Origin of the sequence: Falsiroseomonas sp. E2-1-a20, from assembly GCF_051433195.1 — a bacterium.
GTDB lineage: Bacteria > Pseudomonadota > Alphaproteobacteria > Acetobacterales > Acetobacteraceae > Falsiroseomonas.
On sequence record NZ_JBHMFT010000001.1, the window covers coordinates 1 to 110,978 of the forward strand.

Annotated in this window: 103 protein-coding genes, 1 tRNA gene and 1 pseudogene (1 of these 105 running past the window's edge); 62 read left to right on the plus strand and 43 right to left on the minus strand. The window is 70.9% G+C overall.

Annotated elements, in window-relative coordinates; genetic code table 11:
• Positions 1 to 189 precede the first annotated feature (189 nt).
• Positions 190 to 840 (plus strand): DUF1194 domain-containing protein, encoded by a 651-nt coding sequence (locus tag ACFHPP_RS00005; protein ID WP_437161215.1) that lies wholly within the window; start codon positions 190 to 192, stop codon positions 838 to 840.
• A gap of 816 nt (positions 841 to 1,656) precedes the next feature.
• Here ACFHPP_RS00005 and ACFHPP_RS00010 read toward each other — a convergent pair.
• The 3 genes and pseudogenes from ACFHPP_RS00010 to ACFHPP_RS00020 form a co-directional block, all read right to left on the minus strand.
• Positions 1,657 to 3,555 (minus strand): site-specific integrase, encoded by a 1,899-nt coding sequence (locus ACFHPP_RS00010; RefSeq protein ID WP_437161678.1) that lies wholly within the window; start codon positions 3,553 to 3,555, stop codon positions 1,657 to 1,659.
• Between the two features lie 15 nt (positions 3,556 to 3,570).
• Positions 3,571 to 3,816: pseudogene (locus ACFHPP_RS00015) on the minus strand (hypothetical protein); the annotation flags it as partial.
• 71 nt (positions 3,817 to 3,887) lie between these two features.
• Positions 3,888 to 3,962: transfer RNA gene (locus ACFHPP_RS00020), tRNA-Gln, on the minus strand.
• Between the two features lie 233 nt (positions 3,963 to 4,195).
• Between ACFHPP_RS00020 and ACFHPP_RS00025 the strand changes: the two genes are divergently transcribed.
• On the plus strand, positions 4,196 to 5,956 hold the full coding sequence (locus ACFHPP_RS00025; RefSeq protein ID WP_437161216.1) for a M10 family metallopeptidase: 1,761 nt from the start codon (positions 4,196 to 4,198) through the stop codon (positions 5,954 to 5,956).
• Between the two features lie 62 nt (positions 5,957 to 6,018).
• Here ACFHPP_RS00025 and ACFHPP_RS00030 read toward each other — a convergent pair whose 3' ends face one another.
• The gene (locus ACFHPP_RS00030; RefSeq protein WP_437161217.1) at positions 6,019 to 6,789 is read right to left on the minus strand and encodes a creatininase family protein; all 771 of its coding nucleotides are present in this window, start codon (positions 6,787 to 6,789) and stop codon (positions 6,019 to 6,021) included.
• 78 nt (positions 6,790 to 6,867) lie between these two features.
• Here ACFHPP_RS00030 and ACFHPP_RS00035 point away from each other — a divergent pair, with 78 nt between their 5' ends.
• Complete coding sequence (locus ACFHPP_RS00035) at positions 6,868 to 8,112, plus strand: hypothetical protein (protein WP_437161218.1); 1,245 nt, start codon at positions 6,868 to 6,870, stop codon at positions 8,110 to 8,112.
• A gap of 1 nt (position 8,113) precedes the next feature.
• Here ACFHPP_RS00035 and ACFHPP_RS00040 read toward each other — a convergent pair whose 3' ends face one another.
• Genes ACFHPP_RS00040 through ubiA form a run of 3 tightly spaced genes read right to left on the minus strand, consistent with a single transcriptional unit; the run spans position 8,114 to position 10,070 of the window.
• Positions 8,114 to 8,527 carry a hypothetical protein gene (locus tag ACFHPP_RS00040; protein ID WP_437161219.1) on the minus strand — a complete coding sequence of 138 codons (414 nt, stop codon included), beginning with the start codon at positions 8,525 to 8,527 and terminating at the stop codon, positions 8,114 to 8,116.
• Positions 8,528 to 8,538: 11 nt separating this feature from the next.
• Positions 8,539 to 9,174 carry a class I SAM-dependent methyltransferase gene (locus ACFHPP_RS00045; RefSeq protein ID WP_437161220.1) on the minus strand — a complete coding sequence of 212 codons (636 nt, stop codon included), beginning with the start codon at positions 9,172 to 9,174 and terminating at the stop codon, positions 8,539 to 8,541.
• Positions 9,171 to 10,070, minus strand: coding sequence for a 4-hydroxybenzoate octaprenyltransferase (gene ubiA / locus ACFHPP_RS00050; RefSeq protein ID WP_437161221.1), 900 nt, complete (start codon positions 10,068 to 10,070; stop codon positions 9,171 to 9,173). The genes ACFHPP_RS00045 and ubiA overlap by 4 nt, the downstream gene beginning before the upstream one ends.
• Before the next feature lie 29 nt (positions 10,071 to 10,099).
• On the opposite strand from ubiA, the gene ACFHPP_RS00055 reads away from it, so the two are divergent.
• Together ACFHPP_RS00055 and ACFHPP_RS00060 are read left to right on the plus strand one after the other, a co-directional pair.
• Complete coding sequence (locus ACFHPP_RS00055; protein WP_437161222.1) at positions 10,100 to 10,819, plus strand: 16S rRNA (uracil(1498)-N(3))-methyltransferase; 720 nt, start codon at positions 10,100 to 10,102, stop codon at positions 10,817 to 10,819.
• A 77-nt stretch (positions 10,820 to 10,896) separates the two neighbouring features.
• On the plus strand, positions 10,897 to 12,240 hold the full coding sequence (locus ACFHPP_RS00060; protein ID WP_437161223.1) for a glutamate--cysteine ligase: 1,344 nt from the start codon (positions 10,897 to 10,899) through the stop codon (positions 12,238 to 12,240).
• 189 nt (positions 12,241 to 12,429) lie between these two features.
• Here the strand turns inward: ACFHPP_RS00060 and ACFHPP_RS00065 are convergent, their stop codons facing one another.
• The 4 genes from ACFHPP_RS00065 to ACFHPP_RS00080 form a co-directional block, all read right to left on the minus strand.
• On the minus strand, positions 12,430 to 12,801 hold the full coding sequence (locus ACFHPP_RS00065; protein ID WP_437161224.1) for a GNAT family N-acetyltransferase: 372 nt from the start codon (positions 12,799 to 12,801) through the stop codon (positions 12,430 to 12,432).
• Positions 12,802 to 12,869: 68 nt separating this feature from the next.
• A complete protein-coding gene (locus tag ACFHPP_RS00070; protein WP_437161225.1) occupies positions 12,870 to 14,048 on the minus strand; it encodes a pyridoxal-phosphate-dependent aminotransferase family protein in 1,179 nt (392 codons plus the stop codon).
• A gap of 73 nt (positions 14,049 to 14,121) precedes the next feature.
• On the minus strand, positions 14,122 to 14,787 hold the full coding sequence (locus ACFHPP_RS00075) for a potassium channel family protein (protein ID WP_437161226.1): 666 nt from the start codon (positions 14,785 to 14,787) through the stop codon (positions 14,122 to 14,124).
• Positions 14,780 to 16,111: a TrkH family potassium uptake protein gene (locus ACFHPP_RS00080; protein WP_437161227.1), complete on the minus strand. Its 1,332-nt coding sequence runs from the start codon at positions 16,109 to 16,111 to the stop codon at positions 14,780 to 14,782. The genes ACFHPP_RS00075 and ACFHPP_RS00080 overlap by 8 nt, the downstream gene beginning before the upstream one ends.
• Before the next feature lie 136 nt (positions 16,112 to 16,247).
• Between ACFHPP_RS00080 and ACFHPP_RS00085 the strand changes: the two genes are divergently transcribed.
• The 3 genes from ACFHPP_RS00085 (at position 16,248) to ACFHPP_RS00095 (ending at position 18,317) form a co-directional block, all read left to right on the plus strand.
• On the plus strand, positions 16,248 to 16,445 hold the full coding sequence (locus ACFHPP_RS00085) for a DUF1127 domain-containing protein (protein WP_437161228.1): 198 nt from the start codon (positions 16,248 to 16,250) through the stop codon (positions 16,443 to 16,445).
• A gap of 78 nt (positions 16,446 to 16,523) precedes the next feature.
• Entirely contained in the window at positions 16,524 to 17,216 is a 693-nt protein-coding gene (locus tag ACFHPP_RS00090) for an ArsR/SmtB family transcription factor (RefSeq protein WP_437161229.1), read from the plus strand.
• A gap of 87 nt (positions 17,217 to 17,303) precedes the next feature.
• Complete coding sequence (locus ACFHPP_RS00095) at positions 17,304 to 18,317, plus strand: aldo/keto reductase (RefSeq protein WP_437161230.1); 1,014 nt, start codon at positions 17,304 to 17,306, stop codon at positions 18,315 to 18,317.
• A 78-nt stretch (positions 18,318 to 18,395) separates the two neighbouring features.
• Here ACFHPP_RS00095 and tldD read toward each other — a convergent pair whose 3' ends face one another.
• The 3 genes from tldD to ACFHPP_RS00110 are packed head-to-tail and all read right to left on the minus strand — an operon-like array spanning position 18,396 to position 23,205.
• Positions 18,396 to 19,826, minus strand: a complete 1,431-nt coding sequence (tldD, locus tag ACFHPP_RS00100; protein ID WP_437161231.1) for a metalloprotease TldD — start codon at positions 19,824 to 19,826, stop codon at positions 18,396 to 18,398.
• Positions 19,823 to 22,135, minus strand: a complete 2,313-nt coding sequence (locus tag ACFHPP_RS00105; RefSeq protein ID WP_437161232.1) for a PAS-domain containing protein — start codon at positions 22,133 to 22,135, stop codon at positions 19,823 to 19,825. Before ACFHPP_RS00105 ends, tldD begins: the two co-directional genes overlap by 4 nt.
• Positions 22,136 to 22,137: 2 nt before the next feature.
• Positions 22,138 to 23,205 carry a COX15/CtaA family protein gene (locus ACFHPP_RS00110; RefSeq protein WP_437161233.1) on the minus strand — a complete coding sequence of 356 codons (1,068 nt, stop codon included), beginning with the start codon at positions 23,203 to 23,205 and terminating at the stop codon, positions 22,138 to 22,140.
• 47 nt (positions 23,206 to 23,252) lie between these two features.
• Here ACFHPP_RS00110 and ACFHPP_RS00115 point away from each other — a divergent pair, with 47 nt between their 5' ends.
• Genes ACFHPP_RS00115 through ACFHPP_RS00125 form a run of 3 tightly spaced genes read left to right on the plus strand, consistent with a single transcriptional unit; the run spans position 23,253 to position 25,384 of the window.
• Positions 23,253 to 24,107 carry a glycosyltransferase family 2 protein gene (locus tag ACFHPP_RS00115; protein ID WP_437161234.1) on the plus strand — a complete coding sequence of 285 codons (855 nt, stop codon included), beginning with the start codon at positions 23,253 to 23,255 and terminating at the stop codon, positions 24,105 to 24,107.
• Positions 24,107 to 24,802, plus strand: coding sequence for a TVP38/TMEM64 family protein (locus ACFHPP_RS00120; protein WP_437161235.1), 696 nt, complete (start codon positions 24,107 to 24,109; stop codon positions 24,800 to 24,802). The genes ACFHPP_RS00115 and ACFHPP_RS00120 overlap by 1 nt, the downstream gene beginning before the upstream one ends.
• Positions 24,803 to 24,859: 57 nt before the next feature.
• Positions 24,860 to 25,384 (plus strand): hypothetical protein, encoded by a 525-nt coding sequence (locus tag ACFHPP_RS00125; protein WP_437161236.1) that lies wholly within the window; start codon positions 24,860 to 24,862, stop codon positions 25,382 to 25,384.
• On the opposite strand, the gene ACFHPP_RS00130 is transcribed toward ACFHPP_RS00125, so the two are convergent.
• Positions 25,371 to 25,664, minus strand: coding sequence for an usg protein (locus ACFHPP_RS00130; RefSeq protein ID WP_437161237.1), 294 nt, complete (start codon positions 25,662 to 25,664; stop codon positions 25,371 to 25,373). The two genes, ACFHPP_RS00125 and ACFHPP_RS00130, sit on opposite strands and share 14 nt — an antisense overlap.
• A gap of 281 nt (positions 25,665 to 25,945) precedes the next feature.
• On the opposite strand from ACFHPP_RS00130, the gene groES reads away from it, so the two are divergent.
• The 3 genes from groES (at position 25,946) to ACFHPP_RS00145 (ending at position 28,489) form a co-directional block, all read left to right on the plus strand.
• The gene (gene groES, locus ACFHPP_RS00135; RefSeq protein WP_304814245.1) at positions 25,946 to 26,257 is read left to right on the plus strand and encodes a co-chaperone GroES; all 312 of its coding nucleotides are present in this window, start codon (positions 25,946 to 25,948) and stop codon (positions 26,255 to 26,257) included.
• A 99-nt stretch (positions 26,258 to 26,356) separates the two neighbouring features.
• Positions 26,357 to 28,006 (plus strand): chaperonin GroEL, encoded by a 1,650-nt coding sequence (gene groL, locus ACFHPP_RS00140; protein ID WP_430669725.1) that lies wholly within the window; start codon positions 26,357 to 26,359, stop codon positions 28,004 to 28,006.
• Between the two features lie 279 nt (positions 28,007 to 28,285).
• Complete coding sequence (locus ACFHPP_RS00145; protein WP_430669726.1) at positions 28,286 to 28,489, plus strand: cold-shock protein; 204 nt, start codon at positions 28,286 to 28,288, stop codon at positions 28,487 to 28,489.
• 35 nt (positions 28,490 to 28,524) lie between these two features.
• On the opposite strand, the gene ACFHPP_RS00150 is transcribed toward ACFHPP_RS00145, so the two are convergent.
• Positions 28,525 to 29,064: a hypothetical protein gene (locus tag ACFHPP_RS00150; RefSeq protein WP_437161238.1), complete on the minus strand. Its 540-nt coding sequence runs from the start codon at positions 29,062 to 29,064 to the stop codon at positions 28,525 to 28,527.
• Positions 29,065 to 29,138: 74 nt separating this feature from the next.
• On the opposite strand from ACFHPP_RS00150, the gene ACFHPP_RS00155 reads away from it, so the two are divergent.
• The 3 genes from ACFHPP_RS00155 to ACFHPP_RS00165 are packed head-to-tail and all read left to right on the plus strand — an operon-like array spanning position 29,139 to position 32,232.
• Positions 29,139 to 30,095, plus strand: a complete 957-nt coding sequence (locus ACFHPP_RS00155) for a threonine dehydratase (RefSeq protein WP_437161239.1) — start codon at positions 29,139 to 29,141, stop codon at positions 30,093 to 30,095.
• Complete coding sequence (locus ACFHPP_RS00160) at positions 30,092 to 31,273, plus strand: amidohydrolase family protein (protein WP_437161240.1); 1,182 nt, start codon at positions 30,092 to 30,094, stop codon at positions 31,271 to 31,273. Before ACFHPP_RS00155 ends, ACFHPP_RS00160 begins: the two co-directional genes overlap by 4 nt.
• Before the next feature lie 53 nt (positions 31,274 to 31,326).
• The gene (locus ACFHPP_RS00165; RefSeq protein WP_437161241.1) at positions 31,327 to 32,232 is read left to right on the plus strand and encodes an MBL fold metallo-hydrolase; all 906 of its coding nucleotides are present in this window, start codon (positions 31,327 to 31,329) and stop codon (positions 32,230 to 32,232) included.
• Here ACFHPP_RS00165 and ACFHPP_RS00170 read toward each other — a convergent pair.
• The 4 genes from ACFHPP_RS00170 to ACFHPP_RS00185 form a co-directional block, all read right to left on the minus strand.
• Positions 32,225 to 32,881 carry a hypothetical protein gene (locus tag ACFHPP_RS00170; RefSeq protein WP_437161242.1) on the minus strand — a complete coding sequence of 219 codons (657 nt, stop codon included), beginning with the start codon at positions 32,879 to 32,881 and terminating at the stop codon, positions 32,225 to 32,227. The two genes, ACFHPP_RS00165 and ACFHPP_RS00170, sit on opposite strands and share 8 nt — an antisense overlap.
• 51 nt (positions 32,882 to 32,932) lie before the next feature.
• Complete coding sequence (locus tag ACFHPP_RS00175) at positions 32,933 to 33,364, minus strand: tellurite resistance TerB family protein (protein ID WP_437161243.1); 432 nt, start codon at positions 33,362 to 33,364, stop codon at positions 32,933 to 32,935.
• A gap of 58 nt (positions 33,365 to 33,422) precedes the next feature.
• On the minus strand, positions 33,423 to 36,197 hold the full coding sequence (locus ACFHPP_RS00180) for an ATP-dependent DNA helicase (RefSeq protein ID WP_437161679.1): 2,775 nt from the start codon (positions 36,195 to 36,197) through the stop codon (positions 33,423 to 33,425).
• A 166-nt stretch (positions 36,198 to 36,363) separates the two neighbouring features.
• Positions 36,364 to 37,374 carry an aspartate-semialdehyde dehydrogenase gene (locus tag ACFHPP_RS00185; RefSeq protein WP_437161244.1) on the minus strand — a complete coding sequence of 337 codons (1,011 nt, stop codon included), beginning with the start codon at positions 37,372 to 37,374 and terminating at the stop codon, positions 36,364 to 36,366.
• 190 nt (positions 37,375 to 37,564) lie between these two features.
• Between ACFHPP_RS00185 and ACFHPP_RS00190 the strand changes: the two genes are divergently transcribed.
• On the plus strand, positions 37,565 to 39,184 hold the full coding sequence (locus ACFHPP_RS00190; protein WP_437161245.1) for a lysine--tRNA ligase: 1,620 nt from the start codon (positions 37,565 to 37,567) through the stop codon (positions 39,182 to 39,184).
• Complete coding sequence (locus ACFHPP_RS00195; RefSeq protein ID WP_437161246.1) at positions 39,181 to 41,118, plus strand: lysylphosphatidylglycerol synthase domain-containing protein; 1,938 nt, start codon at positions 39,181 to 39,183, stop codon at positions 41,116 to 41,118. The genes ACFHPP_RS00190 and ACFHPP_RS00195 overlap by 4 nt, the downstream gene beginning before the upstream one ends.
• Before the next feature lie 11 nt (positions 41,119 to 41,129).
• On the opposite strand, the gene ACFHPP_RS00200 is transcribed toward ACFHPP_RS00195, so the two are convergent.
• Positions 41,130 to 41,774 (minus strand): S24 family peptidase, encoded by a 645-nt coding sequence (locus ACFHPP_RS00200; protein WP_430669736.1) that lies wholly within the window; start codon positions 41,772 to 41,774, stop codon positions 41,130 to 41,132.
• 172 nt (positions 41,775 to 41,946) lie between these two features.
• Here ACFHPP_RS00200 and ACFHPP_RS00205 point away from each other — a divergent pair, with 172 nt between their 5' ends.
• From ACFHPP_RS00205 to terL, 12 genes are all read left to right on the plus strand, one after another.
• A complete protein-coding gene (locus ACFHPP_RS00205; protein WP_437161247.1) occupies positions 41,947 to 42,384 on the plus strand; it encodes a hypothetical protein in 438 nt (145 codons plus the stop codon).
• A gap of 32 nt (positions 42,385 to 42,416) precedes the next feature.
• Positions 42,417 to 42,845, plus strand: a complete 429-nt coding sequence (locus tag ACFHPP_RS00210) for a hypothetical protein (RefSeq protein WP_437161248.1) — start codon at positions 42,417 to 42,419, stop codon at positions 42,843 to 42,845.
• Positions 42,846 to 43,009: 164 nt separating this feature from the next.
• Positions 43,010 to 43,267, plus strand: coding sequence for a hypothetical protein (locus ACFHPP_RS00215; RefSeq protein WP_437161249.1), 258 nt, complete (start codon positions 43,010 to 43,012; stop codon positions 43,265 to 43,267).
• A gap of 5 nt (positions 43,268 to 43,272) precedes the next feature.
• A complete protein-coding gene (locus ACFHPP_RS00220) occupies positions 43,273 to 44,685 on the plus strand; it encodes a portal protein (protein WP_437161250.1) in 1,413 nt (470 codons plus the stop codon).
• Between the two features lie 8 nt (positions 44,686 to 44,693).
• Entirely contained in the window at positions 44,694 to 45,422 is a 729-nt protein-coding gene (locus ACFHPP_RS00225; protein ID WP_437161251.1) for a capsid assembly protein, read from the plus strand.
• 121 nt (positions 45,423 to 45,543) lie between these two features.
• Positions 45,544 to 46,383 (plus strand): phage capsid protein, encoded by an 840-nt coding sequence (locus ACFHPP_RS00230; protein ID WP_437161252.1) that lies wholly within the window; start codon positions 45,544 to 45,546, stop codon positions 46,381 to 46,383.
• A gap of 99 nt (positions 46,384 to 46,482) precedes the next feature.
• A complete protein-coding gene (locus ACFHPP_RS00235; protein WP_437161253.1) occupies positions 46,483 to 47,052 on the plus strand; it encodes a hypothetical protein in 570 nt (189 codons plus the stop codon).
• Positions 47,053 to 47,070: 18 nt separating this feature from the next.
• On the plus strand, positions 47,071 to 48,951 hold the full coding sequence (locus ACFHPP_RS00240; RefSeq protein WP_437161254.1) for a hypothetical protein: 1,881 nt from the start codon (positions 47,071 to 47,073) through the stop codon (positions 48,949 to 48,951).
• Entirely contained in the window at positions 48,951 to 49,391 is a 441-nt protein-coding gene (locus ACFHPP_RS00245) for a hypothetical protein (protein WP_437161255.1), read from the plus strand. Before ACFHPP_RS00240 ends, ACFHPP_RS00245 begins: the two co-directional genes overlap by 1 nt.
• Positions 49,392 to 49,423: 32 nt before the next feature.
• Positions 49,424 to 51,709 (plus strand): phage tail fiber protein, encoded by a 2,286-nt coding sequence (locus tag ACFHPP_RS00250; RefSeq protein ID WP_437161256.1) that lies wholly within the window; start codon positions 49,424 to 49,426, stop codon positions 51,707 to 51,709.
• Positions 51,706 to 52,002, plus strand: a complete 297-nt coding sequence (locus tag ACFHPP_RS00255) for a hypothetical protein (protein WP_437161257.1) — start codon at positions 51,706 to 51,708, stop codon at positions 52,000 to 52,002. The genes ACFHPP_RS00250 and ACFHPP_RS00255 overlap by 4 nt, the downstream gene beginning before the upstream one ends.
• A complete protein-coding gene (gene terL, locus ACFHPP_RS00260) occupies positions 51,999 to 53,435 on the plus strand; it encodes a phage terminase large subunit (RefSeq protein WP_437161258.1) in 1,437 nt (478 codons plus the stop codon). The genes ACFHPP_RS00255 and terL overlap by 4 nt, the downstream gene beginning before the upstream one ends.
• On the opposite strand, the gene ACFHPP_RS00265 is transcribed toward terL, so the two are convergent.
• On the minus strand, positions 53,432 to 53,653 hold the full coding sequence (locus ACFHPP_RS00265) for a hypothetical protein (protein ID WP_437161259.1): 222 nt from the start codon (positions 53,651 to 53,653) through the stop codon (positions 53,432 to 53,434). The two genes, terL and ACFHPP_RS00265, sit on opposite strands and share 4 nt — an antisense overlap.
• 48 nt (positions 53,654 to 53,701) lie before the next feature.
• On the opposite strand from ACFHPP_RS00265, the gene ACFHPP_RS00270 reads away from it, so the two are divergent.
• The 3 genes from ACFHPP_RS00270 to ACFHPP_RS00280 are packed head-to-tail and all read left to right on the plus strand — an operon-like array spanning position 53,702 to position 54,881.
• On the plus strand, positions 53,702 to 54,070 hold the full coding sequence (locus ACFHPP_RS00270) for a hypothetical protein (RefSeq protein WP_437161260.1): 369 nt from the start codon (positions 53,702 to 53,704) through the stop codon (positions 54,068 to 54,070).
• Positions 54,067 to 54,513: a cell wall hydrolase gene (locus tag ACFHPP_RS00275; RefSeq protein ID WP_437161261.1), complete on the plus strand. Its 447-nt coding sequence runs from the start codon at positions 54,067 to 54,069 to the stop codon at positions 54,511 to 54,513. Before ACFHPP_RS00270 ends, ACFHPP_RS00275 begins: the two co-directional genes overlap by 4 nt.
• Before the next feature lie 11 nt (positions 54,514 to 54,524).
• Positions 54,525 to 54,881, plus strand: a complete 357-nt coding sequence (locus ACFHPP_RS00280) for a DUF952 domain-containing protein (protein WP_437161262.1) — start codon at positions 54,525 to 54,527, stop codon at positions 54,879 to 54,881.
• A gap of 7 nt (positions 54,882 to 54,888) precedes the next feature.
• On the opposite strand, the gene ACFHPP_RS00285 is transcribed toward ACFHPP_RS00280, so the two are convergent.
• Complete coding sequence (locus tag ACFHPP_RS00285; RefSeq protein ID WP_437161263.1) at positions 54,889 to 55,530, minus strand: DUF4189 domain-containing protein; 642 nt, start codon at positions 55,528 to 55,530, stop codon at positions 54,889 to 54,891.
• A 114-nt stretch (positions 55,531 to 55,644) separates the two neighbouring features.
• Between ACFHPP_RS00285 and ACFHPP_RS00290 the strand changes: the two genes are divergently transcribed.
• Positions 55,645 to 56,739, plus strand: a complete 1,095-nt coding sequence (locus ACFHPP_RS00290) for a phosphotriesterase family protein (RefSeq protein ID WP_437161264.1) — start codon at positions 55,645 to 55,647, stop codon at positions 56,737 to 56,739.
• On the opposite strand, the gene ACFHPP_RS00295 is transcribed toward ACFHPP_RS00290, so the two are convergent.
• The 3 genes from ACFHPP_RS00295 to ACFHPP_RS00305 all read right to left on the minus strand — a co-directional run bounded on the left by ACFHPP_RS00295 (position 56,729) and on the right by ACFHPP_RS00305 (position 59,585).
• A complete protein-coding gene (locus tag ACFHPP_RS00295; protein WP_437161265.1) occupies positions 56,729 to 58,276 on the minus strand; it encodes a UxaA family hydrolase in 1,548 nt (515 codons plus the stop codon). The genes ACFHPP_RS00290 and ACFHPP_RS00295 overlap by 11 nt on opposite strands.
• Positions 58,277 to 58,335: 59 nt before the next feature.
• Positions 58,336 to 58,746, minus strand: a complete 411-nt coding sequence (locus ACFHPP_RS00300; RefSeq protein WP_437161266.1) for a hypothetical protein — start codon at positions 58,744 to 58,746, stop codon at positions 58,336 to 58,338.
• A gap of 92 nt (positions 58,747 to 58,838) precedes the next feature.
• The gene (locus ACFHPP_RS00305) at positions 58,839 to 59,585 is read right to left on the minus strand and encodes an SDR family NAD(P)-dependent oxidoreductase (RefSeq protein WP_437161267.1); all 747 of its coding nucleotides are present in this window, start codon (positions 59,583 to 59,585) and stop codon (positions 58,839 to 58,841) included.
• A 105-nt stretch (positions 59,586 to 59,690) separates the two neighbouring features.
• On the opposite strand from ACFHPP_RS00305, the gene ACFHPP_RS00310 reads away from it, so the two are divergent.
• The 3 genes from ACFHPP_RS00310 to ACFHPP_RS00320 are packed head-to-tail and all read left to right on the plus strand — an operon-like array spanning position 59,691 to position 64,962.
• Positions 59,691 to 61,310 carry a thiamine pyrophosphate-binding protein gene (locus tag ACFHPP_RS00310; RefSeq protein ID WP_437161268.1) on the plus strand — a complete coding sequence of 540 codons (1,620 nt, stop codon included), beginning with the start codon at positions 59,691 to 59,693 and terminating at the stop codon, positions 61,308 to 61,310.
• Entirely contained in the window at positions 61,310 to 62,905 is a 1,596-nt protein-coding gene (locus tag ACFHPP_RS00315; protein WP_437161269.1) for a hydantoinase B/oxoprolinase family protein, read from the plus strand. The genes ACFHPP_RS00310 and ACFHPP_RS00315 overlap by 1 nt, the downstream gene beginning before the upstream one ends.
• Positions 62,905 to 64,962, plus strand: a complete 2,058-nt coding sequence (locus ACFHPP_RS00320; protein ID WP_437161270.1) for a hydantoinase/oxoprolinase family protein — start codon at positions 62,905 to 62,907, stop codon at positions 64,960 to 64,962. The genes ACFHPP_RS00315 and ACFHPP_RS00320 overlap by 1 nt, the downstream gene beginning before the upstream one ends.
• Here the strand turns inward: ACFHPP_RS00320 and ACFHPP_RS00325 are convergent.
• Positions 64,955 to 65,866: an aminotransferase class IV gene (locus ACFHPP_RS00325; RefSeq protein ID WP_437161271.1), complete on the minus strand. Its 912-nt coding sequence runs from the start codon at positions 65,864 to 65,866 to the stop codon at positions 64,955 to 64,957. The two genes, ACFHPP_RS00320 and ACFHPP_RS00325, sit on opposite strands and share 8 nt — an antisense overlap.
• A 230-nt stretch (positions 65,867 to 66,096) precedes the next feature.
• On the opposite strand from ACFHPP_RS00325, the gene ACFHPP_RS00330 reads away from it, so the two are divergent.
• The 7 genes from ACFHPP_RS00330 to ACFHPP_RS00360 all read left to right on the plus strand — a co-directional run bounded on the left by ACFHPP_RS00330 (position 66,097) and on the right by ACFHPP_RS00360 (position 86,105).
• On the plus strand, positions 66,097 to 67,038 hold the full coding sequence (locus ACFHPP_RS00330) for an alpha/beta fold hydrolase (RefSeq protein ID WP_437161272.1): 942 nt from the start codon (positions 66,097 to 66,099) through the stop codon (positions 67,036 to 67,038).
• 147 nt (positions 67,039 to 67,185) lie between these two features.
• Complete coding sequence (locus tag ACFHPP_RS00335; RefSeq protein ID WP_437161273.1) at positions 67,186 to 68,271, plus strand: OmpA family protein; 1,086 nt, start codon at positions 67,186 to 67,188, stop codon at positions 68,269 to 68,271.
• Between the two features lie 147 nt (positions 68,272 to 68,418).
• The gene (locus ACFHPP_RS00340; protein WP_437161274.1) at positions 68,419 to 70,041 is read left to right on the plus strand and encodes a carboxyl transferase domain-containing protein; all 1,623 of its coding nucleotides are present in this window, start codon (positions 68,419 to 68,421) and stop codon (positions 70,039 to 70,041) included.
• A gap of 5 nt (positions 70,042 to 70,046) precedes the next feature.
• Positions 70,047 to 72,083, plus strand: coding sequence for a biotin carboxylase N-terminal domain-containing protein (locus ACFHPP_RS00345; RefSeq protein ID WP_437161275.1), 2,037 nt, complete (start codon positions 70,047 to 70,049; stop codon positions 72,081 to 72,083).
• 114 nt (positions 72,084 to 72,197) lie between these two features.
• Complete coding sequence (locus ACFHPP_RS00350; protein WP_437161276.1) at positions 72,198 to 82,901, plus strand: SdrD B-like domain-containing protein; 10,704 nt, start codon at positions 72,198 to 72,200, stop codon at positions 82,899 to 82,901.
• Positions 82,902 to 83,029: 128 nt separating this feature from the next.
• Entirely contained in the window at positions 83,030 to 83,995 is a 966-nt protein-coding gene (locus tag ACFHPP_RS00355) for a Bug family tripartite tricarboxylate transporter substrate binding protein (protein WP_437161277.1), read from the plus strand.
• A 91-nt stretch (positions 83,996 to 84,086) separates the two neighbouring features.
• Complete coding sequence (locus ACFHPP_RS00360; RefSeq protein ID WP_437161278.1) at positions 84,087 to 86,105, plus strand: hybrid sensor histidine kinase/response regulator; 2,019 nt, start codon at positions 84,087 to 84,089, stop codon at positions 86,103 to 86,105.
• A 3-nt stretch (positions 86,106 to 86,108) separates the two neighbouring features.
• Here the strand turns inward: ACFHPP_RS00360 and ACFHPP_RS00365 are convergent, their stop codons facing one another.
• The 4 genes from ACFHPP_RS00365 to ACFHPP_RS00380 all read right to left on the minus strand — a co-directional run bounded on the left by ACFHPP_RS00365 (position 86,109) and on the right by ACFHPP_RS00380 (position 90,319).
• Positions 86,109 to 87,287 (minus strand): M20 aminoacylase family protein, encoded by a 1,179-nt coding sequence (locus ACFHPP_RS00365; RefSeq protein ID WP_437161279.1) that lies wholly within the window; start codon positions 87,285 to 87,287, stop codon positions 86,109 to 86,111.
• A 61-nt stretch (positions 87,288 to 87,348) separates the two neighbouring features.
• Positions 87,349 to 88,194 carry an SDR family oxidoreductase gene (locus ACFHPP_RS00370; RefSeq protein ID WP_437161280.1) on the minus strand — a complete coding sequence of 282 codons (846 nt, stop codon included), beginning with the start codon at positions 88,192 to 88,194 and terminating at the stop codon, positions 87,349 to 87,351.
• On the minus strand, positions 88,195 to 89,910 hold the full coding sequence (locus tag ACFHPP_RS00375; RefSeq protein WP_437161281.1) for a dihydroxy-acid dehydratase: 1,716 nt from the start codon (positions 89,908 to 89,910) through the stop codon (positions 88,195 to 88,197).
• Positions 89,894 to 90,319, minus strand: coding sequence for a VOC family protein (locus ACFHPP_RS00380; protein ID WP_437161282.1), 426 nt, complete (start codon positions 90,317 to 90,319; stop codon positions 89,894 to 89,896). Before ACFHPP_RS00380 ends, ACFHPP_RS00375 begins: the two co-directional genes overlap by 17 nt.
• A 198-nt stretch (positions 90,320 to 90,517) precedes the next feature.
• On the opposite strand from ACFHPP_RS00380, the gene rplM reads away from it, so the two are divergent.
• From rplM to ACFHPP_RS00405, 5 genes are all read left to right on the plus strand, one after another.
• Positions 90,518 to 91,021, plus strand: coding sequence for a 50S ribosomal protein L13 (gene rplM / locus ACFHPP_RS00385; protein WP_437161283.1), 504 nt, complete (start codon positions 90,518 to 90,520; stop codon positions 91,019 to 91,021).
• A gap of 2 nt (positions 91,022 to 91,023) precedes the next feature.
• On the plus strand, positions 91,024 to 91,548 hold the full coding sequence (gene rpsI / locus ACFHPP_RS00390; protein WP_437161284.1) for a 30S ribosomal protein S9: 525 nt from the start codon (positions 91,024 to 91,026) through the stop codon (positions 91,546 to 91,548).
• 128 nt (positions 91,549 to 91,676) lie between these two features.
• Complete coding sequence (gene argC / locus ACFHPP_RS00395; protein WP_437161285.1) at positions 91,677 to 92,636, plus strand: N-acetyl-gamma-glutamyl-phosphate reductase; 960 nt, start codon at positions 91,677 to 91,679, stop codon at positions 92,634 to 92,636.
• A gap of 38 nt (positions 92,637 to 92,674) precedes the next feature.
• The gene (locus ACFHPP_RS00400; RefSeq protein WP_430669776.1) at positions 92,675 to 93,202 is read left to right on the plus strand and encodes a gamma carbonic anhydrase family protein; all 528 of its coding nucleotides are present in this window, start codon (positions 92,675 to 92,677) and stop codon (positions 93,200 to 93,202) included.
• Between the two features lie 78 nt (positions 93,203 to 93,280).
• Positions 93,281 to 93,865, plus strand: a complete 585-nt coding sequence (locus ACFHPP_RS00405; protein ID WP_437161286.1) for a hypothetical protein — start codon at positions 93,281 to 93,283, stop codon at positions 93,863 to 93,865.
• A gap of 116 nt (positions 93,866 to 93,981) precedes the next feature.
• Here ACFHPP_RS00405 and ACFHPP_RS00410 read toward each other — a convergent pair whose 3' ends face one another.
• Together ACFHPP_RS00410 and ACFHPP_RS00415 are read right to left on the minus strand one after the other, a co-directional pair.
• Complete coding sequence (locus ACFHPP_RS00410) at positions 93,982 to 94,188, minus strand: cold-shock protein (protein WP_168051108.1); 207 nt, start codon at positions 94,186 to 94,188, stop codon at positions 93,982 to 93,984.
• Positions 94,189 to 94,275: 87 nt separating this feature from the next.
• The gene (locus ACFHPP_RS00415) at positions 94,276 to 94,467 is read right to left on the minus strand and encodes a hypothetical protein (protein WP_437161287.1); all 192 of its coding nucleotides are present in this window, start codon (positions 94,465 to 94,467) and stop codon (positions 94,276 to 94,278) included.
• On the opposite strand from ACFHPP_RS00415, the gene ACFHPP_RS00420 reads away from it, so the two are divergent.
• From ACFHPP_RS00420 to ACFHPP_RS00445, 6 genes are all read left to right on the plus strand, one after another.
• Positions 94,466 to 95,383: a metal ABC transporter substrate-binding protein gene (locus tag ACFHPP_RS00420; protein ID WP_437161288.1), complete on the plus strand. Its 918-nt coding sequence runs from the start codon at positions 94,466 to 94,468 to the stop codon at positions 95,381 to 95,383. The genes ACFHPP_RS00415 and ACFHPP_RS00420 overlap by 2 nt on opposite strands.
• Positions 95,383 to 96,255 carry an ATP-binding cassette domain-containing protein gene (locus ACFHPP_RS00425; RefSeq protein WP_437161289.1) on the plus strand — a complete coding sequence of 291 codons (873 nt, stop codon included), beginning with the start codon at positions 95,383 to 95,385 and terminating at the stop codon, positions 96,253 to 96,255. The genes ACFHPP_RS00420 and ACFHPP_RS00425 overlap by 1 nt, the downstream gene beginning before the upstream one ends.
• Before the next feature lie 111 nt (positions 96,256 to 96,366).
• Positions 96,367 to 97,221, plus strand: coding sequence for a metal ABC transporter permease (locus ACFHPP_RS00430; protein ID WP_437161290.1), 855 nt, complete (start codon positions 96,367 to 96,369; stop codon positions 97,219 to 97,221).
• Entirely contained in the window at positions 97,218 to 98,075 is an 858-nt protein-coding gene (locus ACFHPP_RS00435) for a metal ABC transporter permease (RefSeq protein ID WP_437161291.1), read from the plus strand. Before ACFHPP_RS00430 ends, ACFHPP_RS00435 begins: the two co-directional genes overlap by 4 nt.
• A gap of 54 nt (positions 98,076 to 98,129) precedes the next feature.
• A complete protein-coding gene (gene mntR, locus ACFHPP_RS00440) occupies positions 98,130 to 98,585 on the plus strand; it encodes a manganese-binding transcriptional regulator MntR (protein ID WP_437161292.1) in 456 nt (151 codons plus the stop codon).
• Positions 98,582 to 99,541, plus strand: a complete 960-nt coding sequence (locus ACFHPP_RS00445; RefSeq protein ID WP_437161293.1) for a sterol desaturase family protein — start codon at positions 98,582 to 98,584, stop codon at positions 99,539 to 99,541. Before mntR ends, ACFHPP_RS00445 begins: the two co-directional genes overlap by 4 nt.
• Here ACFHPP_RS00445 and ACFHPP_RS00450 read toward each other — a convergent pair.
• The 7 genes from ACFHPP_RS00450 to ACFHPP_RS00480 form a co-directional block, all read right to left on the minus strand.
• Positions 99,509 to 99,742, minus strand: coding sequence for a DUF4170 domain-containing protein (locus ACFHPP_RS00450; protein WP_437161294.1), 234 nt, complete (start codon positions 99,740 to 99,742; stop codon positions 99,509 to 99,511). The genes ACFHPP_RS00445 and ACFHPP_RS00450 overlap by 33 nt on opposite strands.
• 61 nt (positions 99,743 to 99,803) lie before the next feature.
• Positions 99,804 to 100,160, minus strand: a complete 357-nt coding sequence (locus tag ACFHPP_RS00455; RefSeq protein ID WP_437161295.1) for a hypothetical protein — start codon at positions 100,158 to 100,160, stop codon at positions 99,804 to 99,806.
• A 97-nt stretch (positions 100,161 to 100,257) separates the two neighbouring features.
• On the minus strand, positions 100,258 to 101,178 hold the full coding sequence (locus tag ACFHPP_RS00460) for a LysR family transcriptional regulator (protein WP_437161296.1): 921 nt from the start codon (positions 101,176 to 101,178) through the stop codon (positions 100,258 to 100,260).
• Between the two features lie 64 nt (positions 101,179 to 101,242).
• Complete coding sequence (locus tag ACFHPP_RS00465) at positions 101,243 to 101,728, minus strand: M23 family metallopeptidase (RefSeq protein ID WP_437161297.1); 486 nt, start codon at positions 101,726 to 101,728, stop codon at positions 101,243 to 101,245.
• Between the two features lie 9 nt (positions 101,729 to 101,737).
• Entirely contained in the window at positions 101,738 to 102,016 is a 279-nt protein-coding gene (locus tag ACFHPP_RS00470) for a glycine zipper domain-containing protein (protein WP_437161298.1), read from the minus strand.
• 17 nt (positions 102,017 to 102,033) lie between these two features.
• On the minus strand, positions 102,034 to 102,483 hold the full coding sequence (locus ACFHPP_RS00475) for a Rap1a/Tai family immunity protein (protein ID WP_437161299.1): 450 nt from the start codon (positions 102,481 to 102,483) through the stop codon (positions 102,034 to 102,036).
• 125 nt (positions 102,484 to 102,608) lie between these two features.
• Complete coding sequence (locus tag ACFHPP_RS00480; RefSeq protein ID WP_437161300.1) at positions 102,609 to 103,424, minus strand: DUF3750 domain-containing protein; 816 nt, start codon at positions 103,422 to 103,424, stop codon at positions 102,609 to 102,611.
• Positions 103,425 to 103,510: 86 nt separating this feature from the next.
• Here ACFHPP_RS00480 and ACFHPP_RS00485 point away from each other — a divergent pair, with 86 nt between their 5' ends.
• Positions 103,511 to 104,299 carry an SDR family NAD(P)-dependent oxidoreductase gene (locus ACFHPP_RS00485; RefSeq protein ID WP_437161301.1) on the plus strand — a complete coding sequence of 263 codons (789 nt, stop codon included), beginning with the start codon at positions 103,511 to 103,513 and terminating at the stop codon, positions 104,297 to 104,299.
• 14 nt (positions 104,300 to 104,313) lie between these two features.
• On the plus strand, positions 104,314 to 105,114 hold the full coding sequence (locus tag ACFHPP_RS00490; protein WP_437161302.1) for an alpha/beta fold hydrolase: 801 nt from the start codon (positions 104,314 to 104,316) through the stop codon (positions 105,112 to 105,114).
• Here the strand turns inward: ACFHPP_RS00490 and ACFHPP_RS00495 are convergent.
• Positions 105,104 to 105,763 (minus strand): hypothetical protein, encoded by a 660-nt coding sequence (locus tag ACFHPP_RS00495; protein ID WP_437161303.1) that lies wholly within the window; start codon positions 105,761 to 105,763, stop codon positions 105,104 to 105,106. The genes ACFHPP_RS00490 and ACFHPP_RS00495 overlap by 11 nt on opposite strands.
• A gap of 93 nt (positions 105,764 to 105,856) precedes the next feature.
• On the opposite strand from ACFHPP_RS00495, the gene ACFHPP_RS00500 reads away from it, so the two are divergent.
• Entirely contained in the window at positions 105,857 to 106,543 is a 687-nt protein-coding gene (locus ACFHPP_RS00500; protein WP_437161304.1) for a cytochrome b/b6 domain-containing protein, read from the plus strand.
• A 15-nt stretch (positions 106,544 to 106,558) separates the two neighbouring features.
• Here the strand turns inward: ACFHPP_RS00500 and ACFHPP_RS00505 are convergent, their stop codons facing one another.
• Positions 106,559 to 107,014 carry a cytochrome c gene (locus ACFHPP_RS00505; RefSeq protein ID WP_437161305.1) on the minus strand — a complete coding sequence of 152 codons (456 nt, stop codon included), beginning with the start codon at positions 107,012 to 107,014 and terminating at the stop codon, positions 106,559 to 106,561.
• A 159-nt stretch (positions 107,015 to 107,173) separates the two neighbouring features.
• On the opposite strand from ACFHPP_RS00505, the gene ACFHPP_RS00510 reads away from it, so the two are divergent.
• The 3 genes from ACFHPP_RS00510 (at position 107,174) to ACFHPP_RS00520 (ending at position 110,568) form a co-directional block, all read left to right on the plus strand.
• A complete protein-coding gene (locus tag ACFHPP_RS00510; RefSeq protein ID WP_437161306.1) occupies positions 107,174 to 108,160 on the plus strand; it encodes a Bug family tripartite tricarboxylate transporter substrate binding protein in 987 nt (328 codons plus the stop codon).
• Positions 108,157 to 109,749, plus strand: coding sequence for a GMC family oxidoreductase (locus ACFHPP_RS00515; protein WP_437161307.1), 1,593 nt, complete (start codon positions 108,157 to 108,159; stop codon positions 109,747 to 109,749). The genes ACFHPP_RS00510 and ACFHPP_RS00515 overlap by 4 nt, the downstream gene beginning before the upstream one ends.
• Positions 109,750 to 109,821: 72 nt before the next feature.
• Entirely contained in the window at positions 109,822 to 110,568 is a 747-nt protein-coding gene (locus tag ACFHPP_RS00520; RefSeq protein ID WP_437161308.1) for an SDR family NAD(P)-dependent oxidoreductase, read from the plus strand.
• A 146-nt stretch (positions 110,569 to 110,714) separates the two neighbouring features.
• On the opposite strand, the gene ACFHPP_RS00525 is transcribed toward ACFHPP_RS00520, so the two are convergent.
• Positions 110,715 to 110,978, minus strand: partial view of an aminopeptidase gene (locus tag ACFHPP_RS00525; protein WP_437161309.1) — the end only. It continues 996 nt past the right edge of the window; only the last 264 of its 1,260 coding nucleotides appear in the window; the start codon falls outside the window, past its right edge; its stop codon occupies positions 110,715 to 110,717.

The window sequence follows — 110,978 nt, forward strand, 5'->3', positions numbered from 1 at the left end:
GTCTCGTGTCTGCTCCGCCTCTCGCTACTCGCGCCGACCATGGGCCTGCTGCCGGTTTCTCGATTACGTGCGATTAGGGCGCTTGAACTCAATGCCGCTCATGTCGGATGCTACGGCAGGCTTGCAGCCTGGGCTCACCGACTGACGCTCGGGCGTGGGCGGCAATTGCCGTGATGCGGGAGATGTCAAATGACACCTGCCACGTGCTTGGCCGCGCTTGTGCTGCTGATCGATACCTCCGGCTCGGTTCCTGATCACCTCTATGCTGCTCAGCGCGACGGCACTGCCCTAGCTTTTGAGACGCCGCAACTGTTTCGAGCCATGGAGCAGGATGGTGGCGTGGCCGTCACGGTTGCTGATTTTTCCGTTAGTACGCTGGTCCGGCTTCGGTGGACGATGATCAGAAACGCTACGGAGGCTGGCCGCTTCGCTGCAGCGTTCCGTACGTTGGAGCGGTCCGGCCGACATGACACAACAGCAATTGGTCGGGCCGTTGCCGACGCACATCGGGAATCTGCCACCGTGCCTTGTCTGCCGCAGTTGAAAGTAATCGATATCTCGACCGATGGTCAGGAGACCATATCTCTCGTCCAAGCGCGGGAGGCGCGCGATGCTGCTGCCGCCGAAGGTATCATCATTAATGCCGTCGCTTTCGGACCTCGATCCGGCGAATTCTCTGCCATCGATTCCGCTAGCCTCCTGACAGAGACGGCGTCATGGTTGCGGGAGAACGTCGCGACTGGCTTCGTTCGGATTGCTGTCGAGGAGGATGGGTTTCTGGAGGCTTTCCGTAACAAGCTGGTGACCGAGGTGACCGCGCTGCATTCGGTTGCTGAGTAGAACCCCTATCCGGTGCGGGTCAGTGCCCCAAGCAACACCTGCATAGTAAGAAATATAAAGGAGCCAAACGTCGCGAAGATGGCCGAGATGCCAGGAGGTCCCGTACTAAGGATTCGCTCTTGAAGTACGGATTTCGGGCAAGTGGGGTTCGAACCGGGGCAAGTGCCCAACGCGCTGAAACCGGCCTTTTGGCTCGGTTTTTGAGCTCCGTACAAAAACGGCCAAGTCAAGAGGTCCGGAGAGAATTGGCCTCCGGAGAGTGATTTTCGGGCGTCTCCGCGTCCGGCCAGTCAACAGGTCTGGCCCGAAAACCCCAGGAAACCTGCCACTCAGCGGGGCTGACGGTCAGGCGGAGAGCATGGCTCGTATGGGAACTGGCGGGGCGGGCGAGATTCGAACCGAAGGTACGCTTTCACTGCGCATGCTGCGACAATGTCGATCGCCAATGGTTTGAAAAGTCCTTTGGGCACGAAGCGGCGAGGCGCCGCAGCCTCATCCGGGAGGAGTTGTTGTTGCCACTGCTCCGCCACCAGGTGGCTGCACATGCTGTGCTGACCTCTGTGCCGACCCCCCTTCGCGCCTTGCGCCGCTTGCGGCCTGTGCGCTCGACAAGCCTCTGATCGGGAACGAATCGCATGGTCATCCCTCTGTGCCGGCTACCTTGCAATACGGTTTGCTAAACCGTAGTGTGTTACGCTGCGAGCTAGATGAACCATGGCGTCGGGGCAGCCGCATCCGATCAATCTAGGACATCTTGAGTCGAAACTACCCTGCCTTCGAAGGTCGTGTCTCTCCAAGGCCGCAGAGGCAGTTCAGCTATTGCGCCAGCCGGCGCTGCGCCTCAATGAGGATGTCGATGTCCAGGCACCGATAGGAGATCGCGTTCACGGCCTCGACCATGTCCGGCAGGTGGACGTCACCAAAGTAGGTGTCGAGGTTCATGTCGTTGCCCGCGCTATGTCCGAGAACACGCTTCACCACGGGCAGCGGGATCTTGGCGCGGACCATCCGACGGTTCGCACCGTGGCGGAGCGAGTGGAAGTCTTGGCCGCGCGCGTACGCACGGACAGCCCTGCGGTATGCGGTCCACCATTGTGTAAAGTCGTGGCCGAAGCGCCCGTCGAGCCCTCCGCGGTCAAGCCCGGGAAACAGCCGTGTCGCACCGTCGCCTCGCATGCGTTTGACATAGTCGGGGAAGCCGAGCCGGATGAGATCCTTGTGAAACGGAAGTTCTCTTCGTCGCGCCGGGTTCTTCACTTGCGCCACCTGCCCGTTGTGGACGGAGCCGATGTTGATGAACTGAATGCCGTCGCGTGTGGCGATGTCGTCGGGCCGTAGTTGGAGCGCCTCCTCTAGGCAGATGCCAGAGAGGAGTGCGAGCAGCGGGGTCCAGTAGTAAACGTCGAGCTTTAAAATGTTGCCCGGCTCGAAGCGACGCCCGTCGCTGTCGCCATACCCGGTGAACACCGGGCCGGTGAAAGTTTTGAGTACGCGATCATCCGTGAGTTCCGTCCGTTTGAAGGCGGGATTTTCCTTCACCTCCTTCTTGGAGAAGCGTACTGCTAGAAGCCCGGTCTTGCCTTCCTCGTTCCGCGGCAGGTGCTTACCGAAGCACGTCTGCAGGGAGGTAAGGTGCTTGTTGATAGTTCCGTAGGACAGTCGGCTGACCTTCGGCGCGTCATCCCCCGTCAACGTCAGGCTGGCATCCTCGTCGCGGACATCCGCGAGTGCGATGGCTGCGGCAAGTGGTAGGTCACGAATTTCCTTCGCCCGCCCGTGCATCGCGGGGACCGTCAGAAGACGCTCGACGAAGGTTTCGGCGACGTCCTCGGTAACTGCGGCGGCTGGCATGTCCCCCATGAGGTCAACGAAGAGCGCGCCTGCGACCTCGCAGTCACTGAGCGCCTTCTTCGTCATTTTCAGCCGCTTGTTGTTCCTCATTGTCTCGATTGCCGCCGCTACTGCAGCCTTGACGTTGGGGCCTGGAGTCGCGGACGGATGCGTGGCCTTGTGATTGGCATGGCCTTCCATTGCTACCGGAAATGCGGTCGCCGGAAGCGCAGGGACCGGCTGCTCCGCCGGCGCAGTGGTGGCATCCATGTCCGCGGGTGCATGGGCCATCGCAGCCTGCGGAACAGCGTTGATGGTGATGTTCCCAATGATGATATTCAGGACCGGGTCGTCGGCCGATATTGCTGTTCCCAGATGTTCGCGCCCGGCTACCTCCAGCCTTGCTTGAGCCATGGCTAGTAGGGCGTGGCGGTTGAAGAGCGGGCCGAGGTGGTCCGGCATGACGATCCCCCGCGCCTTCAGGAATGCATCGCCCGCGGCGGCGCTGACAGCGATCTCGTTGGCCCGGCGGAGCAGGGTGTAGCCGGCGGCGCGGCCCAGGCTCTCCTGAGAGCGGCGGGCGGAGGCGCCCACCATGCTTGGAACCTCAGCCGGCGGCTTCGGGACGGCGTCGAGTGCTGCGCAAGTCTCCCCGGCGAGGTCGGGCGGCAGCATCGCACCCGCATCACCGCCGGTCTGTGCAAGGAGGCGCTCGATGATGCCGGCCGCCATCACGACCTCCCGGGGGAGGTTGGCCGGTGCGGGACCGGAGGGCGGCTCTGCCGCGCGCCGGGCCTGCTCCTCAACGATGATGGTGTTGCGGAAGTCGGCCAGCACGGCGCCGAAGGTGGTGCTGGTCGGCTTCGTGGCGATCGGGATCGTCATGACGAGCCTCTCGAACTCCGCGTCGAGCAGCGCGGCCCGGCGCCGCGCCTCCACCCGATCGCTGGTCCTTAGGGCTAGACGAACCTGAATGTTTTCGCATTCGACGGCGGTGCCTCGCGGAGGCCCCGCGTCCGGCCGGGGAAGGCGCCGCCGCCAGTACCATCGCCCCTCGCGCAGGACGACGTGGATGGCTGGCCCGCGGCGGCGGGGTCGGATCGGCCGGCGTGTGTCCCGCTCATGTGTCCCATCGATGTGTCCCATCTGGGCCTCGTCCCCTCGGAGCGAATCCGACTGACGGAAAACCCTTCAGAAACAACCGCTTACGGGCCGGCTGGTTGGGGCGCCAGGATTCGAACCTGGGAATGGCGGTACCAAAAACCGCTGCCTTACCGCTTGGCGACGCCCCAGCCGGTGGCTCTCGGGTAGCGCAGGGCGCGCCGTCGCACAACCGGTCCCGGGCTCCGATTCACCACGGGTTCATCCGATGGCCCCAGGATGGCGGGGAGTGGCCTGCCGGCGTGGGCCGCCTCACCAGCCCCGCAACATGCGGAGGGCGGGCACCGGGTCTGGCCTCGGTCGCGGAAGCGGCCCCGGTCCGGGACAGCGGGCCCATGCGCCGGTCGGCCCGGAAACTTCAGCCATGTGCTGGCTTTGCAGGTCCCAGGGAGGGGCCACCGACGACGGCGCCTTCGTCGCCACGACGCTGCGCGCGGACCTGCCGCTTTCGACGGCGCCCCGATTCCAGTTCACCTCCTCCGGCCATGCCGGCGTGGATGGCGTGCTGAGCGGCTATGCCTGGTCGATGGACGACCCGCTGAGCTTCGCCTTCCCCGACAGCGGCGGCGACTACGAATCCTGGTACGGCACCAGCGAGCCGACCCGCGGCTTCGGCCAGGTCGCGGCCCCGATGCGCGAGGCGGTGCGCCAGGTCCTGGTTGGCGAGGCCTCGGGCGGAAGTGGCGTGGCCGGTGCCCCGGGCAGCCCCGGGCCGCACGTCACCGGCTTCACCAACCTGTTCATCACCGAGTCGGCGGATGACTGGGCCGCCGACATGCGCTTCGCGAAATCCTCCGCCCCCAGCACCGCCTGGGCCTACTACCCGAACGGGCGGGAGGGCGGCGATGTCTGGTTCGGCAACCGCGCCACCTTCGATGCCCCGAAGCTCGGCAACTATGCCTTCCTGGTCGCGGTGCACGAGATCGGCCACGCGCTGGGCCTGAAGCACCCGCATGAAAGCTGGAACGGCTTCGGGCCGATGCCGCGGGAATGGGACATGCTGGAATTCACCGTCATGTCCTACCGGTCCCATGCCGCGCTCTCCACCACGGGCGGCTACGTCAACGGCACCTTCGACTATCCGCAGGGCTGGATGATGCTGGACATCGCCGCGCTGCAGCACCTGTATGGCGCGGACTACACCATGCAGGCCGGCAACACGGTCTATGCCTGGGATCCCGCGACCGGGGAGACATTGATCGACGGCATCCGCCAGGGCGCGCCGGGCGATGGCACGGGCGGGGCCGGCAACCGCGTGTTCCTCACCGTCTGGGACGGTGGCGGGGTCGATACCTACGATTTGTCCGCCTACGCCGGCGGCGTCGCGGTGGATCTCGCGCCGGGCGCCTGGTCCGTGACCTCCTGGACGCAGTTGGCGCTGCTCGACAGCCGCTCGGGGCTGGAGGTGAAGGCGCGCGGCAATGTCTTCAACGCGCTGCTGCACCAGGACGACACCGCGTCGCTGATCGAGAACGCCGTGGGTGGGGCGGGGGCGGACACGCTGCTGGGCAACGAGGCGATGAACCACCTGTTCGGCGGCGCCGGGCGGGACCTGCTGGAGGGGCGCGCCGGGGACGATGTGCTGGATGGCGGCGGCGGCGCGGACACGATGCGCGGCGGGTCCGGCCACGACCGCTACCTGGTCGACGATCCCGGCGACCTGGTGATCGAACTGAATGGGGAGGGGATGGACACCGTGGTCTCCAGCCTGGCCACCACCACCCTGCCGGATGCGGTGGAGGCGCTGGTGCTGGCGGCGGGCGGCGTCACCGGCCTCGGCAACAACCTGGCCAACATGCTGACCGGCAACGCGGCCGCCAACCGGTTGGAAGGTCGTGGCGGCGCCGATGTGCTGGAAGGCCGCGGCGGCAACGACACGCTGTCCGGCGGTGCCGGGGCGGATACCTTCCTGCTGCGGCCCGGCGACGGCTTCGACCTGGTGGAGGATTTCACCAGCGGCGTGGACAAGTTGGCGCTGCTCGGCTTCGGGCGCAGCGCCGCGCAGGTCCTGGGCCTGGCGGAGGAGGTCGTGGGCGGCCTGCGGCTCGACCTCGGCCATGGCGACGGCGTGCTGCTGGCGGGGCTGGCCCGCCAGCATCTGCTGGTAACCGACCTGATCGCGTAGAGCATTTTCAAGTCCGGCCAACACGCCGGGCGACCCGGAAAATGCGCCAAAACTGCTCCGACTCAGCGCCACAACTCGGCGCGGCCGAATTCCTCGGCCAGGCGCGCCGCGGCGGCTTCCAGCAGGCGCTCGCCCTTCGCGGCGCTGGCCGTGCGCGGGTCGCCGATCACGCCGGTGTCGGTCATCTCGGAAAACGGGCGGCTGCGCTTGAAGCCGGGCGGGGCGGGCCGGGCGAAGCGCTTCGGCACCGCGGCCGCGATCCGGTCCGTGCGCACGCAATCCGGCGCCAGCGCCATCATCATGGAGGTCTCGGCCTCGCAGGCGTGCTGGACGTTGGCCTGGGTCTCCAGGATCGGCGCGAAGGTGTCGGCATTGGCCAGCCAGTAGGTCAGGCCGACCACCGGCACGCCCAGGGCGCGGGTGCATTCGATGGCGGCGCTGGCGATGGCCTCGGTGTTGCCGCCATGGCCGTTGACCAGGGCGATGCGGCGGAAGCCGTGCCGCGCGACGCTGCGGGCGATGCCGCCGACCAGGGCGGAGAAGGTGGCCAGGTCCAGCGTCATGGTGCCGCCGAAGGCCATGTGGTGCTCGGCGAGGCCGGACCAGATGGTGGGGGTCACCAGGGCCGGCGTGCCGGCGGCCACCAGACGGCGCGCGGTGCGTTCGGCGACGCCGCCGGCCAGCACCGTGTCGACTCCGACGGCCAAATGCGGGCCGTGCTGCTCGATGGAAGCGACCGGGATCAGCACCACGGTGTCCGGCGTGGCGCGGGCCTGGATCTCGGCGGCGGTGAGGCGGGCCCAGAGCACTTCGGAGGCGATGTCGAGGGTCATCTGCGCAAAATCCCGTTCCGTTGCGGCCGCAGGGTAGACGACCGGCGCGGAGGCGCCATCCTGCGGATCATGCGCGCCATGCTGATCCTGCTGCTGCTTCTGGCCGGCCTGCCAACTTATGCGCAGGAGGCCGTACATGGAGGTCCGGTGCGCGCCCTGGCGGTGGCGGCCGATGGCACGCTGGCCTCGGCCGGCTTCGACCAGGCGATGATCCTGTGGGAGGCCGGGGGCGGCCGGCCGCGCGCGGTGGTGCGCTGGGATGGCGGTGCCGTGAACGCCCTGGCGGCCCTGCCCGGCGGCGGCTTCGCCAGCAGTGGGGAGGATGGCCGCATCGCGCTGTGGCCGGCCGTGCCGGGGCTTGAGCCGCTGCGGGTGCTGGAGGGGCATGGCGGGCCGGTGGCGGCGCTGGCGGTGCGGGGTGGGCTGCTGGCCTCGGCATCCTGGGACGGCACGGCGCGGGTCTGGGATTTGGGCGGCGGGCCGGTCCGGGTGCTGGAGGGGCACCAGGGCAACGTCAACGCGGTGGTCTTCCGCGGCGACGGATTGCTGGCGAGCGCCGGCTTCGACGGCACGCTACGGCTGTGGCCGGGGCAGGGGGTCTCGCTGACGCTGGCCGAATTCGGCTTGCCGCTGAACGCGCTGGTGGCGCTGCCCGGGGATGTGCTGGCGGTGGGCGGGGCGGATGGGCTGCTGCGACTGGTCGGCCCCGGTGGCGGGGTGCGGGAGGTGCGGGCCGGCGCCCGGCCGATCGTCGCCATCGCCGCGGCGCCGGATGGGCGGCACCTGGCCGTGGCGGGGCTCGGCGGCAGCGTGACGCTGTGGGAGGCGGCGTCGCTGCGCCTGGTCCACACGCTGGAGGGGCCGGGGCTGCCGGTGTGGTCCGTGGCCTATGCCCCGGATGGCGCCAGCCTTTGGACCGGCGGGACGGATCGCCGGGTGCGGCGCTGGGATGCGACGACCGGGCGGCCGATGGGACCCATCGAGACCGAATCGACCGAGGCGCCGCCGGCGGGGCTGCACCCGCAGGGCGCCCGTGTCTTCCGTGCCTGTAGCGCCTGCCATGCGCTGACTCCGGCGGCCGGGCCGATGGCCGGGCCGCACCTGCACGGCTTGTTCGGCCGCCGCATGGGCGCGGTGCCCGGCTATGCCTATTCCGAACGGCTGGCGCGGGGCGACATCACCTGGACGCGGGAGACGGTGGCGGATCTGTTCACCCGCGGGCCGGACGAGGTGACGCCCGGAACCCGCATGCCGATCCAGACCGTCGGCAATGCGGAGGATCTGGGCGCGCTGCTGGATTTCCTGGAAATGGCGACCCGCTGAACTATCGTTTCTCGATCCGCCCCTGGCTGCGGCCCTGCGCATCGTACAGCCGCCGCGTGTCGCCCCGCTGCTCGGCGCGGCCCTGGAGGCGGCCGCCGGCATCATAGTCCCGGCGCGTGCCCTCGCGGGCTTCGCTGCGGCCGGCGGATCGGCCCTGGGTGTCATAGTGCCGCTCGGTGCCGCCGCGCTGCTCGCTGCGGCCGGTGCTGCGGCCTTGCGCGTCGTAGTGGCGGGTGACCCCGCCGCGGGTCTCGGACCGGCCGGTCGCGCGGCCCTGCGCGTCGTAGAAGCGGGTGGTGGTGCCCTGCGTCTCGGCGCGGCCGAGGCTGCGGCCCTGCGCATCATACTGGCGCTGGGTCTGCGCGGCGGCGGGAAGGGCGAGCAGCAGGAGCAGCAGGGGGAGGAGGTGGCGCATGTCCGGGCGCCTCATGGCCGCAGGCGGTGGATGGTGACCACGCGCTCGCTGCGGTCCTCCAGCTCCCGCGTCGTCTGGACGATGTGGCGGGAGAGCAGCTCCATGCCGGCCACCGGCAGGTAGGCGCGGCCCGGATCGGCGATCCAGACCTCGGCGCCGTCGCCGGCCATGCGGCGCAGCCAGGGCAGGATATGGGCGGTCATCGGCGCCTCGTAGCAGACATCGCCGGCGAGGATCAGGTCCCAGCGGCAGGGGCTGCCGACGACGTCGCCCTCCGGCGTCTCGACCGCGACGCCGTTCAGTGCGGCGTTCAGGCGGGTGGCGGCCAGCGCGAGCGGGTCGATCTCCGCGGCCTCGACCCGCGCCGCGCCGGCCAGCGCGGCGGCGATGGCGCCGATGCCGCAGCCGGCCGCGAAATCCAGCACGCGCCGGCCGGCGGCCAGGGCGGGCGCGTCCAGGATGGTGCGGGCCAGGGCCTGGCCGCCGGGCCAGGCGAAGGCCCAGAAGGGCGGCTCGATGCCGGTCTCGGCCAGCCAGGCCTCCGTGGCCTGCCAGATCGGCGTGATTTCGGTGGCCAGGTACAGGGCGATTTCCGGCACCAGGGATGGGCGGGCGATGGCGGTGTGGGCGCGGATGAAGTCGATCACAGGTGGCCGGCCAGGAAGGCCAGGGCGATGGCGAAGCCGACCTCCCGGTTCGACTTGAACAGCATCAGGCAACGGGCGGGGTCGTGGATGTCCAGCGTCCGCACCTGCCAGGCCAGCATCGCCGCCGGCAGCAGCAGCGCCGCCAGGAAGGGCCAGGACAGGCCGGCGAGCCATCCGGCGAGCACCAGCAACGCGATGGTGCCGGCGTAGCAAGCGACCAGGAACGGCTTCGTCCGCTCGCCAAGCGTCAGCGCGCTGCTGCGGATACCCACCTCGGCGTCATCGCCGCGGTCCTGATGCGCGTAGATCGTGTCATACCCGAAAATCCAGAAGAAGCCGGCGGCCCACAGCGCCATGGCTACCGCATCCAGCCCGCCGGTCGCCGCCGCATATCCGGTGGGCGCCGCCCAGGAGAACACCAGCCCGAGCACCGCCTGTGGCCAATCCGTCACCCGCTTGGCCAGCGGATACAGCGCGATGAGCAGCAGCGACCCAAGCCCGACATAAATTGCCGCAAGCGGCAGTTGCACCAGCACCAGCAGCCCGACCAGGCACAGCGCCGCCAGGAAGACCAGCGCCCGGAATGGCGTCACGGTGCCCGCGGCCAGCGGCCGGTCCCGGGTGCGTTCCACCTGGCGGTCCAGGTCGCGGTCCCACAGGTCGTTCACCACGCAGCCGGCGGCGCGCATGGCGAAGGCGCCGATGGTGAACAGCGCCGCCAGCCGCAGCCCCTCGGCCCAGCCGGGAGCGGCGATGGCGAAGGCCCAGAAGCCGGGCAGCAGCAGAAGCCAGGCGCCGATCGGCCGGTCGAACCGCCCGAGCAACGCATAGGGCCGCCAGCCCGGGGGCAGCCTGGCCACCCAGCCCTGGGCGCGGATATCGGTCCAGCCGGTCATGGCCCTATACCTGTCCGCGGAGGTTCTTCATGTCCATCCCCCGCCTGTTCATCGAAGCGCCGCTTGCGGAGGGCCTGGTGGTGGAGGCCGCGCCGGGTCAGGCACACCACATCGGTACCGTTCTGCGACGCGGTCCGGGCGACGCGGTGCTGCTGTTCAATCCGCGTGACGGCGAATGGGACGCGACGATCGAGGCCATCCGCAAGGACCGTGCCCGATTCGCCCTCGGCGCGCGGGTTCGCCCGCCGGCGGCGGAGCCGGAGGTCCGGCTGCTGGTGGCGGCGCTGAAGCGGGAGGCGATGGACTGGCTGGTGGAGAAGGCGGCGGAGCTCGGCGCCACCCTGATCCAGCCGGTGCTGACGCAGCGCAGCGTCGCCGACCGCGCCAATGTCGCCCGGCTGTCCGCCATCGCCCGCGGCGCCGCCGAGCAATGCGAGCGGCTTGCGGTGCCGGTGGTGGCGGAGGCCGTGCCGCTGCACCGGGTGCTGGATGCCTGGGACGGCGTGAAGCTTGTGGTGGCGATGGAGCGCAGCCTCGCCGCGCCGCCGCGCGCCTTGGACCTGCCGGCGGGTGCGCCGCTGGCCCTGCTGGTCGGGCCGGAAGGCGGCTTCACGGCGGCGGAGCTTGACGACCTGCGCCGGCGGCCCTTTGTAGTGCCGGCCGCGCTCGGGCCCCGGATCCTCCGGGCCGAGACCGCGGCCGTGGCCGGCCTCGCGGCGCTGCAGGCGCTGCGAGGGGATTGGGCCTGAACGGCAGGGGCGCAGGCCACTGCATGCAAAGCCGGGGCATCCGCCTCGGCCGGATGCCAGGAAGAGAACGCGAATCGATGTCGAATCCTGGCGAGGCCGATCTCACGCCCATCACCTCCGCGCGCCAGCTCGCGGAGTGGTTCGCGGCCGGCAGCAAGCCGAAATCGGATTGGCGGATCGGCACGGAGCACGAGAAGTTCGGTTTCGCCCGGCACGGCTTCGCGCCGCCGCCCTACGAGCCCGGCGGCATCAAGGCAATGCTGGAGGGGCTTCAGCCGAAGGGCTGGGAGCCGATCCTGGATTCGGGCAACGTCATCGGCCTGAAGCGCGATGGCGGCTCCGTCAGCCTGGAGCCTGGCGGGCAGTTCGAGCTTTCGGGTGCGCCGATGCGCGACCTGCACGAGACGCGGGTGGAACTCGGCGACCACCTGCGGGAGGTGCATGAGGTCGCAGGCTCGCTCGGCCTGGGCTTCGCGCCGCTCGGCTTCCACCCGCTGGCGAAGCGGGAGGACATGCCGTGGATGCCGAAGGGGCGCTACGCCATCATGCGGCGCTACATGCCGATGGTGGGCGGCATGGGCCTCGACATGATGCTGCGCACCTGCACGGTGCAGGTGAACCTCGATTTCGGCGACGAGGCCGACATGGTGGAGAAGCTGCGGGTCTCGCTGGCGCTGCAGCCGCTGGCGACCGCGCTGTTCGCGAACTCGCCCTTCCTGGAGGGCAAGCCCTCCGGCCTGCTGACGCTGCGCGGCCGGGTCTGGACGGATACCGACCCGGACCGCACGGGCATCCCGCCGGTGGCCTTCGAGGCGGGCTTCGGTTTCGAGATGTTTGCCAAGTTCGTCCTCGACGTGCCGATGTACTTCATCATGCGGGAGGGGAAGTACATCGACGCGGCTGGCGTCCCGTTCCGCGCCTTCCTGGAAGGGCGGGCGGAGAAGCTGGCCGGCCATGAGCCCACCATGGGCGACTGGGCGGACCACGTGACCACGGTGTTCACCGATGTGCGCCTGAAGCGGTTCCTGGAAATGCGCGGCGCCGATGCCGGCAGCCCCGCCATGCTCCAGGCCAAGCCGGCCTTCTGGACCGGCCTTCTCTATGATGACGCGGCCCAGAAGGCCGCCGCCGCGCTGATCCAGGGCTGGACGGTGGAGGAGATGCGGGCGCTGCGCAACGCCGTGCCGGCCCAGGCGCTGGCCGCGACGATCCGCGGCCGAAGCCTGCGCGATGTGGCGCGGGATGCGGTGGAGATCTCGCGCCAGGGCCTCAAGGCACGCGGGCTGGGCGAGGAGGTCTACCTGGCGCCGCTGGAGGAGATCGCCGCCAGCGGGATCACCCAGGCGGAACGCTGGCTGCAACGGCATGCGACCGCCTGGGGCGGCGACGTATCGCGCATCTTTGCCGAGGCCGAGGCCTGACAAGAAACGGCAAAGCCCTCTCCCCCTTCTGCTGGGGGAGAGGGTTGGGTGAGGGGGGGGTTCGCCCGTCGCTGCGGTTGGCCGGTTGGCGAAGATCGTTCGCTGGCCGTGGATTTGGCGGCGCTACCTCGAAGGCCCCCTCACCCAACCCTCTCCCCCCAAACGGGGGGAGAGGGCTAATCTCGTCCGTCACTCCAGGCGCTTCGCCATGTAGACCCGGTGGCGGCCCTTCTCCTGCCGCCGTTCCGTCTCGGCATAGCCCAGGTGGGCGTACAGCGTGATGTTGGCTGCCATCAGCGCGTTGGTCAGCAGGCGTGTCTCGGCGAAGCCGCGGCGGCGCGCCTCCTCCTCGGCGAAGGCCATCAAGTCACGGCCGAGACCCTGGCCCTTCAGCGCCGGTTCTACCGCGACGTTGTCGATCCACAGATGGCCGGGGCCATCCACCAGCACGATCAGGCCGGCCAGGGCATTGTCCTGGTGCAGGCAGAAAACCTGCCCCGCCTCGCAGCGCGCGGCGTAATTGTCGTCCATCGGCAGCGGGCGGGCGCCGGTCAGCGGCAACCAGGCCGCGTAGGCGCGCTCGACCAGCGCGGCCAGCGCCGGCGCCTCCGCCAGGGTGGCGCGCCGGATCAGGCCGCGGTCTCCGCCAGGTAGGCCATCGCGGCATCCACCCCGCCCGGCGCATGCGGCACGCCCTGGAGGCGCAGGCCGATCTCGGTGGCACCAAGGGTCCCCAGCAGCATCGGCTCGTTGAGGTCCCCAAGGTGGCCAATTCGAAAAACCTTACCGTTCAGGCGGCTGAGGCCGGTGCCGAGTGCCACGTTCATGGTGCCGACGCGCTTGCGCAGCGCCTCCGCGTCATGGCCCTCGGGCAGCAGGATCGAGGTGACGGAGTCCGAGACCCGCTCCGGCGACAGGCAGAACAGTTGCGGCCCGTTGTTGCCGGCCCAGTGGCGGACGCAGCGCCGGGTCGCCTCGGCCAGGCGGGCATGGCGGGCCAGGACGTTGTCCAGACCCTCCTCCTGCTCGATCAGGCGCAGCGCCTCCCGCAGCCCGTAGAACAGCGCGATCGGCACGGTGCCGATGAAGCTGCGGTGGCGGCGGGTCAGCATGGTGGTCCAGTTGAAGTAGTGCTTCGGGAAGGTCGAGGCCTTGTGCGCCGCCATCGCCTTCTCGGAGACGCCGGAGAAGGAGAAGCCGACCGGCAGCATCAGCCCCTTCTGGCTGCCGCCCACCGCGGCATCGATGCCCCATTCGTCGAAGCGGAAATCGATGGAGCCGAGGGAGGAGATGATGTCGGCCAGCAGCAGCGCCGGGTGCTTCGCCTCATCGAGAAGGCCACGGATGCGCGCCAGGTCCAGCGTCATGCCGGTGGAGGTCTCGTTGTGCACGGCGCAGACCGCCTTGATGGCGTGCCCGCCATCGGCGGCCAGCGCCGCGCGCAGGTCGGCGTAGTCCAGGCCGCGGCGCCAATCGGCGGCCAGCGTCTGGACCGTGATGCCGAGGTCGGTCGCCATGCGGCCCCAGGCTTCGGAGAAGTGCCCGGTCTCGATCACCAGGATGCGGTCGCCGGGCGACAGCAGATTGACCAGCGTGGCTTCCCAGGCGGCGTGGCCGGAGCCGGTGTACATGAACAGGTGTTGTTCGGTCCGCAGCACCCGCTTCAGCCCGGACAGGCAGCCATCGTAGATTTCCAGGAAATCCGGGCCGTTGAAGTCCACCGTATGGTGGCTCACGGTCTGCATGATGCTGTCCGGGATGTTGGTGGGCCCGGGATTGGCGAAGAAGTGCCGGCCGCGCGGTGTCATGTTTCCTGCCCCTCGGGCCACCATGACCCCCGCACCCTTTGTTCCCCCAATCAGGCAAAAAGGGAAGCCGGGCTCAGGTCATGCCGGCGAAGGCCTCGACCAGCTTGGTGGGGCCGGAGACGATCAGGATGTCGCCCTGCGCGATGGCGGTCTCGGGCCTGGCATAGGTGAAGTCCGTCCGCGGCCGCTTCACGCCGACGACGGTGACGCCGTATTTGCTGCGCAGAGCGCTTTCGGCCAGCGTCCGGCCCAGCGCCTCCCGCGGCGCCCGGGTCTTGGCGATGGCGAAGCCGTCGTCGAATTCGATGAAGTCGATCATCCGGCCGGTCACCAAATGTGCCACGCGTTCCCCCATCGCGGCCTCGGGATAGACCACGTGGTGGGCGCCGGTGCGTTCCAGGATGCGGCCATGCTTCGGGCCGAGCGCCTTGGCCCAGATATCCGGCACGCCGAGTTCGCTGAGCGCCAGAACGGTCAGCACGCTGGCTTCCAGATCCGTGCCGATGCCGACCACCGCGCGGCCGAATTCGGCCACGCCGAGCCGGCGCAGCGTGTCGCTGTTGGTGGTGTCCGCCTGCACCACATGGGTCAGCCGGTCCGACCAGGACTGCACCAGCTCCGCATTCTCGTCGATCGCGAGCACGTCGTGCCCGAGCCGCACCAGTGATTCGGCCACCGCGCCGCCGAAGCGGCCGAGGCCGATCACCACCACCCCGTTCTCATGTGACTGGTCAGCCAACGATCGGGCGCTCCTCTGGATAGCGGTAGGGGTTCTGGCGGCGGCTCAGCGCCAGGGCGGTGGCGACGGTGATGGTGCCGACCCGGCCGACGAACATCAGGAACACCACCAGCGCCTGCGCCGAAGGCGGCAGGTCCGGGGTCACGCCGGTGGATAGCCCCACCGTGGCGAAGGCGGAGATGGTCTCGAACAGCGCGTCGCGCAGCGGCATTCCGGTCAACGTGACCATGACCAGGGTCGCGGTGCCGACCATGCCGACCGCGAGCAGCGCGATGGTGACCGCCTGGCGCTGCGCCGTGGGGCAGACACGGCGGCCGAAGGCAATGGAATCGCGCTCGCCCCGCACCTCAGCCCACATGATCAGGCCGAGGATCATGAAGGTGCCGACCTTGATGCCGCCGGCGGTGCCGGCACTGCCGCCGCCGATCAGCATCAGGCCATAGGTGATGGCCAGCGTCTCCGTCTCCATCCGGCCGACATCGACGACGTTGAAGCCGCCGGAGCGCGCCATGACGGAATGGAAGGCTGCCCCCAGCAGCCGCCCGGCCGGCGGCAGCGCACCGAGCGTGTCGGCGTTCGACCATTCATAGGCGAGCGTCGCCAGCATCCCGGCCGGCAGCAGCAGCGCCGTGCCGAACAGCGTCAGCTTGGTGTGCAGGGACCAGCGCCCGGCCCGCCATGGCTCCCGCCGCAGATCATGCAGCACCGGCATGCCGATGCCGCCCAGAACCACGCCGAACATGACCGGCAGCAGGATCACCGGGTCCAGCGCGAAGCCCATCAGGCTGTCGGAATAGGTGGCGAAGCCGGCATTGTTGAAGGCGGAGACGGATTGGAAGACGCCGTGCCAGATCGCCTCCGGCCAGGGCTCGCCGTAGGTCACGTGCAGGCGCAGCGCCAGGATGACGGCGATCGTCGCCTCCACCACGATCGTCACCAGCAGAACCAGGCGCAGGATGGCGGTGATGTCGCCCAGCGCCAGCCCGCGGGTCTCGGCCTGGGCCACCAGGCGGGTGGACAGGCGCAGGCGGCGGCTGACCAGCGCGCCCAGCAGGGTCGCGCCGCTCATGATGCCGAAGCCGCCGACCTGGAACAGCACCAGGATCACCGCCTGGCCGAAGCCCGACCAGTAGGTGGCGGTGTCCACCACGATCAGCCCGGTGACGCAGATGGCGGAGGTGGCGGTGAACAGGGCGGTGAGGAACGGCGCGCCACCCGGCCCGGCGCGCGAGATCGGCAGCGCCAGCAGCGCGGTGCCCGCCAGGATGGCCAGGAAGAAGGCGAGGGGTACCAGACGGGCGGGATGCTTGAGCGGCTTCAGCAAGGGGGCCTCGATGCCGTGCCGCCCCGCGTTAGCCGGTGCCGCGCCGCAACGGAAGGGCCGCGGGCTTCGGCCGGCGCCGAAGCCGCGGCGCTGGCGGGGCGGGCAGGGTGGCGGCAGACGACAGGAGCCTCGCCCGATGCCCACCCTGTTCCGGGCATGCCCGATCCGCCGCCCCCGGATGTGGGAGCGCCTGCTGGATTGGCTGGCCGGCTGCGCGCACCGCCATCGCACCCGCGCCGCACTGCGCGACCTGTGCCCGCATCTGCTGCGCGACCTCGGCCTGACCGAGGGTGAGGCGCTGCGGGAGGCCAGGCGCGCCCCCTGGCAGCGGTGACGCCGACGGTTCGGGCGGTGCCGTAGCAGCAGGACCCCTTGCTGCGGCATCCTCGCCCCGCAACGCCGGGAGGGATCGATGTCCAGCAATGCCGCCATGGCGGAAGCCGCGTCCCTGGTCGGCGACCCGGCGCGCGCCAGCATGCTGAACGCGCTGATGGATGGCCGCGCCCTGACCGCGACCGAGCTCGCCGGCGTCGCCGGCATCACCGCGCAGACCGCCAGCGGCCATCTGGCGAAGCTGTCCGCGGCCGGATTGCTGGCGGTGGAGCGCCAGGGGCGGCACCGCTACCACCGGCTGGCGACGCCGGCGGTGGCGCGGATGCTGGAGGCGATCATGCTGGTCGCCGGCAGCCTGCCGCCGCCCGCCCGGCCGCGCCGGATCGGCCCGGCCGATGCCGCGATGCGGGCGGCGCGCACCTGCTACGACCATCTGGCCGGCCGGCTCGGCGTGGCGATCGCGGAAGCGATGGTGGCGCGGGGGCAGGTTGAACTGGTGCCGGATGGCGGTGCCGTAACGGCGGCGGGGCAGGATTTCCTGACGGGGCTGGGCATTGCGCCACAGCCGGGTGGCGCGCGGCGCGCCTTCTGCCGGCCCTGCCTGGACTGGAGCGAGCGGCGGCACCACCTGGCCGGCGGGCTGGGTGCGGCGCTGTGCGCGCGGTGCTTCGAACTCGGCTGGGTCAGGCGGGTGCCGCACTCCCGCACCGTGCTGGTGACCAGGGCGGGGGAGGCGGGGCTGCGGCAGGCGTTCGGGATCGAGCTGGGCTGATCCCGTGCCCCCAGATCACGTCCCAACTGCGGCGCCGTACTTTCGAGTGGTGGAGGCGTTGCCCCGGCAGACGGCAAGGAAACCCTGATGACGCTCGCGAAAATTCTTCCCGGCAAGCTTGGCTTCGGCTCGGCGCCGCTCGGCAACCTGTTCCGTGCCATTCCGGAGCAGGAGGCGCTGGCGACCTTCGAGGCCGCCTGGCGCGACGGCATCCGCTACTTCGACAACGCGCCCTTCTACGGCGCTGGCCTGGCGGAGCTCCGCATGGGCGAGGCCTTGGCCGGCAAGCCCCGCGCCGACTACGTCATCAGCACCAAGGTCGGCCGCATCGTCCTGGACGAGGTCGAGGACGCCAACGCTCGCGACCAGGGCGAGAAAGGCGGCGTCTTCGAGCACGGCCGCCCGAACCGCGTAGTCACCGACTATTCCGCGGATGCGACGCTGCGCTCGATCGAGGACAGCCTGAAGCGCCTGCGGACGGACCACATCGACATCGTCTGGGTGCATGATGTGGCGCAGGATTTCCATGGCGACGACTGGATCGGCATGTTCGAGAGCGCGCGCCAGGGCGCCTTCAAGGTGCTCGACCGGCTGCGCGACGAGGGGGTGATCAAGGCCTGGGGCCTGGGCGTCAACCGGGTGGAGGCGGTGGAACTGCTGCTGGGGCTGGAGGGGCCGCGGCCGGATGGCTCCCTGCTCGCCGGGCGCTACACGCTGCTCGACCATGACCGGGCGCTGCAGCGGCTGATGCCGGTGGCGGCCGAGCGGGGCCTCGGCATCGTCGTCGGCGGGCCCTACAGCTCCGGCGCGCTGGTCGGCGGGCCGAACTTCGAATATGCGCCGGCACCGCCGGCCATCCTGGACAAGGTGGCGCGGATCAAGGCGATCGCGGACCGGCACGGCGTGGGCATGAAGGCGGCCGGGCTGCAATTCTCGCTCGCGAACCCGGCGGTGGCCGCGGTGATCCCGGGCGCCAGCCGGCCGGGCCGCATCGCCGAGGACCGCGCCGCGCTGGAGGAGACGGTGCCCGCCGATTTCTGGCGCGATCTGCGCCAGGCGGGGCTGGTGCACCCGGCGGCGCCGCTGCCCGGCGGCGCCTGATCAGGGCGGGCTTGCCAGAGCATTTTCAAGTCAGGCGGATACGCCTGACGGCTCGGAAAATGCGCCGAATCAACGGCCCTAGACGGCGGTGCCGCCGATGGTCAGCCCCGTCATCTTCAAGGTGGGCTGGCCGACGCCGACCGGCACGCCCTGGCCCTGCTTGCCGCAGGTGCCGATGCCGGCGTCGAGCGCCATGTCGTTGCCCACCATCGCAACCTTGGTCAGCGCATCCGGCCCGTTGCCGATCAGGGTCGCGCCCTTCACCGGCGCGCCGATCCTGCCATCCTCGATCAGGTAGGCCTCGCTGGCGGAGAACACGAACTTGCCCGAGGTGATGTCGACCTGGCCGCCGCCGAAATTCACCGCGTAGATGCCGCGCTTCACGCTGGCCAGGATCTCCGCGGGTGCCATGTCTCCGCCGAGCATCACCGTGTTGGTCATGCGCGGCATCGGGATGTGGGCGTGGGACTGGCGGCGGCCGTTGCCGGTCGGGGCCACGCCCATCAGACGGGCGTTCTGCCGGTCCTGCAGGAAGCCGACCAGGATGCCGTCCTCGATCAGGGTGGTGCGGCCAGAGGGGGTGCCCTCGTCATCCACGGTCAGCGAACCGCGCCGGTCCGGCATGGTGCCGTCGTCCACCACGGTGACGCCGGGGGAGGCGATGCGCTGGCCGAGCAGGCCGGCGAAGGCCGATGTCTTCTTGCGGTTGAAGTCGCCCTCCAGCCCATGCCCGATCGCCTCGTGCAGCAGGATGCCGGGCCAGCCCGGGCCGAGCACCACCTCCATCTCCCCGGCCGGGGCCGGAACGCTGTCGAGGTTCAGCAGCGCCTGGCGCAGGGCTTCCTCCACCGCGCCCTTCCAGGTGGCGGCGTTCAGCACGCGGTCATAGGCGAAGCGGCCGCCGGTACCGGTGCTGCCGGTCTCCCGCCGCCCGTTCGATTCCACCACCACCGCGACGTTCAGCCGCACCAGCGGGCGGAGGTCGGCAACCCGGGACCCGTCCGGGCGCAGGATCTGCACGGCCTGCCATTCACCGAAGATCGAGGCCATCACCTGCTTCACCCGCGGGTCGCGGGCGCGGGCATAGGCGTCGATCTCCGCCAGCATCTCCGTCTTGGCCTGGAATTCCATGGCCGAGAGCGGGTTGAGGTCGGAATACAAATGGGTGTTGGTGGCGCGCGGGCCGACGTCCAGCGTGCCGGAATGTCCGGCGGCCACCGCCTTCACCGTGTCCGCGGCGCGGGCCAGCGCGGCTTCGGTGATCTCCGCGGCATGGGCGTAGCCGGCGGCCTCCCCGGCCACGCTGCGCAGGCCGAAGCCGCTGGTGACGTCGAAGCTGGCGGAGCGGATGCGGCCATCCTCCAGGCTGATCGCCTCGGACTCCCGATGCTCCAGGAACAACTCGCCATCCTCCGCGCCCTGGGTCGCGCTGCGCGTCAGGCGTTCGGCGGCGGCACGGTCCAGGCGGGTGAAGAACAGCGCGTCGGTGGCAGCCAGGGCATCGGTCACGGCGGGTCCTTCGGATCAGGTCTGGCAGGATATGGGGCCGGGGGTGGGGTGGCGCCCAGGGGGGCGGTGCCAGCGACTTCGGCGAAATCCATCAGCCGGTCGGCCGGAAACCGCAGCAGGGCTACGGTACCGGGGCCGGCGGGCGCCTCCAGCACCAGGGTGCCGCCCAGCGCCTCGGCCAGCGTGCGGGCGAGGTACAGGCCGAGGCCGGAGCCCTGGAAGCGGCGGGACAGTGAGTTGTCGACCTGGGTGAAGGGTTCGAAGACCCGTTCCCGGTCCTCCGGCGCGATGCCGATGCCGGTATCGGAGACCCGGATCGCCAGGCCCTGCGCATCGGTCTGGGCCGACAGCGTGATGGACCCGCCGGACGGCGTGAATTTCGCCGCGTTCGACAGCAGGTTGAGGATCAACTGGTGCAGGCGGCCGGCGTCCCCGCGCAGTGCCGGGAGGTTCTCCGCCAGGCTCAGATCCAGCGTCAGCCCACCCTGGCGGACGGCGCCGGCCACCGCCTCCGCGGCGCCTTCCAGCAGCGGGCGGAGCGCGACCGGCGCCTCGGCGAGCTTCAGCGCACCGCTCTGGCTGCGGGCGACGTCCAGGATGTCGTCGATCAGCAGCAGCAGGTGGCGCCCCGCCTCGTTGATGGCGCGCGCATAGTCGTCGAGACGGGCCCGGTCGCGCTCGCCCTCCAGCGCCGCGGAGAAGCCGATCACGGCGTTCAGCGGGGTGCGAAGCTCGTGGCTCATCGTGGCCAGGAAGCGCGACTTCGCCTCCGAAGCCGCTTCTGCCTCGACGCGGGCGCGTTCGAGTTCCGCGCGGATACGGAAATCCTCCGTCACGTCGCTGAAGGTCATGACGAAGCCGCCATCCGACGTGGGATCGGAGACTACCTCGATGACCCGTCCGCCCCGGCTGCTGCGGTGGTAGCGGTAGGAGCGCGAACGGTCGTTGGCCTTCGCCCGGGCCGCGGCCTCCGGGCTGATCTCGCCGCGGCGGACCTGTTCGTCCAGCACCTCGTCCACCAGCCGGCCGGGCTGCAGGAACTCGACCGGCAGGCCGATCATTTCCGAGGTGCGGCTGTTGATGGCCACCAGGCGGCGGTCGGGGCCGTACATGCAGATGCCCTGGCGAATGGAGCTCTGCATCGCCTCCATCATCGTGGCCCGCAGGCGCGCCTCGGATTCGGCCCGGTGCAGGGCGGTGACGTCCGTCAGTACGCTGATGTGGCCGCCATCCGGCAACTGCGCCACGCGGCTTTCCACCGCGGTGCCGTTCGGCCGGACATGCCGCAGCAGGCCGCCGGAGCCGGATACGCCGGGCCCCGGGCCAGCCGGGCGCCGCCGGACCAGGGCGGCTTCCTCGGCGGTGAATTCGCCCTCCGCCTCGCGCCGCGTGACCATGTCCTCCAGCAGGTCGCCCAGCGCGATGGGCGAGCCCGCCATGATCCGGCTGTAGGCCTGGTTGAACATCGTGACGCGGCGGTCCGGCCCGAACACGCAGACGCCATGCGGCAGCGCCTCCAGCACCCCGTCGAGCAGCGCGGCACGGCGCTGGGCCTCGTCCTCGGCCTGCTTGAGCGCGGTGACGTCGTCCACCTCGATCATGAAGCCGCCGGGCGGCAGCGGCTGGCTGCCGACGCGCAGTACCTGTCCGGTGGGGCGGATGCGCTGGCGCGTGGCGGTCAGGAAGCGGCCATCGCGGACCCGGCGTGCGGTATCGGCGCGTTCCTCCGCATCCATCTCGCCGCGATCCTGCAGCAGGGCGAGGATTTCGGCATGCGCCATGCCGGGGCGCACCGAGCCGGCGGGCAGGCCGATCGCCTCCTCATAGGCGGCGTTGGACTGGATCAGCGTCAGGTCGGAATCGAACAGCGCGACGCCGGCCTGCAGGCGCGCCAGCACGGCCTCCAGCAGCCGGGCGCGGCTGGCCGATTCGGCTTCGGCGCGGCTGAGCGTGGTGACATCCGAGGCGCAGGTCAGGAAGCCGCCGCCGGGCAGGGGGCGGCTTTCCACCTGGCCGATTCGCCCGGCGCGGCTGCGCACCAGGCGGCTGTGCGGCCGGCTGCGGTCCAGCGCCATGATGGACCGGACGATCTGTTCCGGATCGCCCGGGCCATAGGCGCCGTTCCAGGCCAGCACGCGGACGACCTCGGCATGCGGCATGCCGCGCGGGGTGAGGCCGGGGTCGAGGCCGTGCCAGGTCAGGTTGACGTCGCTGGCCAGCACCAGCCGCCCCTCCGCGTCGAACACCGCGACCGCGACCGGCAGCGTGGCAAGGACGGATTGCAGCGACTCTGGCGGGACCGCGGGCATGGCTAGCGCGGTGCCGGGCGCAGCGCGTGCAGCGCGACCAGCGCCGCGGCCAGCACCAGCACCGCCACCGCCTGGTGCAGCGTGCCGAGCGAAACGGGAACCACGTAGACCAGCGTCGCGACGCCGAGCGCGTATTGCAGGGCAACGGCGCCGCCGAGCGCCAGAACGGCGCGGCGCGGCGCACCCGGCGCCAGGCGCCGCAGCGCCGCCCAGACGGCGCCGATCGTGAACAGCGCCGTCAGCGTCGCCAGCAGGCGGTGGTTGAACTGCACGGCGGGGATGTTGGCGGTCAGGTTGGTCCAGGCCGGCGACAGCAGCCAGTAGCCATCCGGCACAAGCTGGCCGTCCATCAGCGGAAAGGTGTTGAAGCTGAGCCCGGCGCGGATTCCGGCGACGAAGCCGCCCGCCAGCATGGCCGCCGCCAGCGTCCAGGCCGCCACCTGCACCATCCGCCGCACCGGCCGCGCCTCCGGCGGCGCGGAGCCCTCCGGGCGCAGCAGGCCCAGCGCCGTCCAGACCAAGGCTGAGAAGATCACCAGCGCCAGGCCGAGATGGATCACCAGGCGGTAGGGCGAGACGGCGGTGCGATCCGCCTCGAAGCCGGAGGCGACCATGTACCAGCCGACCGCGCCCTGCAGCCCGCCGAGTGCCAGGAGCGCCAGCAGGCGCGGCTTGCTGCCGGCGGGGATGCGCCCGCGCAGCCAGAACCAGGCGAGGCCGGCGGCGTAGGCCAGCCCGATCAGGCGGCCCCAGAAGCGGTGCAGCCATTCCAGCCAGAAGATCCGCTTGAAGCCTTCAATCCCGAAGCCCTGGTTGACCAGCTCGTATTGCGGGACGGTGCGGTACAGGTCGTACAGGCGCTGCCACTCCGCCTGGCTCAGCGGCGGCAGCGTGCCGGACAGCGGCGCCCATTCCATGATGGACAGGCCGGAGCCGGTGAGGCGCGTGGCGCCGCCGATGGCGACCATGATCCAGACCAGCCCGGCGACGCCGAGCAGCCAGCGGGCGACGGCGCGCGCATCCGCGGCGCGGGTGGTGGTGGAGGCGTGGGAGGGCGGGTCGAAGGGCATGGCGCATCATATAAGCCGAATTCGCGGAGCGCAGCATCGCCGGTGCCATGCCGGCCACACGCTTGCCGCCCGCGCCGACCCCTGCTACCCGCCCCGCCATGGCCCCCGACCCGTCCCCGAGGCCGGACCGGCCCCTCCGCGCCGAACCGGCGCCTGAAATTTCTGTCGTCATCCCCATGCGCAACGAGGGGCCGAACGTACTGCCGCTGATCGGCGAGATCGCGGCGGCGCTGGCCGGCACCACCTATGAGGTGGTGTGTGTCGATGATGGCTCGACCGACGACACCGGCGCGCGGCTGGTCGAGGCGGCGGGGCGATTCCCGGTGCTGGTCCTGCGGCATGCCGTGGCCTGCGGGCAATCGGCCGGCATCGTGAGCGGCGTGCTGGCGGCGCGCGCGCCCTGGATCGCGACGCTGGACGGCGACGGGCAGAACGACCCGGCGGACATTCCCCGGCTTTGGGCCCGGGCGCAGGCCGAATCGGCCACGGACCTGATGGTGGCCGGGCACCGCACGCAGCGGCGCGACAGCCGGGTGAAGCGGGTGACCAGCCGATTGGCAAATTCCGTCCGTGCCCGGCTGCTGGGCGACCGGACGCCGGATACCGGCTGCGGGCTGAAGGTGTTTTCCCGGGAACTGTTCCTCGACCTGCCGCGGTTCGACCACATGCACCGCTACCTGCCGGCGCTGGTGCTGCGCGCCGGCGGGCGGGTGGTGAGCGAGCCGGTGAACCACCGGCCACGGCTGCGCGGGCAGTCCAACTACGGCACGCTGGATCGCCTCGGCGTCGCGGTGTCCGACCTGCTGGGCGTGATCTGGCTGCAACGGCGCTGGCGGCGGCCGGTGGCGGAGCGGGTTTCTGTCGGGGTGGCGAAGCCAGCCGCGGTTCCACCGGCCGGCTGATGCCGGGCCTTTCAAAGTCTCTGCGCTGGAAATCGCTCGGCAAGCTGCTGCTGCTGGCCGGCGGGCTGCTGGCGGCAGGCGCGCTGTTCCGCAGCTTCGATGGGATACCCGGCACCGGCTGGGTGGACCGTGACATCCGCGGCGAAGGGCTGTGGGGGGAGCTGGTCTTCGTCCTGGTGGGCGCGGCGCTGACGGCGGTGGGCGCGCCGCGGCAGAGCGTGGTGTTCCTGGGCGGCTATGGGTTCGGCACGGTGCTCGGCATCCTGCTCGGCCTGCTGGCGCAGTTGCTGGGGTGCGCCGCGAGCTATGGCTGGGCGCGGCTGCTCGGGCGGCGCTGGGCGGAAAAGCGCATGTCCGGCCGCTTCGGGCACCGGCTGCGGCCGCTGCGCGATGCGCTGGTGCAGAGCCCGTTCCAGGCGACGCTGGCGCTGCGGCTGCTGCCGGTGGGCAACAACCTGGCGCTGAACCTGCTGGCCGGGATGGCGGGGCTGGCGGCCTGGCCGTTCCTGGCCGGCTCGGCGCTCGGCTACCTGCCGCAGACCGTGGTCTTCGCGCTGCTGGGCAAGGGGATCCGGGTGGAGGGGGCGTGGCAGCTTGGCCTGGCGGCGGCGCTGCTGCTGGTGTCATTCGGGCTCGGGCTGTGGTTGCTGCGGCGGCATCGGGCGGCGCGGGCGATGGATGGCGATCCGGATTGATCTGGAATTTGTTCCTATTTCGTGGTAGTCGCACCTTCGATCGGAAGGAGCCGCGGCATGGAACAGGTGGTTTGGACGCCCGGCAGCTTTCTTCTCAAGGTCATCGATCCGGCGCTGGTGGCGCTGGCGCTGGACCCGCCGGCGGCGCGGCGGGCCGTGGGGCAGTTGCTGCTGGGAACGGCATTGCAGGAAAGCCTGCTGCGGCACCTGCGGCAGCTGCCGAACCGGGACGGCTCGCGCGGGCCGGCGCTGGGCTACTTCCAGATGGAGCCTGCGACCCACGACGACATTTGGAAAACCTTCCTGGCCTTCCGCCCGCCGCTGGCCGCGCGGATGCGGATGCTGGCGGGGCTGCCGAAGGGGCAGCCGGAGCCTGAGACCCTGCTGCGCGACCCGGTCTATGCCGCGGCGATGGCGCGCCTGCGCTATCGCCGCGCGCCGGGCCGGCTTCCGGCCGCCGGCGACGTCGCCGGCATGGCCGCCTACTGGAAGCGGCACTACAACACGCCGCTCGGCCGCGGCCAGCCAGCGGAGTTCGCGGCCAGGCTGGCGCGCGTCCTCCCCGGGATCAGTGCAGAATGAACTGGCCGTTGGCGTAGCGCAGTTCCGCCGGGCGGATCAGCGCCGCGGAGGCGACGCGGACGGAATGCAGCGGGCCCTCGATCTCGCGCTGCCAGAAGGCGAGGAACTGGCCGAGCGCCGGGAATTTCGGCGCAAGGTCGTGCTTCTGCCAGATGAAGGTCTGCAACAGGCCGGGATGGTCCGGCATGTGGTACAGGATCTCGGCCGTGGTGAGACGCCAGTCCGGCGGCGGGGCGGCCAATGGGGTGCGTGCGAAGCGTTCGAGGCCACTGAGTTCCATCGTGCTCCTTCCTGGCCCATCCGGGCCTCTCGCCATACCGGCCTGACGTGGCCGGCAAGGCAGCATCGCATGAGGGAACCAGCAGGTTGCAAGAAAAACCTTCACAAACAAGCGCTTAGCACTCGCACTCCGAGAGTGCTGCCGATACTTGACGCGAATGGAGGTCTGGCCTACATCGCTGGCACTCCTCTGGGGGGAGTGCTAGCGGGTGCCAATCGGGTCCGCTGGCCGTGAAATCTCCGGAAGAGCTTGCCATCTTTTGGAAGCGACAGGAGAAGTCCATGGGCTTTCGTCCACTGCATGACCGCGTTCTCGTCCGCCGCGTGACGGCCGAAGAGAAGAGCAAGGGCGGCATCATCATCCCCGACACCGCCAAGGAGAAGCCGCAGGAAGGGGAAGTCATCTCCGTCGGCTCCGGCACCCTGAACGACAAGGGCGAGCTCCGCGCGCTCGACGTCAAGGCCGGCGACCGCATCCTGTTCGGCAAGTGGTCGGGCACCGAAGTGAAGCTCGATGGCGAGGAGCTCCTTATCATGAAGGAGTCCGACATCATGGGCATCCTCGACACCCCTTCCGTGGCGAAGGCGGCCTGAGCCCGCTGGGCGGCGGCGCGGCAATCCGCGCCACGCCGCCCACCGGCCACCCGCACCTTCGCCTGGTCTCCTCAACGGAACGATAGGGAATAGAATTACATGGCAGCGAAAGACGTTAAGTTCGGCGCCTCGGCGCGCGAGCGCATGATCCGTGGCGTGGACATCCTGGCCGACGCCGTGAAGGTGACGCTGGGCCCCAAGGGCCGCAACGTGGTCCTCGACAAGTCCTTCGGCGCCCCGCGCATCACCAAGGACGGTGTGACGGTCGCCAAGGAAATCGAGCTGGCAGACAAGTTCGAGAACATGGGCGCGCAGATGGTGCGCGAAGTGGCCTCGAAGACCAACGACACGGCCGGTGACGGCACGACCACCGCGACGGTGCTGGCCCAGGCCATCATCCGCGAGGGCGCCAAGGCCGTGGCCGCCGGCATGAACCCGATGGACCTGAAGCGCGGCATCGACAAGGCCGTGACGCAGATCGTCGCCGAGCTCGAGACCAAGACGAAGAAGATCACCACCTCCGCCGAAGTGGCGCAGGTCGGCACGCTCTCCGCCAATGGCGAGAACGAGATCGGCGAGATGATCGCCAAGGCGATGGAGAAGGTCGGCAACGAGGGTGTCATCACCGTCGAGGAAGCCAAGTCCATCCAGACCGAACTCGACGTCGTCGAGGGCATGCAGTTCGACCGCGGCTACGTCTCCCCGTACTTCATCACGAATGCGGAGAAGATGATCGCGGAGATGGAGAACCCCTACCTCCTCATCTTCGAGAAGAAGCTGTCCCAGCTGCAGCCGATGCTGCCGCTGCTCGAGGCCGTCGTGCAGTCCGGTCGCCCGCTGGTGATCGTGGCCGAGGACGTCGAGGGCGAGGCTCTGGCCACCCTGGTCGTGAACAAGCTGCGCGGTGGCCTGAAGATCGCCGCCGTCAAGGCGCCGGGCTTCGGTGATCGCCGCAAGGCGATGCTGGAAGACATCGCGATCCTGACCGGTGGCCAGGTGATTTCCGAAGACCTCGGCATCAAGCTCGAGAACGTGACGCTCGCCATGCTCGGCCGCGCCAAGCTCGTGAAGATCGAGAAGGAAAACACCACGATCGTCGACGGCGCCGGCGAGAAGACCGAGATCCAGGGCCGCTGCGAGCAGATCAAGGCGCAGATCGAGGAGACCACCTCGGACTACGACCGCGAGAAGCTGCAGGAGCGCCTGGCGAAGCTGGCCGGTGGCGTCGCCGTCATCCGCGTCGGCGGCTCGACCGAGGTCGAGGTGAAGGAGCGCAAGGATCGCGTCGACGACGCGCTGCATGCGACCCGCGCCGCGGTCCAGGAAGGCATCGTGCCGGGCGGCGGGACCGCGCTGCTGCGCGCCTCCACCAACCTGCACACCCTGAAGGGTGCGAACAGCGACGAGCAGGTCGGCATCGAGATCGTTCGGCGCGCCATCCAGGCGCCGCTGAAGCAGATCGCCGAGAACGCCGGCAAGGACGGCGCCGTGGTGGCCGGTGAGGTGCTGCGTACCGATACCTACGAGTTCGGCTACGACGCCCAGAAGGACGAGTACAAGAACCTGGTGGAAGCCGGCATCATCGACCCGACCAAGGTCGTGCGCACGGCGCTGCAGGATGCGGCCTCGGTCGCGTCCCTGCTGATCACCACCGAAGCCATGGTGGCCGAGCGTCCGGCGAAGGCTCCGGCCGGCGGCGGCGGTGGCGGCGGCGGCATGGGCGGCATGGGCGGCGACATGGATTTCTGATCTTCGGATCAGTCATCACGCTGAACGGAAAGGAGGCGGGCCGCAGGGTCCGCCTCTTTTTTGTGCGTTGGGATACAATTCTGACAAGGGCGTGACCGCCACGTCATGGCTTTGACAGCGGATATACGGCTGCCCATGCTGCCCTTGTCATCGCGTACCGGCTTGCCTCGCCGTGCCTCCCGGACCATGCCCCGGGCCGCCTCCAGGTTCCGCCGCCGCATGGCCTGCCTGGGCGATGGTCGCCCAGGCCTGCTCGTCCAGGGAAGGAGCCCGGCTCGCATGGCGACTGGCACCGTGAAGTGGTTCAACGCGACGAAGGGCTTCGGCTTCATCGTCCCGCAGGATGGCGGGAAGGACGTTTTCGTCCACATCACCGCCGTGCAGAAGGCCGGCCTGCAAGGCCTCAACGAGGGCCAGCAGGTGTCCTATGAGGTTGCGATGGAACGCGGCAAGGCAGCGGCCATCAACCTGCGGCCGTTGTGACAGGGCGGGCGGGGCAACACCCCGCCCGTTCCGTTTCACGCGTCGTCGTAGATGATGTTGATGGCGCCCAGTTCGCGCAGGTGCGCCTCGGCCGCCTGGCGGGTCGCCTCATCCGGTGCGCGCAGACCGATCAGCGCGCCATTGGTCGGCGGCGGCCGGGTTTCCTCACCGGGGGTGTTGGAGACGGCGGCGGCCACGGCCTCGCCAGCGAGGCCCGTTCCGGCCCCTGCCGCCGCGGCGGCCGCGACCGCCGGTAGCAGCGCGCCACCCGTCGCGATCACCAGGCCCGCGGCACCCATGGCGGTGGCCGCCATCGCGGTGCCGACGCCAAGCTGACGGCGGTTGCGCAGGTCCGCTTCCTCCGGGTGCTCGTCCGGCGGGTTCAGCGGCGTGTCGGTTTCCGTGGTGGCGGGCGGGGTCGTCGGGTCGTCCCGCTTGGCGCCTTCCGCGCGCAGCATCGCGGCCGCGCGGTCGCGCGCGGCATCGTCGGCGAACTCACCCCACACCACGGGCACCGCCTTGGCGGCATCCTGGCCCTGTCCGGTCCACTGGCTGCTGTCCACCGTGATGGCCATGGCGGAATCCTCCGTTAAGTTGCGTCAGGCGGAGAACGCCCTCCGCCGCCGATTGTTCCGAGAAAGGATGCCGCGTGTTCGACCTGCCCGCGCTGGAGGAGGCCGCAAGGCTGGTCCACGCCGTGTTTCCGCCGACGCCGCAATTCGCCTGGCCGCTGCTCGCCGCGCGCACCGGGGCGGAGGTCTGGGTGAAGCACGAGAACCACACGCCGACCGGCGCCTTCAAGGTGCGTGGCGGGCTCGTGTTCATGGAGCGGCTGAAGCGGGAGAGGCCGCAGGTTCCGGGCATCATCTCCGCCACGCGGGGCAACCACGGACAGTCGCTGGCCTATGCGGGCGCGCGGCTCGGCGTGGCGGTGACCATCGTCGTGCCGGTCGGCAACAGCGTCGAGAAGAACGCGGCGATGCGCGCGCAGGGCGCCCGGCTGGTGGAACACGGCGCCGATTTCGACGCGGCGCGGGAGGAGGCGATGCGCCTGGCGGCGGTGGAGGGGCTGGAATTCGCCCCCTCCTTCGCACCGGACCTGGTGCGCGGCGTCGCCACCTACGCGCTGGAACTTTTCCGGGCGGCACCGCCGCTGGATGCGCTGTATGTGCCGATCGGGCTCGGCTCGGGCATCTGCGGCTGCATCATGGCGCGCGACCTGCTGGGCCTGCCGACCGAGATCATCGGCGTGCAGAGCACCGGCGCCGATTCCTACGCCCGCAGCGTCGCCGCCGGACGGGTGGTGACGACGGAACGGGCGGAGACCAGGGCGGATGGCATGGCGACGCGGGTGCCGGATGCCGGCGCGTTGGCCATCATCGCGAAGGGTGCCGCGCGGATCGTGACGGTGACGGATGACGAGATCGCGGCGGCGATCCGCGCCTATTGGCAGGACACGCACAACCTGGCGGAAGGTGCCGGCGCGGCACCGCTGGCGGCGCTGATGCAGGAACGCGGCCGCATGGCGGGGAAGCGCGTCGCGACCATCCTGTGCGGCGGCAATATCGACCTTGATCTGTTCCGGGACTGGGTGCTGGCGCCATGAGCGAACATCTGCTGCTGCGCAACTGCCGCCCGATGGGTGGCGCGGCCGTCGATATCCTGGTCGTGGGGGACACGATTTCCACGATCGGTCCGGGGCTGGCGGCGCCCGATGGGGCCATGCTTGAGGACGGGCAGGGCCTGCTGGCGCTGCCCGCCTTCGTCGAGGGGCACACCCATCTCGACAAGTCCCGCTGGGGCATGGGCTGGTGGACCAACGAGGTCGGGCCGCTTCTGATCGACCGGATCGAATCGGAACGCGCCGCGCGCCGCCACGGCTTCGACCCTGCGCGGCAATCCGCGCGGCTGGCGGAGCAGTTCCTGGCGCGTGGCACCACCCGCATCCGCAGCTTCGCCGATGTGGACACCGAGATCGGCACCACCCATTGCGACGCGCTGGTGGCGCTGCGGGAGGCGCTGCGCGGGCGGATGGACATCCAGGTGGTGGCGTTTCCGCAATCCGGCCTGCTGGTGCGGCCGGGAACGCTGGACTTGCTGGAACAGGCGCTGCGGAACGGGGCGGATATCGTCGGCGGGCTCGATCCCTCCGGCATCGACCGCGATCCGAAGGGGCATCTGGATGCCGTTTTCGGCCTGGCGGAGAAGCACGGCAAGCCGCTGGACATCCACCTGCATGAGCCGGGGGAGCTGGGGGCCTTCGCGCTGGAATTGACCGTCGAGCGGACGCTGGCCCTGGGGATGCAGGGACGGGTCGTGGTCAGCCACGGCTTCTGCCTGGGCGATGTGGCGCGGGCGCCGGCCCTGTATGCGGCGCTGGCGGAGGCGGGCATCGCCATCGCCACCACCGCGCCACCCTCCCGCGCCGTGCCATCCATACGGTCGGTGCGTGCGGCGGGTGGCAGGATCTTCGCCGGGAATGACGGCATCCGCGACACCTGGACCCCCTACAACATGCCGGACATGCTGCAGCGGGCCATGCTGGTCGGGCTGAAGAACGAATTCCGGCGCGACGACGAGATCGCCTGGGCGCTGGCCACCGTCACCGACTGGGCGGCGGAAGGTTGCGGGTTTGACCGGTACGGCCTGGTGCCGGGAGCACGGGCCGACCTGGTGCTGGTCGAGGCGGAGACGGTGGCCGAGGCGGTGGTCGCGACGCCGCCTCGGCGGCTGGTGCTGAGCCACGGCCGGGTGGTGGCGCAGGATGGCATGCTGACTTCCTAACGAACAAGCGCGCGCCACGGCCGTTTCCTGCCCAGCGAGGGCAGGAGACACGGATGAAAATTCACCATTTCGACCTGGGTCCATGCCGGCCACTCGGCGGCCGGCTGATGGATGGGGTCAGCCCCGGCCTGGTGGCGCGCATCACCTGCCACTGCCTGCTGCTGGAGACGCCGGCGCAGGGGCTGGTGCTGGTGGATACCGGCTTCGGGCTGCGCGATACCCTGCGCCCGACGCCGCGGCTGCCCGGCTGGAACCTGGCGCTGCTGCGCGCCCGCATGGACCCGGAGCACACCGCGATCCGCCGCCTGAAGAAGCTCGGCTTTGCGCCGAGTGATGTGCGGCACATCGTGCTGACCCATCTCGATTTCGACCATGCCGGCGGGCTGGTGGATTTTCCGCACGCGACAGTCCACCTGACGGCGGCGGAAGCCGAGGCCGCCACCGACCGCCGCAGCTTGCTCGATCGCGCGCGCTGGCGGCCGGTGCAGTGGGGCGATACCGGGCGCTGGCAGCCGGTGGAGACCAGGCTCGGCCGGCGCGGCGGCGGCGAGACCTTCTTCGGGCTGCGCAACGTGCGGGAGATGCAGGGCCTGCCACCCGAGATCCTGCTGGTGCCGCTGCCCGGGCACACGCCCGGCCATGCCGGAGTCGCCGTAAAGGGCCCGCGCGGCTGGATGCTGCATGCCGGCGACACCTACTTCAACCGGGACGAGGCGCATGGCGACGGCAGGCCTCCGCCGCTGGTCGGCGCCTATGAGCGCTTCATGGCGGATGACGTGACGGCGCAGCGCGAAAGCCTGGCGCGGCTGCGGCAGATGCTGCGCCAGCCGGTGGCCGACATCGCCGTGTTCTGCACCCACGACCCGGTGGAGTTCGTGGCCATGTCCGCCTGGAGCGAGAGCGACTATGCGCCGCCGATCGCAGCGGATGGCGGCGCGGCCGCCGTCGAGGTCAGTTGACGGCGAAGCAGTAGAACAGCCCGGCGCCGCCGGTGCTGCGGAACGCCTCCATCGTGCAGCCGCGCGTGGGGTGGGAGGTGTTCCAGGATTTCGAGGAGGCGTCGTCGCGCAGGCCCTGCCGGTCGTGATGACCGACCATCGCGGTGCCGTCCGCCTCGCCATCGGTCCAGCTGCGGCAGGTGCGGTCCGGGGTGAATTCGAAGGCGGTGCCGTCCTCCTTCGAACCGGTGAGGATGTCGTGGTTGTTCGGCTGCTCGCCGCGGCCGGTCACCGGCGTGCCACGCTCGGTCAGGGCGGTCTGGCGGGTCAGGTTGTTGGTCTCGCCATGCAGGTCGGCGACGCTGCGGGCGATGACCTCGCCGCGCGCGTTGCGCCAGGGGCCGGAGCCGATGCGGTCGCGGGCGTTGACGGCGTTGGCGCCCTGGGTCGAGAGGTAGGCGCGCCAGGTGCGGCCCCCGGCGCCGGCGGCCTGGGCCAGGGATTGGCAATGCGCATCGGCGCCGGCCAGGCCGCCGAGGTCTCCGCCGCGGCCGGGGTTGGCGCTGGTGATGAAGAAGCTCATTTCCGTGGGGCCCGTCTGGGCCTGGGCCGTGACGGCGACCGAGGCCAGCAGGGCGGCAGCGGCGGAAAGCCTGGTCCAGCTTCGCATGGCATTTTCTCCCGATGCGGGAGCCTGCCGCGTTTCCGCCGGAGGCGCGATTCAAATCACCTGGTAGCGGGCCTTGGCGGCGCGCTCGATGGCGCCGGCGATCAGGCGGTCGATGTCGAGGCCGATGCGGAGGTCCTGCAGGAAGCGCAGTTCCTCCTGCGTCGCGTCGCCATCCGCGGCGCAGACCTCGCAGGCCAGCAGGTAGGCGGTCTCCCGCAGCCGCATGGGCAGGGTCTCGCGCAGCATCTCCATCGCCATGTCCAGGCCATCGGTGCGGCCGAGCAGGCGGGCGACGGTGTCGGTCACCGTCTCGATGCCGGCGCTGTGGAAATCGGCGAAGGCGGGCAGTTCCTGCACCATGCGGGACATCATGGCGAGTTCCGCATCCGACATCGGGCCATCGGCGACCGACATCAGCACCATGGCGCAGACCAGCGCCTCCTGCGCGCTGAAGCGGATGGTTTCGGCCGTGCGATGAGGCATGGAAGCAGACTCCAGTAAGGCGGGTGGATTGGTCACGCGGCGCGCCGCGCGGGTCAAGTCACGGGGTTGCGGGCGCCTCGTCCAGGAAGGCCCGCGTCTCCGCCACCGCATCGCGCAGGCCGAGGCGCCGCACCACCACGCCCGGTGGCAGGCCCGCCATCAGGCGGGACGGGCAGGAGCGGTCGAGCAGGATGAAGACGCCCTTGTCGTCGGCGCGGCGGATCAGCCGGCCGAAGGCCTGGCGCAGGCGGTGGCGGGCGATGGCGTCGTCGTAGGATTTCGGCTGGCCTTCCGACAGATGCGTGCGGCGTTCCCGGTGCAGGATGGAAGGACGCGGCCAGGGCACGCGGTCGAAGACCAGCAGGCGCAGCGACCGGCCCGGCACGTCCACGCCATCCCGCATCGCATCGGTGCCGAGCAGGCAGGCGGCTTCCTCCGCCCGGAACACGTCGACCAGGGTGGCATTGTCCATGGCATCGACATGCTGGGCGTAGAGCGGGATGCCACGCTCGGCCAGCGGCTGGGCGATGCGGGACTGCACGTCGCGCAGGCGGCGGACGGCGGTGAACAGGCCGAGCGCGCCGCCGCCGGAGGCGGTGAACAGGGCGCGGTAGGCGCTGGCGATCTGGGCCGGGTCGGTCTTGCTGACATCCTCCACCACGAAGGCGCGGGTGCGCGTCGCGTAGTCGAAAGGGGAGGCGACGGCGGCGCGGATCGCCGGGCTGGGCAGGTGGGCGGCGCCGGTGCGGGCCTCGGCGGCGCGCCAGGCGGCTTCCGGGTCGTCCTCGCCGCTGCCGGTTTCGTCGCGCAGGGTGGCGGAGGTGATGAGCAGGCCATGCGCGGGGGCGGCGACGGCCATGGCGAAGGGCTGCGTCGGGTCCAGGTGATGCCGGTGCATGCCGCAATCGACCTCGCGCCCCTCCCGCCGGTCCAGCGCGAACCAGTCGACATAGTCGGGGCGGGTGCCAGGGGCGCGGGGCGGGGCGGACAAGGTGCCGAGCATGGCGGTCCAGGCCGTCAGCGGCATCAGGGCGCGGCGTTCCAGCCCGCGGCAGGCGGCCTCGATGCGGATGCGGTCGCCGACCTCCAGCTCCTCCGCCTCATCCTCCAGCCGCGCGGCGAGGCGGTCATGCAGGGACTGGAGCGGGGTCTTCAGGCGGGTGAGGCTTTCGGCGAGGATCGAGGCGGCCTCGGCGACCGGCTCCGGCAGCGGGTGGATGTCGCATTCGATGCCGTAGCCGGCCTCCTCGTCCTTGGCGCGGGCGAGCACCTGGCGGCGGACGGCCTGGAGGAAACCCTCGGCGGTGGTGCGCGGGTCCTCGCCATCGGACAGGCGGTTGGGCCAGCCGGGGGCGGGCAGGGCGCGGGCGGCCTGCAAGGCTTCCTCCAGCGGCAGCAGCAGGTCGGGGCGATCGCCGACCAGATCCTCCAGCCGGCGGGACAGGCCACGGGCACGGGAACGGCCGCCCTCGGCGCCGAGCAGCCAGCGGCGCAACTCGGCGGCCTCGGCGCCGGTCATGTCGGCGCTGAAGGCGGCGTCGGCTGCGTCGAACAAATGGTGGCCCTCATCGAAGACCAGGCGCAGCGGGCGGCCATCCTCGCCGCCGCCAAGGGCCGCCTGCACCATGACCAGGGCATGGTTGGCGATGACGAGGGTGGCGCCGCGGGCGCGGCGGATGGAATGTTCGACGAAGCACTGCTTGTAGTGGCCGCAGGCGGAGTGGATGCACTCGCCGCGGCGGTCGGCCAGCGGCCAGACGGCGTGCGGGCCGAACAGCTCGGTCAGCCAGCCGGGGAAGTCGCCGCCCATCAGGTCGCCGTCCCGCGTCGCCAGCGCCCAGCGCGCGACCAGGGCGAGGGGCAGCAGGGCGCCGGCCATGCCGGCGGCGCCGACCGCTTCCTCCATGTTCAGCAGGCAGAGGTAGTTCTCGCGGCCCTTGCGGACGACGATGCGGCGGCGGCGCTCGGCGGGTTCGGGGTAGAGCCGCGCGGTCTCCTGGTCGATCTGGCGTTGCAGGTTGCGGGTGAAGGTGGAGATCCAGACCGGGGCGCCGTTGCGTTCCGCCCAGAGGCTGGCCGGCGCCACGTAGCCCAGCGTCTTGCCGGTGCCGGTGCCGGCCTCCGCCAGCACCAGGTTGGGCGCGCCACGGGTTGCGCGGGCTTCGAAGGCGGCGGCGGCGGCGGAGGCGTAGTCGGATTGCTGCGGGCGCTGTTCGGCGCCCTCGCCGAGGATTTCGGCCAGGCGGCGGCGGGCATCGGCGGAGGTGACGGGATGCGCGGAGGGGGGCGGCGGCGGGGCTGCTTCTTCCCAATCCGGCAGGCGGCGCCAGACCTTCAGCGGGTCCAGCGAGGGGCGGGCCTGCTGGCCGAGCGCGGCGAGGATGGAATCGGCCCAGGGCCAGTTGCCGTCGGCACCGAGCTTGGCGGCCAGCGCGGCGGCATCGCGGTTCAGCGGCGCGTTGCGGCCGGCAGCCAGGTGGCGGAGCAGGGCGGTGGCGAGGTCCGGCAGCAGGGCGGCCATGGCCTCGTCATCGGCCGGCGGGTCGCGGTCCAGGGCGATGGCGAGGCCGCGCGGGGTGGGGGCGGCGGGGCGCGCGGGCTGGCAGAAGGCGAACAGCTCCAGCAGGTCGCAGGCCGGGAAGGCGCCGATGCCGAGGCGCTTGGCCGTGGCGGGGGCGTGCACCACCATCGGCGGCGGCATGTCCCGCAGCCGGCGGCCGATTTCCAGCGCGGAGCCGGTGAACAGCTCGCCATCCGGGGTCAGCAGGGTGCCGCGTCCGAAGCCGGCGATCAGCGCCGGGCTGTCGGGCAGCAGGAGGCGCGGCTGGACCATAGGTGTCGTGGCGATGGCGCGGGGGGTGGTGCCATCGGCACGGCGGCCTGACATCACGGGGCCTGTTCGGGGAATCGGCTCATGCCGCCAATGTGGCGGCATGAGCGGCGGGAACAAAGGGCGAAACCCAGGATCGGCCGCGATTCATGCGCGCGGCCGGCGGATTTCAGGCCGGGACCGCCAGCGCCGGCAGCCGTTCCGCGATCTGCACTGCGTTCAGCGCGGCGCCCTTCAGCAACTGGTCGCCGCACAGGAACAGGTCCAGGCCATGGTCGCCGAAGACCGGGTTGGCGCGGATGCGGCCGGCCTCGACGTCGTCCTGGCCGGTGGCGGTCAGCGGCATCGGGTAGAGGTTCTTCGCGACATCATCGACCAGCTTCACGCCGGCGGCCCGGCGCAGCACCTCCCGGGCGGCGTCCGCCGTGACGGGGCGCTCGGTCTCGATGGTCACGGATTCGCCGTGCACGCGCATGGTCGGGATGCGGATGGCGGTGCAGGAGATCAGCAACTCCGGCAGGCCCATGATCTTCCGGGTTTCCCAGACCACCTTCATTTCCTCCCGCGTGTAGGCATTGGGCTGGAAGCTGTCGATGTGCGGGATGACGTTGAAGGCGAGGGGGTGGGCGAAGACCTCGGCGCGGGCCGGCTGGCCCTCGACCAGCACGCGGCGCGTCTCCCGCTCCAGCTCCGCCATGCCTTCCGCCCCGGCGCCGGAGGCGGCCTGGTAGGTGGAGACGATGACGCGCTTCAGGCCGAAGGCGGCGTGCAGCGGGGCGAGCGCCACGACCAGGATGGCGGTGGTGCAGTTCGGGTTGGCGATCAGCCGGGCCTCGCCGAGTGCCTGGCCGTTCACCTCCGGCACCACCAGCGGCACGTCCTCGTCCAACCGGAAGGCGGAGGAATTGTCCACCACGGTGACGCCGGCGGCGACCAGCCCCGGGGCATGCGCCTTGGCGAAGTCGCCGGAGACGGCCAGCAGGGCGAGGTCCAGGTCCCGCGCGGCGGCCTGGGAGAATTCCTCGATCGCGATGTCGCCGAAGGGCGTGGGCAGCACCGTGCCGGCGCTGCGACCGGAGGCGAAGAGGCGGAGTTTCGTCACCGGGAAGCGACGCCGCCCGAGGACCTCCACCAATTCCCGCCCCACCGCTCCGGTGGCGCCGATCACACCGACACGCATCGCACCCTGCTCCTGCCATAAGGATGCAGGGCATCTAGCGCAAAGCGCGGGCGCTGTCAGGCGTCTCGCGGCACGGTGGCGACTGCAACCACGGCGGGTATATTGGGCGCCGGGCCGGGTGGCGGCCTCGCCTGGAAAGCGCGCGCCTTCTATAAGGCCGCGTTGCCCGCAGCCCGAGGTGCCGACCCGCATGTCCGTCGATTTCGCCGCAGCCAAGGCCTGGCCTTTCGAGGAAGCGCGCAAGGTGGCCCTGCGGGTGAAAGCCTCGGCCAAGGGGGAGGCCCTGTTCGAGACCGGCTACGGCCCCTCCGGCCTGCCGCATATCGGCACCTTCGGGGAGGTGGCGCGCACCACCTGGGTGCGGCGCGCCTTCGAGGCGCTGACCGGCCTGCCGACCCGCCTGGTCGCCTTCAGCGACGACATGGACGGCCTCCGCAAGGTGCCGGACAACGTGCCGAACCGGGAAATGCTGGCCGGGTTCCTCGGCCGGCCGGTGACGGCGGTGCCCGACCCCTTCGGCACGCATGAGAGCTTCGGCCACCACAACAACGCCCGCCTGCGTGCCTTCCTGGACCGCTTCGGCTTCGAATACGAATTCGCCTCCTCCTCCGACTACTACCGCTCGGGGCGCTTCGACGCGGCGCTGCTGCGGATGGCGGAGCGGCATGAGGCGGTGCGGGAGGTGATCCTGCCGACGCTCGGCCCGGAACGCCGCGGCACCTATTCGCCCTTCCTGCCGATCCACCCGAAGACGGGCGTGGTCATGCAGGTGCCGATGGAGGAGGTGCGGCCGGGGGAGGACCTGCTGGTGTGGGTCGACCCCGCGACCGGGGAACGGCACGGCACGCGGATTACCGGCGGGCACTGCAAGGCGCAGTGGAAGGCGGATTGGGCGCTGCGCTGGTTCGCGCTCGGCGTGGACTACGAGATGTCGGGCAAGGACCTGATCGACAGCGTCAAGCTCTCCTCCCGCATATGCAAGGTGCTGGGCGGGGAGCCGCCGATCGGCTTCACCTATGAGCTGTTCCTCGACGAGGACGGCCACAAGATCAGCAAGTCCAAGGGCAACGGCCTGACCATCGACGAGTGGCTGCACTACGCGCCGCCCGAATCCCTGGCGCAGTTCATGTACAACCAGCCGGGCCGCGCCAAGCGGCTGCATTTCGATGTGATTCCGCGCGCGGTCGATGAATACGTGCAGAACCTGGACCGGCTGCGCGCGGCGCCGGGGCCGGACAACCCCGCCTGGCACATCCATGGCGGGCCGACGAACGACCCGGGCACGCCGGTGTCCTTCACCATGCTGATGAACCTGGCCAGCGTCATCAACGCCGATGCGCCGGAGATGCTGTGGGGCTTCCTGCGCCGCTACGCGCCGGATGCCAGCGGCGAGACGCATCCGCTGCTGGCGCGGCTGGTGGAACACGCGGTGGCCTACTACCGCGACCGCGTCGCCCCCACGAAGCAGCACCGCGCCGCGACCGAGGCGGAGCGCCCGGCCTTCGAGGCGCTGGCCGCCGCGCTGCGGGCGCAGCTTGCCGAGCTGGAGGCGCTGCCGCCGGATGAGCAGGCGCGCGCCATCCAGGACATCGTCTATGACGCCGGCCGGCGGGAGCCCTTCCTGGAGCCCGCCAAGGACGGCCGGATGGGCGTTTCGCGGGCCTGGTTCAACGCGCTGTACCAGGTGCTGCTGGGCCAGCCGGAAGGGCCGCGCTTCGGCGGCTTCGTGGCACTGTACGGCATCGCCGGCACCATCGGACTGATCGAGGCCGCGCTGGCACGGCAGGATGCGGACGGCACCGCCGCATGAAGCGTCTTTGGAGCCTGGTTCGCCGGCATGGCGTGGCCGGCTTCGGGCTGCTGCTGCTCGCGGCCGCCATCTGGGTGGTGCAGAACGAATTCCGCAGCCTGTCGGTGGCGGATATCCAGACCTCGCTGGCCGCGATCCCGACCACGACGCTGTGGATCGCGGCGGGCTGGACCGTGCTGGCCTACGCGGTGCTGACGATCTACGACCGGCTCGGCAGCGTCTATGCCGGGCATCCGGTGAGCTATGCGCGCACCTCCCTGGCGTCCTTCTGCGCCTATACGCTGGCGCATAATCTGGGCTTCGCGGCCGTATCCGGCGCCGCGGTGCGCTACCGCTTCTATGCCGCCTGGGGGCTGCCCCCGCTGGCCATCGCCAAGGTGGTGGCCTTCACCAGCCTGACCTTCGGGCTCGGCGGCTTCGCGCTGGGCGGGCTGGTGCTGGTGGTGGAGCCGGAGGTGGTGCCGGGCCTCGGCGAGCATGTGCCGCATTGGGCGATGCGGATCGTCGGGCTGGCGATGTGGGCGACGGTGATCGCCTACGTCACCATGTCCCGCCTGCGGTCCCACGTGACCATCTTCAAGTACCGCATCGACCTGCCGGGCTTCCGCATGGCGGTGGCGCAGACGGTGCTGGCCAGCGTCGATGTCGCCGTCACGGCGATGATCTTCTACGTGCTGCTGCCGCCGGCGGAGGGGCTGACCTTCCTGCGCTTCCTGGGCATCTATGTCGCCGCCTACACCGCCGGCATCGCTGCCAGCCTGCCGGGCGGCATCGGCGTGTTCGACGGCGCCATCCTGATCGGGCTGCAACCGTGGTTGAGCCCGGCGCAGGTGGTCGGCGCGCTGCTGCTGTTCCGGCTGTACTACTACATCGTGCCGCTGTTCCTGGCCGGCATCCTGTTCGCCGGCTTCGAGATCGCGCAGCGCCGCCACGCGCTGAAGCGCTTCGCCACGGAACAGGGCGTGACCGACGCGCTGGAAGTGCCGGTGATCGCGGGCCTGGTGGGTCTCGGCGGCGCGCTGCTGATCTTCGTCGGCGCGCTGCCGGCGCAAGGCACGGCGGTGGCGGAATGGGCGGGGTACGAGGCGGCGGTCGCGTCCCACTTCGCCGCCTCCCTGATCGGGTCGCTGCTGCTGGTGATGGGCTACGGGCTGCTGCGGCGGCTGACGCTGGCCTGGGGCACCGGCATCGCGCTGCTGCTGACCGGCGCGCTGATCTGCTGGCTGCGCGCCGATGGCTGGTGGCTGTGGGGCGCCTTCCTGCTGGTGGCCGGGCTGCTGGCGGCGATGCGCAGCGCCTTCTACCGCACCGCGCGGCTGATGACGGAACCGCTGGCGGGCTCGACGTTGCTGCCGCTGGTGGTGGTGGGGCTGTGCGCGCTGATGCTGGCGCTGGTCAGCTACGGCGGCAAGGTGGCCGGCGATAGCTGGTGGGGCGTGGTGGTCTCGCCGCTGGCACCGGACAGTCTCAGGTTCTCCGTGGGCCTGGCGGCGGTGCTGCTGCTGGTGGCGGCGGTGCGGCTGCTGCGCCCGGCGCGCCTGAAGCCGGTGACCTGGGATGCGGAGGTCCGGGCGCGGTTGAAGGCGCTGGGGGCGGAGGCGCCGGAGATTGCCGATGGCGCGGTGTTCGGCGAGGCCGGCCGCGCCGGCTTCGGCTTCGTGCGCCGCGACGGCATCTGGCTGGCGCTCGGCGACCCGGCGGGGGAGGAGCGGGACCGCGTTTCCGCCATCTGGCGCTTCCGCGACATGTGCGAGCGGGAGGGCGTGGATGCCGCCTTCTGGCGGGTCGGGCCGGGGCTGCTGCGGGTCTATGGCGATATCGGCCTGACCGCCTTCCCGATCGGGGCGCCGAAGCCGGGCGACGGGCCGCGCTTCCTGGCCTGCCGGGCGGAGAAGGATTTGGAGACGCTGGCGCCGCTGCTGCCGGGGCGGTAGCCGGCGACCCCCTACTGCGTCGCCCAGATGATGCGGTGCATCCAGGCCAGTTCCGCCAGGTCGAAGCTGTAGTTCGGGTGTGCCGGGTTCAGGCTGGCGAGTTCCACCCGGCGGGCGGATTGGCGCAGCAATTGCTTGGCCATCACCTCCCCGGCGCGGGTGCGGACCACCACGCGGTCGCCGCGGCGCACCGGCGCGCCGGGGGAGACGATGACGACGTCGCCGTCGCGGAACACCGGCTCCATGCTCTCGCCGCTGATTTCCAGCGCATAGGCGTTGGGGTCCGGCACGTCGGGCACCGAGATCTCGTCCCAGCCGCCGCCGACCGGGTAGCCGCCATCGTCGAAGAACCCCTCGCTGCCGGCCTGGGCCAGGCCGATCAGCGGGATGCGGCGGGCGATGGCGCTGCGGCCGCGGGACAGGGCCGGGGCGCCGGTGACGAGGGAGGCGAAGGCCTCGAAGCCCGTGCCGGTGGCGGCCAGCACCTTGGCGACGCTTTCGGTGGAGGGCCAGCGGGCGCGGCCATCGACGCCGGTGCGCTTGGACGGGTTGAAGGCGGTGGCGTCCAGCCCGGCGCGGCGGGCCAGGCCGGAGGCGGAGAGCCCGTGTTCGGCGGCGAGCGCATCGATCGCCCGCCAGACATCCTCGTGCCGCATGGATGCGGATTCCCTGTTCGTCGCGGGCGACCTGCGCCTGCTGTGGGTCGTCCATCCTAGGTTTCGAGTCGGGATGCAATAGGAACCATATCCTTGCAACCTCGAGTGGAACAGTCTAGAAGGCTAATGTTCCTGTTTTGTTCAGGAACCAGCCCGCAAGGACCCCCGATCCATGTCCATCGCCCCCCGCCACGCCCCCGTCCTGGCCAGCCTGGACCGCGCGCAACCCTTCGCCTCCGCCGAGCATGCCTGGTTCTGGACCATGGCAGCGCTGACCGCCCGGCGCGATGGCGCCCGCCTCGGCGCCGGGCGCGGCCTGGTGGTGCGGCCCTGCGAGCCGGATGACGTGGTGAAGTGCCTGGACCGGCTGTACCGCCAGCGCCGCATCGACCTGGCGCATGCCCGCATCCTGCGCATCTGGGGCGAGCGGCACCAATCCCCCAGCCCGCGCATCCCCGCCGAGGCCGGCGACCTGCGGCTGTGGCGGGAGGCGATGGAGCGGCTGGATTTTCCGCTGCGCGCCAAGGGGATCGTCGGCGGTCCGCCCAGGGGCATGCAGGGCGTGATGCAGGAAGGCGAGGTGGTGGCGTTCCGGGGGCGGGTGGCATGACCGGCGCAACCTTGAACGGCGCAACCAAACCCTTGCCCACGCAGCGCCTGGCGCATCGGCGGGTGACGGATGCCACGGGGCAGTCCGTGTGGATCGCCTTCGGCGGCGCCGCCGACCAGCCCTGGCTGCAGCTGCTGCGACCCGGCTTCCGGCACTGCTTCGCGGCACTCGGGGACGAGGCCGGATGGACGGTGCTGGAGCCGCTCTCGGGCCGCCTGCTGGTGGCACGCCTGCCGGTGCCGGGCGGATTCGACCTGCCGGGCTTCTATCGCCGCGCCGGGTTGCGCGTGCTCGGCCCCTTCATCCCGACGGAGGCGACGCCACGCAGCCTGCCGCCGCTGGCGCCGTTCACCTGCGTGGCGCTGTGTCGCGCCCTGCTGGGGCCGGCGGCACCGCGGGCCTGGACGCCGTTCCAGCTGTTCCGGGAGCTGGGTGGTGAGGAAAATAATCAGGATAACTAGGAATATATGTTGACGCGGTGTCGCGTCCGGCTTATCAAGCCCCTGCCACGGGGCGATCTGCGCCTCGCGGCATCCTCCTCTCCCGGTCCCCAAACTCCGACCCGTCCGGCCTCGCCGGGCGGGTCTTTTTGTTGGGGGCCCCTCTCAAGCCGAAGGAAGCGCGCATGGGTGGCCTGTTCAAGGCGCCGAAGCCGGCCGTGTCCGCCGCGGATGCCAGCGTCGCCGCCAGCCAGGCGGCGCAGGGGGCAGCCGCGCAGGCCGCCGCCACCGAAGCCGCCGCGGAGGATACCGCCCGGCAGGCCCGGCTGCGGGCGCTGGAACGCGCGCGCCGTGGCGTGTCCGGCACCATCGCCACCTCCGCCCGCGGGGTGCTGGACCCGGCGCCGACCTTCGCCACGCGCAAGACGCTGCTGGGCGAATGAGCGCCATGATGACGCCCGACCAGATCCTGGCCGCGCAGGCCCGTGCCGCCGCCCGCCGCCGGCCGCTCGAAGGCCGCTGGCAGGATTGCTACGACCATGCACTGCCGGCGCATGATGCCGCGCCGTTGTTCGATGCGACGGCGGCGGATGCGGCGGAACAACTGGCGGCCTCCCTGCTCGCCGAACTCGCGCCGCCCTGGTCGCGCTGGTTCGGCCTGGCGCCGTCCCGCCGCCTGGCCGACGGCGCGCAGGAGGTGGCGCGGGTGATGGAGGATGCGGCGGAAACGCTGCAGGGCCATCTCGACCGGTCCAACTTCGGCCTGGAACTGCACCAGGCCTTCCTCGAACTGGTGGTGACCGGCACCGCCGTGCTGCTGGTGGAGGAAGCGCCGCCCGGCGAGGCCTCCGCGCTGCGCTTCACCGCCGTGCCGCTGCGCGAGACGGTGCTGGAGGAAGGCGTCTTCGGCCGGCTCGACACCGTGTACCGCGCCATGCGGCTGACGCCGGCCGAGATCCGGGCGCGCTGGCCGGCGGCGCAGGTCGCGTTGCCGAAGGCCTCCGCCGACGAGATGCCCGCGCCGCTGCGGGTGGTGGAGGCAGTGTGGCCCGATGCGCGCGCCGGCCATCGCTTCGCGGTGGTGCTGGAGGGTGGCGAAACCTCGGCCGAGATCCTGGCCGAGGGACGTTTCGCGGAAAACCCCTTCATCGCCTTCCGCTGGCTGAAGGTGCCGGGCGAGACCTATGGCCGCGGCCCGGTCGCCAAGGCGCTGCCGGATATCCGCACCGCCAACAAGGTGGTGGAACTGATCCTGAAGAACGCCTCCATCGCCGCCACCGGCATCTGGCAGGCGGAGGATGACGGCGTGCTGAACCCGGCCACGGTACGGCTGGTGCCGGGCGCCATCATCCCGAAGGCGCAGGGCTCGGCGGGGCTGACGCCGCTGGCGGCGCCGGGCAATTTCGACGTCTCGCAGCTGATCCTGGAGGACCTGCGCGCCCGCATCCGCGGCGCACTGCTGGCCGACCGGATCGAGGCCTCCGACAAGGCGGCGATGACGGCGACGGAGGTCACCGCACGCAGCGCCATCTCCATCCGCCTGCTCGGCGCCATCTATGGCCGGTTGCAGGCGGAGCTGCTGGGGCCGCTGGTGGCGCGCTGCCTGTCCATCCTGCGCCGGCGCGGCGAGGTGCCGCCGCTGTTCGCCGATGGGCAGGAGGCGCGGCTGGTCTACGCCTCGCCGCTGGCCCGCGTGCAGGCGCGTGCGGATGCGGCCGACACGCTGCTGTTCCTGCAGGCGGCCTCGCAACTCGGCGCGGAGGCGCAGGCGGTGCTGGATGCGCCGGCCGCCGCGCGCTGGCTGGCCCGCACGCTCGGCGCGCCGGCCGAGATCATTCGTCCCGTCCCGAACCAGGAGTGAGCCGAGGCATGTCCGAAAACCTTCTCGACGCCGCGACCGAGACCGCCAGCACGGGCAGCCGGCCCGCCGACATTCCCGAGAAATTCTGGGATGACTCGAAGGGTGCGCTGCGCGTCGATGCGCTGCTGAAATCCTACATGGAGCTGGAGCGGCGGCTTTCCCAGCGCTTCGCGCCGCCCGGCGACGATGCGCCGGAGGAGGACCGGCTGCGCTGGCGCCGCGCGCTCGGCATCCCGGACAGCCCCGATGGCTACGAGGTGACGGCGCCGAACGAGCTGCTGACGCCGGACGCGATGGTGAACCAGCGCCTGCACGAGGCCGGCTTCAGCGCGCGCCAGGTGCAGCTGGTGTACGACCTGGCCGCCGAGCGCCTGCTGCCGCTGATCGCCGAGGCCGCATCGGAATTCAAGGCCGGGCGGCAGGTGGAGAAGCTTCGCGCGCATCTCGGCGGCGAGGATCGCTACCGCCGCATCTCCGGCCAGCTTTCCGCCTGGGGCCGCGCGCATCTGCCGGAGGCGGTGTTCACCGCACTGTCCTCCACCGCCGATGGCGTGGTGGCGCTGCACCGGATGATGGAGGGCCGCGAACCCGCCCTGTCCCGCGATGCGCAGGCGGAGGCCGGGCCGGACGAGGCGGAGCTGCGCAAGATGATGCGCGACCCACGCTACTGGCGGTCCCGCGAGCCGGATTTCGTGAGGCGCGTGACCGAGGGCTTCCGGCGCCTGGTTCGCGAATAGCCACCCGCCGCACCGTTCCGCCCGCAGGCAACCCGCGAGGGCCTGCGGTTGCGCGCCGCGACGCCGGCCCTTCGGGCAGAACCGGCATCCTGGCCGCCACCCCCACCCATCGGAGACCCCAATGTCCGCATCCACCCAGATCGACGCCGTCTTCACCCGCCAGTTCCAGGCCGAGGTGCACGAGGCCTACCAGCGCCAGGGCAGCAAGCTGCGCCCGACCATCCGCGCCAAGACCGGCATCACCGGCACCAGCACCTTCTTCCCCAAGGTCGGCAAGGGCGTCGCCGCCGCGAAGACGCGGCATGGCTCGGTGCCCGTGATGAACCTGGAACACGCGCAGGTGGAATGCGTGCTGCAGGACTACTATGCCGGCGACTGGATCGACCGCCTCGACGAGCTGAAGACGAACATCGACGAGCGCACCGTCGTCGCCAATGCCGGCGCCTATGCCCTCGGCCGCAAGACCGACGAGCTGATCATCGCGGCGCTGGACAGCGCGACGCGCGACGCCGTGGGCAGTGCCGCCGGCACCACCGATGCCGATGGCCTGACCAAGGCGAAGGTGCTGCTGGCCTTCGAGATGATGGGTGCTGCGGACGTGCCGGATGATGGCGGCCGCTATGCCGTGGTCGGCTGGAAGCAGTGGTCGCAGCTGCTCGAGATCGAGGAGTTCGCTTCGTCCGAGTATGTCGGGGACGACGCGCTGCCATGGAAGGGCAGCCAGGCAAAGCGCTGGCTCGGCGCGATGTGGGTGCCGCATTCCGGCCTGACCAAGTCCGGCGCGCTGCGCTACTGCTACTTCTACCACCGCACCGCCATCGGCCACGCCTCCGCCGCCGAGGTCGAGACCGACATCACCTGGCACGGTGACCGCGCCGCGCATTTCGTGGCGAACATGATGAGCCAGGGGGCCACGCTGGTCGACGACTTCGGTGTCGTGCGCATGCGCGCCGCCGAATAGCCGCAACGCCCTCTCCCCCGCTTGGGGGAGAGGGTTGCGTGAGGGGGCTCTTCTCCCCACCACGCCGTAACCCCCCTTCGCACGAACGGACCCACGAACATGGCATTGACCGCGCTCGCGCTGTGCTCGCGCGCCCTGCTGCGCCTCGGCGCGCAGCCCGTCGCCTCGCTGGACGAGGGGACGGCGGAGGCGGAGGTGGCGGCGAATCTCTACGCACCCGTGCGCGACACGCTGATCTCCGCGCATCCCTGGTCCTTCGCCACCGGCCAGGGCGACCTGCCGCGCCTGTCCGCCGTGCCGCATGCGGACATGGCGCATGCCTTCCAACTGCCGAGCGGCTTCCTGCGCGCCCTGTCCGCCGGCGCGGGCGGCCGTGGCCGCGGCATGCCGTACCGCATCCATGAGGACCGGCTGCATGCCGATTCCCCGGCGGTGACGCTGACCTACATTTTTCGTCCCGACGAAAGCGCCTTCCCGCCCTTCTTCGCGCAGGCGCTGGTGGCGCGGCTCGCCGCGGAGTTCTGCCTGCCGCTGACCGAAAGCCAGTCCCGCGCCGAGATGCTGTTCCGCCTGGCGGAGGCCGAGTTGCGCAGCGCGCGGCTGGTGGACAGCCAGCAGGACACGCCGCGCGCCATCGAGCATTTTCCGCTCGTCGATGTCCGTGGTTGAAGAGAGGGGGGCTGAGACATGACGATCGCCACGCGCCGCATCAAGTCCAGCTTCACCGCTGGCGAGTTGGCGCCGGAGCTGTTCGGCCGCGCCGATCTGCGCGCCTTCGAGAACGGCGCGCGGCGGCTGCGCAACGTCGTCATCCAGCCGACCGGCGGCGTCGCCCGCCGCCCCGGCCTGGTGCATGTCGCGACGCTGCCGGGTGCGGCACGGCTGATGCCCTTCGAATTCAACACCGAGCAGACCTACCTGTTGGCGCTGAGCGACGCGCGGCTGCAGGTGTTCCTCGGTGATGCCGAAGTGGCGTCGCTGGCGGCGCCGTGGACCGCAGCCATGCTGCCGCAACTGTCCTACACGCAGAGCGCCGACACACTGCTGTTGTTCCATCCGGAGATGCCGCCGCAGCGCCTGACCCGCAGCAGCCACACCGCCTGGACCATCACGCCCTTCGCCTTCAGCCGCATGCCGTTCCATGCCTTCAGGCCGGACATTGCGCTGACGCCATCCGGCACCAGCGGCATGATCACCCTCACCGCATCGGCCCCGCTGTTCCAGCCCGGCCATGTCGCCACCCACATGCGGCTGAAGGGCCGGCGCATCCAGGTCTTCACGGTGCTGGACGCGTTGACCGCGACGGCGCATTGCGACGAGTTGCTGGAGGATGTGCTGCCGACGAACGATTGGCAGGAAAGCGCCTTCAGTGGCGTGCGCGGCCAGCCGGTCTGCGCCGGGTTCCACCAGGACCGCCTGGTGCTCGGCGGCTCGCGGGACCTGCCGAACCGGCTGTGGCTGTCGCGCACCGGCGACCTCGGCGATTTCGACAGCGGCAGCGGGCTGGATGACGAGGGCATCGAGTTCGCCCTGGTCTCGGACCAGGTGAACGCCATCCGCGCCGTGTTCTCCGGCCGGCACCTCCAGGTGCTGACCTCGGGCGCCGAATGGATGGTGACGGGCGATCCGCTGACGCCGTCCTCCATCCAGCTCAACCGGCAGACCCGCATCGGCAGCGCGGTGGAACGCCAGGTGCCGCCGGTGGATGTGGATGGCGCGACGCTGTTCGTCGCGCGGTCCGGCCGCGGCGTGCATGAATTCGCCTACACCGACGTCGCCGACGCCTACCAGGCGAACGACCTGGCGCTGGTCGCGCGGCACCTGGTGCAGACGCCGGTCTCCATGGCCTATGACCAGACGGCGCGGCTGCTGCATGTGGTGATGGCGGATCGCGGCGTCGCCACGCTGACTCTGTATCGCGTGGAGCAGGTGACCGCCTGGACGCGGCTGGAAACGCAGGGCGCGTTTCGAGCCGTCGCGGAAACCGAAGGCCGCGTCTACGCCCTTGTGGAGCGCTTCGGTACGCATCGGCTGGAGCGCTTCGACGCCGCGGCCGGACTGGATGCGGCACTCACGGGCATCGCGGCGCTGCCGCAGGACAACTGGTCCGGCCTCGGGCATCTGGAAGGCCGGCAGGTCGGCGTGCTGGCCGATGGCGCGCCACGCGCGGCGGAGACGGTGGTCGATGGCGCCATCCCTGTCGATCCGCCCGCCGCCACGGTGCAGGCCGGGCTGCCGTTCCGGCATGTGATCGAGCCACTGCCGATGGCGCTCGGTGGTGCATCGGGCGCCGCTGCCGCCCCGCTGCGCCTGGTCTCCGCCACCTTCCGCATCCTGGCGACTCCGGCGCTGGAGGTGGATCTCGGCCGTGGCGTGCAGCCGGTGCCGTTCCGCCGCCTGGACACGGCGCTGCTGGATGCGGCGCCGTCGCCCTTCACCGGCGACATCGCACTGCGCGCGCTCGGCTGGCGGCGCGATGCGATGGCGCCGCTGTGGCGGATCGAGGGCGAGACGCCGCTGCCGATGACGCTGCTTTCCGTCACCACCGACATGAGGATCACCAGCTGATGGCGCAACTCGCCCCCATCGCCACCGCGATCGGCGCGGGCGCATCCATCTATGGCAGCGTGCAGCAGGCGCAGACGCAATCCGCCAGCGCGAAGGCGCAGGCGAATGCGGCGCGGGAACAGGAAGCGGCGCGCGTGGCCCAGGCCCGCGTGCAGCAATCCGTCGATGCCCGTGCGCGGGAGCAGCGGCTGGCGGGCACGCTGGCCTCGACGCGCGCGCGGCTCGCAGCCGGCGGCATCTCGGCCGATGAAGGCTCGGCCGCCGCGCTCGCCGCCGGGCTGGAACGCGATGCCGCCGCGGCGCAATCGGACAGCGACCAGGTCTTCGCCGCGCGCATCTCCGCCGGCCGCCGCAGCCTGCTGAACAACGACGGATCGCTGACCAGCTGGCTGCGCGCCGGCAGCACCTTCGGGACTTCGCTGCGCAACCTGCTGGATTGATCCCGCCCCCACCCCAACAGAGTCCGGAGCCCATGATGGCCGAGCATATCCGCATCGGCGACGTCGCGCCGCGCGTCCAGTATCTGGGCGACGGCACGCGCGTTGCGTTCACCTATCCCTTTCCGATCTTCCGGGCCGAAGACATCGAGGTGCGCCTGGACGGCGTGCCGCTCAACGGCGGCTTCAGTGTGACCGGCGCCGGCCGATCCGAAGGCGGCACCGTCACGCTCGCCACGCCGGCCACGGCCGGCAGCACCGTCACGCTTCGGCGCACCATCCGTGTGGAGCGCAGCACGGATTTCCAGGACAACGGCATCCTGCGCGCCCGCACCCTGAACGACGAGCTGGACCGCCTGGTCGCGACGCTGCAGGAACAGCGGGAGGATCTGTCCTCCGCCCTGCGCCAGGACCCGGCGGAGGTCGGCGGCAACCTGGTGCTGCCGCTGCGCGGCGCGCGCGCCAACCGCATGCTGGGCTTCGACGGCACCGGCAACGTGGTGGTGCTGCCGCGGGATTCCGGCCTGATCAGCGCGCCGTTCCCGGGCGCCGTGCCCTTCACCGTGGAGGACAAGCTCGGCGAGCAGCTCAGCGCCCGCGACTTCGGCGCGACCGGCAACGGCGTCACGGAGGATGGCCCTGCCTTGCAGGCGGCGATGAATGCCGCGGGCGCTTCCGGCAAGACGCTGCTGATCGGGGAGGGCACGTTCCGCACCGCGCAGCCGCTGACCCTGCCGGGCGCGGCCGCGGGCCTGACCATGCGCGGCACCATCCTGTATGCCGGCCCGCCTGGCCAGCCGGCTCTGACGATCGGCGACGGCGGCATTGCCCGAAATGCCAGCAAGCGGCACAGCGGGCTGTCGGTGATTCGCGACGGCATCGGCGATTGGCTGGACGAGGCCGAGATCGGCATCCTGCTGCGCAACCACGATGCCTCCGTCATCGAGGTGCGGCGCGTCGAGGGCTTCACCATCGGCGTGCGGACGCTGGGCGATGCCCGTGGCTTCGAGGATTGCACCCTGGTGCTGGGCCGCATCGTCAACAACCGCATCGGGCTGGATGCGCATACACTGACGGCCGGCGCCTGGAATACCTCCATCCGCTACTACGGCGGGCATTTCGCCGTCGGTTCCACCGTGCATGTGGACAAGGACCGCTTCGGCATCCGCTTCTCCGCAGCCCCCGGTGCCTATGTCGCGCACAACCGGCACGTGTTTGACGGACCGAACTTCGAGCTGAATGCGGAAGGCCGCCCCATCGCCGGCATTCCCTTCCTGTGCGAGGTGAACAGCCGCAGCGTGATCGCGCGCGGCCTGCGCATGGAAGGCTGCACCGGCTTCGTCGCGCGCCATACCGCGGCGGCACAGGACCATGTCTATGAGGTCGCCTGGGCCAGCCAGGGCTACCTCGTGGAGATCGAGCACACCGGCACGGCGACCCGTCTCGGCGGCGTGGTCCGGACCCTGCATCAGGCCGCGGCGCATCGGGAGGCGACGCGGGAGGTTGCCGCCACGCCCGGCCTGCGCGCCGCCGCCATCCGCTGGAGCGCGACGGAAACCGGCTTCGAGCGCATGGCCTGCCTGTCCTCCAATGTCTCGGGCACGCCCGTTTCGTTGGCGGATTTCGCCTTCGCGGCACTTGAGTCCTATGTGCTGACGGATCGCGGCGTGCTGCTCACCGGTGGTCGTGGCGTCGGCTTCGTGGTCGATGCGCGCAACTGCCGGGACTTCGCGCTCGGCGTCGATGCGGATTCGCCGCGGCTGGTGGTGATGACCTTCGATGCGGCGGGCAATCTGCTCACCGATGCCGGCGGGCCACTGGTGTTGGCCTCCGGCCAGTCCATGCAGTGGAATGCGGCGGCCCGCTGGTGGCAGGGCGGGTCCGACATGACCGATGCCGGGCTGACCCGGCTGCAGTCGCTGCGCCTGGCGCCGCATGTCGCCACCGCCATCATCGGCGTCGCGCGTATCTCGGCCGATTACGAATTGCGCGCGCTGCGCTTGAACTGCGACCCGCGGCACGCGCCAGCGCTGCTGTATGGCCTGCCCGCCCTGCGGATCGGCGTGCGCGAACTTGCGGCGGACTTCGTCTGGGATCCGCCCTCCATCGCGGCCGGCGGCAATGCCGCGGTGAACGTGCCGTTGCCGGGCGCGCGGCCAGGGGATTTCGCGCAGGCGGCATTTTCGCTCTCCACCTCCGGCATCGTCTTCATGGCGCAGGTCGGCGCGCAGGATGTGGTGACCGTCACCGCCTGGAACCGCACCGGCGTCGCGGTGGATCTCGGCGCCGGCACCGTGCGGGCCCGCGTGGTGAAGGCATGAGGCGACCGACCCGTGCGGCGCCCGTGGCCTCGCCGCTGCCGAAGGAGACGCTGGATGCGGCGATGCTGCGCGTCGCCGGCGACTACGCCGCCTTCGTCGCCTCCTGGCCGCGGGGGGAGGCGGTGCCGGACCCAAAGGCCTTCGCCGCGCACCAGGCGGCCGCACGCGCGGCGCTGGCGCATATGCAGGAACTCGCGGCGATGTCGGCCGGCGACGCCAAGCCGGCGGAAAGCGAGGAGGAGGGGGTGCTGAGCCGGATGCGCGAGGAGATGGCGAAGGAGGGTGACGGATGAGTGAGCGGCCCGCAGACCTGCTCGAATTGGCCTGGATCTGGAACCGCCTTGCCAACCTGGGCACGCCGGCCGTGCATCGCCGCATGCTGCGCTGGCTGGCGGATCGCGGCGAACAGGGCGATCTGCGCCTGCTGCTGATGGCATTCCGCGGCTGCGGCAAGTCCACGCTGGTCGGGCTGTACTGCGCCTGGCAGCTCTACCGCGCACCGGAGACGCGAATCCTCGTCGTCGCGGCGGACCATGCACTGGCCACGCGCATGGTGGCGACGGTGCGGCGCATCCTCGGCCGGCATCCGCTGTGCAACACGCTGCTGCCGGACCATGGCGAGGGCTCCTGGGCTTCCGATCGCTTCACCGTGGCGCGGCAGGCCGTCCTCCGCGATGCCTCCATGCTCGCGGCCGGCATCGGCGGCAACATCACCGGCGCGCGCGCCGACCTCATCGTCTGCGACGATGTCGAGGTCGCCGGCAATTGCGGCACGCCGTACCAGCGAGAGGAGTTGCGGGAGCGGCTGACGGAGACCGAGTTCGTGCTTGTCCCCGGCGGCCGCATGCTGTTCGTCGGCACGCCGCACACCGCGGAAAGCCTGTATGCGGATGGCCCCGGCGCCTTCCTGTCCGGCTACCGCCGCCTGGTGCTGCCGCTGCTGGACGAGGCCGGCGACAGCGCCTGGCCGGAACGCTTCACGCCGGCCGGCATCGCGGCACTCCGCACCCGCGTCGGCCCGCTGGCGTTCCGTCGGCAGATGCTGCTGGAGGCGGTGGCGGAGGATGCGGCGCGGCTCGATCCCGGCCTGATCCTGCGCTACGCGGCGGAGACCGAGTACCGCGAGGCGAATGGCCGCGGCGTGCTGACGCTGATGGGCGCGCAGATAGTCTCCGGCGGCGGCTGGTGGGACCCGGCCTATGGCCGGCCCGGCATCGGCGATGCCAGCGTGCTGGCGGCGACCTACGCGGACGGCCAGGGCCGCCACTACCTGCACCGCATCGCCTACCTGCTGCACGACCCGGAGGCGGAGGAGGATGCGGCGACCCAGCAATGCCGCGCCGTGGCGCAGATCGCGCGCGACCTGCTGCTGCCGGTGCTGCGCGTCGAGACCAACGGCATCGGCAAGTTCCTGCCCGGCCTGCTGAAGCGGGAGATGCAGCGCGCCGGCATCACCTGCACGGTTCTGGAGGCCACCAGCCGGCGCGCCAAGTCCGAACGCATCCTGGCCGCGCTGGACCCGGTTCTCGCCGCCCGTCGCCTGCTGGCGCATGAAAGCGTCTTCCGCACCCGCTTCGCACGCGAGATGGCGGAATGGCGCCCCGATGCGCCGGGCCAGCACGACGATGCGCTGGATGCCGTGGCCGGCTGCCTGCTGTCCGAGCCGGTGCGCCTGCCCGGCGCGCCGCCGCTGCGGCCGGCGACGCTGCCGTGGCGCGGTGGCTAGGCAATCTTCCGCGGCGCGATCTCGGTCGCGTGGCGCTCAAGCCCCTCCGCCGTCGCCTCATAGCGCCCATCCGGCCGCAGCCGGGCGAGTCCCATGCCGGACAACCGCGCCAGGCAGGGGCCGTCCTTCAGCCCATCCGGGCGGCCCGGCCGGCCGACCAGTGTCAGCCGGTGCAGCGCCGACCGGCAGCAGGTCTCGAGATAGGGCTGGTTCCACATCGCCCCAGGGTGGCCCCGCCGCCGTTCCTCTTCAAGGAGTTCCCCGCCATGATGCCCGATATCCCGCCGCAGATCCTGAATGCGCTGGCGGATGCGCCGCTCGCCGCCCTGATGCTGTGGATGCTGCACAATCTGCGGCGCGAGCTGCAGCAGCGGCCGGATGCGGCCCCGCCGCCTGCCGGCAACCCGTCCCACAACGAGCTGGTCGACTTCAAGCTGGAGGTGGCGCGCACCTATGTGCCGCTGTCGCTGATCCGCGACCTGGACAGCCGCCTGTCCCTGCAATTGCTGCGGATCGAGGAAAAGCTGGACGAGGTCAGCCGCACCGCCACCACCGCGACCGCCATCGCCGGCCAGTCCATGCCGAACCGCAAGATGGGCTTCGGCGCCCGCGCCGAGGCGGAGGGCGACCGATGAGCGCCAGCCTGGCCCGCCCGCGGATGCTGACACCCGCCGGCATCCTGGAGCTGACCTTGTGGGGGGAGGCCGGCCACCGCCCGGTGCGCGGCATCGAGGGCATCGCCGCGGTGGTGATGAACCGCGCGCGCCTGGCGGGCCTGCCGGATGGCCCGCGGCACCTCGGCCGCGGCGTCGCCGGCATCTGCCGCGCGCCCTTCCAGTTCGGCTGCTGGCACCCCAGGCATCCGCGCCACCTGGCCATGCAGGCGGCCTCGGTGCAGGAAGACGCGGCCTTTGCCGTGTGCCGCCGCATCGCCGCCCGCGCGCTGGCCGGCGCGCTGCCGGACGGCACCGGCGGCGCCACCCACTACCACGGCGTGGAACGCCTGCCGCGCTGGGCGGTGGGCCTGATGCCGACGGCGGAACGGGGTGGGCTTGCGTTCTATCGCCTGCTCGGCTGAAAACACCGGCCATGGAAGACCTGATCTACACCATGGTGCGGGAGGAGGATTGGCGCGCGGCGGAACGCGCCGGCTTCTACGCCGGCAGCGCCGACGATGCGCGCGACGGCTTCCTGCACTTCTCCACCGCCGCGCAATTGCGCGCCAGCGCCGCCAGGCACCGCGCCGGGGTGGCCGACCTCTGGCTGGTGCAGGCCGATGCCGCGCGGCTCGGCGCGGCGCTGCGGTGGGAAGGGGCCTCGGGCGGCAACCGCGCCGGCCTGTTCCCGCATCTGTACGGCACCCTGCCGCTGTCGGCGGTGCTGTCCGCGACCCGCCTGCCGCTGCGGCCGGATGGCCTGCACGAATTCCCCGCCGACATTCCCTGAAGCGGCCTCAGCCGCAGCGCGTGGCGGCGATGCGGCAATAGGTTCCAGGCGCGAGCCTGACCCGGCAATCCTGGATCGCCGTGGTGCGCGCCACGGCGAGCGTCTGGCCGCTGCCGGCGCCGTAATGCACCACCGTGAAGGTCGCCGGATCGCGTGTGATGACCAGCCCCGTGCCGCGCACCGCCCGCGAGATCGCCATGCAGCGGTCCTGCGTCTCGACCAGCAGGTTGCAGGGCCGGCTGCCGTTGCTGCGGGAACAGGCCTGTTCGGCGTTGCGATGGGCCGTCATGCGGTCGGACGGGGTGGAGATGGCCAGGGCGACCTGCGGCAGGGTTCCGGCATAGGCCACCAGGCTGCGCCGCACTGGCGCCATCGCCGTGTTCCGGGCTGCCACGCCGCGCCCCGTTGCTTCCGCGGTGCCGGACCTGCGCTGTTGCCGCAGGTGCCGTTCGCCCGCGCCACAGCGCACCAGGCAGACCTGCGCCGCGCGCTGGTCCTGGGCGAAGTTCTGGATCTGCGATGCGCATTGCCGGCGGCAGGACTGGCTGGCGGCCGTCATCTGGGCCTCGGCCGCGGCGCCAGGTAGCAGAAGACCCAGCAACAAAACCGGCAGCAGTCTTCGCCAGGGCGAGATCGGCTTGACTTGCATCTGCGCAGTCTCCTGCAATCGGATCGGGGCTCGCGGGAGAACAAGGCATCCCGTGCCGCTCGATTACACGAAATACACTTCTCGGTTCGGCTAATTTCAACCTTGGCGTGAAACGTGAACGCGGCCGCAGCCTTGCGGGCCTGCCGCCGGCGCCGCATCCTGGCGGCCAACACGCGGCGGGGCAGGGCCATGGCGAATTATGTGCAGACGGTGCTGGGCCCGGTGGCGCCGGACAGCCTGGGCGCCACGCTGATGCATGAACACGTCCTGTGCGACATCACGCCGCGCAGCCTGCGCGGCCAGGTCGCGCCGCCCATCACCCTCGCCAGCCGCTACGACATCGACTACGGCCGCCACCCGCATGCCGGAAAGACCGTGATGCTGGACCGCGAGTTGGCGGTCGCCGAACTGGACCTGTTCCGCGCCGAGGGCGGCGCCACCATGGTGGAGATGACGATCGGCGGCCTGGCGCCCGACCCGCTCGGCCTGGTGGAGGTCTCGCGGCGGACCGGCGTGACGCTGGTGATGGGCTGCGGCCAGTATGTCGAGGATTTCCAGGACCCTGCGAACCACGACCGCACGGTGGAGGACTTTGCCGCCGAAATGGTCGGCGCGCTACGCCACGGCGCCTGGGGCACCGATGTCCGCGCCGGGCTGATCGGCGAGATCGGCTGTTCCGCGCCCTGGACGCCGCTGGAGCGCCGCGTGATGGCCGGCGCCGCACTGGCGCAGCAGGAAACCGGCGCGGCGCTGACCATCCACCCGGGCGTGCATCCCGACCAGCCGGCCGAGATCATCGCCTTCCTGCGCGACCATGGCGGCGACATTCCACGCACGATCATCGACCACGTCGACCGCACCATCTTCGACGATGATCGCCTGTTCGCGCTGGCCGATACCGGCTGCGTGCTGGAATTCGACCTGTTCGGCTACGAGCACGCCTACTGGTCCTTCGCGCCGATCAACATGCCGAATGACGGCACCCGCATCGACATGATCCGCCGCCTGCTGGACCGCGGCCATGGCGCGCAGGTGGTGATCAGCCAGGACATCTGCCGGCTGACGCGGCTGCGCGCCTTCGGCGGCCACGGCTACGGCCACATCTTCCGCAACGTCGTGCCCTTCATGCGGGAGAAGGGATTTTCCGACGCCGAGCTGGATGCGATCCTGGTGGAGACGCCACGAAGGCTGCTGACACTCAGCCGGTAATGCCGATCTGCCACGGCGCGAACTCATGCTTGCCGACGCCGAGCTGCTCGCTTTTCGTCGGCTCGCCGGAGGCCGTGCGCAACAGCAGGTCCAGGATGCGCTCGCCCATCTCGGACAGGCTCGCCGTGCCGTCCAGGATCTCGCCGCAGTTGATGTCCATGTCCTCCTCCAGCCGCCGGAACATCGGCGTGTTGGTGGCGAGCTTGACGCTGGGCACCGGCTTGGCGCCGTACATGGATCCGCGCCCGGTGGTGAAGGCGATCATGTTGGCGCCGCCGGCGACCTGGCCGGTGGCAGAAACCGGGTCGAAGCCGGGCGTATCCATGAAGACGAAACCCTTGGTCGTCACCGGCTCCGCATAGCGGAACACGTCCATCAGCGGACCGGTGCCGCCCTTCATGGAAGACCCCAGCGACTTCTCCAGGATGTTCGCGAGCCCACCGGCCTGGTTGCCCGGGCTGACCACGCCGTTGATCTGCGTGTCGCGGCCCGGCGTGTAGGTGTCCTTCCACCAGCGGATGCGCTCGATCAGCTTTTCGCCGACTTCCTGGCTGACGGCGCGGCGCGTCAGCGTGTGCTCGACGCCATAGATTTCAGGAGTTTCCGACAGGATGGCGGTGCCGCCGTGGCGCACGAGAAGGTCCATCGCCGCGCCCAGTGCCGGGTTGGCGGTGATGGAGGAAAACCCGTCCGAGCCGCCGCATTGCAGTCCGACGCTGAGATGCTCGGCGGAGACGGTGGAGCGGGTGGCCTTGTTGGCCTCCACCAGCATCTCCTTCACCACGGCCACGCCGGCCTCGATGCTTTTGCGCGTGCCGCCGACTTCCTGCATCACCAGGGACCGCAGCAGCGGCCCCGGCGTCAGGCCCTGCTCGGCCAGCAGGCCCGCGATCTGGTTGCGCTCGCAGCCCAGCCCGATGACGACGACGCCGGCGACGTTGGCGTGCCGCATGTAGCCGCCGAGGGTGCGGCGCAGAAGCTGCATCGGCTCGCCGGACAGTTCCATGCCGCAGCCGGTGGAATGGGTGAAGGCGGCGACGCCATCGACATTCGGAAACTCCGCCAGCCGCTCCGGCGTGAACCAGTCCGCCACGGCATGCGACACGGTCGCGGAACAGTTCACCGACGACACCACGGCGATGAAGTTGCGCGTGCCGACGCGGCCATCCGGGCGCACGTAGCCTTCGAAGGTCTTGCGCTGGTCGGCGGGGATCATCTCCACCGGCTTGTAGTCGCGGCCGATGGCGTAGTCGCGGTCGAATTCGCGGAAATCGATGTTGTGGGCGTGCACCATCGTGCCGGCGGGAATATCCTCCGCCGCGAAGCCGATGGTGACCTGGTATTTCAGCACCGGGTCACCCTTGCGAAGCTGGGTCGTGGCGATCTTGTAGCCGGCCGGCACCTTGTTGCGGGCCAGCATGTTCTCGCCGGGGATGGACGTGCCCGGCTCGATGTCGATCCGCGCCACCACCACATTGTCGTCGGGGTGCAGGCGGATCACCGGGCCGTTCATGCGCTTGGACGAAAGGTCGATCATGCGGGGCGTCTCCTGTTGCCCCCAATTCAACACGTCCGCCGGCAAAAGTCAGCGCCGCGCTATTCTGCCGGCAGCATGGCCGGCATGCGGGCCTCGGCGGGCCGCAGCGCCAGGATCACCAGCCGCACCAGGAACAGCACGACGCCCGCCAGCCAGGCGAGCGACGCCCCGATCGCCAGGCCCGGCGCCTGCTGCGTGATGGACAGGTAGATGCCGAAGGGAAACAGCGCGGCGGATGTCACGCACAGCCCGAACTGCGCCAGGGCCGGCACGCGCGCCGCCAGCAGTTCCGGCCAGCCGCGATGCACCAGCCCCATCAGGCCGAGCGAGGTCCAGCCCAGCAGGTTGAGGTGCGCATGCACCGGTGCGAGCTGGAAATCATGGGCGATGCCCATGAAGACGCCGAGGCAGACGCCGCCGACCATGCAGGCGGCGGCGGCGATCAGGTAGAACAGGGGCAGGCGGGCCATGGGGTTTCTCCGCGAGAATGTGCGGCCGGCCTTCTGATCCGCTTCGGTTTCGGCGAGGTTTCGCGCCGTTGCGGTATCGCGTTTCGCGGGTTTCAGCCCAGCATCTGGCCGCCATCGACGATGATGGTCTGCCCCGTCACCCAGCGCGCCGCGTCGCTGGCCAGGAACAGCACCACCTCCGCCACCTCCTCCGGCGTGCCGAGGCGGCCGAAGGGGATGGCGCCGAGAATACGGTTGTACAGCGCCGGGTCGCTCGACTTCCGCTGTTCCCAGGACCCGCCCGGAAACTCGATGGACCCCGGCGCCACCGCATTCACCCGCACGCCGTCCGGCCCGAAGGCGGCCGCCTGGCTCGATGTGTAGTTCACCAGCAGCGCCTTCACCGCCGCATAGGCCGGCGTGCGCAGCGAGGGCCGGAAGCCCGAGATCGAGGACACGTTGACGATGCTGCCGCGCGACGCCTTCAGATGCGGCGCGGCGATGCGGCTGGCGCGCACCGTCGCCATCACGTCCACGTTCAGGCCCTTTGCCCAATCCTCCTCCGTGTCCCGCGCGCCGAAGCCGCTGGCGTTGTTGACCAGCACGTCCACTCCGCCGAGCGCCGCCGCCGCTCCCTCCGCCCAGCCGGTCACCTGATCGGCCACGCCAAGGTCGGCCGACACGGCATGCGCGGTGACGCCGAGCGCCGCGATTTCCGCCCGCGTCGCCTCCAGCGCCTTCGGGTCGCGCGCGCAGATGGAAACCTGGGCGCCTTCCTGGGCAAAGCCCAGCGCGATGGACCGCCCGATGCCCCGGCTGCCGCCCGCCACCAGCACCCGCTTGACCGCAAATCTCGCCATCGCGCGTCTCCCTTGCCTCACACCCGCAGCAGAACCCTGCCGGGCATGGCTTGGCAAGCCGGGCCGGGCAGGGCAGACGGATGCGGTCGAGACGGGAACAGCGCCATGCCGGATGCCAACGCAACCAGTCAGACCGTGGCGGAGGCCCTGCTGGCCGAGCTTGCGCGCCGCGGCACCCGACGCATCTGGGGCGTGCCGGGCGGCGGCTCCTCGCTCGATGTCATCGCCGCGGCGCCGCGCTTTGGCATCGCATTCATCCTGGCCCGCCAGGAAGCCAATGCGGGCATCATGGCGCTGGCCGATGCGGAACTGACCGGGGCGCCGGGCGTGGTGATGACCACCAAGGGGCCGGGCGTTTCCAACGCCGCCAACGCGCTCGCCTGCGCCACGCTGGAACGCGCGCCGCTGCTGCTGCTTTCAGATGGCTTCACCTCGGCGCAACTAACCTGGGTGACGCACCAGGCCTTCGACCAGCAGGCCGCCACCGCCGCCGTTGCCAAGGGCCATGCCCGGGCCGAAGGCGCGGCGCCGGCCGAGGAGATCGCGGCGCTGCTGGATCTGGCGCAGGCCGCCCCGCGCGGCGCCGTGCATCTGGACCTCACCGGCGCCGCCGCCCGCCGCAATGCCGCGCCTGCCACGCCGCGCGTGGCCGCCGCGCCCGCGGCGCCCCCCTTCGGCGATGCCGCAGGCCTGCTGGCGCAGGCGCAACGCCCCGTGATCCTGGCCGGGCTGGAAGCCGCCGAGCCCGAGGCCACCGCCGCACTCCGCGCATGGGCGGAGGCGCTGGGCTGCCCCGTCCTGGTCACCTACAAGGCCAAGGGCGTACTGCCCGACCGGCACCCGCTCTACGCCGGCCTGTTCACCGGCGGCACGCTGGAGGCGCCCTGCGTCGGCGCCGCCGACCTCATCATCCAGATCGGCCTGGACCCGGTCGAGCTCATCCTGCAGCCCTGGCGCTACAAGGCGCCGATCCTCGATGTCGCGCTGCGCCCGCATCCCATCCGCTACGCGCAGCCGCAGGCGGCGCTGCATGGCGCGCTGGCGGCCAGCATCGCCGCGCTGCACGCCGAGGCGCGGCGGTCGCTGTGGACGGACGCGGAGATCGCCGCGCTTCGCGACACAGCGCTGGCGGCGCTGGAATGGCGGGGGCCGGGCGGCGTCTCGCCACCCGACATCGTCCGCCTCGCACAGCAGGAAGCCCGCGCCGCCGGCCACGCGCCGCGCGTCGCGGTCGATGCCGGTGCGCACATGTTCTCCGCCACCGCCTTCTGGCAATGCGACCACCTGCGCGACCTGCTGATCTCGAACGGCCTGGCGACCATGGGCTTCGCGCTGCCCGCGGGCTTGGCCGCCGCGGCGCATGATCCGGCACGCGGCGCCATCGCCTTCACCGGTGATGGCGGGCTGATGATGTGCGTCGGCGAACTTGCGACGGCGGCGCAGATCGGCGCCAGGCTGGTCACCATCGTCTTCAACGACAGCGCCCTGTCGCTGATCGACATCAAGCAGCAGCAGCGCCAGCTTGCACCGGCCGGCGTGCGGTTCCGGCCGACCGATTTCGCCGCGGTTGCCGAAGGCTTCGGCGTGAAGGGTCTGCGCGCCGCGACGCCGGAGTCCTACCGCGCCGCCCTGCGCCAGGCCTACGCGCATGACGGGCCAAGCCTGATCGACGTGCAGGTCGACCCCGCCGGCTATCCGGCGCAGCTCCAGGCGATGCGCGGCTGATGTCGGAACCCCTCTCCGCGCTCCGCCTCGGCACCGCCTGGGCCCGCATCGCCGGGCTGATGGACGAGGCCGCCGAAAGCTTCGTGCGCACCTCCTTCTCCTCCGTCGTGCGCGACAACTGGGACATGGCGGTCGGGCTGATGGACAGCGCCGGCCGGCAGTTCGCCCAATCCTCGCGCTCCGTGCCCAGCTTCGTCGGCACCATGCCGGTGACGCTCGCCGCCATGCTGCGCCGCATCCCGGCGGCGTCGCTGGCGGAAGGCGACGTGCTGATCTCCAACGACGGCTACCTCGGCACCGGCCATCTCAACGACATCACCATGGTCAAGCCGATCTTTGCCGGCGGCCGCATCATCGCCTGGATCGGCAGCACCTTCCACGCCACCGATATCGGCGGCGCGCCGAGCGTGGAGGCACGCGATTCCTGGGAGGAAGGCCTGACCATCCCCGTCGCCCGCATCCTGCGCGGCGGCGTCGAGAACGAGGATGTGGGTGCCTTCCTCGAAGCCAATCTGCGCCAGCCGGAGGAGGTGCTGGGCGACCTCCGCGCGCAGTTCGCCATGTACGACCAGGCCGCCCCGCGCCTGCTGCGCATCCTGGCGGAGGAGGGCATCGCATCGGCCGATGCACTCTCCGCCGAGATCTTCGCGCGGTCGGAGCGCGCCATGCGCCAGGCCATCGCCGCGGTGCCGGATGGCGAGGTGACGGATGAGGTCACCGCCGATGGCTTCGAACACCCCGTCACCATCCGCCTGCGCCTGGCGATCCGCGGCGATGCGCTGACGCTCGACTTCAGCGGCACGGATGCGCAGATCGCCCGCCCGGTGAATTCGCCGCTGAACTTCTCCCGCGCCTATTCCAACTACGCGGTGAAGTGCGCCTTCGATCCGACGACGCCGAACAATGATGGCTGCTTCCGTCCGATCACGCTGATCGCGCCGGAGGGCTCCATCGTGAACCCGCGCCGCCCCGCGCCGGTCTGGGGCCGCCACCTGACGGGCCACTACCTGCCCATGCTGGTGCTGTCGGCACTCGGCCAGTTGATCCCGGATCGCGTCGTCGCCGAATCCGGCAGCCCGCTGTGGAACGTGTATTTCACCGGCGAGCAGCCGGATGGCCGGCGCTATGTCCGCATGTTCTTCATGAATGGCGGCCACGGCGCCGCCGCCTCCCATGATGGCGCCGCCTGCCTGTCCTTCCCCTCCAATGTCGCGACGCAGCCGGTGGAGCAGTTCGAGAATGCGGTGCCGATGCTGGTCACGGAGAAGTCGCTGATCCAGGGCAGCGGCGGCGACGGCACGATGCGCGGCGGCCTCGGCCAGCGCATCGGCTTCCGCGTCGTCGGCGACAGGCCCGTCACCGCAACCTACCGCCACGAGCGTGTGCAGCACCCGCCGCGCGGATTGCTGGGCGGCGCGGCCGGACGTGGCGGGCGGGACCTGCTGAACGGCACGCAGGTCGCCGCCAAGGCGCGCCTGGTGCTGAAGCCCGGCGACACGCTGGTCTTCGAGACCCCCGGCGGCGGAGGCTTCGGCCTGCCGGATGCGCGCCCCGCGGCAGCCCGAACAACCGATGCCGCCGAGGGCTATGTGTAGTGCAGAAACCCTGGCGCATCGGTGTCGACATCGGCGGCACCTTCACCGACTTCGTGCTGCTCGACACCCGCGACGGCCGCCTGTTCAACGGCAAGGTCCTCACCACCCCGCACGCCCCGGAACAGGCGGTCCTCGCCGGCATCACGCAGCTTCTAGCCCGGCACGACGTGGCGCCCGATGCCGTGCAGCACGTCATCCACGGCACCACCCTGGTCGCCAACGCACTCATCGAGCGCCGTGGCGTTCCCACCGGCTTCCTGACGACGGACGGCTTCCGCGACATCCCGGAGATCGGCACCGAACTCCGCCACGACACCTACGACCTGTTCATGCGGCGGCCGGAGCCGCTGGTGCCGCGGCGCCTCCGCCTCGGCGTGCCGGAACGGCTCGGCGCCGATGGCACCGTGCTGCTGCCGCTCGACGAAGCCGCCGCCCGCGCCGCCATACGCGCGCTGCGCGATGCCGGCGCGCAGGCGCTGGCGATCTGCCTGCTGCACGCCTTCCGCAACCCGGTGCATGAACGCCGCCTGGCAGTGCTGGCACGGGAGGAAGCGCCCGGCCTGACGCTCTGCCTGTCCTCCGACCTGGTGCCGGAGATCGGCGAGTACGAGCGCGGCACCACCACCATCTGCAACGCCTATGTCCAGCCGGTGTTCGAACGCTACCTCGCGCGTCTCGGCGATGGGCTGCGCGGTGCCGGCGTCACCGGGCCGCTGTTCCTGATGCTGTCGGATGGAGGCACGGTGCAGGAAGGCGTCGCGGCGCGGCACCCGATCCGCCTGGTGCAGTCCGGCCCCGCCGGCGGCGTGCAGGCGGCGCGCGTCATCGGCGCCGCGGCGGGCGCCTCCGATATCCTGTGCTTCGACATGGGCGGCACCACGGCAAAGGCCGCGCTGATCGATGCCGGCCAGCCGCAGCGCAGCCTGGATTTCGAGGTTTCGCGCGTCGACCGCTTCCGCAAGGGCAGCGGCTTTCCGCTGAAGGTGCCGGTGATCGAGATGATCGAGATCGGCGCCGGCGGCGGCTCCATCGCCCGCGTCGACCGCCTCGGCCTGATCCGTGTCGGGCCGGACAGCGCCAGCAGCGATCCCGGCCCGGCCTGCTACGGCCTCGGCGGCACGCTGCCCACGGTGACGGATGCCGACCTGCTGCTGGGCTACCTCGCACCCGACAGTTTCCTCGGCGGCGACATGGTACTGGATGTCGCCGCCGCCGAGCGCGCGATCCTGGAGCATGTCGGCAAGCCATTGGGCCTCACCGCGCTCGATGCCGCCTGGGCGATCCATGAGACGGTGAACCAGGCCATGGCGCAGGCCGCCGGCATCCATGCGCTGGAGAAGGCGCGACGGATCGAGGCCTACACCATGGTCCCGATCGGCGGGGCCGGCCCGGTGCATGCCTGCGCCATCGCCCGCAAGCTCGGCCTGCCGCGCCTGGTCTCGCCGCCCGGTGCCGGCGTCGCCTCCGCCTTCGGATTCCTCGCCGCGCCGATCTCCTTCGCGCTGCTGCGCGCCATGGTGGCGCCGCTGGCCAGCCTGGACCTGGACGCGCTGCACGCGATGCTGGCCGCGATGGAGGCGGAGGGCCGCGCCATGGTGGCCGAGGCCGGCGTCGCCCAGCCGCTCATCCGTCGCTACGCCGCGCTGCGCTATGCCGGCCAGGGCTACCAGGTGGAGGCCGAGATCCCCGAGGGCGCCCAGGCCGACCGCGCCGCCATCCGCGCCGCCTTCGAGGCCGAGTACCTGCGCCTGTACGGCCGCATCGAGGCCAGCCTGCCGGTTGAGCTCGTCGGCTGGCGCGTCATCGTCGCCGGCCCGACGCCCGAGCTGGAACTGGCAGGCGCGCGCGCGGGGGGAGTGGCCCGCAAGGGCACGCGGCAGGCCTGGTTCGGCAGCGGCTTCCTCGAAGCCACCACCTGGAATCGCGGCGCGCTGCGCCCCGGCGACATCCTCGCCGGCCCGGCGCTGGTCGAGGAACGCGAAAGCACGCTGGTCCTGCCGCCTGGCGCCACGGCCACCTGCGACGTGGCGCTGAACCTGGTGGTGACGTTCAGCTGACCGGCGTGCGCCATTCGGCATGCGCGCCGGTGGTGCCGCGCACCACCGCCTCATAGGCCGCCTGCAATTGCCGCGTCACCGGCCCCGGCTTGCCGTCTGCCACCGGCAGGCGGTCCACGCTGGTGACCGCGACCAGTTCCTGCCCCGTCCCGCACAGGAACACCTCGTCCGCCACATACAACTCCGTCCGGTCCACCGCGCGTTGTTCCACCGGAAACCCGGCCTCCGCCGCCAGCACCAGCACCGTGTCCCGCGTCACGCTCTCCAGGATGTCGCTGGCGCGATCCGGCGTCACCAGCACGCCGTCGCGCACCAGGAAGATGCAGGCCGCGGCGGCTTCGGAGAGTTTTCCGCGCGCCGTCAGCAGCAGCGCGCTGTCATAGCCATCCGCCTTGGCCTGCAGGGTCGCGAGGCGTCCGGCATGGTAGTTGGCGCTCGCCTTGATGCGCGGCGGCATTGAATTGTCAGGCAGCCGGGTCCAGGAGGACACGCCCGCCGCGAGGCCCGTCGCGAATTTGGCGGAGCGTTCGCGCGGCAGCGCGGCGGCGATCCAGCCGACCGGCCCGGTGGTGGCCATGGTGCCAAGGCCCTCGATCTGCGCCTGCACGCGGATATAGGCGTCCTCGTTCGGCGCGTTCAGCCGCACCACCTCCAGCACCGCGGCGCGCAGCACATCGGTGGCAGGCGGCGCGTCGAAGCGCATCACCTTCATGCCCTGTTGCAGCCGCGCCAGATGCTCCTCCAGCCGGAACACGCTGAAGCGGCCATCGGCCGGGTTGCGATAGGCGCGCAGCCCCTCGAACACCGCGATGCCATAGGCGACGGCGAGCGACAGCGGGTGCAGCCGCGCCTCCGCGAAGGGCATGTCCTGTCCGTTGTGGATGATGCGCCGCGCCTGCCACATGCCGCTTGTTCCCCGGTCCCGTCCCGGCGAGTGTGCGCGGCCGACCCCCAGTCAACAAGGTTGCCCCCCTGCATGAACCCGCTCGACCTGCTCTCGCCCGGCCTCCGCGCCCGCATCGTGCCCGGGGTGAACGGGCTGGCGGTGCATGTGCTGGAAGCCGGGCAGGCGGGGCGGCCTGCATCCTGCTGCTGCACGGCTTTCCGGAACTCGCCTTTTCCTGGCGCAAGGTCATGCCGGCACTGGCCGAGGCCGGCTACCACGTCGTGGCGCCCGACCTGCGCGGCTACGGCCGCACCACCGGCTGGACGGCGGACTACGACCGGCCGCTGGCGCCGTTCCAGATGCTGAACATGGTGCGCGACCAGCTGGCGCTGCTCGACGCCATGGGAATCGCCCAGGTGCACCTGCTGGCCGGGCACGACTATGGCTCCCCGGTCGCTGCCTGGTGCGCGCTGATCCGGCCGGACGTGTTCCGCCGCGTGGCGCTGATGAGCTCGCCCTTCGCCGGCCCGCCCGCCCGCAACCCGCCGGCGGGCGAGGATGTGCATGCCGGCCTGGCCGCACTCGACCCGCCGCGCAAGCACTACCAGTGGTACTACGCCGAGCGTCGCGCCGCGGGTGACATGGACAACCCGCCGCAGGGTCTGCACGCCTTCCTGCGCGCCTACTACCACCACAAGAGCGCCGACTGGCCCGGCAACGCGCCCTTTCCGCTGTCCGGCTGGACGGCGACCGAGCTGGCGAAGCTGCCCGACTACTACGTGATGCCGCTGCACGCGACGATGCCGGCGGCGGTGGCCCCCTTCCTGCCGCCCGGCGAGTCGCCCTGGCTGACCGATGCGGAACTGGCGGTCTATGCCGCGGAATATGCCCGCACCGGCTTCGCCGGCGGCCTGCAATCCTACCGCTGCAATACGGGCGGGGCGAACGCGGCCGAGCTGGTGCTGTTCGCGGGCCGGCGGATCGAAGTGCCGGCCATCTTCCTGGCCGGCGCCAGCGACTGGGGCATCCACCAGTTCCCTGGCGCCCTGGCGCGGATGCAGGCCGAGGCCTGCGCCGATTTCTGCGGGATGCACCTCATCCCAGGGGCCGGGCACTGGGTGCAGCAGGAACAACCGGAGCGTGTGGTTGCGCATCTGCTCGCCTTTGCGGCGCCCGCGTCAGCCAAGTAGGTGTTGCAATAGAGTAACAGCGTGGCGCCGTTTGCAGTTAGCGTCGCGAAGGCTTCTCGCTCCCGGCGCTTGCGGTGGCTACAAGACTGCAAGTCATTGCCCGATCGCGACCTGCGAAGGCGTTCGGCGCTTGGAGGATCCAGAGTGATGCACGTTCGGAACGCCTTGCTGGCCGCGACCTTCCTGGCCCTTCCCCTGGCGGCGCAGGCGCAGCCGATCAGCGGGTTGTATGTGGGTGCCGGCGTCGGCGTGAACATGCTGCAGGAATCGGATGTCGAGCTCTCCCGCGGCATGGGCGCTACCGTCGCGGCCCGCAGCGGCTCGGCCGAATTCGACTATGGCTTGGCCACTGTGCTCAGCGTCGGCTATGGCTATGGCAATGGCCTCCGGGCGGAGCTCGAGGGCTCCTTCCGCCAGAACGACGTCGACAGCTTCACCGGCGCGGGTGTCGCGCGGCCGATCCGCTCCCTCGGGCAGGCCAGCAGCTACGGCCTGATGCTGAACGCGCTGTACGACTTCTCCTTCCCCAATGCGCCGATCATCCCCTATGTCGGCGTCGGCGTCGGCTACCAGTGGGTCGACTACAGCGGCGTGCGCGGCGCCGGGAGCAACGGCACCGTGATCCTGGACGGGACCGATGGCCAGTTCGCCTACCAGGCGATCGTCGGCGGCGCCTTCCCGGTGGCCGAGTTCCCAGGCCTCGCCGTCACCGCCGAATACCGCTTCATGGGCACGCTGTCGCCCGAGATGGATGCCCGCTCGGGCGTCACGAACACGCGTGGCACCGCCGAGGTCGACAACTTCAACCACAGCCTGCTCATCGGTCTGCGGTATGCCTTCGGCGTCGTGCCGCCGCCGCCGGTCGTGGCGCCGCAGGCCCCGGTGGCGCAGGCCCCCGAGATCGCCCGCACCTACCTGGTGTTCTTCGACTTCGACCGCGCCGACCTGACCGACCGCGCCCGCCAGATCATCGGCGAGGCGGCCACCAATTCGCAGCGCGCCGGTGTGACGCGGATCGAGGTCTCCGGCCACGCCGACCGCGCCGGCACGCCGCAATACAACCAGCGCCTGTCCGAGCGCCGCGCCGCCGCCGTGGCGTCCGAGCTCGAGCGCCGTGGCGTGCCGCGCGCCGCGATGGCGATCCAGGCCTTCGGCGAGAGCCGCCCGCTGGTGCCGACCGCCGACGGTGTGCGCGAGCCGCAGAACCGCCGCGTCGAGATCGTCCTGCGCTGATCGCGCCGGACTCCCGCACGAAAGGGCGCCTCCGGGCGCCCTTTTTTGTTGCCTGGCTGCCGGGTTGACGCAGCCCGTCCGGACATGGCGCAGTATCGGCAAAGCGTGGGGGGAGCGGCCGATGGCGCAGGATGCAGGGGCGAGCCCATGCCGGTGATCGTCAGCACGGCCGAGCCGCGCTCCGAAGCCTTCCGCGCCAATGCCGCCCGCATGGCCGCCCTGGTGGCGGACCTCCGCACCACCGTCGAGGGCATCCGCCAGGGCGGCGGCGAGGTCGCCCGCAAGCGGCACCTCGACCGCGGCAAGCTGCTGCCGCGGGACCGCATCCGCGGCCTGATCGACCCGGCCTCGCCCTTCCTGGAGTTCTCGCAGCTCGCCGCGCACGGGATGTATGGCGGGGAGGTGCCGGCTGCCGGCCTCATCACCGGCATCGGCCGCGTCGCCGGCCGCGAATGCGTGGTGATCGCCAACGACGCCACGGTGAAGGGCGGCACCTACTTCCCGCTAACGGTGAAGAAGCACCTGCGCGCCCAGGAAATCGCCGAACAGAACCGCCTGCCATGCATTTATCTGGTGGACAGTGGCGGCGCCAACCTGCCGAACCAGGACGAGGTCTTCCCCGATCGCGACCATTTCGGCCGCATCTTCTACAACCAGGCCCGCATGTCGGCGCAGGGCATCCCGCAGATCGCGGTGGTAATGGGCAGCTGCACCGCCGGTGGCGCCTATGTGCCGGCCATGGCCGACCAGGCCATCATCGTCCGCAACCAGGGCACCATCTTCCTCGCCGGCCCGCCCCTGGTGAAGGCGGCGACGGGGGAGGTGGTGACGGCGGAGGACCTGGGTGGCGCCGACCTGCACAGCAGGGTGTCGGGTGTCACCGACCACATGGCCGAGTCCGACGACCACGCGCTCGGCCTGGCGCGGCGCATCGTGAGCGGGCTGAACCGCGCCAAGCCGGCAGGCTTCGACGACCCGGCACCGCCGCGCGAGCCGCTGTATCCGCCGGAGGAGATCGGCGGCGTCGTGCCCACCGACTTCGCCGAGGGCTACGACGTGCGGGAGGTGATCGCCCGCATCGTCGATGGCAGCGAGTTCGACGAGTTCAAGCCGCTGTACGGCCCCACCCTGGTCACCGGCTTCGCCCGCATCTGGGGCTACCGCATCGGCATCGTTGCCAACAACGGCGTGCTGTTCTCCGAATCGGCCCAGAAGGGCGCGCATTTCATCGAGCTGTGCGACCAGCGCGGCATCCCGCTGGTGTTCCTGCAGAACATCACCGGCTTCATGGTCGGCCGGAAGTACGAATCGGGCGGCATCGCCAAGGACGGCGCCAAGATGGTGACGGCGGTGGCCACGGCGCGGGTGCCGAAATTCACCGTCATCATCGGCGGCAGCTTCGGCGCCGGCAACTACGGCATGTGCGGCCGCGCCTATTCGCCGCGCTTCCTGTTCATGTGGCCCAACGCCCGCATCAGCGTCATGGGCGGACCGCAGGCGGCCGCCGTGATGGCGACGCTGCGGCGCGACAACATCGAGTCGCGCGGCGGCACCTGGACGGCGGAGGAGGAGGCCGATTTCAAGGCGCCCATTTCAGAAAAATACGAAGCGCAGGGCTGCCCCGCCTACGCCTCCGCCCGGCTGTGGGATGATGGCGTGATCCCGCCGGAGGATACGCGGCTGGTGCTGGCGCTGGCGCTGTCCGCCGCGCGCAACGCCCCTGTGGCGGGATGGACCGGGGAGCCGCGCTTCGGCCTGTTCCGGCTGTGACCTCCATGCCCCACCGGCCCTTCGACAGCCTGCTGGTCGCGAACCGGGGCGAGATCGCCGCCCGCATCCTGCGCACCGCCCGCCGCATGGGCCTGCGCGGAATCGCCGTGTTCTCGGATGCCGATGCCGGCGCGCTGCATGTGGCGGCAGCCGATACCGCAGTGCGGATCGGCCCGGCCCCGGCGCGCGAAAGCTACCTGCACATCCCCGCCATCCTGGCCGCCGCCCGCGCGACGGGGGCGGAGGCGATCCACCCCGGCTACGGCTTCCTGTCGGAGAATGCCGAGTTCGCCGAGGCGGTGCTGGCAGCCGGCCTGGTCTGGGTCGGCCCGCCGCCCGCCGCGATCCGCGCCATGGGATCGAAGGCCGCGGCCAAGGCGCTGATGGAGCAATCCGGCGTGCCCCTGGTGCCCGGCTACCACGGGGAGGATCAGTCCGACGCCACGCTGCACGCCGCGGCGCAGCGCATCGGCTTCCCGCTGCTGGTCAAGGCCAGCGCCGGCGGCGGCGGCAAGGGCATGAAGGTGGCGGCCAGCGCGGCCGAGTTGGAGGAGGCGCTGACGCTGGCGCGCGGCGAGGCCCGTGCCGCCTTCGGCGACGACCGCCTGCTGCTGGAGCGCTACCTGCAACAGCCCCGCCACATCGAGATCCAGGTCTTCGGCGACAGCCACGGCCACATCATCCACCTGCATGAGCGCGACTGTTCCCTGCAACGCCGCCACCAGAAGGTGGTGGAGGAAGCGCCGGCGCCAGGCATGACCGCCGAACGCCGCGCCGCCATGGGGCAGGCGGCCTGCGCCGCCGCGCGCGCGGTCGGCTATGTCGGCGCCGGCACCGTGGAGTTCATCGCGACGGACGACACCTTTCATTTCATGGAGATGAACACCCGCCTCCAGGTCGAACACCCGGTGACGGAGGCGATCACCGGCCTCGACCTGGTCGAATGGCAGTTGCGCATCGCGATGGGGGAGGCGCTGCCGCTGGCCCAGGCGGAGATCCCCCTGGAAGGCCACGCCTTCGAGGTGCGGCTGTATGCCGAGGATCCGACGCGGGACTTCGCGCCCTCCACCGGCACGCTGCGGCACCTGGCGCTGCCCGTGGGCCTGCCCGGCACGCGCGTGGATGCCGGCGTGCGGGCGGGCGACGTGGTGCCGATCCACTACGACCCGATGCTGGCCAAGATCATCGTGCACGGGCCGGACCGCGCCACCGCGCTGCGGCGGATGGACCGTGCGCTGGCCGGCTCGGCCGTCGCCGGCATCCGCACCAACCTGCCGCTGCTGCGCGGCATCGTCGCCCACCCGGACTTCCGCGCCGGCGCGTTGGACACCGGATTCATCGCCCGCCATGCGGAGGCGCTGCTGGCGCCACAGGGCCCCGCACCGCGCGCCGCCCTGGCCGCGGCCCTGCTGCGCCTGCTGCGCGACGCCGCGGGCAACGCGGCGGCGGACGCGCATTCGCCCTGGGGCGCGGCCAGTGCCTGGCGGCTGAACGGCGCCGGCTACCAGGATTTCGTGCTGCTGGACGGCGCGGCACGCCTGGCACTGCGCGCGCATCCCGGCGCGGCACCCCGGCTGGAACTGCCGGACGGAGTGGCCGAGGCCGCTGGCCTCGCCTGGTCCGGCGACCGCATCGACTTCACCCTGGATGGCGTGGCGCGGCAGGTCGTGGTGCTGCGGCAGGCTGCTTTGCTGAGCGTGCTTCTGGATGGAGCGACCCATGAGTTGCAGTGCATCGATACCGGTGCCGCCTCCGGCAACCAGCAGGAGGGTGGCGGCAAGGTGCTGGCGCCTATGCCGGGCCGGATCCTGCAACTTCTGGTAGCAGAGGGCGAGACGGTGCAGCGGGGCGCCGTGCTGCTGGTGATGGAGGCGATGAAGGTGCAGATGCGCATCCCGGCGCCTGCGGATGGCGTCGTGCTAGCGCTGAACTGCGTCATCGGCGACCTTGTGGAGGATGGGGCGGAGCTTGCCATGCTCGGGCCGGTGCCGGACCTGCCGCCGACCAGTCCCAGTAATGATATGGGAGCGTCTCAAAAATAGTAAATCCACTTACGATTGGCACACACCTGTTGCGTAAGATGTAAAATTTGGTATCTCTTCGGTTAACGGAATGAGGTGGCGTGGCCGCCGGATCTTCCGACGGAGAGCGCCTGGATGTCCGCACAGCCTGTTGTCACCTTCCTCCAGGGCAGCGCGATCAACGCGCCCATCGGCGGCCTCCAGACCGTCACCGTGCGCTTCGACAACGTGCCGGATGGCGCGGCCGGCTCGGACGTCGGCTATGCGCCCTACGTCAACCTGGTCATCCCGACGAACGGCAAGGACGGCGTGGGAGCCGGCAGCGCCGGGGTGACCACGAATGACGGCCTGGCCTATCTCGGCGCCAGCTACCTCGGCGTGCCGCTGCAGCACTGGGTGCTGGAGTTTCCGGCCAACGGGGTGGTCGTCCACCCCTACGCCACCACCGCCGCCGGCACGCCGCTGACCGTCACCGGCACGCCGGGCGATACGCTGGTGGTGCTGCGGCTGCCCTTCGGCAGCTTCACCGCTGGCCAGACCCCTTCGGACCTCCAGGTCTCGCTCCGGGTCAGCCCGCTGGCAGACCTCGCCCAGCCGCTGAACCTGCAGGCCTCCGGCGGCTTCGCCTATGGCCGCGATGCGCTGCTGAACCCGGTGGCGGACAACCCGGTGGCGGGCGCCACCAGCAGCCTGTCCGTGACGCCGACGGTGCTGGAACTCGACAAGGTCTATGTCGGGCCGGAGCAGGAGACCGCGACCGGCCCCTCCTACCCGCGCGAGTGGCTGGTGAAGGCGCTGATCGCGGACGGCCAGACCGTGACGAAGCTGGTGCTGACCGACCGGATGCCGGACGGCACCGTCATCACCGGCGCCAGCATCGTCAACGGCACCGGCAGCGTCACCTACGACAACGCCACGGGCCTGGTCGTCGCCACACTGACCGGCGGCTACACCGGCGGCAATCCGGCGCCGACGCTGAAGATCGATTTCTACGTGGACGAGTTCCTGCGCGATGGCGTGACGCCGGTGCTGGACCCCGCGACCGGCGCCTTCCGCGTGCTGCAGAACAACGCCCGCCTGGATGCCGAATGGCAGCCCCTCGATGCGCGCGACCCGCTGGTGGTCTTCGCCATCGACCCGGCCGGGCCGGAGGACATCATCACCGCCAAGTCGATCGCGGTGCAGAAGTCGGTGGAGGCGCTCGGCGCGCTGAAGGCCGGCGCCACGCTGGAGTACGCGCTGGACGGCCAGGTCTCCAACTACTTCAACATGGACGACCTGGTGCTGGTCGACACGCTCGGCGACGGGCAGGTCTACGACGCATCCTTCGCACCCACCATCACGATGCGCGAAGGCGGGGCGGTGCTTTTCACGGGCACCATCGCCGCCAAGAACGTCTCGGTGGATCGGGACGACGACACCGGCCTCACCACCATTCGCTTCGACGTCTCGCAGGAAATGCGCGACCGCGGCATCGACGACGTGCTGAACGGCCGGCCCGGCGGCGTGGAGAACCAGGCGACGGTGCTGGTGAAGTTCCACAGCACCATCCAGGAAAGCTACATCTCCACCAACCCCGCGCCCTCCAACGAGCCGCTGGTGGACCAGGGCGACCCGCTGGTCAACGACGTGGTGTTCAAAGGCGTGGTCGACGAGACCGATTCGCCGAAGGGCGACGACAGCAGCGCCGGCGTGGTGATGCCGGTCAGCGAGGTCGGCAAGTCGATCTATGCCATCAACGGCAACACGGCCTTCACGCCGGGTCCGATCTCCGCCGGCGACCAGATCACCTTCCGCCTGACGCTCGACATGCCGCTGACCGGTGCGCATGACGTGGCGCTGACCGACTTCCTGCCGCTGCCGGTGCTGAAGGCGCTGGCGGGGATGAGCTTCACGGACATCGTCAGCGCCGCCGTGCCGGGCGCGAACCAGGCGAAGTGGGGACCGGGCGCCACCTATGACAGCTCCGGCGATCCGACCACGACGCCTTCCATCTCCTTCGATTCCGCCAGCAACTTCCTGACATTCGACTTCGGCGACGCGCGTGCCCCGAACAACCTGCCGAGCCGCATCGACCTGCTGTTCACCGTGGTGGTGGCGGATGAGGAGTTCGGCGATGGCCTGCTGCTGACCAACCAGGTCACCAGCACGGAGACCAACAGCTTCGGCGACGTCTCGGAGGACAACGCCATCGTGCAGTTCGTGCTCGGCGAGCCGGAGCTGAACATCACAAAGGGCGTCATCGCCGACAGCGGAGCCGGCACGCTGACCGCCACGGCCGGCCCCGTCGCCTTCAGCGCGCCGGGCAGCGCCGGCAACCGCTTCACCGGCACCATCACGAGCACCAACCTCGACAGCGCGCCGATCGATGCGAACCTGACCGGCGCCGATGCCGGAGACCGCGTGTCCTTCGCCATCGTGGTCGAGAACACCGGCAGTTCCCTGAAGGGCGCCTTCGACGTCCTGATCCATGACACCATCCCGGCCGGCTTCGAGCTGGCGGCCGGCGGCTTGAACCTGCGCGTCACGGACGGTGCCGGCAACGCCATTCCCTTCACGGTGGAGGGCGCCGGCCTGTTCGATCCGGCCGGCGGCATCCGCCTCGGCGATGCGGTGAACAGCGGCAGCATCGGCGCCTACAGCGCCACCAGCGGCGACAACATCGTCATCATCACCTACGACCTGGAACTGGTCGCGGACGTGCCGGTGTTCGGCGTGGACCTGACCAACACCGCGACCATCGAGCATTTCGCCGCGATGGAAGGCGGCATCGACCGCACGGCCTACACCCCCGCCGGCGACCTGACCGATGCCGCGATCGTCCGCACCCAGGCGCCCGCGATTGCGAAATTCGTCTCCGCCACCAGCGAATCGCACACCGGCCTGCTGGCCGGCAATGATGCGCGCGTCGATGCGACGATCGGCGAGATCGTGACCTACCGCATCACCGTCAGCGTGCCGGAAGGCCGCATGACGGATTTCCGCGTGGAAGACTACCTGCCGACCTCCAACGCCAATGGCGGCGGCGTGATGACGGCGGTGGCCGCGCGCTTCATCAGCGTCGACGGCCTGGGCGCCGGCAGCCTGTTCGACGACATGCCGACCATCACGCTGACGGACACCGACACGCTCAACGGGGCCGACAAGGTGACCTTTGCCTTCGGCGATGTGCTGAACACATCCAACACCACCGCCACCGCAGTCGCGACGGTGACCCTGGAAGTCGATGCGGTGGTGCGGGACAACGGCGCAAATGTGCGCGGCGACGTCCTGACCAACACCGTCGTCGCCAGCGCGGCGAATGCGGCCGCTCCGGGCGGGCGCAGCAGCGCCAGCGCGACCTCGCAGATCGACGTGGTGGCGCCGAACCTGGTCATCGACAAGACCGCCAACACGACCAAGGCCGATGCCTTCGACACCATCAACTACACCATCATGCTGGAGAATAAGGGGGTTCCCGCGACTGGCGCCGGCACGAGCGACTTCACCGCCCGCGCCTGGGACGTGAACCTGAAGGACCTGCTGACGGATGTGCAGCTGGATGCCATCTACCAGGGCGCCACGCTGACCGTCACCGGTGTTGCCGCCGGCCGCATCACCTATGGTGCGACGCCGGTCGACATCACGCTGGACTACCTCGATCCCGGCGAGAAGATCACGGTCAAGTTCGATGTGGTGGTGAAGTCCGACGTCGATGCCGGGGAGAAGCTGGTCAACACCGCGACCGGTACCGGCAGCTCCATGGACGGCACCACCAGCACCAGCGACCGCGTCAACACGGTCAGCGACGGCCACACCGTCACCATCGACGCGCCGTCCATCACCAAGACCATCATCGCGACCTCCGACCCCAACACGCGTGGCCCCTCCGCCGAGGGCACGGTGCCGCTGGACCGGCATGGCAGCGGCCGCGCCGATCTGCGCATCGGCGAGGAAGTCACCTACGAGATCCGCGTGCGACTGCCGGAAGGCGACAGCCCGAATTTCCGCATCACCGATGTGCTGGAGGATCTGAACAGCGGCGGCAACGGCACGCTGTCCTTCGTCCCGGATTCGCTGCAAATCGTCTCGGTCGGCGGCAACCTGCAGACCTATGCCGGCGGTCTCCTCGGCGCGCCGGTCGTGACGGCTTCGAACACCGGCAGCACCCCAGGTGACGACCGGTTCGAGCTGAACTTCGGCAATGTCCGCAACGTCTCGAACAACACCAGTACGGATGCCGAGGTCATCGTGCTGCGGCTGAAGGCCGTGGTGAACGACCTCAGCCACAACAACGACGCTGATGCGCTCGGCAACATCGCCCGCGTCGATACCGGCACGACGGGCACGCCCGCGACCAGTGTCGTGCTGCCCGAGGTGGTGGTCGACGTGGTCGAGCCGCTGCTCAGCATCGACAAGGCCTCCACCATCGTTTCCGGCCAGGCGCTCGATGCCGGGGCGATCGTCAGCTACTCCATCACGATCCGGCACGCCACCAACTCGGACGCGCCGGCCTACGACCTGAAGGTCGTGGACCTGATCCCCGCCGGCATGTCGCTGGTCGCCGGCACGCTTTCCGCCAGCACCGGCAGCATCAGCAGCACCGGCAACGCCATCGCGTGGTCGGCCGACCAGTACCTGCTCGGCGCCACGGCCGTGACCATCACCTACCAGGCGCGCCTGCTGGACAGCGTGACGCCGGCGCAGGTGCTGTCGAACACCGCGACGCTGGCCTATGACAGCAACCCGGCCGACTTCGTGACCCCGGGCAGCCCGACACCGGCCGAGGACCTGGCCAGCCGCAGCTACAGCACGCAGGACACCGAGACGCGGACGGTCGTGCTGGCGCCGACCCTCGCCAAGTCCGTGATCGCGACCGGCGACGCCAATTCCGGCAGCGCCTTCGGCAACGTCTCGAACCCCGATGCCGCGCCGGGCGAGACCGTCACCTACCGTCTCACCATCTCCCTGGGCGAAGGCACCCAGCGGCTGGTGATTTCCGACACCCTGCCCACAGGCCTGACCTTCACCGGCGCCACGGTCGAGAGCATCGGCGCCACCATCAGCGGCTCCTCGCTCTCCGTCGGCGCCTCCGCGACCTCGGTCACCGGTGGGACCTATACCTTCGACTTCGGCACCATCGTCAATGCCGGCGACAATGATCGCGACGCGGGTGACACCGTCACCATCCTGGTCGACGCGCGCGTTGCCGCCGATGCCGTCGCCGAGACCATGCTGACCAACACCGCGAAGGTCGAGACCTATGCGCCTGGCGGCGGCAAGCCCGGCCTTCACAGCGCCACGGATCCAGCCGCCATCGACGTGGTGCGGCCGGACCTGGTCATCGTGAAGGATGCCTCGCCCGGTTGGCGCGACGCCGGTGACCTCGTCACCTACACCGTCACGCTGAGCCATGCCGCGGGGTCCAACGCCGCCGCCTACAACCTGTCCCTTGCGGATGTGTTGCCGCCGGGCGTATCCCTGGTGGCGGGCAGTGCCAGCGCCAGCATCGGCGATGTCAGCATCGCCGGCGGCACGCTCGGCTTCACGCTCGGCCAGTATCTGCTGGGCTCGGCACCTATCGTCATCACCTACCAGGGCCGGCTGGCCGCCAACGTGGTGGATGGCCAGGCCATCATCAACACCGCCGAGATCACCTATGCCTCCGCCCCCACCCTTGGCGCCAGCTTCACGGAAGCCGATCCGGCGACGGTGCCGGTCGAGATCGTCAACAGCGTGGTGAAGACGCTGGAGTCCACCAGCCTTGCCGCCACCGCCGGCAGCCATGTCGGCGTGGGGGAGGTGGTGACCTTTCTCGTGACCGCGACGCTGGGCGAGGGCGCGCAGCGCATCGTGCTGCGGGACGTGCTGCCGACCGGCCTGACCTATCTCGGCAGCGAGATGCTCTCGCTCGGTGGCATCACCGGCTCCGCCGTCGCGGTCGGCGCCGCCGGCAGCTACGATGCCGCAAGCCGCACGCTGAGCTTCACGCTTGGCGACATCGCCAACCCCTTCGACAATGTCTCCACCGCCGCGGACCAGATCACTTTCCGTGTCGCCGCGCAGGTGGCGGATGCCGCGGCCGGCACCAACCTGACGAACGCCGGGCAGGTGGTGTCCTCCGTGCCGGTGAACCCCTACGGCGTCACGCCGGGCACCAACGCCGTGACGGTGACCGAGACCGAGATCGTGACGGTGGTGCGCGCTTCGCTCGGCGGCATCGCCTTCCGCGACACCAATGGCGACGGCATCCGTGGCCCGGGCGAGGCGGCGCTGGTCGCCGGCATCCCGGTGGTGCTGCTGAACGCTGATGGCAGCCCGACAGGGCTCAGCACCGTCACCGGAGCGAACGGGTCCTACCTGTTCGATGCGCTGGTGCCCGGCAGCTACCGCGTGCAGTTCGGCGAGGCGGGGCTGGAGAAGCGCACCCTGGCGAACCAGGGCGTGATCGACGGCGTCGACAGCGATGCGGACCAGGCCACCGGCCTCACGCCCGTCTGCACGCTGGCGAATGGCGAGAACCGGCGCGACGTCGATGCCGGCTACTACGAACTCGCCCGCATCGGTGACCGGGTGTGGGAAGACACCAACGGCAATGGCCGCCAGGATGATGGCGCGACGGGTATCGCCGGCGCCACCGTCCAGTTGCTGAAGGGCGCCACCGTTGTCGGCACCACCACGACCGGTGCCGATGGCTTCTACGAGTTCACCGGCCTCGCACCGGGCGACTACAGCATCCAGGTGCTGCCGGCGGGCTTCACCGCGACGCAGCGCAACCAGGGCGAGGAGGCTGGCGACAGCGACGTCAACGGAACCGGCCGCAGCGACAGCTTCAACCTGGAATCCGGCGAGGCCGAGGCGCGGCTCGATGCCGGCTTCTACCGCGGCGCCAGGCTCGGCGGCACGGTGTTCGAGGATGTGGACGGTGACGGCCTGCAGGATGGCGCAGGCGAGCCCGGCATCTCCGGCCGCCTGGTCACATTGCTGGATGCCGCCGGCGTCTCCACCGGCCGCACGGCGCTGACCGATGCAAACGGCAACTACCTGTTCGACGATCTCGCGCCCGGCACCTACAGCGTCACCTTCGCCCCCTCCGGCGCCATGCCCTTCACCAAGGCGAACCAGGGGCTCGACAACGGTATCGACAGCGACGCCGACCCTGTCACCGGCCGCACCGAACAGGTGACGCTAATCTCCGGCGGCGACGACCGCACGCTCGATGCCGGCGTTTACACCCCCGCCGCCATCGGTGACCGGGTGTGGGAGGATCTGGACGGCGATGGCCAGCAGGATGCGGGGGAGCCCGGCATCGTCGGCGCCACCGTCCGCCTGCTCGACGCCGGCGGCACCGTCATCGGCACCACGACCACCGGCGTCAACGGCAGCTACGCCTTCACCGGCCTGGCGCCCGCCGACTATCGCGTGGAAGTGGTGGCTCCAGGCTACGTGCCGACGCGCCAGGACCAGGGTGCCGATGCCGGCGACAGCGACATCGCGGCGGACGGGCGCACCGGCTTTGTCAACCTGTCCTCCGGCGAGGCCGACAACACGGTGGATGCCGGGCTGTACCGATATGCTTCGCTCGGCGACAAGGTGTTCGACGACCTCGACAATGACGGCATTCAGGATGTCGGGGAGCCTGGCCTCACCGGCATCACCGTGCGCCTGCTGTCGGCTGATGGGCTGACGATATTGGCCACCACCACGACCGGGACCGGCGGCCTCTACCGCTTCCATGAACTGGCGCCGGGCGATTATCGCGTGGAGTTCGTCGCCCCCGCCGACCGTGCCTTCGCCAGGAAGGACCAGGGCGGCGATGCGACGGACAGCGATGCGGATCGCATCACCGGCCGCACGGATGTCGTCACGCTTGCATCCGGCCAGGACCGGACCGATGTCGATGCCGGCCTGCTGCTGCTCGGTGACCTCACAGGTCGCGTCTGGGTGGACCGTGACGGCGACGGCATCGAGGATGTGGCGGAGGCGCCGCGCGCCGGCGTCACCGTTCGTCTGCTGAATGCCGATGGCACGCCGACCGGCCGCACCACCACCACGGACGCCAGCGGCCAATACCTGTTCGAGGACCTGATCACCGGCTTCTATCGCGTGCAGGTGGTGGCCCCCGCCGGGGAACGCCTGACGCTGCCGAACCAGGGCCTCGACAATACGGTGGACAGCGATGCGCTGCCGGCAACCGGCATCACCGAAGCGGTCCAGGTGCTGCCGGCGCAGGTCACGCGCGACCTCGATGCGGGCCTCTACGTTCCCGCTTCGCTCGGCGACCGCGTCTTCCTCGACAAGGATGCGGATGGCGTGCAGGACGCCGGGGAGCCGGGCCTGGCCGGCGTCACCGTGAACCTGCTGGATGGCAACGGTGCCGTCGTCGGCACGACGCAGACGGGTGCGACCGGCCTCTACAATTTCGCCGGCCTCGCGCCTGGCCAGTACGGCGTGCAGGTGGTGGCGCCCGCGACCTACGAAGTCTCGCCGCGCGATGTCGGCGCCGATGCGCTGGACAGCGATGCGCTCGCCAACGGGACCATCCCGCCGATCATGCTGTACTCCGGCGATGCCCGGACCGATCTCGATGCCGGGCTGTTCCAGCGTGTCGCGATCGGTGACCGGGTGTGGCGCGACCTGAACGGCAACGGGGTGCATGACACGGGTGAGCCGGGCGCGCGCGGCGTCACGGTGCGGCTGCTCGATGCCGGCGGCGCCGTCATCGCAACCACCGTCACCGGCGGCAGCGGACACTACAGCTTCGACAACCTGCTGCCGGGCAGCTACTCGGTGCAGTTCGTGGCGCCAGCCGGCTCCGTGTTCACCACGCGGGATGTCGGCAACGACAACCGTGACAGCGATGCCGACCTCGCGACGGGACGTACGCAGCAGGTCACGCTGACCTCCGGCCAGGTGAACAAGACGCTGGATGCGGGGCTGCTGTTCGCGGGCTCCATCGGTGACAGGGTCTGGGCCGATCGGGACGGCGACGGCCAGCAGGATGCCGAGGAACCCGGCATCGGCGGCGTCACCGTGCGGCTGCTCGGCACATCCGGCGCGGTGATCGCGATCACCACCACGGATGCCTCGGGCTTCTACCTGTTCGATGGGCTGCGGCCGGGCGACTACGCGGTGCGGTTCAAGACCCCAGCCGGCCACACGCCCACGCTGCGCGATGCCGGCAACGATGCGACGGACAGCGACGCCGCGCCGAACGGCCGCACCGGCACCATCGCGCTGGCGCAGGGCGCGGTCGTCACCCATGTCGACGCCGGCTTCATCCCCGACGTCGTCGGCACCTGCGACCTGCCCACCACGGTGCTGACCAACGGCAACGACGCCTTCCCGGGCACCGAGGCCGGCGACAAGGTCGACGGCCTGGCGGGCCACGACAACATCAACGGCCTGCGGGGCGACGACTGCCTGCGCGGCAATGACGGCAACGACGTTATCAACGGCCATGAAGGCGACGACAACATCCAGGGCGACGCCGGCGACGACAACCTGCACGGCAATGGCGGCAACGACGTCATCTACGGCGGCACCGGCAACGACACGATCGAGGCCGGCGAGGGCAATGACTGGGCCGAGGGCGGCGCGGGCGATGACCGCATGCAGGGCGAGGGTGGCAACGACACGCTGTTCGGCGGCCTGGGCAACGACATCGTGGAGGCGAATGCCGGCAACGACATCTCCTTCGGCGGCGCCGGCAACGACCGCGTCGCCGGCCATGACAGCAACGATACGGTGCTGGGCGGCACCGATTTCGGCAAGGCCTCCTTCATCGGCGGCAACATCACCGGCGTCGTGATCGGCGATACCGTCTCCGGCGATGGCGGCGCCGATCGCTTCATCTGGCAGAAGGGCGACGGCGTCGACCTGCTGCTGGACTTCAAGCCCACCGAGGGCGACACGCTGACCATCTACGGCTATGCCTCGCCCGTCGCGGTGCAGCGTGTGGATGGCCGCGCCGTGATCTACCTTGGCACCGACAGCGCCATCGTGATGAACGACTTCTACCCGACCGATGGCAGCACGCCGGGCATCACCTTCGTCCCCGGCGTCAACATCGCCCCCGGCCTGCCGGTGGAACGCGCGCCGATCACCGGTACGATGGGCAACGACACCATCGCCGGCAACGCGGCCGCCAACGTGCTGGAGGGCCTGCAGGGCAACGACGTGCTCAAGGGTGGCGGTGGCGATGACACGATCCGCGGCGGCGACGGCAGCGACACCTTGAATGGCGGTCCTGGTGCCGACCTGCTCGATGGCGGCGCCGGCAGCGATACGGCCACCTATGGATCCTCCCCGGTCGGCCTTCGCGCCTCGCTCGCCGCCCCCGCCGGCAACACGGGCATTGCCGCCGGCGATACCTATGTGCTGGTGGAGAACCTGTTCGGCTCCGATCACAACGACACGCTGTCCGGCGACAACGGCAGCAACCGGCTGAACGGCGCGGCGGGCGACGATGTGCTGTCCGGCGGCGGCGGGGTCGATGAGCTGGTCGGTGGCCTCGGCGCGGATGTCCTGTCCGGCGGTGCCGGGAAGGACAGCTTCCTGTACTACGGCTTCGCGGAAAGCACCGTCGCCAACCCCGACAGCCTCCTCGACTTCTCCTGGTTCGAGGGCGACAGGATCAACCTCAGCCCGATCGACGGTCATCTTGGCCAGGCGGGCGACCAGGCCTTCGTCTTCGTCGGCAGCGGCGCCTTCACGGCCGGTGGCCAGGGCTCCGTGCGCTACGAGCATGATGGCGGCGATACCATGGTGCTGGTCGATGCCGGCGATGGCGGCGCGGCGGAAATGGCGATCCGGCTTGCCGGGCTGCACACGCTGTTCCAGTCCGACTTCAACCTCTGACCGCATCCGGCCGCGCCCCATGCGGGCGCGGCTTGACAGGCGCGGGACCCCCTGCACCATGCTTAGAAGCCGAAGTGTTGTCCGCCGACGGCGTGGCAGCGCCGCGGCGGCAAGGGGGAAACGTCACAATGAACCACACGACGACACGCCGCGGCGCGCTGGCCATCGGCCTCGCGGCGCTCACCGCCCCCGCCCTGGCGCAGGGCAGCCGCAGCACGCGCATTGTCGTCCCGTACCCACCGGGCGGCACCACGGACCTCACCGCCCGCCTCATCGCACCGAAGGCCGCGGAGGGCCTCGGCCAGTCCTGGGTCATCGAGAATCGCTCCGGCGCCAATGGCGTGGTCGGCGCGGAATCGGTGGCGCGCAGCGCCGCCGATGGCACGTCCCTGCTGTATTCGAACGAGGTGCTGACAGTGCTGCCCTTCGTGCAGCGCAACATCCCCTTCGACCTGCGCGCGGACTTCACCCCCGTCGCGCGCACCGTCTCCATCCCCTATGTGCTGGTCGGCGGATCGGGCCTGGCGCCGGCGGACCTCGCCGCGCTGCTGGCCGCCCTGCGCGCGACGCCGGACCGCTTCTCCTTCGCCGGCTCCTCGCTCGGATCCGTCGGGCAATTGGCGACGGCGGCGCTGTGGCAGAAGCTTGGCGTGGAGACCACCTTCGTCTCCTACCGCGGCACAGGCCCGGCGATGAACGACCTGGTCTCCGGCGCCGTCAGCCTGTTCTTCGCACCGCTCGGCCCGGCCATCCCGCTGGTCCGCGACGGGCGCCTGCGCGCCTATTGCGTCACCTCCGCCAATCGCCAGCGGGTGCTGCCGGAGGTGCCGACGCTGGTGGAGGGCGGCTTCGCCGACATGGTCTATGAGGGATGGACCGGAATCTGGGGCCCGCGCGGCCTGCCGGCGGATTTCGTGACGCGTGCCAACGCCGCCGTGAACCAGGCGGCGGCCGAACCCGCTGTGGCGGCCCGCATGGCCGATCTCGGCCTCACCACGCTGTCCGAATCGCCGGATCGTTTTGCCGAGGTCATCGCGGCGGAAATCACCCGCAACCAGGCCCTGGTGGCCGCCGCCCGCATCCAGCCGCAATAGAATTTCGTTCGATGGTGGCGTGATGTTGTGGTGCTACACGCATAGGTGGTAATCTCGGGCCTACCCCCCGGCCCCGAAGGCACCTCCGCCCGTGTTCAACAGCCTCGCGCCACCTGCCTCTCCGGCCGCCGGCGGCGAGTCCCGTCGCTGGGACCGGCTGGTCCTGGCTAGCCCGTTCCTGGCCCTGGTCCCGCTCGCGGCCTTCGGGCTGCTGCTGCTGCTGGCCATCGCCGCGGATCGCCAGGCGGACCGGCGGGACGACGTGTTGCACAGTGCGACCGCGCTCGCCGCCGGCCTGGACGCCGAGCTGCGCGCCGGCATGCGCGCGCTCGATGCGCTGTCCGGGTCGCCGCGCCTGGCGGCGGGCGACCTGGCCGGCTTCCGGCAGGAGGCGCAGCGGCTGCTGGCGCGGGAGCCGCAGTGGTTCACCATCGCGCTGACCGATGGCGAGCGGCAATTGCTCAACCTGCGCTTCCCCGAGGGCGCGCTGCTGCCGCCGGTGCAGGACCTGGCCGCCGTCGGTAGCGTGCTGCGCAGCGGCCTGCCGGCGCCAGGTGGGCTGGTGGAGGGCCGCGTGTCGTTCCGCGTGCCGGTGCGGGCGGACGGGGCCGTGCGCTACGCCCTGGTGGCGACGCAGGAAGCCACCAGCTTCGCGCAGTTGCTGGACCGTGCCGGGCTGCGCCACGGCTGGTCCGCGCTGCTGCTGGACGGCGAAGGCCGGATGATCGCCCGCGCTGCCAGCGGCGGGGCGGAGGCGGAGACGCTGCGCCCGGCGCTCGACCAGCGGCGCAGCCCTGTCGTCGTCGGGGAAATGCTGGCGCTCGCCCTGCCGGTCGGCGATTCACGCTGGTCCCTGGTGGTTGCCGCGCCCAGGCGCGGGCTGGCCGAGGCCGGGCTCGGGTGGCTGATGGCGGCGCTCGGCGCCTCCGCCCTGTTGGCGGCCCTTGGCCTGGCGGCGCGGCTGCAACGGCAGGATCGCGGGCAGGCGGCACAGATGCAGCGGCGGCAGGCGGATGCGCTGACCCGCGCGCTGAAGCAGGAACGCAGCCGCATCGAGCTGATGACGGCCGTGAGCCAGGACCTGCGCCCGCCGCTGGCCGCCCTGCTGGCGCAGAATGCCCGTTTGGCCGAAGCCGGACTGCCGAAGCCGGCGCGCGACTGGGTCGAGGATCAGCGCCGCGCCGGCACCGTCCTGCTGGCCCTGGTCGACGACGTGCTGGATTTCGCCCGGCTGGAGGATGGCGGCATCGTGCTGGAGGATGCCGATATCGAGATCGCCGTCCTGCTGGATGATTGCGCCGCCCGGCTGCGCCCCCTGGCGCAGGAGAAGGGGCTGGCGCTGCGCGTTGCCATCGACCCCGGCCTGCCGCGCTGGCTGCGCGGCGACCCGCTGCGACTGCGCCAGGTCACCCTGCGGCTGCTGGAACACGCCATCGGCACCAGCACGGCAGGTGAGGTGCTGCTGGCCGCGCGGCTGACCCCGCGCCCTGAACAGGTGGAGGTCACGGTGACGGACACCGGCCCGGGACTTCCGGCCGCGGAGCTGGCGCGGCTGTTCGAGGGTGGCGGCGCCGCCGGCGGTTTCGGCCTGGCGCTGTGCCGGCTGCTGGCACGGGCGATGGGCGGCGGCATCGCGGCGGCGAACCTGCCCGGCCGTGGCACCCGCCTGACCTTCCAGCTGCCCTTCCGCCCGGGTGCCGCGCCGGCGGCGCCCCGCAGCGGCCCGGCGCTGCGCGTCCTGGTGGCGGAGGATGTGACGGCCAGCCGGATGCTGCTGACGACCATGCTGGCGCGTTCCGGCCATGCGGTGACGGCGGTGGAGGACGGCCCCGCCGCGCTCGCCGCCCTGCATGGCGCGGGCTTCGACCTGGCCGTGCTCGACCTGCAGATGCCGGGCCTTGGCGGGCTCGGCGTGGCGCGGGCGGTGCGGGAGATGCCCGGCACGCTGGGCCGCGTGCCGCTGATCGCGCTGACCGCGGACCCCGGCGACTGGGTCGAGGCGGATTGCCGGGCCGCCGGCTTCGACGCCGTGCTGCGCAAGCCCTTCGAGACAAGGCGCCTGCTGGGCCTGGTCGACGGGCTGCGCGGCCGGGTTGCGCAGGGGGTGTAGGCGCTACCCCCGCCGCGGCATCACCTGTTCCGCCAGCGTGGCGAACCAGGAGGCGCCGATCGGCAGGATCTCGTCGTTGAAGTCGTATTTCGGGTGGTGGACCATGGCATCGCCCTCGCCCTTGCCGCCGCCGAGGAACAGGTAGGCGCCCGGCCTCTCGTTCAGCATGAAGCTGAAATCCTCGCCGCCCATCGTCGGCTGCGGCAGTTTCTGCGCCCGCGCTTCGCCGACGACCGTGGCGGCGGCCTTGGCGGCGATGGCGGTGCTCTCGGGCTCGTTCACCGTTGCCGGGTAGGCGCGGGTGAAGCTGCATTCGGCGCTGGCGCCAAAGGCGCTGGCGACGCCCGTCACGATCTCGCGGAACTTGCTCTCCAGCAGGTCGCCCACTTCCGGCAGGAACCAGCGCGCCGTGCCCTGCAGCTTCACGCTCTCCGGGATGACGTTGAACGTGAATCCGCCGGTGATGTGGCCGATGGTGATGACGCCGGATTCCAGCGGGTTCAGGTTGCGCGCGACGATGGATTGCAGCGCGGTCACGATGTGCGCCGAGATCAGGATGGGGTCGACGCCGTTGTGCGGCATGGCGCCATGCGCGCCGCGGCCGGTGATGGTGGCCTCCAGGTTCGCCACCGCCGCCATCACCGGGCCGGGCGCGTGCAGGAAGATGCCGGCCGGGGCGCCGGGCCAGTTGTGCAGGCCGAAGATGCGGTCCATCGGGAAGCGCTCGAACAGACCTTCCTTCACCATCACCTCGCCACCGGCCAGGTTCTCCTCGGCCGGCTGGAACACCAGGTAGACGGTGCCGTCGAAGTTGCGGGTTTCCGCCAGGTATTTCGCGGCGCCGAGCAGCATGGTGGTGTGCCCGTCATGGCCGCAGGCATGCATGATGCCAGGGGTCTTGGAGGCATAGGGTTTGCCGGTGGCTTCCTCGATCGGCAGCGCGTCCATGTCGGCGCGGAAACCGATGGCGCGGCCGGAATCGCCGGTGCCGCGGATGACGCCGACGACGCCGGTGGTGGCGATGCCGGTCACCACCTCATCCACGCCGAACTCGCGCAGCTTTTCGGCCACCACGCGGCTGGTGCGGGTTTCGGTGAACCCCAGTTCCGGGTGTTGATGAAAGTCCTGGCGCCAGGCCGTCATGTCCGGGTGGAATTCGGCGATGCGGTTGATGATGGGCATGCTTGTGCTCCGCGCGTTTCCGCCTGTGTGCGTCGGCGCCGGGCGGAGGGCAAGACGGGCCTCAGGCAAAGGTGCGTGCGAGACCGTCCTCCAGCGGCATGCCGACGATGCCGAGGCGTTCGCGCATCGGCGCCACGTCGAAGGCCTTGTCCTCCAGCAGCCGCCGCAACTCGTCCGGGCGGATGCGGGGCAGGCCGGGGATGATCCGGGTCAGCGGCGCGGCGGCGCGCAGCAGGGCGGCGGGCAGGGGCAGGATGCGGGGCGGCGGCAGGCCGGCGGCACGCGCGACGGCGGCGACGAAATCGCGATAGGGCAGGGGCTCCGGCCCCGCGACCACCAGCGCCTCCGGCCCCTGCCAGTCCACGTCGAGTGCGGCCAGGATGCAGCGCGTCAGGTCGTCCTGGTGGATCGGCTGCACCAGGGCGCGGCCGCCGCCGGGCAGCGGGGCGAAGGGCAGGCGGCGCAGCAGGGCGGCCAGGCGCTGCACATTGTCCTCCCCCGCCGCGCCATAGATCATGGTGGGGTGCAGCATGACGCCGCGCCGGCCACTGGCGAGGAAGGCCGCCTCGCCCTGCCGCACGCCGTCGCCGTGTTCGTCCGGCCAGCGGGAGAAGCGGCGGGTGGAGCCCAGCAGCACCAGCCTTGCGTCAGGTGGCGCCGCCGCCAGCACCGCCGGCGCGTGCCGGGCGTGGGCGCAGTTCACCACCGCCGCCACGCCCTGCAGCGCCCGCGCCATGGCGGCCACGTCGCGCAGATCCGCGACGCGCGCCGCGCCCGGCAGGCCGAGCGCCTGCCAACGCGCGAGGTCCCGCACCAATGGCCGCACGCCGCGCCCCGCCGCGGCCAAGGCACGGCAAAGGGTGGCGCCGCTGCGGCCGGCGGCGCCGATGACTGCCGTTTCGCCCAATCAGCGCGCCGGCGGCAGCATGAAGGCGAGGTCGGCCCCCTGCGGCGCCTGCGTCACCTGCTCATGCACCAGCCGGTCCCAGCCCCGCGCCGGGGCGGGGGCCGGGGACCAGGCAGCGCGACGACGGGTCATCTCCGCCTCCTCCACCAGCAGCTCGATCCGGCGGTCCTTGACCGAAAGCCGGATGCGGTCGCCGGTCTGCGCCAGGGCCAGCGGGCCGCCGACGGACGCTTCCGGCGCCACATGCAGCACGATGGTGCCGAAGGCGGTGCCGGACATGCGGCAGTCGGAGATCCGCACCATGTCCTTCACGCCGGCCCGCGCCAGCTTCTTCGGGATCGGCAGGTAGCCGGCCTCCGGCATCCCGGCTGGGCTGCGCGGCCCGGCATTCTTGAGCACCAGGATGTCGGTCGCCAGCACGTCGAGCTCCGGGTCGTCGATGCGGTTGGACAGGTCCGCCAGCCCGTCGAACACCAGGCAGCGCGCCTCGGTCTCGAACAGCGATTCGGTGGCGGCGCTGCGCTTGAGGATGGCGCCGTCCGGCGCGAGCGAGCCGTACAGCGTCACCAGCCCGCCGACCGGCGACACCGGCTTGTCCCGCGCCCGGATGATCTTGCGATCCACGAAGTGGCTGCCGTCGCCGATGCGGTCGCGCAGCGTCACGCCATCCAGGTCCAGCGTCTCCAGGTCCAGCAGGTCGCGGATTTCCCAGAGCAGCGCCTGCATGCCGCCGGCGGCGTGGAAATCCTCCATGTAGCCTTCGCCGGTCGGCTTCAGATCGACCAGCACCGGCGTGGTTTCCGACAGCGTGTCGAGCCGCCGCAGGTCCAGCGAAAGGCCCGCCCGCCCTGCGATCGCGGCCAGGTGGACCACCGCGTTGGTGGACCCACCCAGCGCCAGCAGCACCCGCACGGCGTTGTCGAGGTTGCCCTGCGTCATCAGGGACAGCGGCGAGACCGGCTTGTGGATCAGCCGCACCGCCTGCGCGCCGGCTTCCTCCGCCATCCGCAGCCTATCGGCATGCACGGCCGGCGCCGAGGCCGCGTCCAGCGGCATGAAGCCGAGGGTGCTCGCGATGCAGGCCATGGTGGAGGCCGTGCCCATCACGCCGCAGGTCCCGGCCGTGGTGGCGAGTTTTCCTTCCAGCGTCGCGATACGTTCGGAGGACACATCGCCTGCCCGGTAGCGCGCCCAGTAGCGCCGGCAATCGGTGCAGGCGGACAGGCGTTCGCCCGCGAAGGACTGCGCCAGCATGGGGCCGACCACGAGCATGACGCTCGGCGTCCCGGCGCTGATCGCCGCCATCAATTGCGCCGGCACCGTCTTGTCGCAGCCGCCGACCAGCACCGCCGCGTCCATCGGCTGGTTCGCCAGCATCGCCTCGGTATCGAGCGCCATCAGGTTGCGGTAGTGCATGGAGCACGGCGAAAGCGACGGCTCGCAGATGCTGATGGTCGGGAAGGCCAGCGGCAGGCCGCCGGCCGCCAGCACGCCGCGCTTCACCGCCTCGATCAGCTCCGGCGCGGTGCGGTGGCAGTTGTTGTAGTCGGAGCCCGTGTCGGCGATGCCGACCACCGGCTTGTCCAGCATCGCCTGGGAATAGCCCATGGATTTCGCGAAGGACCGGCGCAGGTACAGGGCGAAATCCGGGTCGCCGTAGTTCGAGGCATTGCGCCCGAGGCCAAAGGCCTTCGGCTTGTCAGCTGGGCCGGTCATCCGGTTCCTCCGAGGTCGCTTCATGCCGGTGGCACACGCAGCACAGCTTGTGGCCATCCGGGTCGCGCAGATACGCGCCGTAGAAGTCGGCATGATAATGCGGCCGCAGCCCAGGGCTACCCTCCTCCCGCGCCCCCATTGCCATGGCCGCCGCGTGGAAGGCGCGGACGCTGGCGCGGTCCGGGGCCTCGAAGGCCACCGTGGTGCCGTTGCCGGCGCTGGCCGGCTGGCCATCGATCGGGCGCATCAGCCAGAATTGCGGCGAGGCCTCCGGCCCTGCGGCGTAGCCGGCATGGCCCTGCGCGTGGTCCGTGTGGAAGCGCGGCAGGCCGAGCGGGGCGAGCAGGCGGTCGTAGAAGGCCAGGGCGCGGTCGAAGTCGTTGGTGCCGAGGGTGACGTGGCTGAACATGGCAGGCTCCTTTGCTGCTGGTGGCGGCTGCCACGGGGCTGGTGGCGGCTTGCCACGGGGCCGCTTGATCCGTCTTGCGGAGCTGCCGACGGATGACGGTATCCCCATACCACAGCCCTGAATGCCCGGCTTTTGCTTGACTTCCCGCCCCCCAGGGACGATACCCCGCGCCACTCTGAATTGCGGAATTGCCCAAAAATGCTGACGAGAGAGACCCGCTCGCTGAAGCCGGCCGAGGTCAAGAAGAACTGGGTGCTGATCGATGCGGAGGGCCTGGTGCTCGGCCGCCTCGCCAGCGTCATCGCCAACCGGCTGCGTGGCAAGCACAAGGCCGTCTTCACCCCGCATGTCGATTGCGGCGACCATGTCGTCGTGATCAACGCGAAGAAGGTGCGCGTCACCGGCCAGAAGGCCGAGCAGTCCGTGTTCTACTGGCACACCGGCTACGCCGGCGGCATCAAGGGCCGCACGCTCGCGGAACGCCTGGGCAGCCCGCATCCGGAGCGGGTGCTGGAGAAGGCCGTGGAGCGCATGATCACGCGTGGCCCGCTCGGTCGCGCCCAGATGCGCAACCTGCACGTCTATTCCGGCCCCGAGCATCCGCATGCCGGCAACACGCCGCAGGCGCTGGATGTCGGCGCCATGAACCGCAAGAACGTTTTTGGCGCGCCTGCAAAGGCCGGCGCCGGTAAGGCTGCCTGAGCATGAGCGAAACCACCCCCTCCGCGGCCCCCGCTGTTGCCCCCCGCAGCGGCTCGCTGTCCGAACTCAAGGACCTGGTGAACGCGGCCGGCGGCACCCCCGGCGAGGCCGCGGTCGTCGTCCAGCCGAAGCGTGACGCCCAGGGCCGTTCCTACGCCACCGGTCGCCGCAAGAACGCCATCGCCCGGGTCTGGGTGAAGCCGGGCAAGGGCAACATCGTCATCAACGGCAAGCCCTCCAACACCTACTTCGCGCGCCCCGTGCTGCGGATGGTGATCGGGCAGCCCTTCCTGGTGGCCGATCGCGACCAGCAGTTCGACGTCTTCGCGACGGTGGTCGGCGGTGGCCTGTCCGGCCAGGCCGGCGCGCTGCGCCACGGCATCACCCGCGCGCTCACCTATTACGAGCCGGGCCTGCGCGGCATCCTGAAGAAGGCCGGCTTCCTGACCCGCGACTCGCGCGTGGTCGAGCGCAAGAAGTACGGCAAGGCGAAGGCCCGACGTTCGTTCCAGTTCTCCAAGCGCTGACGCCTCGCGGACGGGCGTCACGCCCGGCCGGTTTGGCTGGTTATCCGGGGGCAGGTCCGCAAGGGCCTGCCCCTCTTGCTTTTTCGGCCGCCGGAGGGCGGCATGGCTGCGACCGAGGGAACACCACCATGGCCAAGGGATCCATCCCCAGCGTCTTCATCGATGGCGAGGCCGGCACCACCGGCCTGCAGATCCGCGAACGCCTGGCCCGCTTCCCCGGCATCGTGCTGCGCAGCATCCCGGACGCGCAGCGCAAGGATGCCGCCGCCAAGCGCGCCCTGATGGCGGAGGTGGACCTGGTGGTGCTCTGCCTGCCGGATGACGCGGCCAAGGACAGCGCCGCCATGGCCGCCGGCCTCGGCGCCGATGCGCCGAAGCTGATCGATGCCTCCACCGCGCATCGCGTCGATCCCGACTGGGTCTACGGCTTCCCCGAGTTGAGCGCGGCCCAGGCGGCCGCGGTGGCGGGTGCGGCGCGCGTTTCCAACCCCGGCTGCTACCCCACCGGCGGCATCGCGCTGATCCGCCCGCTGGTCGAGGCCGGCATCCTGCCGCGCGACTATCCCGTCACCGTCAACGCCGTCTCCGGCTATTCCGGCGGCGGCAAGTCGATGATCGCGGAATTCGAACCCGCCCGCACCGCGGCGCCCTTCTTCCTGTATGGCCTGAACCTGGATCACAAGCACGTGCCCGAGTTGCAGCGTTATTCGGATCTGGCGCGGCGGCCGATCTTCGTGCCCTCCGTCGGCGATTTCGCGCAGGGCATGCTGGTGTCGGTCCCGCTGCACCTCGATCTGCTGACGGGCCGGCCGAGCCCCGCCGACCTCGAGGCCTGCCTGCGCGCCGCCTATGCGCAATCCGGCTGGGTGCGGGTGGCGGCGGCGGACGCGAAGGCGCGGCTGGCGCCGGAGGATCTGAACGGCAGCAATGTCCTGGAATTGCGCGTCTACGGCCATCCGCAGCATGGGCAGGCCGTGCTGGTGGCCAGGCTGGACAATCTCGGCAAGGGCGCGTCCGGTGCGGCGGTGCAGAACATCGGGCTGATGCTCGGCGTGGATGTCGCCGCGGCCCTGCCGCTGGCGGCCTGACTATTCCGCTCGCGGCCTGACTCAAGGGAAGACGTGCAATGACCGGCCCCATCCTGCCTTTCGAGGACAAACTGCCGAAAATCCACCCGGAGGCCTGGGTGGCGCCGACCGCCGTCGTGGTCGGCGACGTCGAAATCGGGGAGGACAGCAGCGTCTGGTATCACTGCGTCCTGCGCGGCGACACCAACATCATGCGCATCGGCGCCCGCACCAACATCCAGGATGGCAGCATCCTGCACCTGAACGCGGGGGCGGAGCCGCTGCTGATCGGCGACGACGTGACCATCGGTCATGCCTGCATCGTGCATGCCTGCACCCTGAAGAACCGCGCCTTCGTCGGCATGGGCGCCACGGTGCTGGACCGCGCGGTGATCGAGGAGGGCGGCATGCTGGGTGCCGGCGGGCTGCTGCCGCCGGGCAAGGTGATCGGCCCGAACGAGTTGTGGATGGGCAGCCCGGCCAAGCTGGTGCGGGTGATGTCGGCGGAGGAACGCGCCAAGTTCGACCGCACGGCGCCGTCCTATGTCGCGCTGGCCAAGCGGCATCGCGCCAGCCTGGCGCGTTAGAGGGGGCGCCGGGCGGCGTGCATTGGCGGGTTGGCCAATGGCTCCCACCTCCCTGAGCAACAGATCATGGAGGTCGCGATGCATCCGCCCCGCCGAGCCACGCTGGCCCTGTTGCTCGCCGGCGCCTGCGCCCCGCTGGCGCCGACCGCGCCGGCCGAGACGGTGAACCTGCCGGCGGCGGGCCTGCCGGTGGGGGCGGGCGATCCGACCCGCGGGGCGATCCTCGCATCCTCCTACGCCTTCGGCCGGCCCGGGACGCTCCAGGGCAATCCGGCGGCGGCGGCGGAGGCGCTGGCGCAGCTGGAATATCTCACGGCCGAACTCGGCACCGGCGGCGCCTGGCGCGACATGGACCCGCTGGTCTCGGTGGAGTTGCGGCAGGCGCGGGAGGAGGCGCGGGCCGCGCTGGGCTTCCGCGAGGCCGCCTCGGCACAGGCCGCGGTCGACGCGCTGTATGGCGCGGCCGTGGCTTTGCGCCGCAACGATGGCGTCGCGGCAGGCGCCGCCCTGGTCCCGCTGGCTGCGGAAGGCGGGTCGGATGCCGCGCTGGCCCGGCTGGCGGCCCTGCCGCCGCTGCCGCGCGCCGCGTCCGCGACCGCACGGGCGCGCGCCGCGCTGAACCGGCGCGATTCCGACCGTGGCCGGGATGACTGGAACCTTTGAGGTCCCCCGGTCCGATCACCTCGCGGTGAGCCGAAACGCGAAACGGCCCCGGTGCTGATTGCACCGGGGCCGTCTGCAACAGGACCGGCCGAGGCCGGGCCGTCAGCCTGTTCGCGTCAGACGCGCTTCAGGTTGCCGGCGGATTCCTTGCCCTGCTGGCCGCGCTGAATCTCGTACTCGATCTTGTCGCCCTCGCGCGGGTCCTGCAGGCCGGCGCGCTGCACGTCGGAGATGTGCAGGAAGACGTCCTTGGAGCCGTCTTCCGGCTGGATGAAGCCGTAGCCCTTGGTCGCGTTGAACCACTTGACGGTGCCGATAGCCATGATGGGGTATCCGTTCATAAGAGTAGGCCGCGCCACGACATCGCGATGCGGATCACGCTGAGGGGAAACGGACACAAGGCTCGGCGCTCAAGGGTGAGCGAGGAAGAGCAGGCCGAACCGAACGACGATGACCCGATTGATATGACGGGTGGCGGCCTGGATTGCAAGGCCGGAGGCCGCCGCCCTTGCATCGTCTGTAGCCTTGGCTACATACTGACGGTCAAGCCAGATGTTCAACCCCCACCGACATTCGTTGCCACCCTCATCAGGGATCGCCATGCCATACGTCTCCCGCCGCCTGCTGCTCGGCAGCAGCTTCGCCGCCGTGACCCTGCCGGCCGTGCCCGCCCTGGCGCAGGGTGCACCGAAGCGCATCGTCGCCACCTTCACCGTGCTGGCCGACATGGCGCAGAACGTGGCAGGGGAGGCCGCGCTGGTCGAAAGCCTGACGCGCCCCGGCAGCGAGATCCACGACTACGAGCCGACGCCGCTGGACGTGGTGCGCGCGCGCTCCGCCGACCTCGTGCTGTGGAACGGCATGGGGCTGGAGCGCTGGTTCGAGCGGTTCTTCAGCCGCGCCGGCGCCACCCGCCAGGCGGTGCTGACGCAGGGGATCGAGCCGGTCGGGATCAATGACGGACCCTACCGCAACCAGCCCAACCCGCATGCCTGGATGTCGCCCACCCTGGCGCTGGTCTATGTCGAGAACATCCGCCGCGCGCTGGCCGAGCTCGACCCGGCCAATGCCGAGACCTATGCCGCCAACGCCGCGCGCTACGCCGACCAGATCCGCGCCGTCGATGCCCGTCTGCGCGAGCGCCTGGCGCGGCTGCCGGCGGATGGCCGCGTGCTGGCCACCTGCGAGGGCGCCTTCAGCTACCTGACGCGCGACTACGGGTTGCAGGAGGCGTATCTGTGGCCGATCAACTCGGAGGATGAAGGCACGCCGCGCCAGGTCCGCGCCATGATCGACACCGTCCGCCGCACCCGCGTGCCGGCCGTGTTCTGCGAGAGCACGGTGAACGACCGCCCGATGCGCCAGGTGGCGCGGGAAGCCGGCGCCCGCTACGGCGGCGCGCTGTACGTGGACAGCCTGACGGCCGAGGATGGCGCCGCGCCGACCTACCTGAAGCTGCTGGAAGCCAACGCCGAGATCATCCTGCGCGGCTTCTTCGGAACGGAGGGCGCCCGGTAATGGACGGCGGCGCCGCGCCCGGCTTGTCCGTCCAGGGCATCTCCGTCAGCTACCCGAACGGCCACCTGGCGCTGCGCGATGCCAGCTTCGCCCTGGCGCCCGGCACGGTCTGCGGGCTGGTCGGCGTGAATGGCAGCGGCAAGTCGACCCTGTTCAAGGCCATCATGGGCCTGGTGAAGCCCGCCGCCGGCCGTGTCCTGATCGGCGGGGAGGGCATCCAGGCGGCGCTGCGCAAGAACCTCGTCGCCTATGTGCCGCAGGCGGAGGAGGTGGACTGGTCCTTCCCCGTCGGCGTGCGCGACGTGGTGATGATGGGCCGCTACGGCCACATGAACATGCTGCGCCTTCCGCGCGCCGCCGATCGCGCGGCGGTGGATGCGGCGCTGGCGCGCGTCGGGATGCTGGATTTGGCGGAACGCCAGATCGGCGAGCTGTCCGGCGGCCAGCGCAAGCGCGTCTTCCTGGCCCGCGCCCTGGCGCAGGGCGGGCAGTTGCTGCTGCTGGACGAGCCCTTCACCGGTGTCGACGTGACGACGGAGGATGCCATCATCGAGTTGCTGAAGGCGCTGCGGACGGAGGGCAAGATCATGCTGGTCTCGACCCACAACCTCGGCAGCGTGCCGACCTTCTGCGACCATGTCGTGCTGGTGAACCGCACCGTGCTGGATTCCGGCCCGACCGAGCGGGTCTTCACCGGCCCCAACCTGCTGCGCGCCTTCGGCGGCGCGCTGCGCCAGCACAGCCTGCCGGAACAGGCCAGGGCGCACGCGCCGCTGGAGGCCGGAAACGTGGTGGTCCTGTCGGATGACGAGCGGCCGCTGGTCATGGCGCCGGATGGCCGCGTTCTCGGCCGCCTGACGCAGGATCTTTGATGGTGCCCTCAGGCGCCGGGCGCCCGCTCCGCGGGCTTGGGTACGCGGCAGGCGCCGCGGCGTCCCGTGCCTTCGCCCGGGCCGCATGTGGTGCGGAGAGAATGCCCTGACATGATGTTTGGTGAACTGCTGATCCCCTTCCAGTACGACTACATGTTGCGCGCCATGGGCATCAGCGGCCTGGTCGGCGCCGTGGCCGGGCTGCTGTCCTGCTACGTCGTGCTGAAGGGCTGGTCGCTGATGGGCGATGCGCTGAGCCATGCGGTGGTGCCCGGCGTGGTGCTGGCCTGGCTCGGCGGCATCCCCTTCGCCATCGGCGCCTTCGCCTCCGGCATGCTCGCCGCGCTGTGCATGGCCGGGCTGCGCGGGCGGACGCCGATCCGGGAGGATGCGGTGATCGGCGTGGTCTTCACCGGCTTCTTCGGCCTCGGCCTGTTCCTGCTGTCGCTCTGGCCTTCCAACGTCCGGCTGCAGACCATCATCTTCGGCAACGTGCTGGGCATCGCCGATGCGGACATCATCCAGATGGCGATCATCGCCGTGGTGGTGGCGCTGGCGCTGGGCATCTGGGGGCGCGACCTGATGCTGTCGCTGTTCGACCCGGTGCAGCTCGTCGCCTCCGGCGGCAGCCCCGGGCTGATGCGGGTGCTGCTGCTGATGCTGCTGGCGGCGACCGCCGTCGCCGGGTTGCAGGCGGTGGGCGCGGTGCTGGTCATCGGCATGCTGGTGACGCCGGGGGCCACCGCCTACCTGCTGGCGGACCGCTTCGGCCGTATGGCGGCGATCGCCACCGCCATCGGCGCCAGCACCGGGATCATCGGTGCCTATGCCAGCTACTTCCTGGATGGCTCCACCGGCGGCAGCATCGTGGCGTTGCAGGCGGCCATCTTCGTCGTCGTGCTGGTGTTCGCGCCGAAGCACGGCATCCGCGCGAGCCGCCGCGCCGCGGCAAAGGCCATGGCATGATCGCCGCGCTCATCGAGCCCTGGACCTACGACTTCATGCAGCAGGCGCTCGTCGTCGGGCTGATGGTGGCGACGCTGTCGGCCATCCTGTCCTGCTTCGTGGTGCTGAAGGGCTGGTCGCTGATGGGGGATGCCGTCAGCCACGCCATCCTGCCCGGCGTGGTCGGTGCCTGGATGGCCGGAATCCCGTTGGTCATCGGCGCCTTCGCCGCCGGCCTCACCTGCGCCATCGCCTCCGGTGCCATCCGGGCGACCTCCCGCGTCAAGGAGGATGCGGCGATGGGCGTGGTGTTCAGCGGCATGTTCGCCGTCGGCCTCATCATGCTGTCGCAGGTGCGGTCGGACGTGCATCTCTCCCATGTGCTGTTCGGCAGCATCCTGGGCATCGAGACGGCGGATTTCTGGCAGACGCTGGCGATCGCCTCCGGGGCTCTGCTGGTCCTGGCGCTGCGCGGCCGCGACCTGGTGCTGTTCTGCTTCGACCCGGGGCAGGCGCGCGTCATCGGCCTGCATGTCGGGCGGCTGCGGCTGCTGCTGCTGACGGTGCTGGCGGCCAGCATCGTGGCCGGCGTGCAGGCGGTGGGCGTCATCCTGGTGGTGGCACTGCTGATCACGCCCGGGGCCATCGGCCTGCTGCTGACGGACCGCTTCGGGCGGATGGTCTGGATTGCGGTGGCCGCGGCCTGCACCTCCACGCTGGTCGGCATCCAGGTCAGCTTCATGCTGGATGCCTCCACCGCCGGGTCCATCGTGCTGGCGCTGTCGGCGATCTTCGTGGCAGCCCTGCTGGCCTCGCCCCGCCACGGCCTGCTGCGCCGCCGGCGCGCCGCACCGGCGGCGGTCGCGGCGGAGTAGAATGAAGCCGGTGCAACAATTTGCACCGGAGCGTCGCGATGCTAGGCTCGGGGGATGACCACGGCCGATCCCCAGCCGGAGCTGCCCGCCGCCGAACAGCCGGATGAGGCTGCGCGCCATGCCTCCGCGCGCACCGCCCGGGCGGCCGCGCTGGCCGAGGACTATGTCGAGATCATCGCCGACCTGCTGGCGCGCGATGCGGAGGCGCGGCCGACCGACATCGCCCGCCGCCTCGGCGTCACCCACGCCACCGCCATCAAGACCATCGGCCGCCTGAAGCGCGACGGCCTGGCGCATTCCAAGCCCTATCGCGGCGTCTTCCTGACCGAGGCCGGCCACGACCTCGCCCGCCGCGTCCGCGCCCGCCACCAGACGGTCGTCGCCTTCCTCGCCGCCCTCGGCGTGCCGGCGGAGATCGCGGAGGCCGATGCGGAGGGCATCGAGCACCATGTCAGCGACGCCACGCTGGCCGCCTTCGAACGCTTTTTGGCCCGCGGTGGCGCCCGATGATCGAATTCCTCGACGGCATCCGCGCCAGCCTGCACGAGGCCTACCTGATCCCGCTGCTGTACGAGGCGGGCCTGATGGGGTGGGAGGAGGAGGCCTTCGACTGGCTCGGCTTCGCCCTGCTGGGCCTGGTGCAGATCGCCGTCTGCATCGTGCTGTGCGGGACGCTGGAGAAGTGGCGCCCGGTGGAACGCTGGCCGGACCAGGGGCCGGTGCACACCGATATCCTGTACACCCTGCTGATCCGCCTCGGCATCCTGCCGCTGGCGGTCTTCGTCCTGTTCCGCCCGGTCCAGGTCTGGCTGCACGGCACCATCGTGGATTTCGGCGCGGTGCCGCCGACGCTGGAATCGCTGATCCCGGCCTTGCGGAACCACCCGATGGTGGCGCTACTGGTCTACATCGTGGTGCTGGATTTCGGCGAATACTGGCGCCACCGCCTGCAGCACGCCATCCCGTGGTGGTGGGAACTGCACGCCGTGCACCACGCCCAGAAGCAGATGACCTTCTGGACCGACGACCGCAACCACCTGGTGGACGATGCCATCGCCGCCGTCTGGCTCGGCGTGCTGGCGCTGGCCATCGGCGTGCCGCCAGCGCAGTTCCCGCTGATCGTGCTGGTCACGCGGGTGGTCGAATCGCTGTCCCATGCCAACACCCGCCTGCATTTCGGGGGTCTGGGCGAACGCCTGCTGGTCTCGCCGCGCTTCCACCGCGCGCATCACGGCGAACAGGCGACCGACGTGCAGGGGGTGAACTACGGCGTGCTGCTGCCGGTCTGGGACTGGATGTTCGGCACCGCCGACTGGAACCGCCGCCATTTCCCGGCCACCGGCGTGCCGGGCGCGGACCCGGCGATCGTCACCGGCGGCTTCCTGGCGCAGCAGGCGGCCGGGCTGCGCGCCGCGCTGGCCCGCCTCAGGCCTTCAGGACGCCGGGCGCGCCAGCAGCACGAATAGCCGGTGGGTCGCGATATCGACCTTGCGGCGCATGTGGTCCTGCCAGGCGCGGGTCGCCGTGGCTTCGTCGTGGTAGGGGCCGTGCAGCTCCTCCGTACCCGGCTCCAGGGTGGTGAAGTTGGTGTCGGTGAAGATGCCGCCCCAGACCACCCAGATCTGCCGCTCGCCCATCATCGTCCCCTTCGTTGTGCGGCGCAGCAATACCTGCTGCGCTGCCTCCGCGACAGGGGAAAACCGGCTCAGCGTCGCGGCAAGCCGCGCTTCAGCGCGAGGGGTTGCCCCGCGCCCGGCGGAACATCTCCATCATGTTGGCCGGCACATAGATGGTCTCGGTCGATTCGCCGGAGCCGATGGTCACCGGGATGAAGCCGTCGCGGGGGGTCTGCGAGAACATCGCGTCGAGGTGCAGGATGCGCACTTCCATGCCACCCGGCTCCGACACCATCACGCGGCCGCCGCCGACCAGCGAACCCTGGCCCATCGGGCCGTAGTCCACCATCATGTTCTCGCCGGTGCCGGTCACCCGCGGGTAGCTCTGCGCCATCGCGTCGCCGGGCAGGGCGGCCGGTACTGCCAGCAGCAGGGCGGCGGCCAGGAACGTGTTTCGGCTGGTCGTCATGGTGCGTCTCCGTTCGTTGTGCGCGCCGGCAACGGCGGCGCTGGTTCGGATTTCGCCATGACGGCCGCGCGCCGCAGCCCCCCATGTGCACCCTGCATCAAACCGATGCGCAGCGCGTATTCGGCTGGTCGCAGGAATGCCCGTTCGTGAAGCGCGTGCGCCGTGTCGCCTCGACGAAGCGGGCCAGCGGCGCGGGCCAGCGCCGGCCCGCCACCGTCACCAGGCAGACCTGCCGGGCCACCGGCGCATCCTCCACCGGACGCAGCACCAGCCCGGCCTGCACGGCGCTGAACTCCGGCAGGAAGCACACGCCCATCCCGGCGGCGACGAGGCACTGGATCCAGTCCTCGCGCTCGCTGCGGCAGGCACTCACCAGCCGGGCGCCTGCCGCCTGCAGGTGGTCGCGCAGGATGTCGCGATGCTCGCAGTTCATGCGGTACAGGTAGGCCTGGCCGTCCATGTCGCGCATCGCGATGGACCGGCGGCCGGCGAAGGGGTGCGACGGCGCGCAGGCCACCAGGTAGCGCTCAGCATACAGCGGCTCCGGCTTCAGCCGTTCATGGAAGGCCTCCGGCTGCACCATCAGCGCCGCGTCCAGGTCGCCCTGCAGCAGCAGCTCGGAAAGCCGGTCCGGCGTGGCGTCCGTCAGGCTGATGTCGATGCCGGGCTGGGCGGTGCGGAACCGGCCCAGCAAGGCCCCGAAGCGCGCCGGCCCCAGCGAGCACATCACGCCGAGCCGCAGGTCCGAGCCCTGCAGCCGCAGGTGCAGCGAGGCCTGCTTCCGCACGGACCGGCTGCGCGCGACGATATCCTCGATGCGCGGCTGCACCATGCGGCCGAGCGCGGTCAGGTGCGTCGTGCCGCCCTCCCGCACGAAAAGCGGCGCGCCAAGTTCCTTCTCCAGCTTCTGGATGCCGCGCGTCAGCGTCGGCTGCGTCACCCCGCACAGGGCGGCGGCGCGGGTGAAATGAAGGGTCTGGCTGGCTGCCAGGAAGTAGGCCATCTCGCGCAGTTCCACGCCGGTGCTCCGCCCGTTTTGGGTCTGTGCGGGCTTCGCCGGCGATGGCCGGATGGTTCCGGCCTCAGCAGGGCCTGACAGGAAGATGCGTCGCCGGGTCCACCCGGACGCCCTGCACCAGCACCTCGAAGTGCAGGTGGGTGCCGTAGGTGATGCCGGTGCGGCCGATGCGGCCGAGCCGTTCGCCCCGCGCGACGCGCCGGCGGCCGGTGGCGATCGACGGGGCCACGCTGCCGAGATGGGCGTAGCGGGTCACCATCCCGTCCGGGTGCCGCAGTTCCACCTCCAGCCCCGCCGCGCCACGCCGCCGCACCGCGACCACCTGGCCGGCGGCGGCTGCCACCGCCCAGGCGCCGGCCGGGGCCGGCAGGTCGATGCCCTGGTGCTGGCGCGACGCGCGCGGCCCGCCAGCGCCTTCCCGCCGCTCCCCGAAGGGGGAGGAGATGCAGGCGGGGGTGACCGGCGCCAGCAGCGCCCCGGTCTCGAAGGCCGTGGTCTCGGCCGATGCGGTCGCCGTGATCGACAGGAAGGCCGCGACCAGGCGCCGCATCGGGTCTCCTCAGCGGTAGCGACGCTCGTCCCGGTACCGCCGCGGCGGGGCGCGCCGGTCGTCGTAGCGCGGCTGCGACTGGTCGTACAGGAAGCCGCCGGCGCTGCCGACGCCGGCGCCAAGCAGCGCGCCGAGGCCCGCATTGCCGCTGAAGGAGCCGAGGACGCCGCCGACGGCGCCGCCGCCGAGGGCGCCGGTGGCGACCCGCTGCTGGGTCGGGTTCATGTCACCGCAGGCCGAGAGACCGAGGGCGGCAACCAGGGGGAGGGCGAGGCGCATGGTGCGCATGATGAAGGCTCCTTCGCTCAGCGGTTCGGGCGGTTGCGGCGGGGCTGCGCCGGCTCGCAGGGGAAACGCTCCTGCGCCCAGCGCAGGAAGCCATCCAGCGCCGGCTCGTTCCAGCGCCCCGGATTTTCGCGCGCCCAGGCGGAGAAGCCGAGGCCGGCCTCGGCCACGGTTGGCCCAGGCGTCGGCACGCAGTAGATCGGCCGGCCGCGGCCGCCGGTCGGGAACATCATCGCGTGATACTGCCCGGCTGCGGTCAGGAAGCCCTGGCAATAGGCGATCGCCTCGTACCGCCTGACGCCGCGGACCTGGGGGTTGCAGACATTGGCGAGGTCGCGGGTGGTCTGGACGTGGTCGGTGACGTCGTCCTGGTTCATGGGTCCGCGTGGTCCCTGTGCGGAGGCGGCCGATATCCCCATCATCGGGGCTGCCAGCAGGCCGAGCACTGCGGCGGTTGCCACAAGGCGCATGATCATTTCCTTCCTCGGAAGTGGAGGCGAAGTCTCTGCCGGCGAGCAGGGCGCGTCCGGCATCTGGGTCCCAACGCCTTCGGGAACGGTTCGTTCAATCCAGCATCAAATTTATTCGCCCTGCCTCAACCTGATGGCGAGGCGGCCGATGCCGGGCCGGCTGGTGGTGGGGGCGGCAGCGCTGCCTCCGCCACCGGCGCCAGACCGATGCGCCCCAAACCCGGCAGCTTCAGGGCAGGCCGGCGCACATCCACGCCAGCGACCGCGCCGAGGATATTGACCTCCAGACCCTCCACCCAGCCCACGGCCAGCCCGGCATAGCCACCCAGGCTCAGGCGCACTCCCGTCTCCGTCAGCCGCAGCCACCTTCCATCGTGGGGAAAATCCTTGCCGATGGCGTTGGGCGGCAGAACGGCGTTGATCTCCGGCACCGAATCCATCACCGCGGCGACGAAGGTGTTGGAGTTCGGGCCGGGCCAGACCCGGTAGTCGCCGCGGTCGCGCCATTCATAGGCCTCGATGGCTGCCTGCATGCGCGGGATCATCGCCGCCGCCTCCGCCCCGTCGGCGGCGAAGACCACCTGCGGCGCGCGGCCGAACCAGCGGCCATCGGCCTCGAAGCCGTTCAGGCGGATGGGGTCGCCCCAGGCGGTGTAGTCGTAGCGGGTGTAGGCGCCGGCGCCCTCCGGCTTGAACACCACCCAGCTGTGGACGGCGAAGATGCCGCGCCAGCGCACGGTGGGGGCGGCGAAGACGCGCACCACGGCGCCCGGGTTCTGCGCCGCCGGCGGCAGCAGCCCGGCGCTGCCGCGATCCGCGGTCCACCAGCCCGGGCCGATGCCGTCGCGTTGATACAGCGCCGCGGAGATGCCGAGCGGCAGCAGGAAGAACAGCGCGAACAGCGCCAGGGCGGTCTTCAGCAGGGACATGGTGATCCGCATGTTTGGTCCCGCCCGCGGAAGCGCAACCAGTTGACAGTCCCGCCGCCGCGCGGCCTCTGGCGCGTGGGACGGAGCGGGACACAGGCATGGAACTCGGCCTCAGGGGCAGGACGGCGCTGGTCACCGGCGCCTCGCTCGGCATTGGCCGCGCCATCGCGCGGGAACTGGCGGCGGAGGGCGTGGCGGTGGCGATGATCGCCCGCAATGCGGACCGCCTGGCGGAAGCCGCCGCCGCCATCGCGGCCGAGACCGGCGGCCGCACCGTGCCGGTCGCCGCGGACCTCGTGGATGCGGCGCAGCTCGATGCCGCGGTGGCGCAGGCGGACGCGGCACTCGGGCGTATCGACATCCTGGTGAACAATGCCGGCGCCACGCCGATGGGCCGCATCGCGGACTCGGACGACGCCACCTGGCGCAAGTCGCTGGACCTGAAGCTGATGGGCTACATGCGCTGTGCCCGGCTGCTGGTGCCCGGGATGCGGGCGCGGCGCTGGGGGCGGGTGGTGAACATCATCGGCCGGTCCGGCCACCAGCCGCGCGCCACCTACATCGTCGGATCCAGCGTCAATGCGAGCCTGCTCAGCTTCACCCACGCGCTGGCGCAGGATTGCGCGCCGGACAACGTGCTGGTCGTCGGCGTCAATCCCGGCCCGATCGCGACGCCGCGCTGGGATGCGCTGGTGGCCCAAGGCGCCGCCGGCAGCGGCCGCGACCCGGATGCGGAGAACGCCGCCGCCATCGCTTCCGTCGCCCTCGGCCGCCTCGGCACGGTGGAGGAGGTGTCGGGGCTGGTGACCTTCCTGTGTTCCGACCGCGCCGGCTTCATCACCGGCACCAACATCGACATCGACGGCGGCGGCACCCGCTGCATCTGAGGGGTTCGTTCCGCATGCCCGAATTCGAGGTCTCCCCCGGCACCACCCTGGCCTATGCGGTGGACGATTTCACCGATCCCTGGGTTCCGGCGCCGACCGTGCTGCTGCTGCACGGCCTGGCCGAAAGCCGGGAGGCGTTTCGCGCCTTCGTCCCGGCCCTGGCTCGGCACGCGCGGGTGGTGCGGCTGGACCTGCGCGGCTACGGCGCCTCCACGCCGATGCCGGCGGAGCATCCCTGGCGCTTCGACGAACTTGTCTCCGACGTGGTGGCGGCGATCCGGCACCTGGGCGTCGCGCGCGTGCACCTGGTCGGCGGCAAGATCGGCGGCACCATCGCGCTCGCGCTGGCGGCGCGGCACCCGGGGCTGGTGGAGAAGCTGGCGGTGCTCGGCGGCCCGGCCTCGCTGACCGGGATGGCCGACCGCACCCCGGCGTGGCGGGCACAGATCGCGGCGGAGGGCGTGCCGGCCTGGGTCGCCGCCTCCAACGCCGGCCGCATGGGCAGCCGCATGTCGCCCGAGGCGCTGGACTGGTGGACGCGGATGATGGGCCGGACCGCCGCCTCCACCCTCGATGGCTTCCTCCGCATGGTCCCCTCCGTGGACGTGACGGCGGAGGTCGAGCGCATCCGGGCGCCGACGCTGGTGGTGACCACGACGGGCAGCGGCCTGGGTTCTGTGGCGGAGGTGCGGGCGTGGCAGGAGCGGATCCGTGGCTCCCGCCTTGTCGTGGTGGAGAACGACAGCTACCACGTCGCCGCCTCGGACCCGGACGAGACGGCGGCACTGGTGCGGGACTTCCTGTTCAGCGCCTGAGCGCCAGCCCCCAGACCACCAGCAGCGGCACCGCCGCCGCCACCCAATCCGCCGGCGCCCCCCGCGCCAGAACCGGAACCGCCGCCAGCGCCGCCAGCGCCGCGGCGAAGGGCAGGGCGGCAAGCGCGCCGCCGGCCGGTGCGAAGCGCGCCATCAGGCTCGCCACCAGCAGCACCGCGCCCAGCAATGGTCCCGGCCCCGGCAGCCCGGCCAGCACCAGCCCCACCAGCAGCGTCGCCGCCGCCAGCACCGGCACCCAGCCGGCGCCACGCAGCGCCAGCAGCACATACAGCGCCACCGCCCCCAGCACCGGCGCCGCCTGGACAAGGTCGGGCAGGGTGCGCGGCGCCCCCGCCATCCACCACCCCGCGCCCAGCGCGCCCGCCACGGCCATGGCGCTGCCAGGCGCACGCCAGCCCAGCCCCAGCGCCGTCCAGGCCAGCACCGCCAGCGCCAGCAGCGGCAGCCGTTCCGGCAATTGCCGTGGCGAGGCCGGCAGCGACCCGAACACCCACCACCAGCCCGCCAGAACCCCGACCCCGGCCGCCAGCCCGCCGAGCCACGCCCAGCGCCGCGCCGCCAGCAGAACCGCCAGCGCCGCCAGCATCGCCACGGCCACCGCGGGCCAGCCCAGGATCAACGCCTGCATCGCCCGTTCACCTATCGACTGGTCACCTTACGAAACTTGCCGCGCGCCGGCGGCACGGCCTAATCGGGCTCGTTGCAGGCATGGGACTCCAGGATGGCGCGCGAGACCACAACCGAGCCGGGCACTCGCCGCCTGAAGGTCTGGGATCCCTGGATCCGCCTGGTGCACTGGGCCATCGTCATCCTGATCCCTTTGTCCTACTGGTCCGCCGTCACGCATCGCTTCGATATCCACATGCTGTCCGGCTACACCATGCTGACGCTGCTGCTGTTCCGCATCGCCTGGGGCCTGGTCGGCAGCCAGACCGCGCGCTTCGGCCAGTTCCTGAAATCCCCCCTCGAAGCTCTGCGCCACTTCGGCCAATTCCGCCGCCGCCAGGCCGCGGTCGAGATCGGCCACAACGCCGCCGGCGGCTGGATGGTGCTGGTGATGCTGCTGCTGCTGCTGGCCCAGGCCACCACCGGCCTGTTCGCCGATAACGAGATCTTCAGCCGCGGCCCCCTGGCGCGGGAGGTCGAGACCGCGACCAGCGCCCTCGCCACCTCGATCCATCTGCGGGTGTTCTGGTTCATCGTCGCGGCGACGGTGCTGCACATCGTGGCGATCCTGGCCTACCGCGTGCTGCGCGGGCAGAACCTGGTCGGCCCGATGATCACCGGCGCGCTGCGCCTGCCCGTGGTCTATCGCGGCCCGCAGCCGCGCATGGGCAGCAACCTTCTGGCCGTGGCGCTGCTGGCCGCGGCCGCCGGCGCGGTGTGGGGCATCAGCCGCTACGGCTGACGCCCCGGCGCAGAATCAGCGCGCGCGGTACTGCTGGTGGCAGGCGCCGCAGGTGCCGCCGGTGCTGCGCAGCAGGTCCGGCGGGATGCTGCCGGACGCCGCCGCCGTCCGCAGCGTGGCAAAGGCCGTCTGCATGGTGTTGGCGCGGGTCTGGAAATCCGCCCGGTTCGCATCGATGGCGGCCAGCGCCCGGGTCTGCCCCGGATTGGTGCCCTGGGCCTGAGGCGGGGTGAGGGACGGCGCCGGCACCAGGTTCGGCAGCGTGGTCATGAAGGCGGACATCGCCTCGATCCGCGGCACCAGCGCCCGCGTATCGCCGCCGGACCGCACGGTATTGGCGACCGCCTCCATCGTCTGCCCAAGCCCGCCGAGCCCGGCGCGGCGCTCCGCGATCACATCGCCCTGCGCCCAAACGGGGCCGCCCGCCGCCAATGCCACCAGCACGCCCGCCGCCATCACCGTATAACGCATTCCAGATGCCTTCCCTGTCGGTCCGGGAAGGTTGGCAGCAAGGCGCCGCCGCCGCAACGAGACTTCTGCCCCGTTGCAATCGGCAATAAGCCCGGCGCCACCCTTGCAAGCCCGCCGGTGAAGCGGGAGGCTGGGCGCAACGAACGGAGGAACGGGAAGATGTTGCGACGCAGCCTGCTCGGCGTGACGCTGGCGGTGGGATTGACCCTGCCTGCTTTGGCCTTCCCCGACCGTACCATCAACCTCGCCGTCGGCTTCGCCCCTGGCGGCTCCACCGACATCACCTCCCGCCTCCTCGCCGACCGCCTCGGCCCGGCGCTGGGCGCCGAGGGCCGCGTGGTGGTGGAGAACCGCGCCGGCGCCTCCGGCATGATCGCCAGCGACTGGCTGCGCCGGCAGAACCCGGACGGCCATGTGCTGATGCTGGTCGAGGCCTCCTCCCACGCCCTCGCCCCCAACGCCCTGGTCGGCGGCACCCGCTACGACCCGCTGGCGGATTACACGCACATCGCCATCGTCGGCACCGGCCCGATGATCGTCGTCGCCCAGCCCGGCTTCCCCGCCCGCACGCCGCAGGCGATGGTGGCGCGGATGCGGGAAGGCGGGGCGGAGGCGCTGCCCTTCGCCTCCTCCGGCGTCGCCTCCATGCCGCATCTCTCGGCGGAGATGTTCGCCTCGGTCATGGGCCAGGGCGGGCGGTTCGCGCATGTGCCCTACCGCTCCGGCGGGCTGATGGTGGAAAGCATCGCCAAGGCGGAGACTCAGTGGGGCGTCGCCGTGCTGGCCTCCGCCGCCGCGCAGGTGCGCGATGGCCGGGTGCTGGGCGTCGCGGTGACGGGGCTGGAGCGGTTTCCCAGCTTCCCCGACATCCCCACCCTGAACGAATCGGCGCTGCCCGGCTTCGACCTGGAGAACTGGTTCGCCGTGATCGGCCCGCGCGGGATGCCCGACGCCGTGGTGGCCCGCCTGAACCAGGCAATCCGCGAGGCGCTGACGCAGCCCACCCTGCGGGAACGCCTGCTGCTGGCCGGCGTCGCGCCCTGGACGCGCCCCAACGCCCCGGCCGATGCCGCCGCCTTTTTCCGCAGCGAGATGGCGAAGTTCCGCGACGTGGTCGCCCGCACCGGGGTGAAGCTGGAACAGTGAGCACCCCGACCACGGCGGATATCATCGTCATCGGCGGCGGCTCCGCCGGCTGCGTCGTCGCCGCCCGCCTGTCCGAGGACGCGCGCACCCGCGTGCTGCTGCTGGAGGCGGGGCCGCCGGACCGCGACCCGTGGATCCGCCTGCCGATGGGCTACGCGAAGCTCTACGGCAGCGGCCGCTACGACCCGCGCTTCATGACGGAGGCCGAGCCAGGGCTGGATGGCCGCGCCGTGCACTGGCCGCGCGGCCGGGTGCTGGGCGGCTCGGGTTCGGTCAACGGCCTGGTCTTCCTGCGCGGCAGCCCGAACGACTACGACCGCTGGGCACAATCCGGCGCCCGCGGCTGGGCTTACGAGGAAGTCGCCCCCTTCTTCCGCAAGCTGGAGACCTGGGAGGGCGCGCCATCCGAGGCCCGCGGCAGCGACGGCCCGATCCGCGTCAGCGAGCCGAAGCGCCTGGCGCCCGCCGCGAAGGCCTTCGTCGAAAGCTGCGTCGCCGCCGGCCTGCCGCGCTTCCGGGACGTGAATGGCGGCGGCCCGATCGAGGGCGTCGGCCCGGTGCAGCTCAACGTCGGCAGCGGCTTCCGTTCGTCCTCCGCCCGCACCTACCTGCATCCGGCGATGCGCCGGCCGAATTTGGAGGTCCGCACCGGCATTTCCGTCCACCGCATCCTGTTCGAGGATGGCCGTGCGGTGGGCGTGGAGACCGGGCAGGGGGTGTTCCGCGCGTCCCGTGAAATCGTGCTCAGCGCGGGTGCCATCGAGACGCCGAAGCTGCTGATGCTGTCCGGCATCGGCGATGCCGCGGCGCTGGCCGAGTTCGGCATCGCCAGCGTGGCGCACAGCCCCGATGTCGGCCGCAACCTGCAGGACCACCTGATCGCGAAGTTCATCTTCCGCACGAAACCCTGCGCCACGCTGAACGAGATCCTCGGCAGCCATGTCCGGAAGGGCGCCATGGGCCTCGACTGGCTGCTGCGCCGCGCCGGCCCGCTGGCGATCGGCGCCGGGGAGGCGACGGCCTTCGCCCGCATCACGCCAGGGGCGGAGGAAGCCGAGGCGCAGTTCCTGTTCGTGAACTTCTCGACGTTCGACTACACCAAGGGCCTGCACGGCTTCCCCGGCGTGATGTGGAACTACGGCCCCTGCCGGCCGGACAGCCGCGGCACGCTGGCGCTGGCCTCGCCCGACCCGGCGGACAAGCCGGTGATCCGGCCGAACTACCTGGACCACCCGAACGACCTGCGCATCATGCTCGGCGCCGCCCGCCTGTCGCAGCGCATCGCCGCCCAGGCGCCCTTCGCCGGCCTGGTCGAGGAGGAACTGCGCCCGGGCCCCGCCGCCACCAGCGACGCGGCCCTGGAGGCCAACATCCGCGCCACCGCCGGCACCGTCTTCCACCCCTGCGGCACCGCCCGCATGGGCACCGACAGCCGCGCGGTGCTGGACCCGGAACTGCGGGTGCGTGGCGTGACGGGCCTGCGCGTGGCCGATGCCAGCGTCTTCCCGCTGATCCCATCCCCCAACATCCAGCCCGCCGCGCTGATGGTGGGCGAACGCTGCGCCGACTTCATGCGCCGCCCTGCCTAGCCCTCTCCCCCCGCTTCCGGGGGGAGAGGGTTGGGTGAGGGGGGCAGCGCTCCATTCCAAGGATACTCGACGATGACGACTGCCACCGCCCGCACCGCCCTGATCACCGGCGCCGGCCGCAACATCGGCCGCGCCGTGGCCCTGGCCCTGGCCCGGGAGGGGTTCGACGTCGTGGTCAACGGCTCCTCCGACCGCGCCGCCGCCGAATCCGTGGCCGCCGAGGCCCGTGCGCTCGGCGTCCGCGCCCTGGTCGCGATGGGCGATGTCGGCAGCCCCGCCGAATGCGCCCGCATCGCCGGCGAGGCCCTGGCCGAGTTCGGCACGGTGGACGTGCTGGTGAACAACGCCGCGCTGCGCCCGGCCAAAGCCTTTCTCGACCTGACGGTGGAGGATTGGCGCCGGGTGATGGCGGTGGACATGGAGGCCGCGATCTGGCTGTCCCAGGCCGTGCTGCCGGGGATGCTGGCGCAGGGCTGGGGCCGGATCGTCAACTTCACCGGGATGAACGCCATCCACGGCTATGCCGGCCGCGCCCCCGTCTCGGTCGCCAAGCACGGGCTCTGGGGCCTGACCAAGTCGATGGGCAAGGAGTTCGGACCGAAGGGCGTCACAGTCAACGCCATCTCCCCGGGTCCCATCGCGGCCGATGACGAGGACGACAACCCCACCGAATACCGCCAGAAGATGGTCGCCCGCGTGCCCGTTGGCCGCATGGGCCGGCCGCGGGAGGTCGCGGCGGTGGTACGGATGCTGGCCTCGGAAGACGGCGCCTTCGTCAACGGCCAGATGCTGCAGGTGAATGGCGGCGCGGAGACCTGAGGCGGCGCCAGCAGTCTGTTGGAAGTACGCGGACTGGAACCCACTCCCCCCACTTGGGGGGAGAGGGCAGGGCGAGGGGGGCCGCAACCAGGGGAACGATACCAGACACTTCGGCAGGGGCTTTCCAGGCGTTCTTCCGCAGCCTGTCAGACCGCCACGAACTCCCCGCCGCGCATCAGCGGCTGCACCGCGCGATCCTTCGTCACGCCGTCGATATCCAGCGCGCCGCTGCCGATCATCCAGTCGATGTGGATCAGCGACGCATTGGCGCCACGCTCCGCCAGGCGTTCCATCGGCACGCCCACGCTGTCGCGCAGGCAGGTGGTGTAGGCCTGGCCGAGGGCGATGTGGCTGGCGGCGTTCTCGTCGAACAGCGTGTTGCGGAACAGCAGGCCGCTGGCCGAAATCGG

Coding starts and splice junctions, on each gene's coding strand:
- ACFHPP_RS00005 (WP_437161215.1), top strand. CDS start 190: ATGACACCTGCCACGTGCTTGGCCGCGCTTGTGCTGCTGATCGATACC.
- ACFHPP_RS00010 (WP_437161678.1), bottom strand. CDS start 3,555: ATGACGATCCCGATCGCCACGAAGCCGACCAGCACCACCTTCGGCGCC.
- ACFHPP_RS00025 (WP_437161216.1), top strand. CDS start 4,196: ATGTGCTGGCTTTGCAGGTCCCAGGGAGGGGCCACCGACGACGGCGCC.
- ACFHPP_RS00030 (WP_437161217.1), bottom strand. CDS start 6,789: ATGACCCTCGACATCGCCTCCGAAGTGCTCTGGGCCCGCCTCACCGCC.
- ACFHPP_RS00035 (WP_437161218.1), top strand. CDS start 6,868: ATGCTGATCCTGCTGCTGCTTCTGGCCGGCCTGCCAACTTATGCGCAG.
- ACFHPP_RS00040 (WP_437161219.1), bottom strand. CDS start 8,527: ATGCGCCACCTCCTCCCCCTGCTGCTCCTGCTGCTCGCCCTTCCCGCC.
- ubiA (WP_437161221.1), bottom strand. CDS start 10,070: ATGACCGGCTGGACCGATATCCGCGCCCAGGGCTGGGTGGCCAGGCTG.
- ACFHPP_RS00055 (WP_437161222.1), top strand. CDS start 10,100: ATGTCCATCCCCCGCCTGTTCATCGAAGCGCCGCTTGCGGAGGGCCTG.
- ACFHPP_RS00060 (WP_437161223.1), top strand. CDS start 10,897: ATGTCGAATCCTGGCGAGGCCGATCTCACGCCCATCACCTCCGCGCGC.
- ACFHPP_RS00070 (WP_437161225.1), bottom strand. CDS start 14,048: ATGACACCGCGCGGCCGGCACTTCTTCGCCAATCCCGGGCCCACCAAC.
- ACFHPP_RS00085 (WP_437161228.1), top strand. CDS start 16,248: ATGCCCACCCTGTTCCGGGCATGCCCGATCCGCCGCCCCCGGATGTGG.
- ACFHPP_RS00090 (WP_437161229.1), top strand. CDS start 16,524: ATGTCCAGCAATGCCGCCATGGCGGAAGCCGCGTCCCTGGTCGGCGAC.
- ACFHPP_RS00095 (WP_437161230.1), top strand. CDS start 17,304: ATGACGCTCGCGAAAATTCTTCCCGGCAAGCTTGGCTTCGGCTCGGCG.
- ACFHPP_RS00105 (WP_437161232.1), bottom strand. CDS start 22,135: ATGCCCGCGGTCCCGCCAGAGTCGCTGCAATCCGTCCTTGCCACGCTG.
- ACFHPP_RS00110 (WP_437161233.1), bottom strand. CDS start 23,205: ATGCCCTTCGACCCGCCCTCCCACGCCTCCACCACCACCCGCGCCGCG.
- ACFHPP_RS00115 (WP_437161234.1), top strand. CDS start 23,253: ATGCCGGCCACACGCTTGCCGCCCGCGCCGACCCCTGCTACCCGCCCC.
- ACFHPP_RS00120 (WP_437161235.1), top strand. CDS start 24,107: ATGCCGGGCCTTTCAAAGTCTCTGCGCTGGAAATCGCTCGGCAAGCTG.
- ACFHPP_RS00125 (WP_437161236.1), top strand. CDS start 24,860: ATGGAACAGGTGGTTTGGACGCCCGGCAGCTTTCTTCTCAAGGTCATC.
- ACFHPP_RS00130 (WP_437161237.1), bottom strand. CDS start 25,664: ATGGAACTCAGTGGCCTCGAACGCTTCGCACGCACCCCATTGGCCGCC.
- groES (WP_304814245.1), top strand. CDS start 25,946: ATGGGCTTTCGTCCACTGCATGACCGCGTTCTCGTCCGCCGCGTGACG.
- groL (WP_430669725.1), top strand. CDS start 26,357: ATGGCAGCGAAAGACGTTAAGTTCGGCGCCTCGGCGCGCGAGCGCATG.
- ACFHPP_RS00145 (WP_430669726.1), top strand. CDS start 28,286: ATGGCGACTGGCACCGTGAAGTGGTTCAACGCGACGAAGGGCTTCGGC.
- ACFHPP_RS00150 (WP_437161238.1), bottom strand. CDS start 29,064: ATGGCCATCACGGTGGACAGCAGCCAGTGGACCGGACAGGGCCAGGAT.
- ACFHPP_RS00160 (WP_437161240.1), top strand. CDS start 30,092: ATGAGCGAACATCTGCTGCTGCGCAACTGCCGCCCGATGGGTGGCGCG.
- ACFHPP_RS00165 (WP_437161241.1), top strand. CDS start 31,327: ATGAAAATTCACCATTTCGACCTGGGTCCATGCCGGCCACTCGGCGGC.
- ACFHPP_RS00170 (WP_437161242.1), bottom strand. CDS start 32,881: ATGCGAAGCTGGACCAGGCTTTCCGCCGCTGCCGCCCTGCTGGCCTCG.
- ACFHPP_RS00175 (WP_437161243.1), bottom strand. CDS start 33,364: ATGCCTCATCGCACGGCCGAAACCATCCGCTTCAGCGCGCAGGAGGCG.
- ACFHPP_RS00180 (WP_437161679.1), bottom strand. CDS start 36,197: ATGGTCCAGCCGCGCCTCCTGCTGCCCGACAGCCCGGCGCTGATCGCC.
- ACFHPP_RS00185 (WP_437161244.1), bottom strand. CDS start 37,374: ATGCGTGTCGGTGTGATCGGCGCCACCGGAGCGGTGGGGCGGGAATTG.
- ACFHPP_RS00190 (WP_437161245.1), top strand. CDS start 37,565: ATGTCCGTCGATTTCGCCGCAGCCAAGGCCTGGCCTTTCGAGGAAGCG.
- ACFHPP_RS00195 (WP_437161246.1), top strand. CDS start 39,181: ATGAAGCGTCTTTGGAGCCTGGTTCGCCGGCATGGCGTGGCCGGCTTC.
- ACFHPP_RS00200 (WP_430669736.1), bottom strand. CDS start 41,774: ATGCGGCACGAGGATGTCTGGCGGGCGATCGATGCGCTCGCCGCCGAA.
- ACFHPP_RS00205 (WP_437161247.1), top strand. CDS start 41,947: ATGTCCATCGCCCCCCGCCACGCCCCCGTCCTGGCCAGCCTGGACCGC.
- ACFHPP_RS00215 (WP_437161249.1), top strand. CDS start 43,010: ATGGGTGGCCTGTTCAAGGCGCCGAAGCCGGCCGTGTCCGCCGCGGAT.
- ACFHPP_RS00220 (WP_437161250.1), top strand. CDS start 43,273: ATGATGACGCCCGACCAGATCCTGGCCGCGCAGGCCCGTGCCGCCGCC.
- ACFHPP_RS00225 (WP_437161251.1), top strand. CDS start 44,694: ATGTCCGAAAACCTTCTCGACGCCGCGACCGAGACCGCCAGCACGGGC.
- ACFHPP_RS00230 (WP_437161252.1), top strand. CDS start 45,544: ATGTCCGCATCCACCCAGATCGACGCCGTCTTCACCCGCCAGTTCCAG.
- ACFHPP_RS00235 (WP_437161253.1), top strand. CDS start 46,483: ATGGCATTGACCGCGCTCGCGCTGTGCTCGCGCGCCCTGCTGCGCCTC.
- ACFHPP_RS00240 (WP_437161254.1), top strand. CDS start 47,071: ATGACGATCGCCACGCGCCGCATCAAGTCCAGCTTCACCGCTGGCGAG.
- ACFHPP_RS00245 (WP_437161255.1), top strand. CDS start 48,951: ATGGCGCAACTCGCCCCCATCGCCACCGCGATCGGCGCGGGCGCATCC.
- ACFHPP_RS00250 (WP_437161256.1), top strand. CDS start 49,424: ATGATGGCCGAGCATATCCGCATCGGCGACGTCGCGCCGCGCGTCCAG.
- ACFHPP_RS00255 (WP_437161257.1), top strand. CDS start 51,706: ATGAGGCGACCGACCCGTGCGGCGCCCGTGGCCTCGCCGCTGCCGAAG.
- terL (WP_437161258.1), top strand. CDS start 51,999: ATGAGTGAGCGGCCCGCAGACCTGCTCGAATTGGCCTGGATCTGGAAC.
- ACFHPP_RS00265 (WP_437161259.1), bottom strand. CDS start 53,653: ATGTGGAACCAGCCCTATCTCGAGACCTGCTGCCGGTCGGCGCTGCAC.
- ACFHPP_RS00270 (WP_437161260.1), top strand. CDS start 53,702: ATGATGCCCGATATCCCGCCGCAGATCCTGAATGCGCTGGCGGATGCG.
- ACFHPP_RS00275 (WP_437161261.1), top strand. CDS start 54,067: ATGAGCGCCAGCCTGGCCCGCCCGCGGATGCTGACACCCGCCGGCATC.
- ACFHPP_RS00280 (WP_437161262.1), top strand. CDS start 54,525: ATGGAAGACCTGATCTACACCATGGTGCGGGAGGAGGATTGGCGCGCG.
- ACFHPP_RS00285 (WP_437161263.1), bottom strand. CDS start 55,530: ATGCAAGTCAAGCCGATCTCGCCCTGGCGAAGACTGCTGCCGGTTTTG.
- ACFHPP_RS00295 (WP_437161265.1), bottom strand. CDS start 58,276: ATGATCGACCTTTCGTCCAAGCGCATGAACGGCCCGGTGATCCGCCTG.
- ACFHPP_RS00300 (WP_437161266.1), bottom strand. CDS start 58,746: ATGGCCCGCCTGCCCCTGTTCTACCTGATCGCCGCCGCCGCCTGCATG.
- ACFHPP_RS00305 (WP_437161267.1), bottom strand. CDS start 59,585: ATGGCGAGATTTGCGGTCAAGCGGGTGCTGGTGGCGGGCGGCAGCCGG.
- ACFHPP_RS00310 (WP_437161268.1), top strand. CDS start 59,691: ATGCCGGATGCCAACGCAACCAGTCAGACCGTGGCGGAGGCCCTGCTG.
- ACFHPP_RS00315 (WP_437161269.1), top strand. CDS start 61,310: ATGTCGGAACCCCTCTCCGCGCTCCGCCTCGGCACCGCCTGGGCCCGC.
- ACFHPP_RS00325 (WP_437161271.1), bottom strand. CDS start 65,866: ATGTGGCAGGCGCGGCGCATCATCCACAACGGACAGGACATGCCCTTC.
- ACFHPP_RS00330 (WP_437161272.1), top strand. CDS start 66,097: ATGCCGGCACTGGCCGAGGCCGGCTACCACGTCGTGGCGCCCGACCTG.
- ACFHPP_RS00335 (WP_437161273.1), top strand. CDS start 67,186: ATGCACGTTCGGAACGCCTTGCTGGCCGCGACCTTCCTGGCCCTTCCC.
- ACFHPP_RS00340 (WP_437161274.1), top strand. CDS start 68,419: ATGCCGGTGATCGTCAGCACGGCCGAGCCGCGCTCCGAAGCCTTCCGC.
- ACFHPP_RS00345 (WP_437161275.1), top strand. CDS start 70,047: ATGCCCCACCGGCCCTTCGACAGCCTGCTGGTCGCGAACCGGGGCGAG.
- ACFHPP_RS00350 (WP_437161276.1), top strand. CDS start 72,198: ATGTCCGCACAGCCTGTTGTCACCTTCCTCCAGGGCAGCGCGATCAAC.
- ACFHPP_RS00355 (WP_437161277.1), top strand. CDS start 83,030: ATGAACCACACGACGACACGCCGCGGCGCGCTGGCCATCGGCCTCGCG.
- ACFHPP_RS00365 (WP_437161279.1), bottom strand. CDS start 87,287: ATGCCCATCATCAACCGCATCGCCGAATTCCACCCGGACATGACGGCC.
- ACFHPP_RS00375 (WP_437161281.1), bottom strand. CDS start 89,910: ATGACCGGCCCAGCTGACAAGCCGAAGGCCTTTGGCCTCGGGCGCAAT.
- ACFHPP_RS00380 (WP_437161282.1), bottom strand. CDS start 90,319: ATGTTCAGCCACGTCACCCTCGGCACCAACGACTTCGACCGCGCCCTG.
- rplM (WP_437161283.1), top strand. CDS start 90,518: ATGCTGACGAGAGAGACCCGCTCGCTGAAGCCGGCCGAGGTCAAGAAG.
- rpsI (WP_437161284.1), top strand. CDS start 91,024: ATGAGCGAAACCACCCCCTCCGCGGCCCCCGCTGTTGCCCCCCGCAGC.
- argC (WP_437161285.1), top strand. CDS start 91,677: ATGGCCAAGGGATCCATCCCCAGCGTCTTCATCGATGGCGAGGCCGGC.
- ACFHPP_RS00400 (WP_430669776.1), top strand. CDS start 92,675: ATGACCGGCCCCATCCTGCCTTTCGAGGACAAACTGCCGAAAATCCAC.
- ACFHPP_RS00405 (WP_437161286.1), top strand. CDS start 93,281: ATGCATCCGCCCCGCCGAGCCACGCTGGCCCTGTTGCTCGCCGGCGCC.
- ACFHPP_RS00410 (WP_168051108.1), bottom strand. CDS start 94,188: ATGGCTATCGGCACCGTCAAGTGGTTCAACGCGACCAAGGGCTACGGC.
- ACFHPP_RS00420 (WP_437161288.1), top strand. CDS start 94,466: ATGCCATACGTCTCCCGCCGCCTGCTGCTCGGCAGCAGCTTCGCCGCC.
- ACFHPP_RS00415 (WP_437161287.1), bottom strand. CDS start 94,467: ATGGCGATCCCTGATGAGGGTGGCAACGAATGTCGGTGGGGGTTGAAC.
- ACFHPP_RS00425 (WP_437161289.1), top strand. CDS start 95,383: ATGGACGGCGGCGCCGCGCCCGGCTTGTCCGTCCAGGGCATCTCCGTC.
- ACFHPP_RS00430 (WP_437161290.1), top strand. CDS start 96,367: ATGATGTTTGGTGAACTGCTGATCCCCTTCCAGTACGACTACATGTTG.
- ACFHPP_RS00435 (WP_437161291.1), top strand. CDS start 97,218: ATGATCGCCGCGCTCATCGAGCCCTGGACCTACGACTTCATGCAGCAG.
- mntR (WP_437161292.1), top strand. CDS start 98,130: ATGACCACGGCCGATCCCCAGCCGGAGCTGCCCGCCGCCGAACAGCCG.
- ACFHPP_RS00445 (WP_437161293.1), top strand. CDS start 98,582: ATGATCGAATTCCTCGACGGCATCCGCGCCAGCCTGCACGAGGCCTAC.
- ACFHPP_RS00455 (WP_437161295.1), bottom strand. CDS start 100,160: ATGACGACCAGCCGAAACACGTTCCTGGCCGCCGCCCTGCTGCTGGCA.
- ACFHPP_RS00465 (WP_437161297.1), bottom strand. CDS start 101,728: ATGCGGCGCCTGGTCGCGGCCTTCCTGTCGATCACGGCGACCGCATCG.
- ACFHPP_RS00470 (WP_437161298.1), bottom strand. CDS start 102,016: ATGCGCACCATGCGCCTCGCCCTCCCCCTGGTTGCCGCCCTCGGTCTC.
- ACFHPP_RS00475 (WP_437161299.1), bottom strand. CDS start 102,483: ATGCGCCTTGTGGCAACCGCCGCAGTGCTCGGCCTGCTGGCAGCCCCG.
- ACFHPP_RS00480 (WP_437161300.1), bottom strand. CDS start 103,424: ATGCGGATCACCATGTCCCTGCTGAAGACCGCCCTGGCGCTGTTCGCG.
- ACFHPP_RS00485 (WP_437161301.1), top strand. CDS start 103,511: ATGGAACTCGGCCTCAGGGGCAGGACGGCGCTGGTCACCGGCGCCTCG.
- ACFHPP_RS00490 (WP_437161302.1), top strand. CDS start 104,314: ATGCCCGAATTCGAGGTCTCCCCCGGCACCACCCTGGCCTATGCGGTG.
- ACFHPP_RS00495 (WP_437161303.1), bottom strand. CDS start 105,763: ATGCAGGCGTTGATCCTGGGCTGGCCCGCGGTGGCCGTGGCGATGCTG.
- ACFHPP_RS00500 (WP_437161304.1), top strand. CDS start 105,857: ATGGCGCGCGAGACCACAACCGAGCCGGGCACTCGCCGCCTGAAGGTC.
- ACFHPP_RS00505 (WP_437161305.1), bottom strand. CDS start 107,014: ATGCGTTATACGGTGATGGCGGCGGGCGTGCTGGTGGCATTGGCGGCG.
- ACFHPP_RS00510 (WP_437161306.1), top strand. CDS start 107,174: ATGTTGCGACGCAGCCTGCTCGGCGTGACGCTGGCGGTGGGATTGACC.
- ACFHPP_RS00520 (WP_437161308.1), top strand. CDS start 109,822: ATGACGACTGCCACCGCCCGCACCGCCCTGATCACCGGCGCCGGCCGC.